The following is a 95,931-nucleotide window of genomic DNA, read 5'->3' on the forward strand; positions in this document are numbered from 1 at the left end:
GCCGGGGGCGCGCGGCCGGTCAGGCCGGGCAGCCCCGGCCTGACAAGCTCGCGTTCGAGTCGCGGCCGCATCGTGCGCCTGACGAAGCCCGAGAGCTTGGAGCGCCCGTCGCGCGCCGGGCGTCGCAACAGCGCCTGCCGTCCCGGGTTGAGCGCCTCCCACGGCAGCGAGATCTTGATATCGGACATCGTAGTTTGGAATTAATCTAAATTCATGCCGCCACGCAAGCGGTGGGATGTGGCGGAGCGCGACATCACCCGCCGGCTGCCGATCTCATGGCGGTCCAGGCGCAAGCCCGTCGCACGGAAGAGGAGGGGGTCGAGGGCTGAGATCGGCGCATTCCGGGGCGCCATCCTCGCGCCCTGAAGCCGCTCGGCGCATCAGGCCGGTCCCCTTGAGATGGATCAAAGCCCAGGCCACGGGCACGGGCGAGGATACCTCTGCCGGGCCGACAGCGCGGTGACGGGAGGCGGCCATGCGGATATCGAACATCTTGGTCTCGGTCGATCTCGGGGCAGCGGCCAAGGATCGCGTCCGGCTCGCCACCGACATCGCGGCGCGCTTCGACGCCACTCTGACCGGCATCGCCGCGCGGCAGCTCGTCACCATGATCCCGGTCGACAGTCCCGATGTGTCGGAGCGCATCGTCGAGATCGAGGAGACGCGGGCGAAGGAGGAACTGGCCGAGGCGCACGCGCTGTTCCTGCGCGAGACCGGCGATCGGGTCAGGACCGCCTGGCGGGGAGCGCTGGCCGAACCTCTGGCCTATTTGGTGGAACAGGCCCGGGCCGCCGACCTCGTCGTGGTCGGCCGCCTGGGACCGGCGGACGGAGATCCCGGGCTCATGGGTGTCGCCCCGGGGAGCGTGTTGATGGAGGTGGGTCGTCCCGTCCTCGTCGCACCACCCGGCGTCGAGAGCCTTGCGGCCAAGCGGGTCGTCGTGGCCTGGAAGGATAATCGCGAGGCGCGCCGGGCCGTTCACGACGCCCTGCCGCTCCTGGTGCGAGCCGACCAGGTCCATGTCGCGGTGGCGGGACCGGAGGCGGGGCGGGAGGGTGCGGCCGACGTCGCCGCGTATCTGTCGGGTCACGGCGTCACCGTTACCACCCACCTGCTGAACAAACCCGAGATCGGCGCCGCCGACGAGATCCTCCGGTTCGCCCGACGGGAGGACGCGGACCTCATCGTCATGGGCGCCTACGGCCATTCCAGGCTGCGCGAGTGGATCTTCGGTGGCGCCACCCGCGACATGCTGCAGGGCACGTCCCTCTGCTGCCTCATGAGCCATTGACGCGCCCGGCAGCGATCCGGCGCTCCGGCGCTCGGGCTCGTCCTCACCGCCGCGCCCGCGGCCGCTCGGGAGGGCCATGGGCGACAAGGCGAAACCGACGCCCGGACCAACTGCCTGCGATGCCACGCGGTCGGGTGCGTCGGGGAACGGCCCGCCACCGGCCGGCATGGCCGCGATCAGGCAGCCCATCGGATCGTATTCCGACCCGCCTCCTTCGCGTCGTACAGCGCGCGATCGGCGCGCTCCATCAACAATTCATAGGCTTCGCCCGGACGTGCCGAAGCCACCCCCATGCTCAGGCTGATGAACGCTACGGATCTGGCATCGATCGTGAGCGGCGAACCATGGGCGCTGGCACGGATTCGCTCGCATACTGCTTTTACAAGTTCGAGATCGCTGTTCAGTAGAAGGATCACGAACTCGTCGCCGCCAAGACGTGCGACCAGATCTCCCGTGCGGACATGGGATGTGAGCAGCGATGCCAGGTGCTGAAGCGCCCGATCACCGGCCAGGTGACCCCAACGGTCGTTGATCTGCTTGAAATGATCGAAGTCTATAGCGATCAGGCTGTGCCACGGCGGAGCCTGTCTCGGCAACAGCCTCCTGATTTCTACCTCGAAACCTCTCCGGTTCAGGATCCCGGTCAACGGATCCGTGAGAGCACGCGCCGTCATCTCGAGGTCATGGGCGGCGAGAGCCGCCGTTAGCCGGGCCCGGGCGGAGACTTCGGCAGCAACAGGCAGACAGGTCAGCAGTATCACGGCGAGGAAGACTTGAAAGGCCCGAGCCTGCGTGGCGGCATCCGCGGCAATCAACACCATCGGTCCCTGGCCATGCATCGTGGCGATGCCCCCGATAACCGCCACGACCATGACGGCAGCTTTCGCACCCAGCCGTCCGAGTCGGAAGCTGACGAGCATCAACGGCGGAAAGATCGCGAATAGCAGCGGACGATCTGTGCCGAAGAAAACGAAATAGGTGACGGCGCCTGCGAGAACCAGCACGGCAACCGCCTCCACCCTCTCCAGCCAAGTCATGCCGGCGAAGCAGGTCACGAAGTCGCCGCGAAATGCGGCCGCGAGAAAGGGCGTAAAAACGACGAGGCCGAGCCCGTCGCTTGCAGCCCAGGCACCGAAAGACTTCAGCAGCGGCTCGCCGAAAACCAGGAAGGCGGTCGAAGCGCCGACGACGCCGCTTATCGCCGGCGCCAGCAACCCCGCGATGAAGAGGAAGCGGACGACGGACCGCGTGGATTGGAGAATGCCGTCCCTCCCACCCGATCTTCGCAAGAGGAATACCGCCAACGACACCTCTGCGAGATTCGCGAATCCGTAAAGAAGCGGACCGACGACGGTACCTCGCAGGATCAGGTTTGCTGAAACATTGGCAACGAAGCCGGCGCTCAGCACGGTGATCCATCGCGGTCGAGCATCCGCCAGCAGCAGGGCCACCAAGATCGCATTGGCTGGCCATATGCAGGCTATGTCTCGCCCATTGCTTGTTAGATAAATCGTCAAGGCAGCGGCACCGAAACAAAGTGACGCTGCTGTGAGCCACAAACGGCTATCTTCTTTCGCTTTGTTGTAACGGCCGAGACTGTCGCTGCTCATGACCATATCATGAACCGACGTCTGTAAATTAGTCGTTAACTGTAGTCAACTAATAGTTTGTAATATATATTGAAATCAGCCGCAGGTGAACGGCGCGTCGGCAACTACCGATTGAATACACACAACCAGCCGCACGCAAATGAGCGATGATGTGATCGAAATCGGCGCATCATTTTTCGCAGCTCATGGACCGCGCGGTGTCGAAGACCGCGCATCGACGTCAAAGCGAATCGACAAGAGCTCAATACCAATCCCAGAGGGCAGGCGGATGAACGCCGAAAATCCGGCCTGACCCAACGGGAAGGCATCGGACCTTCGGGCGGGTTGGAGCATGACTCTGTGCAGCGGCACGAGGCTGGGTAGCCTTGTCCGCGAGGCCAAGGATTTCAGCGTGGCCCTTCGTTGCGCAGGGCATCGTGAGCTCTGCCGCCGTCGAGAACAATCAGGGCGCGGCCACGGGCCGCTGTGCTCGGGCATTCCAGGCTTTCGAGCAGGTCCGCAATGACATCGTCTAGCTCAGATGCAGCCGTACCGTAGAGCTCGAACGCGTATTGGTGGCATGCACGCTGTTTCGGGTCGAGCGTGGCCTCCATCGCGACCACCTCATCCGACCCTCTTCGGCGCAGGTCCGTCGCCAGTTTCCGATACTGTGCCAGGATGTCGGCGCCGACCTGCGCGGCTTTGGCTTCCACAGCCGCATCGGCCGCACCCATCAGGTGCGCAATGCCTGGTCCTTCCATCGTCAGCCTCCCGCAAGTTGATGTCCGCGATGTCGCGGGATGTGAGAGCCAGCGTTCGGTCAATGGCTCATCAGGCAGCAAACGGGACTGCCCGCGAGCAGCGCGCGGGTAACGCCGCCGGAGACCCACTCGCGCAGGCGGCCGTGGCCGTATGCGCCCGTGACGATCAGGTCGGCGCCGTGCTGCACGGCCGCCTCAACAAGCGCCTCGGCGGCCGCGATTCCCTGGGCTTCCGCCCGAACCGACGTTGCGCAGACGTCATGGGCCTGGAGAAAGGCGATGACGTCCCGTGTGTCGTCGGTGCCGTGTCCCGTATCGACGGTCACCACCACAGCCTCGGATGCCCGCTTCAGAAATGGCAGGGCATCCCGGACAGCACGGCGCGCCTCGCACGTATTCGTCCATCCGACGGCCACCCGTTTCGCTGCGAGACGGCCGACCTCGGGCGGGACGATCAGTGCCGGACGGCCGAGGCCCATCAGGATGTTACCGGGATCGACGCACAGACATGGGTTCCCGTCGCCGCCCCGACCAAGGATTACGAGGTCAGCGGCGGCGGCCTGTGACGCCAGAAACGCCGAGGGGAAATCGAGGTTCGAGCGCCATTCGACCCGGCGCTGTCCACCTGCAGCCGCTTGGAATACGGCCTGGGCGCGGTTGAGGTCGTCCAGCACGGCCTCCTGGATCGAAGGGATGCAATACGCACCACCCGGCGTCGGTCCCACGGGGCAGCCGCCGTAATCCGGCATCTCCGCCGCGATGCCGATGAGGCGGGCCTGGAAATCGTCGGCGAGCTGTGCGGCAAGACGGACGCGGTCCCGCGCAGGCTCGCCCAGGTCGACCGCAACCATGATGTTCGCGATGGTCATGGAGGCACTCCGGAAAGCGGTGACGGGGGCCGGGATGGGCGCGGGGCGGTGCCCGCCCCACGGCGGCAACCCGCTGCGCGCAGGCCCCGACAGACCCCCTGAGGGGTGACGATGCCTTAGTCGACCGCGACGCCGAGATGGGCCGCCTCCACGCTCGGCTCGAAGTCGAGTTCGTCGATGACGTTCTCGCGGATCAGCTTGTCACCCACCGTGGCACTCCCCGAAGGACCCAGGTCTCGCCAGGCCGAAGCCGACGCTAAAACCTGCAAGCGGCCCGACATTGATCCAGCGCAAACGGCGTCGGTGATCAGGCCGGGCCCGAGGACCCACAGCAGGCGCGGCTTCGACCTGCTGACGGCGGGGCTGGGAACCTCGGGGCCGCCATCATCCCCGAGGACCGAGAGAACCGGCCAGGGCCGTTCCCGGCGCCGGCCGCAACGAAGGCCCCCCCGGCATCGGGTCGGAGCGTGCGCGTGACCTTCAGGGCGGCGAGCAGATCCTCGCGGTCTGTCCCGTAGCCCTGGCGCAGGGCATCGAGCCGCGGTGAGGGTCCGTTGCCCGCGCTTCTGATCTCGAAGAACGGCACGTGGTAAATGCCATCCCGCGCCTCGATGGCGTGGCCGGTCACGGCCTATTGCTATCCCTGCCGGTGCACCGGCTGGGTCGGATGACGGCTCATCGGGATGTCCTCAGGCGACCAGTTCGGCGAGTTCGACGACCTCGCAGCTGTCGGCGCGCAATCGCCAGTCGATGATGCCGGCAGCCTCACAGAACATCGCCTTGGCGGCGAGCGCGGCCGAGCTTTCGCAGCCGGCGATGACGACGGCCTGCCGCTGCACCGCATCGTGTTCGTGCCCGCTGTCATCGGGAACGAGTTTGCGGAAGGTGACGAGGTACTTGCGCATCGCGTGCCTCCGTCTCTGCACCGTCGGACGATAAGGACCGTCAAAACCGACAGCCTTGATCCAGCGCAACGAGGACTGCGCGTTCACGCGCCCGGCGCTGGCGGGTACAGGCGCGCCCGGCCCGGCTTGGCCGCGCGTCCTGGGCGAAGCTCGGCCGGCATGGGCGCCCGTGTGATCCCATGGAGCGGCCAGTATCGTTCCATGGCGAGATAGGTGAACGAAGCCGACCATCCGATCAGGAGCAGGCCGTTCAGCGCCTCGACGCCGGCGAGCAGCCGGGTGTGCGAGGTCGGAAAGTGATCGCCGAAGCCGAGGGAGGTATAAGCCACCACCGAGAAGTACAGGCAATCCTCGAACGACGTCACCGGCGCGCCCGCGAAGGCGCCGACGCCGAGACGGAGCACGAGCAGCCAGTAGGCGCCGGCGTAGATCCAGACCGCGACGGTGTGGCCGACGAACGTCATGAGCACGACGGCCAGGATGCGGAAGCGCGGCGGGACCGGCAGCTCCGACAGGTGCTCGGAGGTCAGCCGCAGCGTCTCGTAGAGCACCAGGATGGTGGACATGACGAGGACGACGCTGGCCGTCATGGCGAGGATCATGGCGTTGTCCCGGATGGATGTTCCCGGGGGCGAGCCTGCCCGTTGGCGCGCATGTGTCATTGACCTGGCTCAAGACGCCGATCGCCCGACGTGAGCCGGATCAATGCGATCTCCGGCTCAGCTGGACCTTCCGCGGGGCGGTGGAGGACTCTTCCGTGACGGGTGAGCCTCCGGTTGCATGCGGGATGATCGGCCGGCATTCGCGGCCGGTGGACGCCGTTCGCGCCGCGCCGACTCCGCGGCGCCGGCGCGATCGCCTGGATAGGAATCCGACCCCGGGGCTTCTCCGTTCCGGGAATGCGCGACTCACACCGCAGCCCGCTTCTCGACTACGCTCGTCTCGGCGATGTCCGCAGGCTCGTACAACCACCGGGCCAAGGCCCCCGCCGCCATGGCTCCCATGATCGGCGCGACCCAGAACAGCCAGAGCTGCGCCATGGAATCGCCGCCTGCGATCAGAGCCGGCCCGGTACTGCGGGCCGGATTGACCGAGGTGTTGGTCACCGGGATGGAGATCAGGTGGATCAGCACCAGAGCAAAGCCGATCGGGATGCCGGCAAAGCCCACAGCGGCGCCCTTCGACGTGGTACCGATGATGATGAACAGGAAGAAGAACGTCGTCAGGCATTCGGTGATCAGACAGGCGGTCAGGCCGTACTTGCCGGGGCTGAGTTCGCCGTAGCCGTTCGAAGCGAAGCCGTTCGGCACCCAGCCCGGCTTCCCGGATGCGATGCTGTAGAGGACACCCGCCGCGAAGATGGCCCCGATCACCTGAGCGACGATGTAGGGCAGGACGTGCCGGTTCGCACAGCGATGGGCCGACCAGAGCCCGAGCGTGACAGCTGGGTTGAAGTGGCCACCCGAGATATGGCCCACGGCATAGGCCATTGTCAGCACGGTGAGACCGAAGGCGAACGCAACACCCAGGAAACCGATCCCGAGTTCGGGAAACGCGGCGGAGAGGACGGCGGCGCCGCAGCCGCCGAAGGTCAGCCAGAAGGTGCCGAAGAACTCGGCTGTCGCCCGGCGCATCGTATCGTGGTCCATATCGACACCTTACGTTGCTGGCCTCACGCGCCGTCCCGGGATGACGGTGAGGCGCCATCCTTGCGCACATCGCGAGACCGGATTGACTGCATCAAGACAATAATACGGCGCCGAACCGCGCGCTAGCACTGAACATATCGGTTCGATAATCAACATTCGGCGCACAATATATTCTGAATACGCCGGAGCAGGTTGGCCGAGCCTGTCCGAGGCTAGGATCGGTATGCGCCCGGGAATGGAGACAGCTTGGCCCTATCGGCGCCTGGCAGACGACGAGGTTGTGAGGAATGCTGACAGTGTTGAACTGACAAACAGTCGCGAAGCGACGGGCTCAGACTGGCGGACAGCGACCGGTCCGCTTGCGAGCGACGAAGGCAGAACAGCGGGCCGTCGCTGTCGACCAGACGCAACCAGGCGGTGCGCGCGCGTCTCAACTGAATCGGCAACAAGCGAGCTCGGGCGAAAGAGCGCGCGACATCAGTTCATGAGCCCGGTTCCGGGCCTGACCGGCGAAACTCCAGGGGGAAATTGTTGAGGATTCGCCAGAGTTCATAGCCGGCCGATACCGTCTCCATCCGGATCCAGCCGCGCACTTTGGCCCCCAGCGGAATGAACGCGACGTCGGGCCATGCGGGTTTGCCTGGATCCTGCTCGACCAGGACCCGGAACAGGCCGCTCGTTTGCGCCGAGGGGTCGACGGCGCGCACGCGCCCGTCGAACATGCCATGGGCCACCGACGGCCAGCCGCTGAACTGAATGGCGGGCCAAGCTTCGAAGGCGAGGCGCACGGGCTGGCCAGGGTGGATCAAAGCGACGTCGCGCCCATCGACCATCAATTCCACGACGCGGGCCAGTGCCAGGGGTGCGAGGGTGGCCAGGGTATCACCGGCATTCACCAGGGTGCCGCCGGCGGCCGCATTGATGTGCAGGATCCTGCCGTCGCGCGGAGCGCGTACGAGCTGCGCCGATTGGCGGTTCACGGTCACCTCGAGCCGGCTCAGCTTAGCCTTGGCCGCGGCCAAGCGCGCGCGCTTCTCCGCCACGCGGATCTGCGCAGCCTCGAAGTTACGCCGGGTCACGAAGCCTTTCTCGGCGGCCTCGCGGGTCTGGCTGACCTGACTTTCCGCGACCTTCACCGCCTGTTCGGCCGCCGCGATCTCGGCCTCGATCTGCTCGCGCTCGGCGGCGAGCCGCTGCAGCAGGAAAGGGTCGTTGTCGACGAGGCGCGCGATCGGATCTCCCGCACGAACCCGCTGGCCATCCTCGACATACCAATGCTCGACCCGGCCCTGGACAAGCGCCGTGATCGCCTGGACGCGATCGGCCGGGTTCGGTGCGATGACGCGCCCCGCGCCAGCCGCGGTCTGGACCCAGGGTACGTACAGGAGGATCAGCACGGCAAGGCATGTCCCGAGGCCGAGCATCCAACCGAGGGCGACCGCTGCCCGAGGCGGCCTGAGGGAGCGCAGCGTCGCAAAGTGATGCAGATGTTCAGGCTGCGACAGCATGATCCCTCTCCGGCTGCGTGGCTTGATCACGCCGGCCGCCGCGGTCGGCGGCGCGCACTTGCTCGTGCGGGTCGAGCCGGATCCGGCCCTCGTGGAGCGATTGCCCAGGTCGCCGCGTGAGATGCAGCACCGTCGTGCCCGCATCGCGGAGCCGTGCGAGCGCTGCCGCCACACGGTCTGGGGGCAGCAAATCGTAGAGCGGCGACAAGACGAGAAGCTTCGGCGGGTTCAGAAGGGCGGCACCGAGCTTGAGAGCCATGATCTCGCCTGTCGAGAGCGGCCCGCCGGATGACGAGAGCGGCGTGTCGAGCCCGAGGGGCAGGCGCAGGATGCGCTCGGACAGCCCGACACGCTCCAGGCTGTCGTGAATCGCCGCCGCGCTCTCGCCGCGGGCGGTCGACAGGTAAGTGCGGATCGCTATCTCGGGGAGCATCGGACGGTCCAGGATCAGGATCCTGGAACGCAGGCTGTCCGGATCGTACGCGGCAATGTCGGCTCCGCCGATCATCACCGATCCCCGCTGCGGCCGAAGCTCCTGCCGGAGCAGCGCGAGGATCGTCCGCTCGACCTCCACATCCGCGGTCGCGGCCAGGACTTCGCCGCTTCCGACCGCGAAGTCGAAGCGATAGCCCTCTGCCTCGATGTCGCGCAGGCGCAGGGCCCCATCGGCCAGAGGCGCACCGCCTCGTCGGCCCGGGTCCTCCTGCTCGATCCCGTCGAACAGCGACAATTCGTGGAGCGCTGCGACAAGCTTGTAGAAGGTCTCCGCGTGGGAGCCCAGTTGCGAAATGCCGTAGAACGCCCCGGACAGCACGAGCTCCGCCGCCACGAGCTGGCCGAGCGACAGCTGGCCCTGCAGGATCAACCATCCGCCTATCGCCAGCAGCGCGGCGCTCGCTACGGCGTAAACCAAGAGAAATCCGACGGTCTGCGCAAAGGTGTGGCGGAAGTGGCGGCGATGCGCCCGCACATAGGCCGCCGTCATCGTCTCGGAGCGCGCCATCGCGAACCCGAGGTGATGGCCGTCTCTGTAGAAGCCGTTCGCGCAACCGACGCTCTGGAGCCAGCAGGCAGTCTCATGCTTGGCGTGGCTCAGCGCCGCGGCCGACCGGAGCGCCGGTCCAGCCCAGAGGAACCCGGTGCCGAGCAGCAGGAGGGCGACGGCGAGATTGAAGGCGAGAAAGAAGGGGTGGTAGAAGCTCGTCAGGACAAGGCCGATCCCGGATTGCAGGAGGATTGCAAAACCGCCGATCAGGAGCTGCGGCACGGCCTTCTGTACGGTGACGAGATCGAAGAAGCGATTGAACAGAGCCCTGTGCTGAACGTCGTCAACATGCGGATTCTTGGCGTGGACGGTGCGCACCGTGACGTCCGCGACGATCCTGGCGAAGACACGCCGTTCGAACAGCGCCAGCACGTGAATGCGGGCTGCGCTAAGGATCACCGCGCAGAGCAGGAGCCCGAGCAGCAGCCCGGACAGGACAAACAAGGGGGCCGGCAGCGCCGTATTCGCGACTGAATTGATCAGGATCTGGACCGAGACCGGGGTTGCAAGGCCCAGGAGCGCGACGACGCCTCCGTAGATGATCGCCAGCCAAAGGAAGCCGGCCTCCGGCTTCAGGAAGCGCGCGGTGAGCCTCCACGCTTCCGCGACGGTCAGGGGCTTGTGTCGAACCGCATTCATGGGTCGCAGGCTTTCCAAAGCAGGCCGAAGTTGCGCGCGCGGCATCACGGCTTCGGCCGGCTGCGGTGCACCGCCCTCAGGAGACGGGTCGCATGGCGAAGTCCGGCAACCCGGATCGCGCCACGGATCGGCACTCCCGAGACACAGGTCTCGGTCCGGTTGCGATCTGCCGCAGGGCGCAAAGTGGATGAAACGAACGATCCGCAGACGGCCCACGGCGGAGGCTGCAGGGACATGCCCGCCGCGGAGGGATCGGGAGGCCGGTCTGCCACGACGTCTTGGTGGGGCGGACCGGCCAGTTGTCGTCCTGTGCCGCGGAAGCGGCCGGGGAAGCGGGTGGAGGGACTCGCTTCGCTCAGCAGCGGTAGCCGCCTGATGTCTGGCCGTATTGCTGCGTCGGGAAATGCTGCTGATCAGCATTGCCCTCCTGGGCCGAGCTTCTCCGGCAGCCACCCGCGGACAGAAGCGGTGCGTCCGGGAAGGCGACCGCACCGGTCGTCAACCCGTCCCAGGTCGTGTTCGGCAGCGGACGCGACCGGGACCCGACCCATTGATCGGCGAAGGCGGCGATCGGCGCAGTCGCGCAGAGGGCGGTTGCAAGGACTAGACGCGTTGTGTTCTTCGAAAGGCTCATGGTTCGTCTCCGTTCCAATTCTTGGCGATATCGGTACGCGTGCGGATGAGACGAGTATGAACGCCGGATAGATCGACAAATCATTCCGGCTCATCCACGTAGAGGATCTGGCGACGGCCAGATCGGCGAACAACACCACCAACCCAATGGCGGTCATTGCCAAAATAAATAGGCATCCAGCAGATACCTGGCGCAAATACGCTTTAATCCCGAAGACCCATGGTTCGACTGCTCAGAAATGTGCGCTTTCTCACGCGCTGGCATCGACCCGACCCTTAATGCATCAGGCGTACAGCTGGGGTACTTGCGGGACCACCGGCGAGATTTGATGTCTCTGCCATGCCGGGTCCGCTGCTCCCCTTCGACCTCGACTTGCTGCGCACGTTCGTCGCCATCGTCGACAACGGCAGCTTCACGCGTGCGGCCCAACGACTGAGCCTGACCCAATCGACCGTGTCGCTGCAGATCAAGCGCCTGGAGGACGGTCTCGCTCGCCGCCTTTTCGACCGGGACGGCCGGGAGTTGAGAGTGACACCCGATGGCGAGATTCTTCTCACCTATGCGCGGCAGATCCTCGGGCTTGGAGCCGAGGTGCTTGCACGCTTGGTCGGGTCGGAGGTGTCGGGCGTCGTCAGGCTCGGGACGCCCGAGGATTTCGCGACCACGCACCTGTCAGAGGTGCTGGCATGTTTCGCGAGGTCCCATCCCCAGGTCGCACTTCAGGTAAATTGCGACTTCACCCTCAATCTGCTCGATGATTTCGGCAAGGGCCGCTACGATCTGATCTTGTTCAAGCGCGAGCCGCAGGGACCGACCGGCGGGACCAAGGTCTGGCGGGAAATGCTCGATTGGGTCGCCTCACCACGCCTAGTCGTGGAGACCGGGAGCCCGATTCCCCTCGTTCTCGCGCCAGCTCCCGATGTCTATCGTAAGCGCGCCCTGTCGGCGCTCGATGCCGCCGGACGCGAGTGGCGTATCGTCTACACCAGTCCGAGCTTGGCCGGATTGCAAGCTGCCGTCCAGGCCGGCCTCGGCGTGACGGTTCTGCCGACGGAGATGATCCCGGCGAACATGATTTCCGTCTCTGCCGGGCTACAGCTTCCGAAGCTGCCCGACACCGAGATCGTCCTCTATCGAGCACCCGGCCACGTCTCGCCGGCCGCCGAGCTGCTGTCCTCGACCATTGTCGCCGCCCTGGAGCAGGCCCGACCTGGCGGAAAATTTTGATTGCTGCTTTCAGGCCGGGCTGATCACCGGAAACAGCAGGCTGTGTCGAGATCGGAATCGTTTGCGATGCTGAGATCAGCCCGGCTGAGTTCGGCAAGGGTCGAGGCGAACCGAAACCGGACCGGGCCCTGGTCACCGGCATACGACCGCCCGGCCGCATCGACGCGGGTCCGTCGTCGACGAAGGCTGGTCGAGATGCGTGGGCGGGCGGGAATTCGGGAAGCCGGCCATCGATGGCGATCGAAACCGCGAGGTTTCCGGGAGCGAGCAGAAGGCCGTCCGCAAACGGGACGAGCCGGAACCTACCCGCGTTTATCGCGCCGGCATGCGTAGAGCGGCGGCCGTTCGAAACCGCCTGCTGTGTCTCTTAGTCCAGCTCGCTCCGCATGGGTCTCCCGCAGTATTGCTGCTGGGGCAGAACGAGCATGAATGCCGCCAATGTGCATCCCTTTTCCGGGTCTGTGCGTTTCAGAGACGAACAAACCGGTGTTCGGTATGTTTTCTGACACACAGGAGGGACTGATGCTCCGCGGTGGATTGCTGTGGCTTTTAGGGATTCCGCTGCCAATCATTCTGCTGTTGTGGTTCTTCGGCGTATTCCACTAGGCACGGGCGGGCTGGATTCATGCCCTACACGGTCGAAATCACAACGCCTCCGGCGCAGACCGATGGCGGCGAGCAGGCAGGGCGGATGTACCAGCTGCCGGATCCGTTCAGTACGCTGGCCGAAGCCAAGGATGCGGCCGTCACGCACATAGCGGGGCTCGGGCTCGATCCAGCCTGTGTCCTCTACAACGTGTTCGATCGCGAAGGATTCACCGTCGCATCGAATTCGCAAGAGCCAGCTGAGACCGGATGAGTTGCGGCCGCGAGCCAGCGCTCTGCGGTCTCCAGTATCCCCGCCGCGCCGATCCTCACGCGACCGCTCGAATGGGATCTCACCGGCAAGGCCCAGGGAACGAGCCTGCCCCCGCCTGTTGCGGCATGTGGCAGGTGCAGCAGCACTGTGTGCGACGCGAACGCCTCGGGTGCATCCGCGGGGCACGTTCCGCCATGGCAATGACGCGGGCAGAAAATAGGCCGCTTTGGCGGAGCGGCCCGAGGTTGTCGGAGGAATTGCCCGCCGGAAGGGCTGAAGAACCGCGACGCCGTCGCGGTTCTACACAACCGATCGAGGCGCCGACCCTGCAGCGCATAACGGCCAAAGGGGCGTGCGTGGGTGCATGGATGATGCTGCGCTTCTGCTCAGACGCGTCTTCACGCGGCAATTCAGCCACCCGCAACATCGCGCTGCTGCGATCAGGCTCGCTCACTCTGAACAACAGGCTTATGCCATCAACTGAACGAGCCGACCGCCGGCAGATCACGCTCAGCTGTGAGCCGCCGCTTGGTAATCTGGACAGGCGGGAGCCGCGCCATCGCATCTTTATAGCCGGGCGTAACGGGCGCGCGTACCGGGGCGACGTGCGTCAGGACGCGGTCCTTCGTGTTCGACATGAGGTACTCCGAGCGACACGGGGCGGGGCCCGAACGTGCGATGCAACAGATATAGGGTGCGATGCGGCAGACCGTGCGTTCGCGCCGCGTTGGTTCAGCGCCTCGTGAGACAATCGCTCATTGAGGGGAGCACCCGATGCAGATACCCCTGCTGATCGCGTCGTCTCGCCGATCGCTGGGGGTACGCCGCCGGATGCTGCCGGTTTCGTTGGGTCCTAGTACGTTCGGGTTGGGTACCCGCTGCCCTGTATGTGCACCGCTCGGGACGCCTGCAGCCGAGGCACGTCCTCGGCCAGCCCCGGTCTGATCCAGGTCCTGGGCGAGCGCGGAATAGGAGGCTGCGCCCAAAAGAGCAGCCATTGTGGCGCGAAGCCATATGCGCATGTAAAGCTCCGACAGGCCTGCATATGAAAATGGAATCCTGAAAATTAGACCGGTCAAAAACCGTGAAGTTCCTGGCGGATGGTGCGACAAATATTACTGTCTCAGAATCGTTGCCGTGAGATATTGTTGGATTTCGCACCGTCGGGGCGGCGTGCGATCGGGTCGGGAGCTTCGCTCAACCCTAGCCCCGTAAGCTCGGCCAGAACCTACAACCCGAGCGCGAAAAATCGTCTGAACCTTCGACGTCAAGAGCTATTAACCCAGATCAAGGGCGGCTCGAAGGCCGCTCATCCCCGAGATGCTCAGATCCGTATTCGGCATGCGCACCATCGCCCCGCACACCCCATCCTACGGCTCCTCGCATGACCCGGTTCTTCATGGAGTAGCCGACGGCCTGGCGGACCTTTTCCCGCTGGTCGAACAGCCAGCCCACTTTGTAGACGACCCTGATGCGACGGCTGCGCCCTCTCCCGCGCCGGAACGTGCATCAGAGGCAGAGGTCTGACCGCGCCGCTATCTCCAGGCCCGCACGCTCATGTCCGACCCCAACCTGCCTGCGCACGACCTTCGGCGCCAGAGCGGATCAACGTCCCATTAACCATCGGGGCCCAGATCTACGGGTCGGCGGATCGCGAAGGAGGCCGAGGCCTCTGAGTCACCCGTCTGTTGCCCGAGCCATCGCAGTGGAAGAGATGACAGCGACGATCCTGACCGAGAGGATGCGGGCGATGAAAGCGTTGGGCACCGCCAAGGCGTCTGCCGAGATGGTTGCCGACCATCGCGCTCGCGCGACATGGGCCGGGGCTCCAAACGCATCGCCGCGTTCGTCATGACGGCGCATCCAGCCCCGCTCTGCGAAGTGAAGGTGGATGCCGTCTGGCGCACATTCAGCCTCAACGAGGCACAATTGCACTTCCGGGACGCGATCAAGCGCTGCCCGGCGTGTCACGGTCGGGTGACCATTCTCGGCACCTATGGCCTCCAGCCGCGCCTGGCGCTCTCACACCGTCGATCGCATGACGGGTGCCCCTCGAACACACGACACTACCGAGGCGTGCAAAGTCGGCATCCGCAGCCGGTCGACTAAGTTCAGTAAGACCGCCCGACGCAAGATTGGGTCTTCTCACGCGCGCGACCACGGCCCGGCCAGGGTCGATTAGGGCATCGGCGGGATCAGGGTCACGGCCCCCCGGGACTCGATCGCGGGCGGCGACGCGCCCGGCGGTCAACACAACAGCAAGAACCCACAAGACCAGGCTGCCGCGTCGCCACGATCACCGCTGCGGCCTTAAGCACACCGCCCGCGGGCTGTCCTCTATCTAGGCGCGCGCTTGCGCGGTGCTATCAATCAGCGTTGCGGAGACGGCTCCGCGGCTGCCGCACCCGGCTCCGGCTTTGGGCCGCCGGTCGGCGGGCTGCCATGTGCGACGGCCTGAGCCACCAGCCACTCACCGAGCCTGAGCGCGGCACTCCAGTCGAAATCTGCGTAGGCATGCTCCTCGTCGCCGTGCATCGTCAGCGTGATCCCGTCCCGGCCGGCCTCAGCCTGAATGTCGCCCGAGCGAAAGCGAGCTTCCACGTGGATGCTCTCCCTCATCGCCTCACTCCCATCTCAGCCGCGCTGCCACATTGTTGCAGCCTGTCTTGTACGTCCATTCGGCGCAGGTCCAGTTATCAGGACAGGCTGTGGAGACGACATGCTCTGGATCAAGGGGGTTCGAAATCTTGACGATCACGTTCCTGCCTCGGAGGCGCGACGGAGTCCGATCGGCTCCGCGATGCGCAACGTCACGGGCAGCAACCATCCTCGGGGTTACGCGTCCCGCTGATCGAACGCCGTCTGGTCCCGGAGGACCACCCCGGCGACATCGTCACGTGTTTCAATGATTATCTCGGCCGCTGTGTAGATCGGGCTACGCTGCCTGGGTCCGAGCAGATCCTGGATGCACCGCCACCGCAACCTTGCCACCTGCGCTCCAGCATCCTGAAACCCGATGCCCGTACGGATCCTGCACCGTAAAAATAGACGCCGAGACCCGCCGCCCGCGCGCAAAGCGGGCAGCGGGCCGAGCGTGCGCTGCACCTGGCTGCAGACGAATGTCAGCGCGGCATAGAGCGGATCGCCTCGCGGGGCGTACGCTCCACGGCCTTAACGGTTCGGCTCGACTGTGATCTGGCAGAGCGTCCGCTATTCCAGACCAGGTAGCCGAGGCCGGCCGCCACCCCTGCGAGCGTCGTGATAAGAGCGACCTCGCTCGACATGACCCCGGCTGCGACACCCCGCCGACGGGACTGAAGGGCGTTCGTCTTCGCCCGCACGAAAGCCCGTGTAGCAGCCGACACCTCCTCAGGCGCGAGAAGCCTCCGGGCTGCCGGGATCAACTCATGAACGTGGCGGTGCAGATGCTGATCCACGAGGAAGGTGACATCCTCGAAGGTGTCAAGCCAACCGGCCGTCCCGGTCCTGCGGCGGGCGAGCTGCCGGAGCTGCCGCCTGAACTCCGCGTGGCCCCTGTGCAAATCCTCGATCAGCGAGCGTGTCTGACTTTCCCGGCTCAAGGGGCCGTAGAGGCTTGCCTCGAGCCCGATCGCATGCAGCTCAAGCTCGTCCATGAGATCGGCAAGCATCTGCTCCCGGCTGCCGACCGCGCGGGGATCGTTGAGAGCGTAAGGGATCTCGCGGATCAGGCCGCCGATATTTTCGTGGTCGCGCTCGATGAGCTGCCAAATGTCCATGCAGATCCTCCTTGCCGGCGGTACAACTACCAGCTTCGAACCCCCTTCTCCCGCTGAGCGTTCCTGATCGAGGCCGCGCCGGCCCGAACCGCCTCTCGGGAAGGCGCCTGCGGATGCGGCGAGGACGGGCCGAACGACCCTTCGCGATCCGTCTCGTCATCCGGCATCCACCCTCTGTTGACCCGCTTTCGGGCGGCCGTTCCCGGATCGGGATACCAAGCGCACAATCGCCCCGTGCCAGAACGGGCGACGGTTCGGCGCCACCACGGATGCGCCCCGCGCCTCGGCGATGCTGATCCGACGCCGGGCGCTCGCGATCCGCCCGTCACAGATCCGATCTTTCGGGGCCGCCATGCCTGTAAGGTGCCACGCTGGAGCGGCTGGCGCCGACCTTTCGCCGGAGCGAGCGGCAGCGCCAAGCTTGGCGGTTGCATGCTCCCGGAGCGTTCCTGGCATGCCAAGCTGATGGTCGTGAGAGTGGTCCGTCTGCGCTAGGCAGGCCCCTCTCTCCCAAGACGACCCCTCTGAGCCCGCTCGGCAGCCGCTGGAGCGGGTTCCTTTTTTTAAGCGCGCCGCCGTACCCCGCAATCGCGGCGCATGCCGATCCGGATCCAGCCGATTTCCCGGCCGCCGTGCGACCCCACGACGGCAGCAAGCCGAGACTTCACGGATGAAGACGCTTTCCCTCCTCGCCGCGGCGATGATCGTGTGTGCAGCCCCAGCGCTCGCCCAGGACGACCGGTCCGGTGACGGCTGCGAAGACCCACAGACCACTGGCGCTCTGCCCGCCCAGCTGCGCAAGCCGGCCTTCATGGGACCCGTGTCGAACAGAGTGCAGGTGACCCCACCTGAAGAAAGTTGGCAGGAGCAGGCGCAGGAAGGAGCCGAGCGACGCCGGCGGGAAGAAGCTCAGGGCTGTCCGGTGGAGTGAGGATCGGGCCAGGGTTTCACAGCATCGATCTGCGCGAGCCGGCCGGGCTGGACGAACCCAGGGCGAGCGCGTGCGGATCTGGCAGCATGATCATCGAGCCGAGCGCGCCGGTCCGAGTGGTGTTCAAGCGCGGCTCGGGCCGCCGCACCGAGGCCGGCCAGGTCCGGGGTTTGCCCTTCTGGGCGTGCGCCAGGACGGGCGCAGGCCGGTCAGCGACCGACTTCCTTGGCGCGCGTGACCGCGTGCTCCTCGCGGAGCGCCTTGATCAGGCCGGCTGAGCGCGCGAGCTGAACTGCGGCTGCCGCCTGTGCTGCCCCGAAGGACGGAACGGGCCTGCGCGCGCGACCCGGAATCTCTGAGAACGGCACTTCGATCAGCAACGCGTCGCTGTCGTCCGAGAGCTGGAAGGCTTGGCGAGCGGAGTTCACCGTCATGCGGACCCGTTCGGCGTCGATCTCCGGACCAGTGTGGCGGGCCTCAGGATAGGCCGCTTCGGGGCTGGGGAACTCCAATCCCGAGCTGTCCCGTTCCAGTTTCTTCGGCCCGCGCAGATGAAAGTGGAACCACGGCATCGGCTGCTCACTTTGAAACAGCCGCCTGTGGCAGAACTGCGCGGATGAGTTCCGACCGCCGCCGTCGCTTGGTCGATGGATAGTTCATCGGCCGTGCAGGTCGCCGAACCAGCGCGCTTCTTTCGCCCTGCCGAAGATCTGTTGCGCGAGATCCCGAGCACCCGCCGATCCATCGGCTGGGCTACAACACCCGGCTCGTATTAGCGCCCGCTCCAGGAAGACCCATATAGGGAGCATCCCTCCGCGCAATCCTGTGCCTTGGGCCACGAAGCAGAGGCCGAGATGGCACGCGAACTCACGACCGGCAAAGCGCAGGCTGTCACGCCTGAGGATTTCAACGCGCGTGTGAAGCGCCTCCTCGCCGACAAGCCGGATCCGCGGAAGGCGGAGCCGAGGACGAGGGGCTTCAAGAACAGCAAGCCGCCGGCGAACGACTGAGGCATCGCCGTCCGGTCCATCCCATGGGACCGGGCGGCCATATTTTCGCGGCGCGCCCGGTCCGCCCCAACCAGATCGCGTCGCTGGGCAAGAGTCGGACTGGGACCCGCCTTTCCGCTCGACCAGGCTGACGGAACGCCAGACAGTTTGTATTTCGGCTGCGTAGGTCCGAGGGCGGAGCTTCGTCATCTCGCGCGGCGCCACACCGGAGCGATCGCCGCGCGCCGATGATGAGATTGGCAGCGCTGGCGGGTGCAGGTGGCTGGCATCGTCCGGACAAGACTGGCATAGCATGGCGATGACCGACAAAGTTCCCCATCCCTATTCCATCGAGGTCTCGCCGCTGGCTAAACCGGAGGGCCACTTCCAGTGGGCAATCCGCAAGAGCGGCAAGCTGATCGAGCGGTCCGACCGGCCGCATCGCAGCGAGGCGAAGGCCTTCGAGAGCGCGATGGAAGCCGTTGAGCGAGCCTTGAAGCCGGGCGCCGACGGCGGACGCCGCTGAGCGCGGACGCCGTCAATCCAGGTCGACCGGGCAGACCTTCCATATGGACGTGATTCGTTTCGGGGCGGCGGCGAGCAGGCACGCCGCACGCCCCCGCGTCGCTGCCTATGACTTCACCGCAGTCAGTTCGGCCAGGGCGAGATCGATCGCCTGGACGAGCCGCGTGGTGGCCTCAGCGACGGCAGGATCCGGCGTCATCGCGATGACCGCATGCTGCAGGGTGCGGAACTGTTCAAGACGAGCAGCCGGATCGAGCCCTCGAGCAACCGCTGATTGCACGAGCCCCTGGATAAATTCGCGTGCGAGATGCTCGTCGAAATCCCGCAATGTCCTCAACTCCGCGGGCCACTAGCAACTGCCCCTCGCACGCTCGGCCCGCGTGGCGACGCCCGCCGGCCAGCGCGCCAGGATTAACGAGAAACCGGCCCTGTCAGCGCGCGAACAGGGCCTCCGCGATCTTAACAGCAGAGCGCCCGTCCTCGGCTACGGCATCCGCGCCGACCACTGTCGCACAGGCAGGCTCCCGCAGGAACTTCGGACCACCAACCATAACACGAACGCCTGCGTTGCAGGACGCCACGCGCAGCTTACCCACCAGATCGGTCAAAGCCGGCAGGAGCGCATCGCAAGACAGCGAGATACCGATCAGATCGAATCGTTCGGTCCGGACCAGGGCAGCGGGATCCCCATCCTCTCCACTCGACAAAACGACGCTCCAGCCTGCTTCGCGGAAGAAACTAGCCACGAGCGCGAGGCTGAAGAGGTGGGTCTCTCCAGGGGAGGGCATCAGCAAAACGCGGCGTCCGTTCGCCGGCACGTCCACACCTTCCAGGCGGGTGCACAACGCGCGGGTGAGGCTTTGCAGACGGCCAAGCGCGACAGCGACATCGAGGAAGTTGGCTTCATCCTCCTCCCAGAGCCGTCCGAGGTGACGCGCGGCTGGGGCAAACAGGTCGAGCAGGAGAGCCTCCAACGTGAGATCCTCCTCCAGGAGTGCGCGAACCCACTCTCCGTCGGGATCGCTCCCTATCAGAGCCTGAGCGAAGGCGACGACGCGTTCAGGCGAGGGCGCTTTTGATGCCGGTGCGCGCTGCCCCTCTTGGTGTGCGAGTACGAGGCGCGGAAGGATCTCAGCCTCGATGACCCTGGCGAGGCCGGCATGGATGTATGCCATGTTGCGCCAAGCCGTTGCCTGGCCAGGGTGATAGCGCCGGTCGAGGCTCGCACTTGCACCGTCGAACCCAGCCGCATCCAGCATCGGAAGCCTCCAACTGCTGACGCACTATAGATCTTTGCATGACGGCAATGCAACTTGGGTTACGAATTATAACGCCACTTCGCAGCTCTAGCTTTCGGCCCCGGCCGGGCGTCCGTATCGACACGGCTCGCTCGGCCTCGCGCGTTGCGACCGCGCGCCAGTGGGGGATCTTGGTGAGCGCGTGCGAGCTTCACCACCGACTCGGGAATTTGACACTTCTGAAAGCTTTGCGATCCGCAATTGACGTCTGGCGCCAGTATAGTCCGATCACAGATAACCTGCTTCAGCAGTTCTGAGACGCTGTGATTTCCAGCTCAACCGATCGGCTTCCGCCATCGTCGGAATGAGAGTGGCGGTCGAGCCTTCGGCGCGCCGCCTGAGTCAGGGCGAGTCCCGTGCCGCGCTGCGCCGCGAGGATTCGCAATCGTGCGAGGCAGCCTCACGGACAGAATGCAGGTTCGTCGCGCGAGGCCCCTCGGGCGGCCTGTGAAGCGGGGACAGTGGGATCGTCAGGTGCCGGGTGCGCCTGGTACAGGGCAGGCGCGGTCTGCCGCGCCTTGGCGGGCGCCTGCAGACGATCAACGAGCTGGTTCGTTTTGAAGCGACCGACGAATATTCCTTGCGCGCGGCTCGGCTCAGCCAAGACGATCAACGCAGAGAAGCCGCTCCCTGGGGAACGGCTTCGAAGCTCGTCAGAGGCAGATGAGCGAGGCTCAAGCGGCCTGAAGATTGCCCAGTCAACCCGTTCGGCGCAATACGCGTTCTTACGCGCAGGAGCCCTGGGAACGGGGCAGCCGTTCTTATGATGATCGGCATCGCTCAGATGGTCGGCTCATGCCGGAGCGCGATCGAAGCCGCCGCGCAGGGCCTTCAGCAGCGGCGCTGCCGTGAAGGATCCGGCCCATCGCGCCACCCTCGCAGCATGGCGCTCAATCGTACGAGCAGACCGCGGGATCAAACACCTGGAAGTGCGCCAGGATTCTCCGTGCGCCCCTAGCAAACCATTACGCCGGCACGACAATTTTTTAGGCTACGCTGTTCCAGGACTTCAAGCCGAATCCCACAGAGAGCAAGGCAAACAAAAAGCCCCGCACAATGCTTGGCGGGGCTTCTAGAACTTTGGTAGCGAGGGAGGGATTTGAACCCCCGACACAAGGATTATGATTCCTCTGCTCTAACCAGCTGAGCTACCCCGCCCCATGCCGCGCGTCCGCAGGGACGATGCGTGCAACGGCGGCGGTATAGGGAGAGCGGACGCACCGTGTCAACGGTTCTGCGTGCGCAAATCGCGCATCCGTACCAGGCGCGATTGAGGTCCAGCCGATCGCGGGAGGGAAAGGCCCGGCTGTCACCGGAATCGACCGGTGCCGATGCCCGGGCCGTGCCGGGCTCGTCTGAGCCCGCTACGCTGCGGCGCGGGCCGCCCGACGGCCCGTCAGATCGTGGAGCGTTCGATGACAGCGCGTATGAGCCATCGCTGGAGCACCAGCCTCGTCGCCCTTCTCGCCCTCGGAGTGCCGCTCGTCGCAGGCCCGGCAATCGCGGCCAGTGAAGGGGTCACCTATCGTGCAGCCCTCAACGGGAGCAGCGAAGTCCCGGCCACCACGTCCCCCGGCACGGGCGAGATCACCGCGACCTTCGATCCCGGCACGAAGCGCCTCAGCTGGTCGGGCCGATACAGCAATCTCTCCGGCCCGGTCACGGCCGCCCATTTTCACGGCCCGGCCAAAGCCGGCGAGAATGCCGGCGTGCTCGTTCCGGTGACGGCGGCGAGCAGCCCCTTCTCCGGCGAAGCCACACTCGATGAGACCAAGGCTGCCGATCTCGCCGCCGGCAAAATCTACTTCAATCTCCACACCGCCGCGAACCCGAAGGGTGAACTCCGCGGCCAGCTGGAGCGCGCACCCTGATCCGGACAGGCGAGAAGCCTCGACGTTCGCCGTCGCGCCCGGTAGGCGGATCACGACCTCCTGCCGGAGCATTCGATGAAGCAGATCGACGCCATCATCGCCTGGACGCCCGCACGCTGGGCTGAGCTGAAGCCGGACACCGCCGGGCAGGTCGTCGTCCTGCCCGCACCCGACACGGCCGGAGAGGCGAAACGGTACATGATGCGCGCCGGCGCCAGTTCGTCGGCCATGGCGGCCCTGTCGGAGGAGGCGCGGATCTCCCGCCTGTTCATCGATTTCCAGACACTCGTGGTGCGTGACGGAATCGACCCGCAGGCGGCGCATCGCGCGTTCCTGGCGATCGACGAATACCGGTTCCGCATCGCCCCCGACACCGAAGGCGCGGAATTCGAGGATCCCCCGGAGGAAGATTAGCCGGCCGCGCAGGACGCCCCGTTTCACAATGCTCGCGCAAGCGTGAGAATAAAGAATACACAACGGCGGATGGTGCCCTATCTCCCGCGGTGTCCTGTTCCCGTCGGAGGCCGGCCATGCCCTTATCCCGTCGCGCCATCGTCGCCGCAGCGGCACTTGCTCCGCTCGCGGGCCGCTTCGCCGCGGCTGCCGATCCGCTGATCCGTCGGCCGATCCCCTCCACCGGTGAGATGATCCCGGCGATCGGGATCGGCACGTCCCGGCGCTACGAGGTCGAGCCGACCCCCGAGGCGGTTTCCCCGTTGAAGGAAGCCGTGCGGACTTTCGTCGCCCTCGGAGGGTCGGTGATCGACACGGCCCCGAGCTACGGGACCGCCGAGGACGTCCTCGGATTGATCCTGGCGGAGCCCGGCCTGCGTCAGAAGGTCTTTCTGGCCAGCAAGGTCGACACGACCGGCCGTGACGCCACGCTTGGGGAGTTCGAGCGCTCGCTCAAGCGGATGGGGGTCGACAGCCTCGACCTCGTCGCCGTCCACAACCTGATCGACGTGCCCGACAATCTCGCCGTGCTGCGCGACCTGAAGAACCGCAAGCGCATCCGCTATGTCGGCGTCACGGTCTGGCGCGACAATCAGCTCGACGCGCTCGAAAGTGTCATGAAGCGCGAGAGCCTCGACTTCATCCAAGTGAACTACGCCATCGACAACCGCGCCGCGGCCGAGCGGGTGATCCCGCTTGCGGCGGACCGCGGCATGGCGGTGATGACGAACGTGCCCTTCGGCCGTGACCGCCTGTTCAAGGCGGTCCAGGGCAAGGAGTTGCCGGCGGTGGCCAAGGACCTCGGCTGCACGAGCTGGCCGCAGTTCTTCCTGAAATACGTACTCGGCAACCCGGCCGTCACCTGCCCGATCCCCGGCATGGCGAAGGCCGCCTATGTCGAGGACAACCTCGGCGCCGCACGCGGCAAGCTCCCGGATGCGGCGCAGCGCAAGCAGATGGAGACGTTCATCGATGCGGTCTGATCTCACCTCGCGCCGTGCGGCGCTCGCCCTCGCGGCCGCACTCGCCGTGGTCGCTGCCGTGCCCGCCCTGGCCCAGGATGCACCGAAGAAGATCCGGATCGGGATCATCGGCGCCGGGAATATCGGCGGCACCATCGGGACGCTCTGGGTCAAGGACGGCCACGAGGTCATGTTCGCCTCCCGCCATCCGGAGACGCTGGCCGCCATGGTCTCGGAACTCGGGCCGAAGGCGAAGGCGGGCACGCCCGAGGAGGCGATCGCCTTCGGCGACGCCGTGTTCGTCGCGGTCCCCTACAAGGCCTATCCGGACCTCGCGAAGGAGATCGGCCCGTCCCTCAGGGGCAAGGTCGTGCTCGACGCCGGCAACGCCACGCAGAAGCGCGACGGAGCGCTCTACGACGAGGTCCAGGCGAGCGGGATCGGCACGACGTCAGCCAAGTACTTTCCCGGGGCCAGGCTCGTGCGCGCCTTCAACGCGGCCAATTACAAGGTCTTCGCCAAGGAAGGCGCCGACGGTGGCAAGGGTCGTGCCGGCGGCCGGATGGCGATCCCGATCGCCGGGGACGATCCGGAGGCGCTGAAGGTCGCCGAAGGGCTTGTCCGCGATGCCGGCTTCGATCCGGTGGTGGTCGGCTCGCTCAAGGAGGCCGACAAGTTCGCCATGGGCTCTCCGGGCTTCGGCCACGATGTGACCGCGCCGGAGCTGCGCGAGAAGCTCGGACTGGCCAAGTAGGCGCGGCGCGGCCCGCCGCCTCTGGATGGGACGTGCGGGTCGGAGCGAGGCTTCGCGAGGAAGATGTGCCCATGCCGGTGAGATCGGCCGATGCCTGAATCCGCCCGCGCCCGCGGCCGGCTCGCCCGCCTGATCGACGTCCAGCCCGGCGAGGGCCGGGCGCTCGCGTGGTCGTGGGCCTACATCTTTTCGATCCTGGCCGCCTACTACGTGCTGCGCCCGATCCGCGACCAGATGGGTGTCGCCGGCGGCATCGAGAACCTGCCCTGGCTGTTCACCGCGACGCTGGTCGGCATGCTCGCCCTGAACCTACCCTTCGCCTACTTGGTGAAGCGGATGCCGCGGGCCCGGTTCGTGCCGATCACCTACCGGTTCTTCGCGGCCAATATCCTGGCCTTCGCACTGACGCTCTATCTCGCGCCGGCGGAGTGGGGCGTGTGGATCGGCCGGGTGTTCTTCGTCTGGCTGTCGATCTTCAATCTGTTCGTCGTCTCGATCTTCTGGGCGACGATCGTCGACGTGTTCTCAAACGCGCAGGGCAAGCGCCTGTTCGGGTTCATCGCGGCCGGCGCGACGCTGGGCGCGATCGCGGGCTCGGCCACCACGGCGATCCTTGCCAAGAACGTCCCGACCTGGGGGCTGATGCTCTGCGCCGTGGCGCTCCTCGAGGTCGCCGTGTTCTGCATGCGCGGGCTCGCGGCCCTGTCGACCCGCCTGCACGAGGTGCCGGGCAGCGGCACGAGCGCCAATGACGGGCAGGACCGGACGATCGGCGGCAGCGTGCTGGCGGGCGTCACGCGGACCCTGGCATCGCCCTACCTGCTCAACATCTCCCTGTTCCTGCTCCTGTTCTCGGTCACCTCGACCTTCCTGTATTTCGAGCAGGCGGGCATCGCGAAGCGGAGCTTCCCCGACCGTGGTGCCCAGACCGCCTTCTTCGCCAGCGTCGATCTGGCGGTGAATGTCCTGACACTGGGGATCCAGCTGTTCCTGACCGGTCGGATCGTGAACCGGATCGGCGTCGCCCTGACGCTGGCGATCCTGCCGGCCTTCAGCATCCTCGGCTTCGCGGCGCTCGCCGTCTGGCCGACGATCGGCGTGATCGTCGCGTTCCAGGTGCTGCGCCGGGCTGGCAATTTCGCCATTGCCCGGCCGATCCGCGAGGTGCTGTTCACCGTGGTGCCCCGGGAGGATCGCTACAAGGCCAAGAGCTTCATCGATACGGTGGTCTACCGGCTGGGCGATCAGGTCGGCGCGTGGTCGTTCACCGGGATCCAGGGCGCCGGGCTCGGCAGCGCCAGCGTTGCCGGCGCCGCGATTCCGCTGTCGCTGGCGTGGCTGTTCAACAGTCTCTGGCTCGGACGGGCACAGGAGCGGCGGCGGATCGCGCAGGAGGCAGCCGTCGACGGGACCGGCCCCACAAGCGGCTCGGCCGAACGCCCCGGTCCGGTCGGCCAGGCGGCGTCGCTGCGCGGGTGAACACCCCGGACGACGGTAGGCGCGCGGCCTTCGTCCTCCGCGGACGAGACACTGCGGCTTTTCGCACGCCGCGCCGAAGGAGGGCATCCAGGCATTCTGGGGCAGGAAGACCGGCCCGGTCCCTCATCGGGCCTTGCCCTACTTCGGGCTACGGACCCGAGCGCCGCGCAGCCACCACCGCGGCTATCGGTGGCGCATCCAGTCCCAGACCAGGAAGGCCGGGAAGGGGAGCATGATGGCGAAGAAGATCCAGTCGAACATCTGAGGCATCGGCCAGCCTTTCGCTTAGTCCGCCTCAGGGTCTACCGGCATGACGGATCAAAGTTCCGCAGGCGCCTTCGGCGACCCGTTAAGACCCGATTTACCCTGACCGGCGACGTATCGGGCTCGTTCCGGGCGGGAGAGAGACATGGCGGGGATCGCGCCGTCGGTGCAGGGTGGAGCGGGTCGCGCCGCGCGCGCCGTCCTGACCCTGCTCGGGCTCCTCGTCGTGACAGCGGCTCCGGCGTCCGCGCAGGAGCCGCTCTACATCCGCATCCGGCCGCTGTCGGACGCAGAGGCCGCGCGCGCGGCCCGGGAGATGCTGTGGGCGCGCCGCCAGGCCCATGCCCGGACCGTGATCGAATCGGTCTGCACCGGCTGTCTCGGCGCATGGAAGACCGAGCCGGTCCAGGTGCCGGCTCCGCCGGATGACAGGATTGCGAACCTCACCGTCCCGATAGGGGTTGAACTCGACCCCGGCTCCGGGGCATCCGACCAGCAACCCGATTCATCGACCCTCGAGAGGCATCCATGACCCAAGCGCATCCGACCAGCGGCGCCGAGCCGGAAGTCGACTGCCCGGTGAGCCTCGAGGTCCTGGGCTCGGTCTATCGCGCCGACGATTTCGACCTGCCGCTGATCCTGGAGCAGATCCCGCCGCTGAAGCGCGCCCAGCTCGCCGCCTACCTGTACGGCAAGAGCCACATGCACAAGCTCGGGCTGAAGGTCGCCCGCTCGTGCGAACGCGACGACTTGGTCCGCGCGGCCGGCGAGATCGGCTCGGTGATCCACGGACAGGCGCATCTGAAGCCCTCACGGCCGACGCCCGAGCCGGCTCCGCAGCTGCGCGCCAAGACCCCGCCCGGCCAGAAGAAGGTGAGCCTCGCAGGCGCTGCCGCGAAGCCCGCGATCAGCCTCGGCGGCTCGGCCAAGGTCCGCAATTTCGACTGAGCGTGGGTCTGCGTCAGGCGCCCCGTCGCGCCTCGCATGGCTGGCATGCCGGCATTCCGAGACTGCGCAGCAGGACCGGTGGATCTGAATCCCGCGCTCCGCTGCGCGGCCCCGGAGATGCGTGAACCGAGCATAACCGAAGGGCCGGTTCCGAAATTCCATCGGGGACACCATCTCTCAAGGCCTGCCGACCGGGACTTGTGCGTTGCACGCGTCGCAGCCTTCGGATAATCGCCCGCGATGAACACCGACCACGACAAGATCCTGATCGTCGATTTCGGCTCTCAGGTGACGCAGCTCATCGCACGCCGGGTGCGCGAGGAGGGCGTCTATTGCGAGATCGTGCCCTTTACGAAGGCTGAGGCCGCGTTTCGCGAGCAGAAACCGAAGGGTGTGATCCTCTCCGGCGGCCCCGAATCGGTTACCGTCGAGGCCTCGCCCCGCGCGCCGCAAGCGGTGTTCGATTCGGGCGTCCCGGTCTTCGGGATCTGCTACGGCCAGCAGACCATGGCGGCCCAGCTCGGCGGCGCAGTCGAGGGCGGGCACCATGCGGAATTCGGGCGGGCCGAAGTCGAGATCCTGGCCGATTGCCCGCTGTTCAACGGCGTCTGGCACAAGGGCGAAACGTATCCGGTCTGGATGAGCCACGGCGACCGGGTGACCAAGCTGCCCGACGGCTTCACCACCGTGGCGATCTCGAAGAATGCTCCCTTCGCGGCGGTGGCCGACGAGGCGCGCAACTACTACGCGGTGCAATTCCACCCGGAGGTGGCACACACGCCCCACGGCGCCTTGCTGATCCGCAACTTCGTGCGCGACGTCGCCGGCTGCTCGGGCGACTGGACGATGGGCGCCTATCGCGAGGAGGCCATCGCCAAGATCCGCGAGCAGGTCGGCTCCGAGAAGGTGATCTGCGGCCTGTCGGGCGGCGTGGATTCTGCCGTGGCGGCGGTGCTGATCCACGAGGCGATCGGCGATCAGCTGACCTGCGTGTTCGTCGATCACGGGCTGCTGCGCCTCGGCGAGGCCGAGCAGGTCGTGGCTCTGTTCCGCGACCATTACAACATCCCGCTGGTCCACGTTGAGGCGTCGGGGATGTTCCTCGCGGCGCTGGAGGGCGTCAGCGACCCAGAGGTCAAGCGCAAGACCATCGGCCGCCTGTTCATCGACGTATTCGAGGCCGAATCGAAGAAGATCGGCGGGGCGAAGTTCCTGGCGCAGGGGACGCTCTACCCGGACGTGATCGAGAGCGTGTCGTTTACCGGCGGGCCCTCGGTGACGATCAAGAGCCACCACAATGTCGGCGGCCTGCCCGAGCGCATGAACATGACGCTCGTGGAGCCGCTGCGCGAGCTGTTCAAGGATGAGGTCCGGGTGCTCGGCAAGGAACTCGGCCTGCCCGAGGGCTTCGTCGGCCGCCATCCCTTCCCGGGGCCGGGCCTGGCGATCCGCTGTCCCGGCACGATCACCGCCGAGAAGCTCGAGGCCCTGCGCAAGGCCGACGCGATCTATCTCGACGAGATCCGGCAGGCCGGGCTTTACGACACGATCTGGCAGGCCTTCGCGGTGATCCTTCCGGTGAAGACGGTCGGCGTGATGGGCGACGGCCGCACCTACGATCATGTCTGTGCGCTGCGCGCCGTCACCTCGGTGGATGGCATGACCGCCGATTTCTACCCGTTCGACATGGCCTTCCTGGGCCGCGTCGCGACCCGGATCATCAACGAGGTGAAGGGGATCAACCGGGTGACCTACGACATCACCTCGAAGCCCCCGGGCACGATCGAGTGGGAGTGAGCGGCCGCTGAGCCGGCACCGCGAACGTAGCGAAGCAACCCGAGGCAGCGCGGCGGCGACAGGCGTGACGCCGCCGGGATCCGATCGCTCGCCTCGCAACGTCGGTGCGGCGACAGCGGCGGCGCATCAAGCCCTTTCACGGTGCGCAGAGCGCCGGCTCGACCGCCTTCAGGGCCGGCCGGAACGCCGCGAGATGCAGCCCGTCGCGCAGCGCACCGGGCTTGGCGTAGCCGGTGTCGCCGTCGCGCAGTGCCACGAAGGGATCCGCGAAGACGCAACCCAGGCGCCCGCAGAGTTTCTGTAGCCGCTGCGAATAATCCGGCACCGCGCCCGCATCGACGAGCTTGCCGATCTCGCGTCCGACCGGGGGAAGGGCGGTCACGACGACCCGCGGACTCATGCTCTGGAGCCGCTTGATGATCGCCTCGGCGGCGGATTCGAATTGCTCCGTCGGCTTATGCAGCTGCGGATTGTTCTTCACCAGAATGTCGTTGGTCCCGATCGTCAGAACAGCGAGCCGGGGAGGGACCTTGAAGCGCAGGCGGGCGAGATAATCCGCGTAGCTGCCGGCGGTCGCGCCGCTGATCCCGCCGTTGAGGAATTCGAGGCCGCAGGGCCGTTGGCTGCCGGGCTGCAATTCCACCTGGGAATCGCCGGCCCAGAACACGTAATCCGGCGGCGCCTCGTCGAGGCTGACCTGCACGGCGATCAGGCGCATCTCCGCATAGGCCCGCGCGTCTGCGCCCGGCCGATGCAGGCGCCACCCGGCAAAGCCGCCGATCGCCAGCAGGACGAGGCCACCGACAATCAGAAGGGCAGCGCGCCTCACGGCTCGGCCCCGGCCCGGTCGACCTGCGCGTTGGGCCGCGCGTCCGTGGAGGCGTAATACGGCTTGATGTCGAGGAGCGGGGTGCCGTCGAGGCAGTCGAGCCCGCGCACGCGCAGCGTGTCGCCGTCGCGGCCGAGCAACTCCACCACCGACAGGGCGATGGGGTTGGGGCGAGCGGGCGAGCGCAGGGAGAAGGTGCCGCGCGGGCCGTCGGCATGGCGGGGGCGCTGGGTCACGAGGCCGCGGGTCGCCCGGTCCATCCAGTAGAGCAGGATCAGGTGCGTGCAGCCCGTGACGTTGCGCAGCCCGGGGACGTAGGCCGGATGGACCTCCACGGTGCAGATCGCGTCGGTCTGCAGGCCGTTCTTCGGACAGTCGGATCGCGTCTGCCAGGGCGTCCTCAGTCGGCCGATGAAGTGGAGGCCCGCGTCGAAGGTCGCGGGCAGCGATGCCCGTTCTTCACCGGGCCGGGTCCCGAACTCGTCCGCGTCCATGCCGCCTCGCTCCGCGCCGGCGGGCTTGTCGGCCAAGCGTCGGCGGCCCGCAACCCCGCATCTCGCACCCGGATGGCGCGGGGTGTAGAGCCAGCGCCAGGAACGGAGGCGACATGATCGAGCGGGAATTGCGGCCGATGCAGGCGGTGGCCGATGCCGAAACCGCCATCGACCGGCTGGTCGAACTCTACGACGGTGCGGCCGGCGCCCTGCGGACCGCGCTGGAGCGCTACCTTGCCGGAGGGCCGCCGCCGGACGCCACCGAGCGGCTCGCCTTCCGCTATCCCGAGCTGCGGATCAGCTACCGTCCGGACGGGCCCCTGCCGCGGGTCCGGCGCGCCACGGCCAAGCTTCAGGCCGCGGGAACCTACGCCACCACGGTCACGCATCCGGGCTTCTTCCGGACCTATCTGACCCGGCAGCTGGAGCCGCTGATCGCCGATTACGGGATCGCCATCGAGGTCGGGCTCAGCGCACAGGAAATTCCCTATCCCTATATTCTGGAAGCGGGGCTCGACGCGCGCGGCCGGGCCGTCGACGGCGCGGATCTCGCCACCTATTTCCCCGTCCCGCTCCTGTCGCTCGTCGGCGACGAGATTGCCGACGGGACTTTCGATCAGGTGACGGGCGAGCCGCTGCCCCTGGCGCTGTTCGACGCCGTGCGAGTCGATTACTCTCTTCGGCGCCTCGTCCATTACACAGGCTGCGACTGGCGCGACGTCCAGCCCTGGATCCTGCTCACCAACTATCACCGCTACGTTGACCAGTTCGTCCGCCACGGGCTTGAGCGGCTGGCTTCGGGCGCGGAGGGGTTCGAGCGGCTGGTCCTGCCGGGTGGCGTGTCCGTGAGCCGCGCCGAAGCGGCCGATGCCGATCCTGCGGCTGTGATCGCCGCCTCGCCCTGGCACCGGCACCAGATGCCGGCCTACCACTTGGTGGCGCGCGATGCCGGCGGGACCCAGCAGGGCACGACGCTGGTCAATATCGGCGTCGGTCCCTCGAACGCGAAGACGATCACCGACCACCTCGCCGTGCTGCGCCCCGATTGCTGGCTGATGGTCGGCCATTGCGGTGGCCTGCGGCAATCGCAGACCATCGGCGACTACGTGCTGGCGCACGCCTATCTCCGCCGCGACCGGATCCTGGACGAACTCGTGCCGCCGGACGTGCCGGTGCCGGCCCTCGCCGAGGTGCAGGTCGCCCTCCAGAGCGCCGCCGCCTCGGTGACGGGCGAACAGGCCGACGCCCTCAAACGGCGCCTGCGCACCGGCACGGTGGTGACCTACGACGATCGCAACTGGGAGCTGCGCTTCAGCCAGGAACGCCGGCGGATCAACCAGTCCCGCGCGGTCGCGGTCGACATGGAGAGCGGCACCGTCGCCGCGCAGGGTTTTCGCCTGCGCGTGCCTTACGGCGCGCTCCTCTGCGTGTCGGACAAGCCGCTCCACGGCGAGATCAAGCTGCCGGGTGCCGCCAACGCGTTCTACGACCGGGCCGTCTCGGAGCACCTTCAGGTGGGGCTCGCGGCGCTCGACGCGCTTCGCGCCGACCGGCAGGGTCTCCATTCGCGCAAGCTCCGCAGCTTCGACGAGCCGCCTTTCCGGTGAGGCGGTCCCGGCGCCGTATCCGCCAACAACGAGGTGAGTCTCGGCCGCAGCGACCGACTGCGACGCCAGCGACAATACTCAAGCTTGGATACGGCTGCGTAGAGCGGTGTTGGGAGGTTAAGACACCACGCAACAAGCTGAGCTTTCACATGACTCGTCTAGCACTTGTTTCCACGGCGCTTCTGGCGGCCGTCGCGTTCGCTCCGAACAATGCCGATGCGCGCGGCTTCGGCGGCGGTGGCTTCCACGGCGGCGGATTCGGCGGAGGCGGATTCCATGGCGGTGGCTTTGGAGGCGGTGTCCGCGGCGGCGGCGTCGGCGGCGGAGGTTTCCGAAACGGGGGCTTCGGCGGCGGCGCCTTTCAGAATGGGGGAGTCGGCGGCGCGCGTGCCGGCGGCTTGGGCGGCGGCTTCCGGGGCACAGGGTTCGGCGCTGCCGGCGTGACCGGTGCCGGCGTCGGCGGGCTGCAGGGCGGCGGCTTGCGGACGGGGGGGTACAACAACGCCGGCCGGTACGGCGGGATCGGGAACCGGGGCATCGTCGGCCGCGGAGCCGTCAACCGCGGCTATTACGGCCGGGGCTACGGACGCGGCCTGGGTTACGGCCTCGCGGGCGTCGGGCTCGGGCTGGGGGTCGGCTATGGTCTGGGCGGCCTGGATTACGGTTACGACAACTGCGCCTACACCGACGGCTACGGCGCCTATGACCCGGCCGCCTGCAACGGCTATTACGGCTACGGCTACTGAGCCGCGCGGCGCGGGACTGGTGCCCGCGCCCCGTCTCGGAGACGTCTTCGCGCCCGGCCCTCCTGGTCGCGTGCTTCGGTCCGGATGATCTCCGCAGGTTTTGCCGCGAGCGACGGATCGGCGCGGCGCTCCTGGCCGTCGTTCCGGGGCGCCGCTGACGAGCCCGGACTCCATAGCGGGCCTGGGTGCAAGGCCCTGCGGCATCGGCGCGTCTCGATCCCGCGCTCCGCTGTTCGGCCTCGGGAGCCCGGGCGAAGCGGCGGTCTCGGTCCGAAACAGGAAGGCAGATCGCCACGCGCCTGGCGCGACCGATGATGGCGGCGTCCACAGGCTTCGCCTGGGACGAAGGCTCTCTCCACAAATCCCGAATTGCGAACCGTTCCAATCCGATGAGGATGCCGCTTCCGGCGAGCAGCGGTGTGGGGACGATTACGGTGAGCGGTGTGGGCCTGGTTGCGGCAACGGCAGCGCTGCTCGTGCTGTGCATGAGCCTCTGGGCGACCGCGCTGCTGCCCGAGATCGTGACGGCGCTCGCCTTTTTCGGTCTCGCAATGCTGCTGCGGCTCGGCTCCGCCGCCACGGTGTTCTCGGGCTTCTCGTCCTCCGCTTTCTGGCTGGTCCTGTCCGGCATGGTCGTGGGCCAGGGGATGACCCGAACCGGTCTCGGCGCCCGCATGGCGCGGACGCTCGCCCTGCGCCTGTCGGGATCCTACGGGCGGTTCATCGGCGGGCTGGTGACGCTGAGCTTCCTCATCGCCTTCGTCATGCCGTCGAATCTCGGCCGCATCGCCCTGATGATCCCCGTGACCCTGGCGCTCTGCGACGCCTTCGGCCTCACGACCGGCCGTCCGGGACGGACAGGGGCGGTTCTGGCCGTCGGTCTGGCCACGCCGATCCTGTCGGCGGCGATCCTGCCCGCCAACGTGCCGAACCTCGTGATGGCCGGCTCGGCAGAACACCTGCTCGGTCTGCACCTGTCTTACCTGTCCTATTTCGTTCTGCACGCTCCGGTCCTGGCCGTGGCCAAGGGCGCTTTGCTCGTGGCCCTCATCGTGCGGATGTTCCCGGACGATCTCGGCCCGACCGCGCCGATCCTGCCGGTGCCGCCGCCGGTCTCCGCACCCGAAAAGCGCCTCGCGGTGATCCTGGCCTGCACCCTGATCCTCTGGATGACCGACAGCCTCCACGGCCTCGCCCCCGCCTGGGTCGGCCTCGCCGCCGCGGTGATCTGCCTGCTGCCGCGGGTCGGAGTGCTTCCGCCGGAGGCGTTCCAGCAGGTGAACCTGCGGACATGCTTCTACATCGCGGCGCTGCTCGGATTGGTTGCCCTGGTCAATGAGACGGGCCTAGGCGAGCGCCTCGGTCATCTCCTCCTGACGGTCGCGCCCCTGACGCATGACGCCCCGACGCAGAACTTCGCGGTGCTCACCGGCATCGCGACGGTGTTGACCCTCCTCGTCACCGCCAACGGCGCTCCGGCCCTCTACACCGCCCTGGCCGGCGAGATGACGGAGGCGAGCGGCCTGTCAGCCCTCGCGGTCGTCTCCTTGCAGGTGATCGGCTACTCGACCGTGTTCTTCCCCTATCAGGCGCCCCCGATCGTGTTCGCCAGCGAACTCGGGCGCGTCGCTCTCCGGGACGCGACGCGGCTCACCGTAAGCTTCGGCCTCCTGTCGCTCCTGGTGGCCGCGCCCCTCGATTATGCGTGGTGGCGGCTGCTGGGGCAGCTGAGGTGACAGAATCGGCAAAGTGTCGCCCGAGACGGCACATTGCGCCGCACCATGACGGATTGCGGGTTGCCCGCTCAGGTTCTAGCGCTACCAGATTAGAGACGGTCCAGTTCGCAGCTGCGAGGCTTCAACCCGATGGCACCCACCGCCCGCCCGACTGTGGCACAGCCGATGTCGCCCCATCTCCAGATCTACCGCTGGACCTGGACGATGGCGATGTCGGTGTTTCACCGGATCACCGGCACCGCGCTCTACGGCGGGACTGCTTTGGTGGCAGTCTGGCTCGTGGCTCTGGCTTCCGGCCCCGTCGGCTACTCTTACGTGGCCGGATTCTTCGGCTCGCTGGTCGGGCGGCTGGTCCTTTTCGTCTATACCTGGGTCCTGATGCACCACATGCTTGGCGGCATCCGGCACCTGATCTGGGACACCGGCTTCGGGTTCGACCGGGCGAAGCGTCTCTCGATGGCCCGGCTGACGCTGATCGGCTCGGTGGCCCTCACCCTCGTCATCTGGGCGGTCGCCCTTCTGGTCCGCTGAGGAGGCCGACATGGCTAAGGAAGAGGTCCGGCAGGACACGCGCATCTCGATCCGCACCCCGCGCGCCCGCGTGCGCGGCCTCGGCGTGTCCCATCACGGTGCCGGCCATTGGTGGCTGCAGCGGCTCACCGCCGTCGCCAACGTCGTGCTGATGCTGAGCTTCGTGGTGATCATCGCCAAGATGGCGGGCCGCGGCTACGGGGAGGCGCGGCTCCTCGTCGCGACCCCCCTGGTCTCGATCCTCCTGATCCTGGCGCTGCTGTCGGTGACGGTCCACATGCGCCTCGGCATGCAGGTGATCATCGAGGACTACGTGCACGCGCCGGGGACGAAGATCGCGGCGGTGTTCGCCAACAACGCCTACGCGGTGGTCGTGGCCGTCGCCTGCCTCTACGCGGTCCTGCGCATCGGCTTCGGACAGCCGGCCTGACCCCGCCAACACGTATCTCGAGGAGCCGAACATGGCCGCCAACGGCACCAACGGCAGCGGGCCTGCCTACACCATCCACGATCACGCCTTCGACGTGGTGATCGTCGGCGCGGGCGGCGCAGGCCTGCGCGCCACAGTGGGCTGCTCGGAAGCGGGCCTGCGCACCGCCTGCATCACGAAGGTGTTCCCGACGCGCTCGCACACCGTGGCGGCGCAGGGCGGCATCTCGGCTTCGCTCGGCAACATGGGTCCGGACGATTGGCGCTGGCACATGTACGACACCGTGAAGGGGTCGGACTGGCTCGGCGATCAGGACGCGATCGAGTACCTCGTGCGCAACGCCCCCGCGGCGGTCTACGAGCTGGAGCACTGGGGCGTCCCCTTCTCCCGAACGGAAGAGGGCAAGATCTATCAGCGTCCGTTCGGCGGCATGACCACCGATTACGGCAAGGGCACTGCCCAGCGCACCTGCGCTGCCGCCGACCGCACCGGCCACGCCATGCTGCACACCCTCTACGGGCAGGCAGTGAAGAACAAGACCGACTTCTTCATCGAGTATTTCGCCCTCGACCTGATCATGGATGACGAGGGCCGCTGCCGCGGCGTCATCGCCCTCGATCAGGCCACCGGCGAGATCCACCGCTTCCGCGCCCAGATGACCATCCTGGCCACCGGCGGTTACGGCCGCGCCTACTTCTCGGCGACCTCCGCCCATACCTGCACCGGCGACGGCAACGCCATGGTGCTGCGCGCCGGCCTGCCGCTGCAGGACATGGAGTTCGTGCAGTTCCACCCGACCGGCATCTACGGCGCCGGCTGCCTGATCACGGAAGGGTCCCGCGGCGAGGGCGGCTACCTGACGAATTCCGAGGGCGAGCGCTTCATGGAGCGCTACGCGCCGTCGGCGAAGGACCTCGCCTCGCGCGACGTGGTCTCGCGCTCCATGACCATGGAGATCCGCGACGGCCGTGGCGTCGGCAAGAACAAGGACCACATCTACCTGCACCTCGACCACCTCGACCCGAAGATCCTGCACGAGCGCCTGCCGGGCATCTCGGAGAGCGCGAAGATCTTCGCGGGCGTCGACGTGACCAAGGAGCCGATCCCGGTCATTCCAACCGTCCACTACAACATGGGCGGCATCCCCACGAACTATCACGGCGAGGTCCTGACCCTGCGCGACGGCAACCCCGACACGGTGGTTCCGGGCCTTATGGCGATCGGCGAGGCGGCCTGCGTCTCCGTTCACGGCGCCAACCGCCTGGGCTCGAACTCGCTGATCGACCTCGTGGTCTTCGGTCGCGCCGCCGGCAAGCGCTGCGCCGAGATCGTCGAGCCGAACGGCCGGGCCATGGAACTGCCGAAGGGCGCGACCGACAAGGCGCTCGAGCGCCTCGACCGGTTCCGCTACGCCAACGGCTCGACGCCGACCGCGGAGCTGCGCGCCGAGATGCAGAAGACGATGCAGAACAACTGCGCCGTGTTCCGCACCGGCGAGGTCCTCGAAGAGGGCAAGGGCCTTATCCACAAGGTCTGGAATGCCGCAGCCGACGTGAGGATCACCGACCGGTCGCTGGTCTGGAACACCGACCTCCTGGAAACCCTGGAGTTCGACAACCTGATCGGCCAGGCGGTGGTAACGATGGAATCGGCCGCCAACCGCACGGAATCCCGTGGCGCCCACGCCCGCGAGGACTTCCCGGACCGCGACGACAAGGATTGGATGAAGCACACCCTGTCCTGGCTCGACGAGAGCCAGCACCAGGTGAACATCGATTACCGCCCGGTCCACACCTACACGATGTCCAATGAGATCCAGTACATCGAGCCGAAAGCGCGCGTGTACTGATCTGCAACTCTGCACAACGACTGCGGCGGCGGGGCCTTGCTCCTCCGGCCGCCGCGTCCTGCTCTAGCGGAAGCCGTCGAGAACCATGGCTCAGTTCAACCTTCCGAAAAATTCTCAGATCACGCCGGGCAAGGCCTGGCCGGCCCCTCCGGGTGCCAGGAACCTGCAGACCTTCAAGATCTACCGGTGGAACCCGGATGACGGGGCCAATCCGCGCATCGACACCTATCAGGTCGATCGCGAGGATTGCGGTCCGATGGTCCTCGATGCGCTCCTGTGGATCAAGAACAAGGTCGATTCGACGCTGGTCTTCCGGCGCTCCTGCCGCGAGGGCATCTGCGGCTCCTGCGCGATGAACATCGAGGGCCAGAACGCGCTCGCGTGCACGATGGGCATCGACGAGTGCAAGAGCCCCGACAACGCCCTGCCGGTCTTGACCCGAAAGGACAAGGACGGTGCGATCCGGATCTATCCGCTGCCGCACATGCCGGTCCTCAAGGACCTCGTGCCGGATCTCACGAATTTCTACGCCCAGCATGCCGCCATCGAGCCCTGGCTCCAGACCGAGACGCCCGCCCCCGAGAAGGAGTGGCGCCAGACGCCGGAGGACCGCTCCCGCCTCGACGGGCTGTACGAATGCATCCTGTGCGCGTGCTGCACCACGTCGTGCCCGAGCTACTGGTGGAACGGCGACAAGTTCCTCGGGCCGGCAGCCCTGCTCCAGGCCTATCGCTGGCTGATCGATTCCCGCGACGAGAACACCGGCCACCGCCTCGACGGGCTGCACGACCCGTTCCGGCTGTACCGCTGCCACACGATCATGAACTGCGCCAACACCTGCCCGAAGAGCCTCAACCCGGCGAAGGCCATCGCCGAGATCAAGAAGATGATGGTTGAGCGCACGCTCTGATTGCAGAGTTGTGCCGCGTGTTGAGGCCTGAGGGCCACACCGGGCTGAAAAGGCCGGCTCTCCGCTGCGGAGTCGTCTCGGGCTGACTGCGCCGCCTTGCGGTCAGCGCAATTGCCACGGAGTCAGGGCTCAAGCGCGTTCGCGCCTTGAAGCCTGACCCGAAGTGGACCGATGCTGCGCTCGAACCTGTCGACGTTCGCCGTTCTCTGTCTGAGCGCCAGCCTCGGCGCCTGCGCCTCGAGTCGCTTGGACGGGCCGCGGACCCGTGGCCCATCTCCTCAGGCGTCGCTGGACACCGTGCCGGCGATGCCGTCGGGTACCGTGACCGCGGCGCCCCTGGCGCCTCCGCCCGGCGTGGCGGCGAGCCCCGATGCACCGCCCCCGCCCGGCGCCCAGGCGGCCGTGCCGCCCGCCGGCCCGACCGTGATCGCCGAGCCGGTCGCCCCGCCGGCGCCGCCGCCGCCGGTCGCCACGGGCGGCCGATCGGCCGTGGTCGGAAGCTGGGATGCCCGGGATGCGACCGGGGCGAATTGCAAGGTCACGCTCTCGAGCACGCCGGCCCTCGACCTCTATCGGGCGACGGCCTCGGGCTGCGCCAACAAGGATCTGGCCCGGGTCTCGGCCTGGGATTTCCGGGACGGCGAGGTCTACCTCTACCAGCCGGGCGGCTCGGTGGCGGCGCGGCTGCGGCAGGGCGGCGGCGGCCTGGAAGGTGCGCTGACCAAGTCCGGGGCCGCGCTGGCCCTGAACCGCTGAGGCGGCGCGGCGCGACCACGCCGCACGGTTGGCACCCGGCGGGGGGCACTTACATGAGGCGCTCCCGCCGCATCACGCACCCGTAGACATGTTCCTCGATTGGCTTGAGCGCCGCGTCGATCCTTTCGCGTCCTTCGATGAGGCGCGGATGCCGCCGCGGTCGATCCTCGGTTTCGCCTGGTTCTACCTGCGTCCGATCCGCGCCGCCCTGGTGGCGCTCTTCGTCATCGCGGTCGTCGCCGGCACGGTCGAAGCGTCGCTCTACCTCGTGATGCGCTGGTTCATCGACCTGCTCGGCTCGGCCGACCGGGCGACCGTGCTGGCGGACCATTCGGTCGAACTCGGTCTGGTAATCCTGCTGATCGCCGTGGTGCGACCACTGTCGATCTGGGCCCACGAGGTGCTGTCCAACCAGCTCGTCGTGCCGCAATCCACCAGCCAGATCCGCTGGCGGGCTCATCTCTACACCCTCGGGCACGCGCTCTCGTATTTTCAGGGCGACTTCTCGGGACGGCTCGCCAACCGGGTCGTGCAGGTGGGCCCGGCGGTTCGGGAACTCGCCGTCGTCTTCATCGACACGCTGCTCTACGTGGCGATCTACGCGATCACCGCTGTCGGGCTGTTCAGCGCGATCTCGCCGTGGCTCGCCGTTCCGGTGCTGCTCTGGATTGCCGCCTATGCGGGCCTGACCGCGTGGTTCGTGCCCCGGGCTCGCGCCCGCTCCCACAAGACCGCCGATACCCGCTCGACGCTCATCGGCCGCATCGTCGACAGCTACACCAACATCCTGACGGTGAAGCTCTTCGCGCGCGATCGCGAGGAGCGCGCCGCGGTGCAGGACGCCGTTGAGGTCCACACCGCCGCCTATCTTCACCAGTTCCGTCTGGTGACGCTGACCACCAGCCTGCTGGGTCTCCTCAACAGCGCGCTCCTGATCGCCACCGGCGCGGCGTGCCTCGTCCTCTGGCGCGATGGCGGCATGACCACCGGCGAGGCATCGGCGGGTCTCGCCCTGGTGCTCCGGCTGATCGCCATGTCGGGCTGGGTCATGCAGACCGTGCGCGGCGTCTTCGAGAATGTCGGCGTGGTCCAGGAGAGCATGCAGACCATGGCGCGGCCGCACGCCCTGATCGACGCGCCGGATGCCCAGTCTCTGATCGTGACCGGCGGCGAGATCCGGTTCGAGGCGGTCGGCTTCCACTACGGCCGCGGCGACGCCACCGTCATCGAGGATTTCTCCCTGACGATCCGCCCGGGCGAGAAGGTCGGGCTGGTCGGCGTCAGCGGCGCCGGCAAATCGACGCTGGCGGGCCTGCTCCTGCGCCTCTACGACGTGGAGAGCGGCCGCATCCTGGTGGACGGCCAGGATATCGCGACGGTGACCCAGCAATCCCTGCGCGAGGCCATCGCGATGGTCAGCCAGGACACGTCGCTGCTGCACCGCTCCATCCGCGACAACATCGCCTATGGCCGCCCCGGCGCCACCGAGGCCGAGATCGAGCGGGCGGCCCGGCTGGCGCATGCCGACGCGTTCATCGCCGATCTCGTCGACCACAAGGGGCGGCGCGGCTACGACGCCCAGGTCGGCGAGCGCGGCGTCAAGCTGTCCGGCGGGCAGCGTCAGCGCATCGCGATCGCCCGGGTCATGCTGAAGGACGCGCCGATCCTGATTCTCGACGAGGCGACTTCGGCCTTGGACAGCCAGGTCGAGGCGGCGATCCAAGAATCGCTCGACACGCTGATGGCCGGGAAGACCGTTCTGGCGATCGCGCACCGCCTGTCGACCATCGCGGCCCTCGACCGGCTGGTCGTGATCGACCGCGGCCGGATCATCGAGGAGGGGACGCATGCCGAGCTGGTGGCAGCCGGCGGCGTCTACGCCGGCCTCTGGTCGCGCCAGTCGGGCGGATTCCTGGACGACGGGACGGCTCGGTACGACAGCGCGGTCGCCTGAGCGGCGGAGCGGCGCGATTGCCGGCAACATACCGCGACGATCGAGGCTCGACCTTATCGCCGCGCCGCACACAGCCGCTTGACTCAGGGGCGGCAGACGGTCTCATTGCTCAGATTAGAACCATAATGCTTTGTTCCCGGATCGAGCCGGAACGAGGGCACCTGCGGCCCTGACGCCGACGCATGGAGTTCCGAACCTTGGCGAATACATCAGCCGCCGCTCCCGCGGCCCCTGGGCATGAGGGCAGCCGCCGCGACTTCCTGTTCTTGGCGACCGGCGCGGGACTCGCGGTCGGGGCCGCGGCCGCAGCCTGGCCGCTGATCTCCTCCATGGCGCCGGATGCCGACACGATCGCGGCCGGCGCACCGATCGAGGTCGATCTCTCCCCGATCCAGGACGGGCAGATCGTCAACGTCTTCTGGCGCGGCAAGCTGATCTTCGTACGCAAGCTCACCGCCAAAGAGGTCGGTGACATGCAGGCGGTCCCGCTCTCGGCGATGATCGATCCGGCCGCCTTCCCGACCCGGGTCAAGAGCGGCCACGACCAGTGGCTCGTGGTTTACGGCAACTGCACGCATCTCGGCTGCGTGCCGATCGGTCACCAGGGCAATTTCGAGGGCTGGGCCTGCCCGTGCCACGGCTCGCAATTCGACGCGGTGGGCCGCGTGCGCCACGGACCGGCGCCGATCAACCTGCCAATCCCGCCCTACGCCTTCGAGACGGATACCAAGATCCGGATCGGCGAGGGTGGCAAGGAAGCGGCCTGAGGGAGGACGGAAGCATGAGCGGAACGGCCAGCACCTACGTCCCCAAGAGCCGGGTAGCCAAATGGTTCGAGGCGCGCCTGCCCATCGTCGGGCTGATGCATTCCTCGTTCGTGGCCTTCCCGGTCCCCCGCAACCTCAATTATTTCTGGACCTTCGGGGCGATCCTGATCGCATTCCTGGGCATCCAGATCGTCACCGGCGTCTGGCTGGCGATGCACTACGAGCCCTCCGCGACGGGTGCCTTCAACTCCGTCGAGAAGATCATGCGCGACGTGAATTACGGATGGCTGCTGCGCTACGCGCACGCCAACGGCGCGTCGATGTTCTTCGTCGCCGTGTACCTGCACATGTTCCGCAACCTCTATTACGGGTCCTACAAGGCCCCGCGTGAGGTGCTCTACATCCTCGGCGTCGTCATCTACCTGCTGATGATGGCCACGGCCTTCCTCGGCTACACGCTGCCCTGGGGCCAGATGAGCTTCTGGGGCGCCACCGTCATCACCAACATCCTCGCGGCAATCCCGGTGGTGGGCGACACGATCCAGACCCTGCTCTGGGGTGGTTACTCGGTCGGCAACCCGACGGTGAACCGCTTCTTCTCGCTGCACTACCTGCTGCCGTGGATGATCGCCGGCGTGGTCGTGCTGCACGTCTGGGCGCTGCATGTCACCGGCCAGAACAACCCGGTGGGCATCCCCATCAAGTCGGGCAAGGACGCGGTGCCGTTCACGCCCTACGCGACGATCAAGGATGTGTTCGCGGTCTGCGTGTTCATGATCCTGTTCTCCTGGTTCCTGTTCTACCAGCCGAACTATCTCGGCCACGCCGACAACTATATCCAGGCGAACCCGGCGGTGACGCCCGCGCACATCGTCCCGGAATGGTACTTCCTGCCGTTCTACGCGATCCTGCGTGCGGTCCCGAGCAAGCTCGGCGGCGTTATCCTGATGTTTTCGGCCGTGATCATCCTGGCCTTCGCGCCGTGGCTCGACACGTCGCGGATCCGCTCGTGCAACTACCGGCCGCTGTACCGCCAGTTCTTCTGGGTCTTCGTCGGCGCCACGCTGCTGCTCGGCTGGCTCGGCTCGCAGCCCCCGGAGGGCGGCTACGTGCTCGCCGCGCAGGTCTGCACCGCCTACTACTTCGCGCACTTCCTGATCGTCATGCCGCTCTGCGGCCTGTTCGAGACGCCGAAGAAGCTGCCGGGCTCGATCCTCGAGAGCGTGACCGGGCCGGGCAAGCAGGTGAGCGGGTCCGGCATGCCGGCCGGCGCCGCCGCCGCTCCGACCACCAAAGGCTGACGGGCTGACGACAGGACCATGAAGATGACGCGCGTCCTCTCGACGACCGCCGCGGCCGCCCTGGCGGCCCTGCTGATCGGCGCCGTGCCGGTCTCTGCCCAGGAAGGGCATGGCGGGCCGATCCCGGCCCGCGTGAACTGGAGCTTCGCCGGCGTGTTCGGCCGCTTCGACACCGCGCAGCTTCAGCGCGGCTTCCAAGTCTACAAGGAGGTCTGCTCCGCCTGCCACTCGATGAAGCTGGTCTCCTTCCGCAACCTCGCGCAGGAGGGCGGTCCGGACTTCTCGGCCGCGCAGGTCAAGGCGCTGGCCGCGACCTATCAGGTGAAGGATGGGCCGAACGATTCCGGCGACATGTTCGAGCGGCCCGGCCGGCCGGCCGACACCTTCCCGCCGCCCTTCCCGAACGATCAGGCGGCGGCCGCGGCCAACGGCGGCAAGGCGCCGCCGGACTTCTCGGTGATCGCCAAGGCGCGGACCTTCTCCCGCGGCTCGCTCTACTTCCTGACCGACTGGCTGCCCTTCGTCGGCTACTCGGAGCACGGGCCCGACTACATCCACGCGCTGCTCAACGGCTACGAGGAGGCGCCGAAGGATTTCGCGGTGCCGGAGGGCGGCCACTACAACAAGTACTATCCCGGCCACATCATCGCGATGCCGCCGCCGATCACCGACGGGCAGGTCTCCTACCCGAAGAACGATCAGGGCCAGCCGGTCGTCCCCGAGACGGTCGACCAGTACGGCAAGGATGTCTCGGCCTTCCTGATGTGGGCAGCCGAGCCGCACATGATGGACCGCAAGGCCCTGGGCTTCCGGGTGATCCTGTTCCTGATCATCCTGTCGGGGCTGCTCTACTACGTGAAGAAGAAGGTCTGGGCCGATGTCGGCGGCGAGGTCCATGGCCTCCAGCCGGAGCTGCACAAGACCTACTGAGGCGGGGCAGACCGTTTCGCTGTTCGGATGGGCCTCCCTCGGGAGGTCCATCTTTTTTTTGGTCGGCTCTCCATGCTACCGCTCGCCCGCCGCGACGGTCCTCCTTCCGACACCGCCCGTCCCCTGCACCACCTCATCCTGAGGTGACCGTGTCAGCGGGCCTCGAAGGAGGGCTCCAGGGATCAAAGCGGCTTCTGGAGGTCTCCTTCGAGGCCTCCGCATTGCTCCGGCACCTCAGGATGAGGTGCCGGGTGGGATAGGCCGCGCTGCCGAGGCGCCGCGTGTTGAGGGATTCCGGCATGAGCGCAGCGGTACTGGGTGTCATGGGTGGCTCCGGCGTCTACGACCTGCCGGGGCTCGAGGACGTGCGCGAGGAGCGCGTGGCGTCGCCCTGGGGCGAGCCCTCGGACGCCCTGCGGATCGGGCGGATCGGCGACACCAAGGTCGTGTTCCTGGCCCGGCACGGGCGGGGACACCGGCTCTCACCGTCGGGCATCAACTACCGCGCCAATATCGATGCCCTGAAGCGGGCCGGCGTCACCGATCTCGTCGCCCTGTCGGCCTGCGGCTCGTTCCGCGAGGATCTGCCCCCGGGCCTGTTCGTGCTGGTCGATCAGTTCGTCGACCGCACCCAAGGGCGCGCCACCTCGTTCTTCGGCGACGGCTGCGTCGCCCACGTCTCACTCGCCCATCCGGTGGGCCCCGGCCTGCAGGCGCGGATCGCTCAGGCCGCGAAGGCCGAGAACATCGCGGTCCATCGCGGCGGCACCTATGTCTGCATGGAGGGGCCGCAATTCTCGTCGCTCGCCGAGTCCCGGGCCTACAAGGCCCAGGGCTTCGACGTGATCGGCATGACCAACATGCCCGAGGCCAAGCTCGCCCGCGAGGCGGAGATCACCTACGCGACCATCGCGATGGTGACCGACTACGATTGCTGGCACCCTGGCCACGATGCCGTGGACGTCGCCGCGGTGATCGCGGTCGCCCGGGCCAATGCCGACAAGGCGGCGCGGCTCGTCGCCCGTCTCGCCCGCGACTTCCCGGCCGAACGCGAGGCTTGCCCGGCGGGCTCGCACCGGGCGCTCGACGGCGCGATCATGACCGCCCCCGCCGTCCGGGATCCGGCTTTGCTCGCCAAGCTCGACGCCGTGGCGGGGCGGGTCCTCAACGGGTAGCCGCCCGCCCTTTCCAATCCGCGGCGAGTCCCTCTAGAAGGCGCGGGCGGCCGAAGCCGCCCCCGACGCGAAGTCCAGACCGAAATGCGCAGCGCCTCCATCAGCCGGAAGACCGCGGAAACCGATATCGCGGTCACCGTTTCCCTCGACGGAACCGGGCGGTCGAACATCGCCACCGGCATCGGCTTCCTCGACCACATGCTGGACCTGCTGGCGCGGCACGCCCTGTTCGATCTGGACGTGAAGGTCGACGGCGACCTGCACATCGACCAGCACCACTCGGCCGAGGATTGCGGCATCGCCCTCGGCCAGGCCTTCGCGAAGGCGCTCGGCGACAAGCGCGGCGTCACGCGCTACGCGGACATCCACCTTCCGATGGACGAGGCGCTGACCCGGGTCTGCGTCGACATCTCGGGCCGTCCCTTCCTCGTATTCCGCACCGCGTTCCGGGTGGAGAAGATCGGAAATTTCGACACCGAGCTCGTGCGCGAGTGGTTCCAGGCCTTCGCGATGAATGCCGGCCTGACCCTCCACGTGGAGACCCTCTACGGCGACAACGCGCACCACATCGCGGAGAGCTGCTACAAGGGGCTGGCCCGGGCCTTGCGGAAGGCCGTGGCGATCGATCCGCGGGAGGAGGGGCGCGTTCCCTCCACCAAGGGCTCCCTGTAGACCTGTTGTCATCGGGCGCCCCGATCGGCCACGCGGCCGTCGCGGCGCACGCTCTCGGAGTTTCGCGATGCGGATGCGCAGCTACACGCTCCACCTGCCGGCCGACGCACGGCCCGGCGAGTCGATCGGGCTCGACCGGGCTCTGCTCGTTCGGGACGGCTTCTCCTGGCCGGCCTTCGCCTTCACGGTGCTGTGGTTCCTGTTTCACCGTCTCTGGGTCGCCGCCCTGCTCGTGCTCGTCGGCCTTGCGGCGTTGGCCGTGGCCGGTATCGCGCTCGGGCTTTCGGCCCGTTCCGCGCTGATCGCTACCCTGCTGGCCGCCTGGCTGATCGGCCTCGAAGCCTCGAGCCTGCGCCGATGGACCCTGGCGCGGCGCGGCTGGCCGGCGCGCGACGCCGTGATCGCCGCGACGCACGAGGAGGCCGAGGCCCGGGCCCTGAATCGCTGGCTCGAGGCGAGCCCGACCGCGCCGCGGGCCCCGTTCCCGAGCGGCCCCAGCCGGCGGACCGAGCCGGTGATCGGGCTGTTCCCCGCCCAGGAAGGCGCCCGGTGAGTTCCCGGGCGAGACGCGCATGAGCACCGAGACCGTTGCGATCATCGATTACGGGTCGGGCAACCTCCACTCCGCCGCCAAGGCTTTCGAGCGCGCCGCCCGCGAGGGCGGTTCCGATGCCCGGATCCGCCTGACCTCGGACCCGGACGTCGTGGCCTCCGCCGACCGTGTCGTCCTGCCCGGTGTCGGCGCCTTCGCGGATTGCCGCCGCGGGCTCGACGCCGTCCCCGGCATGGTCGAGGCGATGACGCAGGTCGCGCACGGGGCCGGCCGGCCGTTCCTCGGGATCTGCGTGGGGATGCAGCTCCTGGCCAGCCGTGGCCTCGAATACACGACCACGCCCGGGCTCGGCTGGATCCCCGGTGATGTCGGCCCGATCCGGCCGTCGGACCCGGCCCTCAAGGTCCCCCATATGGGCTGGAACACCCTGCGGACCGAGCGCGACCACGCGCTGCTCGCCGGCATTCCCACCGGCGAAGACGGGCTGCACGCATACTTCGTCCATAGCTACGCGCTGGATGCGGAGCGCCCTGACGACGTGGTGGCGCGCGCCGAGTACGGCGGCCCGGTCACCGCTCTCGTCGCCCGCGACAACGTCGCCGGCACGCAGTTCCACCCCGAAAAGAGCCAGCGGCTGGGCCTCGCGCTCATCGCCAACTTCCTGAACTGGCGCCCGTGAGCGCCGTTCGGCCCAGGCAAGAAGGACGGAAGCGCCCGTGATCCTGTACCCGGCGATCGACCTGAAAGAGGGGCGGTGCGTCCGCCTCATCCAGGGGGACATGGCGCAGGCCAAGGTCTTCGGCGACGACCCGGCCGCGCAGGCCGCGATCTTCGAGGCGCAGGGCTTCTCCTGGCTCCACGTGGTCGATCTCGACGGCGCCTTCGCGGGCGCGCCGCGAAACGCGGAGGCCGTCGACGCGATCCTCGCGCGGGTGACGATCCCGGTCCAGCTCGGCGGCGGCATCCGCGAGATGAAGACTCTGGAGGGCTGGCTGAGCAAGGGCGTCGCCCGGGCGATCATCGGCACCGCTGCGGTGCGCGATCCCGGATTCGTGCGGGAGGCCGCCCGCAAGTATCCCGGGAAGATCGCGGTCGGAATCGACGCCAAGGACGGCCGCGTCGCGGTCGAGGGCTGGGCCCAGACCTCCAGCATGACCGCGGAGGAGCTGGGGCGGCGCTTCGAGGACGCCGGTGTCGCGGCGATCATCTACACCGACATCGCCCGGGACGGGATCCTGAAGGGCCTCAACGTCGAGATGACCCTGGCGCTCGCCCAGGCCGTGCGCATCCCGGTGATCGCGTCGGGCGGCCTCGCCTCGATCGACGACGTGCACCGCCTGCTGCAGCCGGATTGCGCCCTGATCGCCGGCGCGATCACGGGGCGGGCGCTCTACGACGGCCGCATCGATCCGGAGGCGGCGCTGACCGCGATCGCTGCGGCGCGCGGCCCGGCGGCGTGATATCCAGAGGCTCGCGACATGAGACGCCGCCCGTGCTGAAGATCCGCATCATCCCCTGCCTCGACGTGAAGGACGGGCGCGTCGTGAAGGGCGTGCGCTTCGAGGGCCTGCGCGACGCCGGCGACCCCGTCGAGGCCGCCAAGGTTTACGACGCGGCCGGCGCCGACGAGCTGTGCTTCCTCGACATCACCGCGAGCCGCGAGGCCCGCGGCACGCTGCTCGACATCGTCAGCCGGACCGCCGAGGCCTGCTTCATGCCGCTCACCGTCGGCGGCGGCGTCCGTACCGTCGAGGACGTGCGCGCCCTGCTGCTCGCGGGCGCCGACAAGGTCGCGATCAACACCGCGGCCGTGAAGGATCCCGACCTCGTCGCCCGCGCTGCCGAGAAGTTCGGCGCCCAGTGCATCGTTGTGGCGATCGATGCCAAGCGCGTCTCGCCCCCCGGCGCGCCTGCCGCCTGGGAGATCTTCACCCATGGCGGCCGCGACCCGACGGGGATCGACGCCGTGGCCTTCGCGCGGCTGGTGGCCGGAAAGGGCGCCGGCGAGCTGCTCGTCACCTCCATGGACAAGGACGGGACCCGCTCCGGCTACGACCTCGCCCTGACGCGGGCGATCAGCGACGCCGTCACCGTGCCGGTGATCGCCTCGGGCGGCGTCGGCGGTCTCGACGACCTCGTGGCCGGCGTGGCCGAGGGCGGCGCCAGCGCCGTGCTGGCGGCCTCCATCTTCCATTTCGGGCAGGCAAGCGTCGCCGAGGCGAAGGCGCACATGGCGGCGGCGGGCCTCGCCATGCGCCTCGACGGCCCGGCCTCTTCCGCGAGGGCGCCCCTGTGAGCAGCTACCTTCTGGCGAACGCCAACCTCCTCGATCCCGCGACCGGCCGCGAGACCGCCGGCGCGGTGCTGGTGCGGGACGGCCGCATCGCCGACATCGCCGCCGGTGCAGCGCCGGGCGCCCCGGCCGACGCGAAGCACATCGACTGCGCCGGCCGCGTCCTGACCCCCGGGCTGATCGATATGCGCGCCTTCGTGGGCGAGCCGGGGGCCGAGCACCGCGAGACCCTGGCCTCGGCGAGCGCCGCGGCGGCCGCGGGCGGCGTCACGACGCTCGTCTGCATGCCCGACACCAACCCGGTGATCGACGAGCCGGCCATCGTCGACTTCGTGCTCCGCCGCGCCCGCGACACGGCGAGCGTCAACGTCCTGCCGGCGGCCGCCATCACCAAGGGGCTCGCCGGCCGGGAGATGACCGAGTTCGGCCTCCTCAAGGAGGCCGGCGCGGTCGCCTTTACGGACGGGCTCCGGGCGGTGGCGAACGCCCAGGTGCTGCGCCGCGCCCTGACTTACGCCCGGGATTTCGATGCCCTGATCATGCAGCATGTCGAGGAATCCGCCCTCGTCGCCGAGGGCGTGATGAACGAGGGCGAACTCGCCTCGCGCCTCGGGCTGATGGGGATCCCCCGCGAGGCCGAGACCGTGATGCTGGAACGGGACATCCGCCTCGTGCGGCTGACCGGCGCCCGCTACCACGCGGCGATGATCTCCTGCGCCGACTCGGTGGACATCGTCCGCCGGGCCAAGCAGGACGGCCTGCCGGTCACCTGCGGCGTCTCGGTGAACAACCTCGTCCTCAACGAGAACGACATCGGCCATTACCGCACCTTCTGCCGGCTCTCGCCGCCCCTGCGTCACGAGACCGACCGGCAGGCGGTGGTGCGCGCCCTCGACGAGGGCGTTATCGACGTGGTCGTGTCCGACCACAACCCGCAGGACGTCGAGACCAAGCGCCTGCCCTTCGCCGAGGCGGCGGACGGGGCACTGGGCATCGAGACGCTGCTCGGGGCCTCGCTCCGCCTCGTCCATACCGGCGACCTGGCGCTGCCCAAGCTCATCGCGGCGCTCACGGTGAATCCGGCACGGATCCTCGGCCGCGAGGCCGGACGGCTGGCGGTCGGCGCTCCCGCCGACCTGGTCCTGATCGATCCCGATCTGCCCTACGTCCTCGACAAGCGCCGGCTGAAGTCGCGCTCGAAGAACTCCCCGTTCGACGAGGCGCGCCTCCAGGGCGCGGCGGTTCTCACGCTGGCCGGCGGCCGGATCGTCCATGCGGTCGACGACCTCGCGGCCGCCGCATGATGCTTCCGGAGCTCGCGACCCCGGCCGCCCTCGGCGGCCTCGCCCTCGGCTACGCCCTGGGCTCGATCCCGTTCGGGCTGATCCTGACGAAGTTCGCAGGCCTCGGCGACGTGCGGGCCATCGGCTCGGGTAATATCGGCGCCACCAACGTGCTGCGGACCGGTCGGAAAGGCCTCGCCGCCGCGACCCTACTGGGCGACGCCCTCAAGGGGACGGCCGCCGTCCTGATCGCCTGCCAGCTGGGCGAAGGCCCGGCGCTGGCCGCCGGGCTCGGCGCCTTCCTGGGCCATCTTTTCCCGATCTGGCTGGGCTTCAAGGGCGGGAAGGGGGTTGCGACGTTCATCGGCGTGCTCCTCGCCTTCAGCCCGCCCGCCCTCGCAGTCTTCGCGGCGATCTGGCTGGGGCTCGCCTTCGCGCTCAAATACTCGTCGCTGGCAGCGCTCGCCGCATCCGCGGCCACGCCCCTGGCGCTGTGGGCACTCGGAGCTCCGGCGCAAGCGTTGCTGTTCTTGCTCCTCGGCCTTCTGCTATGGTGGAAGCACGCGCCCAACATCCGCCGACTCGCGTCCGGCACCGAGGGGCGCATCGGCCAGAAAGGCTGAGCGCGCGCCGACGGCGCGGACCTTTGGGGGTGGTGGATGCAGCTCACCGATGCCCAGCGGCTCGACTGGCTGCGGCTGATCCGAACCGAGGGCGTCGGGCCGCGAAGCTTCCGAAGACTCATCAACCGCTTCGGCGGCGCAGCCGCCGCCCTCGATGCCCTGCCGGACCTCACCGCCCGCCAGGGGAGACGGATCACGCCGCCGACGCGGAGTGAAGCCGAGGACGAGATCGCGGCGCTCGTCCGTCTTGGCGGTCGGCTGATTGCCACGGGCGAGGCGGATTACCCCAGGCTACTCACCCAGGTCGATGCGGCGCCGCCGCTCCTGGCCCTGCGCGGCGCTCCCATCCTCAACCGGCCCGCCGCCGCGCTCGTCGGCTCGCGCAATGCCTCGACGGCCGGGCTCGCCTTTACGGAGCGGCTGGCCCGGGGACTCGGTGAGGCCGGCCTGACGGTGGTCTCCGGCCTCGCCCGCGGGATCGACGCCCGGGCCCACAGGGCCAGCCTGCAAACCGGGACGATCGCCGTCATGGCCGGCGGTCAGGACCGGATCTATCCCGCGAGCCATGCCGCCCTGGTCGAGGCGATCCTGGGGGAGGGGGGCGCCGTCCTCGCCGAGATGCCCATGGGCTGGGAACCCCGTGGGCGCGACTTCCCCCGCCGCAACCGCATCATCTCCGGCCTGTCCTACGGGACCGTCGTGATCGAAGCCGCCCGCCGCTCCGGGTCGCTGATCACGGCGCGCTACGCCCTGGAACAGAATCGGGAGGTCTTCGCTGTCCCGGGTTCGCCCCTCGACCCGCGCGCCGAGGGCACGAACGACCTGATCCGCCAGGGCGCTGCCCTCGTCTCCGAGGTCTCCCACATCCTCGAGGTGCTCGGCCCGATCATCGAGCGCGGCCCGGACGCGGACGCGGCGCCCGCGCGCGAACGGCCGGACCTCGCCGAGCAGCCGGATTTCTGGGACGAGATCGAACTCGACGGGCCCGGCGGGGACCTCGACCCGACACCGCGTCAGCGCGCGTCCGCGCTCTTCGACCGCCCGGCCTGCGCGGACGCGCCACCCGAGCCCGAGGATGACCGGGCCCGGATCGTGGCGCTGCTCGGCCCAAGCCCGGTCGGCACCGACGAGCTGGCGCGGACTGCCGGCGTCGGCGCCCGGATCGTGCAGAGCGTGCTGCTGGAACTCGAACTCGACGGACGGATCGAGCGCCACGGCAGCGGCACGGTCTCCCTGGTCAGTCGTTGAGGAAGTCGTCGTCGGTGTCCGCGTCGGCGTCGGCGAGGTTGCGCATGACGTCGAGGCAGCCTTGGAGGATGTAGGCGGCGGCCAGCTTGTCCACGAGCTCGCCGCGCCGCGCCCGCGAGGCATCGGCCTCGATCAACGCCCGCGTGACCACGGCGGTCGACAGGCGCTCGTCGAAGAAGACGTGGGGCAGGGGGCAGATCGGCGCGAGGTTGCGCATGAAGGCGCGGGTTGACTGCACCCGCGGCCCCTCGCTGCCATCCATGTTGAGCGGCAGCCCGACCACCAGGCCGCCGACCGCATGTTGCCGGCACAGGGCGGCGAGCCGCTGCGCGTCGGGGGTGAACTTCACCCGCCGGATCGTTTCCAGAGGTGTGGCGATCTGCCGTCCGAGATCCGACAGGGCGAGCCCGATCGTCTTGGTGCCGAGATCGATGCCGATCAGCCGGGCGCCGCCGCGGGATTCGGCCGCAAAGGCCCGGATCGCGTCGAAGTTCATGACTTCGCCTGTGCGGCGCGCGCCAGGGTGGCCTCGGTGATGCCCTCGAACCGGGCGGGCAGGGGCTCCGCGCCCGGTCCGAGAACCAGGGCCGCGGACGGCCCGGTGATCCGCTTGAAGAAATCGTCGAGGCTCTCGCCGCCGAACCGCACCGTTTCCAGGTCGGGCGCGAGCAGCCAGATATCGTACTCCCCGTCGGTCCCGGAGACGTCCCAGAACAGGAAGCTGCCATCCTCGCCCGCGCCGAAGAAGCAGGCGCGCTCGACCACGCTGGCCTCGCCGCCCTCGACGTCGAAGCGGTGCGGCTCCGATCCCGCCTCCAGCATCGCGACGGCCGCGCCGACGCTGTGGGCGATGAGGCCCGCCTGGCTCACCAGATCGCAGGCTTCGAACGGCGCCGGCACCGCGACGCGGAACTGTCCCGCCGCCACGCCGACCCCGCAGGTCTCGCAGAAGGCGCGATAGGAGGCCGGCAGGGAAAAGCCCAGCGCCTCGGCCGCCCGGTCGAGGACCGCCGCGTCCGGAACGAAGCCCGGCGCGAGATCCTCGAAAACCTGCTTCCACATCGCTCCCGCTCCACCGTCCACAGGCTTCAGCTCCTCAGCAGATCGCCCCCGGTGCGCGCGGAGCCGTTCGCGTCTAGGTAGGTTAATGATCCGTTAAACCACGCTCTTAGGGGCATGCCTTGTCGACGAACGGCCAGCTCTCCTGTTCCGCCCCGTCCGGATCCCGGCGGGCGATGCCGCGCAAGCATCGCTGGATGCTGCTCCTCGCCTTCGAGATCCTGATCGCGGGCTTCACCCAAGCCATGATCCAGCCGGTCCGGCAACAGGGAATCACCATCGAAATGTCGGTGACGCCCCACCACGTGGTCACCTGACAGGCCCTCGGGAGCCCTGTCGCCCGCCGACCCCATTCGGGTGTCTCCGCGCGGAGCGGCGATCCCCGATGCCGGCGCGGGCCGCGTGCCCGCCTCCGCCCGCGTTGCGGCGCGTCGAGAGCCGATGCTATAGCCCGACCGACTTCGGGAGCGTGATCCCGGGCAGGGGCGAACGGGACGGCATGTCGGTCGACGAGAAGACGGTTCGGCGCATCGCGCATCTGGCGCGGATCGCGGTCACCGACGACGAAGTCGGGCCGCTGCAGGGCGAGTTGAACGCGATCCTCGCCTTCGTCGAGCAGCTCGGCACGGTCGACGTCGCGAGCGTCGAGCCGATGACCTCGGTCACGCCGATGGCGATGAAGAAGCGCGAGGACGTCGTGACCGAAGGCGGCCGCGCCGCCGACGTCGTCGCCAACGCGCCCGAGACGGAGGACAATTACTTCCTGGTCCCGAAGGTGGTCGAGTAGACCGGTCTCGACCTGCACCTTAGGCCCGGACCTTGCGGACCGGATTTCTGGCGGGCGCGCCGCGGCGCGCGGGGACGTGAACAGCGTGAATCCGAACGAACTGACCCTGGCCGAGGCGCGGGACGCCCTGAAGGCGAAGCGGATCTCGGCCCGCGAGCTGACTCAGGCGCATCTCGACGCCATGGCAAAGGCCCGCGTCCTGAACGCGTATATCCGGGAGACCCCGGACCGCGCTCTGAAGATGGCCGAGGCCTCCGACCAGAAGATCGCGTCCGGCGAGGCACGGCCGCTCGAGGGCATTCCCCTCGGCATCAAGGACCTGTTCTGCACGCATGGCGTGACGACCACGGCCGGCTCGAAGATCCTCGAGTCGTTTGAGCCGCACTACGAATCGGCTGTGTCGGCCAATCTGTGGCGCGATGGCGCCGTGATGCTCGGCAAACTGAATCTCGATGAGTTCGCCATGGGCTCGTCCAACGAGACCAGCGCCTACGGCAACGTCGTCTCGCCCTGGCGGCGAACCGGATCGGACGCGCAGATCGTGCCCGGCGGCTCATCGGGCGGCTCCGCCGCGGCGGTCGCGGCGCGGCTCTGCCTCGGCGCCACTGCGACCGATACCGGCGGTTCGATCCGCCAGCCCGCCGCCTTCACCGGCACGGTCGGGATCAAGCCGACCTACGGGCGCTGCTCGCGCTGGGGCACGGTGGCCTTCGCCTCCTCCCTCGATCAGGCCGGCCCGATCGCCCGGACGGTGCGCGACTGTGCGATCCTGCTCGGTTCCATGGCCGGCGCGGATGCCCGTGACACGACCTGCGCGGATCTGGCCGTGCCCGATTTCGAGGCTGCGGTCACCCGCGGCGTGAAGGGGCTGACCATCGGCATCCCCAAGGAGTACCGGGTCGACGGCATGCCCGCCGAGATCCAGAAGCTCTGGGACGAGGGAGCGGCCTGGCTGAAGGCGGCCGGGGCGACGATCAAGGAGATCTCGCTGCCGCACACCGCCTACGCGCTGCCGGCCTATTACATCGTGGCCCCGGCCGAGGCCTCCTCGAACCTCGCCCGCTACGACGGCGTCCGCTACGGACTGCGCGTGCCCGGCAAGGATATCGCCGGGATGTACGAGAACACCCGCGCCGCCGGCTTCGGCCGTGAGGTGAAGCGCCGGATCATGATCGGCACCTACGTGCTCTCGGCAGGCTACTACGACGCCTACTATGTCCGCGCGCAGAAGATCCGCACGCTGATCAAGCGCGACTTCGAGGCGGCCTACGCGGACGGCGTCGACGCCATCCTCACGCCGGCCACGCCGTCGGCCGCCTTCGGCATCGGCGAGAAGGCCTCGGCCGACCCTGTGGAGATGTACCTCAACGACGTGTTCACCGTGACGGTGAACATGGCCGGCCTGCCGGGCATCGCCGTGCCGGCCGGGCTCGATGGCCAGGGCCTGCCGCTCGGCCTGCAGCTCATCGGCCGTCCCTTCGACGAGGAGACGCTGTTCGCGGTCGCGCAGGTGATCGAGGATTCGGCGGGTCGCACAACCCTGCCCGAGCCGTGGTGGTCATGACCGTCCCATACTACCCCTGGACGGTCTGGATCTGGGCCGGGTTCGATCCGGCGCTGATCGTGGTGGCGGTCTATCTCGGCTGGACCGCCAGCCAATTCGGCAAGGTGTTCATCGCGGCGATCGCGGCGCTCGGCTTCTCGGTGCTGTTCTCCTACGCGGTGAGCGCGGCCGGCATTCCGTGGCCGGCGCCGATCACCCATGACGGCCCGACCTTCTTCCCGGTGCGCGCCGTCGCGGCCCTGCTCTGGGCGATCCTCGGCTACGGCGCCCGGCAGGCGGTCCGACGCCGCGCTTGATCTTTTCGCGACGCCGCCCGTAAGTGACCGGAAGACATCCACGCCCACCCGCGCCCTCATCCTGAGGCGCCCGCGTGAGCGGGCCTCGAAGGAGGCCTCCAGCTGGCCGCGCGATCCCTGGAGCGCTCCTTCGAGGCTGCTGCGCAGCACCTCAGGATGAGGCCGTGGGTGGGAGGATCACGCCACGCTCGTTTCCTCGGCCCGGACGACCATGAACGCACCCGTCGACCCCAAGAAGCTGATCAAGGGCGGCCTCCACGATTGGGAGGTGATCGTCGGCATGGAGATCCATGCCCAGGTGTCCAGCCGGGCGAAGCTGTTCTCCGGCGCCTCGACGGAGTTCGGGGCTGAGCCGAACGACCATGTCTCGCTGGTCGATGCCGCGATGCCCGGGATGCTGCCGGTGATCAACGCGGAATGCGTCGCCCAGGCGGTGCGCACCGGCCTCGGCCTGAAGGCCAAGATCAACCTGCGCTCGGTGTTCGACCGGAAGAACTACTTCTACCCGGATCTGCCGCAAGGCTACCAGATCTCGCAGTACAAGGACCCGATCGTCGGCGAAGGCGAGGTTCTGGTCGATCTGGCCGACGGCACGTCGATCACCGTGGGCATCGAGCGCCTGCACCTCGAGCAGGATGCCGGCAAGTCGCTGCACGACCAGGACCCGACCCGGAGCTTCGTCGACCTCAACCGGTCGGGGGTGGCGCTGATGGAGATCGTCTCCCGGCCCGACCTGCGCTCCTCCGAGGAGGCGAAGGCCTACGTGACCAAGCTGCGCACGATCCTGCGCTATCTCGGCACCTGCGACGGCGACATGGAGAAGGGGTCGCTCCGCGCCGACGTGAACGTCTCGGTGCGCCGCCCCGGCGAGCCGCTGGGCACGCGCTGCGAGATCAAGAACGTCAATTCGATCCGCTTCATCGGGCAGGCGATCGAGACCGAGGCGCGGCGCCAGATCGCCATCCTCGAGGATGGCGGGACCATCGACCAGGAAACGCGCCTGTTCGATCCCGGCAAGGGCGAGACCCGCTCGATGCGCTCCAAGGAGGAGGCGCACGACTACCGCTACTTCCCCGATCCGGACCTGCTGCCGCTGGAGTTCGACCAGGCCTACGTCGATGCCCTGGCCAAGGGGCTGCCGGAGCTGCCGGACGCCAAGAAGGCCCGGTTCGTGTCCGAATTCGGCCTCTCGCCCTACGATGCCGGCGTGCTCGTCGCTGAACGCGCCTCCGCCGACTACTACGAGGCGGTGGCGAAGGGCCGTGACGGCAAGGCAGCGGCCAACTGGGTGATCAACGAGCTGTTCGGCCGCCTCAACAAGGAAGGGCTCTCCATCGAGGCGACCCCGGTCTCGGCCGACCAGCTCGGTGCGATCATCGACCTCATCGGCGAGGGCGTCATCTCCGGCAAGATCGCCAAGGACCTCTTCGAGATCGTCTGGACGGAGGGCGGCGACCCGCGCGCCGTGGTCGAGAGCCGCGGCATGAAGCAGGTCACCGATACCGGTGCCATCGAGGCGGCGATCGACCAGATCATCGCGGCCAATCCCGACAAGGTCGCCCAGGCCAAGGAGAAGCCGACCCTGCTCGGCTGGTTCGTCGGCCAGACCATGAAGGCCACCGGCGGCAAGGCGAACCCCGCGGCGGTGAACGCGCTTCTCAAGGCGAAGCTGGGAATCGCGTAAACACGTCGCGACGGACGGCCATCTCCCGCGCGTGACCTCATCTTGAGGCGCCCGCGTCAGCGGGCTCCGAAGGCGGGCTCCAGGGGCCGCGTGGCGGGCTGGAGCCCGCCTTCGAGGCGGCTGCGCCGCACCTCAGGATGCGGGCGCGGGCCGGATTGCTGGCACTTCCCGCTCGCAGGATATCACCGCCTCGACGAGCCCCCCTCGTCGCTTCGGCCACGACGAAATCCCGCCGCGGCACAGCCGGGCAGGTAGGGCATGCGGATCCTCTGAGAAAAACCGCGGCGGAACGGCTCGAAGTGGGGCCTTTCGCGCATTCGAAGGCGTGCCATGTGTGGCCGCTTCTGCGCCCCTGGAGCCGCGTCCGTCCGGCTGTTCGTGTAGCGCCGCTGAGTCTCGGGCCGAACCGGTCCCTGGACCGTCTAGGCGGCTTTCCGCTGCGGTGGAGTCATGCCTGTCTCCTCCAGCTTCCGTAAACCGGCACTGCTGCGAAACCTGATCGCATCAAGGTTTCGTGCCGGCCCGTGCCCGCTTTCGCCAAGCACAGGGGGAGACTGCGCCCGTCATCCGGGACGGTCAATAGCTATTTTCTCGGCAAACTGGTTTTTCGCTCGACTTGGCCGCAGTGCCGCGCCGCACCGCCTGCGGGGTCAACGACTTGGATCGATCCTGCGGCACTGCGAAAGACCCTGTGACGCCCGAGCGGATCGCCGCCCCCTTTTTTCCGACCGGGCAGCGCAAGCCGCATGCGGAGAGCGTGTCGGTCTTGCCGCCCCGGTCGACGCTGTCGGCTTCGTCGTCCACGCGGTGACAAGTTCGAGAGTGGGAAGGCGAGAATGGGCGTCTGCGGGCGTGGGGCCGCGGCGGCGCATCCTCGTCTCCCACCCGGATGTGCCTCAGGCATCCGCACTATGGTCAATCGGCCCGCGTTCGCGCGGTGACTCAGTGCCGGCCGGCCTCCGTGGCCGGACCGGCCGCCGGCGTCGCCGAGGGGGAGACCCGGTCGCGCAAATCCATCAGCCAGTTCGGAGCCGGGCCGCGGCCGCCGTTGACGAAGACCGTCGCGGTCATGCCGGCGATGAGCGGAATACCGGGCGGGACGTGGTCGATGCGGATGCGGACCGGGACCCGCTGCGCGAGGCGGACCCAGGTATAGACCGGATTGACGTCCGGCAGCCCCTGCGTGCTCGACGCGGCATTCGCCGTGGAGATGCCGAGCGTGATGCTCTGGACCGTCCCGGTCAGGTGCGGATCGAAGCCCATTAGCTTCACGTCGGCGGGGTCGCCGACGCGGATGTTGGGCATCTTGGTCTCCTCGAAATAGCCGTCGATCCAGAAGGAATCGGTGTCCACCACGCTGATGTTCGAGCTGCCGGTCCGGGCGTAGTCGCCGACCCGCATCAGAAGGTTGGTCACGCGCCCGTTGACCGTGGAGGTCACCTGGGTGCGTTCGAGATTCACCTTCGCCTGCCGCAGCTGCGCCTGCGCGCTCTCCACCGCCGCCTCGGCGATCTTGGCGGAGCCGGCAAATTGCTGCTTCTCCTCGACCGAGGTCGAGACGGTCGAGAGCGCCTGGCGCCGCGCCGATTGGGCGTTCTTCACCTGCAGATCGGCCTCGCGATTCTTCACCTCGGCATCCGCCGAGGTGACCGCCACCTCGAAGTCGATCGGATCGATGACGTACAGGACGTCGCCCTTGCGGACATTCTGGTTGTCGTGAACGCGGACCTCGACGATCTGCCCGGAAACCTGCGGCGCGATGTTGGCGACCTGCACGCGGACCGTGCCGTCCCGGGTCCAGGGCGCCGCCACGTAGAATTCCCAAACGAAGGCGGCCGCCAGGATCGCGGCGAGCAGGATCACCCCCGTCGCCGCCAGACGGAAGATCTTGGCGGCGCGCCCCCGGCGCGGGACCGAGGGGAGCGGGTCGCTCCGACCGGGCGCGCTGTCGCGGGCGGCAGGCTTCGGATCGTCCTCGTCGGCGGTCGTATCGGGCATCAGATGAACGCGATCAGGAGGGCGAGAACACAGACGTAGAGGCCGGCCTCGGCAAGCGGGGCATTGGCGACGTAGCGGCTGAAGCGGATGCGCGCGAAGACCCGGCGCAGGACGACCAGAATCACGAACGCGGCCAGCGCATAAGCGACGAAGGCGCTCACCAGCACCCCGCCGACATGGATGTCCTCGTGCATCGTGACCCCGGGAGAAAGCCGCCCGTCAGAAGGGCGCGATGTCAAGGCGATGGAGGAATCGCCGGTGGCGGGTGATGGTTCGCGACGCGGTGACGAGATCGCTCGCGGCGCGGGCGGTGGTGAGCCGCACCGGCCGATCCTGGCCGGAGGCGGCGCGGATCAGATCGCGCGCGGCGATCTCGAGGCCGCGATCGTTGCCCGCCGCGAGAGCGTCCCGCGCATGCGGGATCGCGCCGCGCAGGCCCTCGATCGACCAGAGGCGGCGCAGCTCGGCATGGGCGCGGGCGGCGGCGGCCTCCAGGCGGGCGAGGGCGAAGGCGTGGTGCAGGTTCGCCCGCCGGACGGCACCGCTCCCCGAGCTGTAGCCGGCGAACTGGAACAGCCGGTCGGCATTCAGGCTCGTGCGGGTGGTGGCGTCGCCTCCCTGGCCGATCAGGGCGTCGGCCAGGGACCGCCGGGCCGAATCGAGGGCGAAGACCCGCTGCTGGGCGGGCGTGACCGGCAGGATGAGGCGGACGACGATCGACAGGATCACGGCCGCCACGACCACGAGGAACGCGTTCAGCAGGAAGGTCAGGGCATCGTAGGTCTGAGGATTGGAGGGGCCGAGCAGGACGGGGAAGAACACGATCACGATGAAGCCGATGCCGAAGGTCCTCGGGTTCAGCGACAGGAAGCAGCCGAAGGCGATCACCGGTGCCATCGCGATGGCCAGCATCGGAAAACCCTGAACGCCGTTGAGCAGCGCGAACCGGGCGATGCCCGCGAACGTGGCCGCCAGCATCATCCCAATGACGACGCCGGTGGCGAATTTCTTCGGATCCGGCGTGACCGACGACAGCGCCGCGGTGGCGGCGACCTGGACCAGCGCGAAGGAGGCCTGCGGCAGGCCGAGGGCCACGAAGGTGGCGGCCGTCACGGCAAAGCTCAGCGCGACCCGCAGAGCGCCGCGCAGGGCGACGGGGAAGTCGCGATGCGTCGGCAGCGTGGCGTCGCGCAGGGGCTTGTGACCGTCGGCGACGGCGCGGATGCCGTCCTGCGCGAAGGTCGCGGCGCAGACGAAGTCGAGGGCGCGCTGGAGGACCACCACCTCGTCGAGGGGGCGGGTCCCGTCGCGAATCGCGGCGTCGACCAGATCGCGCAGGCGCTCGTCGTCGCGGTCGAGGGCATCCGGATCGGGCGCATCGGTCACCCGCCTGCAGATCGCCATGGCTTCCGAAACAGCCGGGCCCGGGTTGCGCAGGCACGCCGCCGCCGCCGCGACGCTGCGGATCGACGCCGCCATGACGTAGAGCGCGGCGATGCAGCTGCGCGCGCCGGCCGCCCGGAAGCGGCCGTCGTCGAGTTCGCCCGAAATCGCGCTGGCGTCGGCCCGCATCGGCGCGATGGTGCGGATCAGCGCCGCGGTCCGGGACGCGCCGAGATCGCCCTCGGTCAGCGTCTCGCGAGCATAGCCGCGCGTCTCGTCCCAGGCCTCGCGGAGCTGCGGCAGCAATGCCCGCCACGTGCTCGGCGAGGCGAGGGCGTCGTTGATGAAGGTGATCACGACGATGCCGAGGACGATCACGGCGACGCGGGACACAGCGGCGTCGAAAGTGCCCTGCGGCTCGTCGATCTGGCCGAGCGCGATGATCGCAACGGTGTAGCCGGACAGCATCGCCCCGTAGGCCCGGGTATCCTGCAGGAACTGGGCGACGAAGACGCAGAGGCCGAGCCAGACGGTGAAGCCCAGGAGCAGCAGCACCCGGTCCTGAGCGAACAGGGCCATCAGGACGAGTGCCACCACAGCGCCGATCAGCGTGCCGAGGAGGCGGTAGACCGCCTTCGAGATCGCCTGCCCGCGCTTGGGCTGGGCGAGGATCGCCACGCAGGTGGCGGCCGACGAGGCGCTGTCGAGCTGGAGCCAGAAGGCGGCCGCCAGCGCCAGCATCATGGCGATCCAGATCCGCAGCGCGAAAGCCCAGGCGGCCGGCTTGGGAACCCAGGTGTCGAGAAAGCTCACCGCGCGGTCGATGGCCGACACGGCATGGCGCCCAGCGCCGGGTGCGACCGGGGCCTCAGCCATGCCGGACCTTGCGCCGAACCGCTTCGGGCGGGCTGTCCGCCGCCCATCGGAACGGAAAAAGGTCCGTCATGTCGTGGCGCCTCCGGCCAATCACCCGCGGATGTCTGAACAAACAGGACGCCCCGTGGTTCGCCCCGGCTCAAGCCTTGTCGCCGCCCTTGAGGCGCTTGTTGCACTTGCTCCAGTACTGAGGCCATTTCGGCCCCTGCGCGGCTTTCTGCGCCTCGGTGAGGGCGCGCCACTCGGAGCCGCAGGTCTTCTGCCGGTCGCGGGCCGCGGACTGGCCGGGGCTCGGCTGCTTCGCAGTCGGTGCTGGCGGGACCTCCGCGGCAGGTGCCTGCCTGGTCGGCGCTTCCTTGGCCGGCGCTTCCTTGCCGGGTGCATCCTTGGCCGGTGCATCCTTGGCGAGGATGGGTTGGGCCGCGAGCAGCGGCACGGACAGGATCGCGATCCTGACGAGACGATCGATCATCGGATATTCCCCCTCGGGCGACGTTGCGCCGCCCGAGCCGCAGTTTCGCCGCTCGCCAGCCGGGCGAGCAAGCCCGACGCGGCAGCCGCCAACAGCTGCGGCAACGCTTCGGCGGGTCGGTGGGACCGGATTCGCGATGCCTTTGCGCGGCACCTTCGCGCGATGCCCTTGAGCGCGGAAGGGAAATCGTCTTCACTGCCCGGATTGTCCGGAAACGGCGGAGGACCACCGCGCCGCCGACGATTGGGTGCAGGAGCAGGCAGAGCATGGCAGCGGTATCCGGGCGGCCGATCGACGTCCATACCTGGAGTACGCCGAACGGCTGGAAGGTCCCGATCATGCTGGAGGAGTGCGGGCTCCCCTATCGCATCGTTCCCGTGGACATCGCCAAGAACGAGCAGTTCGCCGCCGATTTCCTGGCGATATCCCCCAACAACAAGATCCCGGCCATCGTCGATCCGGACGGGCCCGGCGGACAGCCGATCTCGGTCTTCGAATCAGGCGCGATCCTGCAATATCTCGGCCGGAAGACCGGGCAGATGTATCCGACCGACGAGCGCGCCCGCGTCGTAGTCGACGAGTGGTTGTTCTGGCAGGTGGCGGGCTTCGGGCCGATGCTCGGGCAGACGCACCACTTCAAGATCTACGCGCCCGAGAAGGTGCCCTACGCGATCGACCGGTTCACCGCCGAGGCCAAGCGCCTCTACGGGGTGCTGGAGCGCCGCCTCGAGGGTCGGGCGTTCCTCGCCGACGATTACTCGATCGCCGATATCGCGACGTTCACCTGGGCGAAGCTCAACTTCAAGCAGGGCGTCGACATCAACGCCCTGCCGAACGTGGCCCGGTGGCTCGAGAGCATCCTGGCAAGGCCGGCGGTGCAGCGCGGCCTCGCGTCGATCTGATCTCCGGTCAGTTCTTGTTGGCGGCCTGCTGGTTGACGTCCGGCACGCGCGTCCAAGTCTGCGAGCCGCACAGGATCTTGAGCATGCAGCCCGAGACGTTGAGTTCGGCCTCGCTCTCGCGCTCGAGGCTGACCGTGTAAATCTTGCCTTCCTCGATGTTGTAGAGCTCGCCGGTGAACTTCTCGTCATCCGGCTTGAGGCCCTCGATCAGCTGCAGGCCGATCACCGGCCGGGCGCGCTTCTTCGGGTCAGGATTCTTGAGGTCGGTGCGCGGGCTGCCGTTGTCGAAGGTCGGCGTCTTGAGCCAGACGACCTTGCCGCAGACGAGCTTCTGACCGGGGCCGCAGCGATCGATCCGGATCTTGGCGCGTCCATCGCCGGTGAGCCAGGTACCGGACGGATCCTTGCCCGTGTCGGCCGAAGCGGCCGTGAGGCCGGCGAGAAGCAGGCTGGCGCTGAGAGCGAGGCGCATGGTTCGTCTCCGGGATTGGGGCGTCCGCGGACGCCCGAGGGGTGGACGAAGTCGGTTGGTGCGCGACTGAGCCGTCGCAATCGGGCGATTTTTCGGCGGTGTTGCGGCAGAGCCACGGCCGTGCTTGTCCCACCCGGTCTCGCCGCGCAGCTTGAGGCACGGGGGGGCGCCCGCTATAAGCCCGGCGCCGAAGCGAAATTTTCGCTGCCGCGGCGTGTCCGGATCGCCGGTGCGCCGCAAACCTTTTCCACAGACAGACCGGACGCACCATGGCCACCGAGCGCACCTTCTCGATCCTGAAGCCCGACGCGACGCGCCGGAACCTTACCGGCGCGGTGAACGCGGTCATCGAGGAGGCCGGCCTGCGCATCGTCGGCCAGCGCCGCATCCGCATGACCAAGGAGCAGGCCGAGAAGTTCTACGAGGTGCACAAGGAGCGCCCGTTCTTCGGCGAGCTCGTGACCTTCATGACCTCCGGCCCGGTCGTGGTTCAGGTCCTCGAGGGCGAGAACGCCGTGGCCAAGTACCGTGAGGTCATGGGCGCCACGAACCCGGCCCAGGCCGCCGACGGCACGATCCGCAAGAAGTTCGCCGAGTCCGTCGGCGAGAACACCGTGCACGGCTCCGACAGCGCCGAGAACGCCAAGATCGAAATCGCGCAGTTCTTCAAGGATTCCGACATCGCCGCCTGAGGCGACGGGCGGTGGCGGGTTGGGCACACCGACCCGCCATTTGCGTGCACTGCACCCGGCGGCGCCGGGAATGCCGCCCTGTGTGACCGGGCCGTCCTTGACGGGACGGAGCCCGGAAGCGTCCAACGGCCGAGCTTAGACAACCTCAGCCTTCGGACCACCCGACCATGACGATGCGCCGCCTGCCCCTGCTGATCGCGACCGGCCTGTTCGCCCTCGGCGCGACCGCCGCCCTCGCGGGCGGATCCACGGCCCCGTTCCAGCAATACGAGCCGGATCCGGCGCTCAAGACCGCCAGCAAGTCCAATCTCGAAGGCCGCGTGCGCCACGCCTGCACCGTCGTCCAGGCCCGTTTGACCAGCGCCACCGAGGCGTCCCTGGAGCGTCCCTGCGGCTGCTACGCCCGGCAGACCCTGCGCAGCCTCGACGCCTCCGAGATCGAGGCCTACCGGGCCACCGGCTACTTCAATGACACCGCCCGCGCGAAGGCGCTCGCGGCTCTCGACAGCTGCAAGCTGCAGCGCCCGGTCTGAGGACAAACCCGCGGGGTTGCCTCGGGCAACCCCGCGCGAGCATGCGCAGCAAGGCAACCCGGGACGGTGGGGCGATGCCCGATCGCTGCGCTCGGCCCGGTGGCGTCGGGGCGACCCGTCCTGTCAGCGGCGCGAGCTTCCCGCGGTCGTGCTGCGCGCTGCCGCACGTATCTCCCTGAACGCGCCCCTCCCATCCACCTCCTCATCCCAAGGTTCTGGGGCGCAGGGGAAGCCTCGAAGGAGGGCGCCACAAATCGCGAACTCCGCCGTAAGCCTTCGGGGCGGGTGCGCCGCACCTCAGGATGCGGGGGTGGATGGGATCAGCCGGACCCGGACGCGGGACAGGCCCTCAGAGGCTGAACAGCGCGCCGTCCGGCGCCGTATCGGCGATCACCACGCGGTCGCCCTCCAGGCGGGCGCGGCCGCCCGCCACCAGGGCGAGCACCGCCGGGTAGAGACGGCGCTCTTGAACGATCACCCGGTCGGCGAGGCTGTCGGGATCGTCGTCCTGGCGGACCGGGATCGCGGCCTGGGCGACGATCGGGCCGGCATCGAGCTCCGGTACGACGAAATGGACCGTGCAGCCGTGCAGGCGCACGCCGGCCTCCAACGCCTGCCGGTGGGTGTGCGTGCCCTTGAACAGGGGCAGGAGCGACGGGTGGATATTGAGCATCCGCCCGGCCCAGGACGCCACGAAATCCGTCGTCAGGATCCGCATGAAGCCCGCGAGGCAGACGAGGTCGATCTCGGCCGCCCGCAACGCGGCGTCGAGGGCGGCGTCGAAGCCGGCGCGGTCGGCGAAGGCCCTGTGGTCGATCGCCTGGGTCGGGATCCCGGCCGCGGCCGCCCGGGCGAGGCCGGCGGCCTCCGGGCGGTTCGACAGGACCAGCACGATCTCGGCCGGGAAGGCGGGATCCTCAGCCGCCTCAAGCAGCGCGACCATGTTCGAGCCGCGCCCCGAGATCAGGATCGCGACGCGGGTCTTGCGGACGGTTGTCATCAGAGGGCGAGGCGTCCGCTGAAGGTCACGGGCTCGGCGCCCCGCGCCGTGATCCGCCCGAGGCGCACCGGCGTCTCCCCGGCCCGGGTGAGGGCCTCGTCGACGTCGTCCACCGCGTCGGCGGCGGCGATCACCACCATGCCGATCCCGCAATTGAAGGTGCGCAGCATCTCGGCCTCGGCGACGCCGCCCTCGCGGGAAAGCCAGCCGAAGACCGGCGGCGGGGTCACGGCGTCGAGGTCGACGGCGATGCCGACCGCGTCCGGCAGGACCCGAGGAAGGTTGTCGGGGAAGCCGCCGCCCGTGATGTGGGCGAGCGCCCGGATCCCGTCGGTGGCACCCAGCGCCGCGAGGAGCGGCTTCACGTAGATCCGGGTCGGCTCGAGCAGCGCCTCGCCGAGGCTGCGGCCCGGGGCGAACGGCGCTGGCGCATCCCAGCCGAGTCCGGTCTTCGCGACGATCCGGCGGACCAGCGAGAAGCCGTTGGAATGAACCCCGGAGGAGGGCAGGCCGAGGACCACGTCGCCTGGCCGGATGCCGGGCCGCGGCAGCAGCGTGCCGCGCTCGGCGGCCCCGACCGAGAAGCCGGCCAGGTCGTAGTCGGACCCGTCGTAGAGGCCGGGCATCTCGGCGGTCTCGCCGCCGATCAGCGCGCAGCCCGCCTGTCGGCAGCCCTCGGCAATGCCGCGCACGATGTCGGCGCCGACGCCCGGGACCAGCTTTCCGGTGGCGTAGTAGTCGAGGAAGAACAGCGGCTCGGCGCCCTGGACGATGATGTCGTTCACGCACATCGCCACGAGGTCGATGCCGATCGTGTCGTGACGCCCGGTCTCGATGGCGATCTTGACCTTGGTGCCGACGCCGTCGTTGGCCGCGACCAATATCGGGTCGCGGAAGCCCGCGGCCTTCAGGTCGAACAGGCCGCCGAACCCGCCGATCTCGGCGTCGGCGCCCGGGCGCCGCGTCGAGCGCACCAGCGGCTTGATCGTCTCGACCATGGCGTTGCCGGCATCGATATCGACGCCCGCCGCCGCGTAGGTCAGCCCCGTCTTCGGCTCGTTGCCGTCCTTGGCCGTCATGCCCGCGCCACCTCGTTCCAGATTGGCCCCGCTCTAGCGGCTTCCCGCGTCCCGCGCGAGTCGGCGCGGCGGCGCCTTGATCGGCGCGCCCCGCATACCCACTCTGCCCGCTGGCGTGGTGTGCCGCGAGGGGGAGCATCATCGTGCGCGCACGGGCTATCATCGGGCTGGCCGCTGTCGTCGCCCTGGGACTGATCATCTACCTGCTCCGGGAGGTGATGCTGCCTTTCGTGGCCGGCATCACGCTGGCCTATCTCCTCGACCCGCTGGCCGACCGGCTGGAGCGGCTCGGCCTCGGGCGGCTGGCGGCGAGCCTCCTGATCCTGGCGCTGTTCGTCGTCGTCCTCGTGGTGACGCTGCTGATCCTGATCCCCCTCACGGCCAATCAGGTGGTGGCCCTGGTCAATGCGCTGCCCGGGATGGTGTCGCGCCTTCAGGCGATCATCGCCGAGCGGTCCGGGACCCTGCTCGAGCGTGTCGGCGGCGCGAACGTTCTCAACGAGTTGCAATCCTCCGTCGGAACGCTCGCCACCCAGGCCGGGACGTGGCTGCTCGCATTCCTGAAATCGCTCTGGTCGGGCAGCCAGGCGCTGATCTCGATCGCCTCGCTGCTGGTCGTGACGCCGGTCGTCGCCTTCTACATCCTCGTCGATTGGGACCGGATGGTCGCGTCCATCGACGGCTGGGTGCCGCCGCGGCACCGGGCGACGGTGCGCGAGCTGGCCCGCCAGATCGACGGGGCGGTCACCGGCTACGTCCGCGGCCAGACCCTGGTCTGCCTCATCCTGGGGAGCTTCTACGCGGTCGGCCTCTGGCTGGTCGGGCTCAATTTCGGCGTGCTGATCGGTCTGATCGCCGGATTCCTGACCTTCATCCCCTATGTCGGAACGCTCACCGGCTTCCTGCTCTCGGTGGGCGTCGCGCTGGTCCAGTTCTGGCCCTCCGGCGACTGGCTGCATCTGGGGCTGACCGTGGGCGTCTTCCTCGTCGGCCAGTTCCTGGAGGGCAACGTCATCTCGCCGAAGCTCGTGGGCGATTCCACCGGGCTGCACCCGGTCTGGCTGATGTTCGCGCTGCTGGCGTTCGGGACGCTGTTCGGCTTCGTCGGGCTGCTCCTCGCCGTCCCGATCGCGGCCTCGATCGGCGTCCTCGTGCGCTTCGCCCTGGCCCGCTATCTGGAGAGCCGCCTCTACCATGCCGGCCAGCCGATCCTGATCGAGCAAGACGGCAAGGACGCTTCGGCCTTGACCTCCGCGGGCGGGGGATGATCCTGGGCAACGCATGCGCGAGAACGCACCACCCCGCCAGCTGGCCTTCGACCTGCCCCTCGACCCGCGCTACGGGCGCGAGGACTTCCTCGTGGGTCCGGCCAACGAGGCGGCCTACACGCTGATCGAGGCCTGGCCGGACTGGCCCGACAGCGTCCTGGTCCTCACCGGCCCGTCCGGCAGCGGCAAGAGCCATCTCGCGGCGATCTGGGCGGAGCGCGCCCATGCCTGGACCCTCCCGGCCGCCGAGCTGGGGGCCGACGCGGTCCAGCACCTCGTCTCGAACGGGGCGCTGGTCATCGAGGATATCGATCAGGCGGAGCGGCTCGACGAGGCGGCGCTGTTCCACCTGCTGAACCGCGCGCGGGAGCGCGCCTGCCCGGTGCTGCTGACCAGCGCGACCGGGATCGACGCCCTCGGCCTCGCGACGCCCGACCTCCGTTCGCGGCTTCGCCTGGCCCCGCGCATCGCCATCGAGGCGCCGGACGACGCCCTGCTGCGGGCCGTCCTGGTCAAGCTGTTCGTGGACCGGCAGCTGGTCGTCGATCTCGGCGTCATCGATTCGCTGGCCCTGCGCATCGACCGGTCGCTGGGCCGCGCCCGGGATGTCGTTGCAGAGCTGGATCGCGACGCCCTCGGGCGCGGACGCCGGATCAGCCGGCCGCTCGCTCTGGCGGTGCTGCGCCGCATGGGACTGGACGACGAGGCCGACCCGGCCGGCTGAACGCCGAATGCTGCGGCCGTCACGAAACCGTCGTGAAGGCCGCAGGTCTAGGGTGATACACGCTCCGCCGCCGCGAGGAGCGCCGCGTAGAGACAGGGATCGGGGATGGAATCGACGCAGAAGCCCGTGGACCGCGACGCCGCCGAAGAGACCGCCGAGCCCCGTCGGCGCGCGGCGGCCAATCCGGCGGTGCGGCGCGCGCCCGCGCCCAGGCGTCAGCTGGCCGATCCCGCCGCCGCGGACGCCAATGACGAGTGGCCGGCTGCGGCCGCGGCCTCGCCTCCGGCGGAGCCGGTCGTCGGCGCGGCCCGTGAGCCGGTGCTGGAAGCGGGACGGTCCCTGCGCCACTCACCGGAGCGCTTCGTGAACCGCGAGCTGTCCTGGCTCCAATTCAACCGGCGCGTCCTGGAGGAGGCATCGAACCCGAACCATCCGCTGCTGGAACGCCTCCGCTTCCTGTCGATCTCGGCGAACAATCTCGACGAGTTCTTCATGGTCCGCGTCGCCGGCCTGATCGATCAGGTGCGGGCCGGGATCACGGTCCCGTCGCAGGACGGCCTGTCGCCCTCCGAGCAGCTCGTCCGGATCGGCGCAGAGGTCTCGCGCCTCGCCGCCGACCAGCAGGCCCGCTGGCGGGAGCTGCGCGCGGAGCTGCACGCCGCCGACGTCGACATCGTCGAGCCTGCAGCCCTCACGGCCGAGCAGACGGCGTGGCTGGAGGAGTATTTCCTCAACCACGTCTTTCCGGTGCTGACGCCGCTGGCGATCGATCCGGCCCACCCGTTCCCCTTCATCCCGAATCTCGGCACCACCATCGCGCTGATGCTGGTGCGTCCGAAGGACGGGCGGCTGCTGCGCGCCCTGATCCGCCTGCCCGGCGTCATCGACCGATACGTGCGCCTGCCGGTCAGCGACAGCGACACCGCGGCACGCCTCATCACCATCGAGCAGGTGATCGGGATGTTCACCGGGCGGCTCTTCCCGGGCTATCTCGTGAAGGGCAGCGGCGCGTTCCGCGTCGTCCGCGACTCCGACCTGGAGATCGAGGAGGAGGCGGAAGACCTCGTCCTGCATTTCGAGACGGCGTTGAAGCAGCGGCGCCGCGGCGTCGTGATCCGCCTCGAGGTCGAGGCGGGCATGTCCGAGGATCTGCGCAGCTTCGTCGCCGACGAGTTGGAGATCGCCGCGGACGCGATCTTTCTCGTCGAGGGCATGCTCGCCTTGAACGAGCTGTCCCAGATCGTCGGGATCGACCGGCCGGACCTGAAGTTCAAGCCCTACAATCCCCGCTTCCCGGAGCGCATCCGCGAGAGCGGCGGCGATGTCTTCGCGGCGATCCGGCAGAAGGACTTCATCGTCCACCACCCCTACGAATCCTTCGATTCGGTGGTGCAGTTCCTCGCGCAGGCCGCCCGCGACCCGAACGTGGTGGCGATCAAGCAGACGCTCTACCGGACATCCTCGAACTCGCCGATCGTCGCGGCCCTCGCCGAGGCTGCGGAGCTCGGCAAGTCGGTCACGGCCCTGGTGGAGCTGAAGGCGCGCTTCGACGAGGAAGCGAATATTCGCTGGGCGCGCAACCTCGAGAAGGCCGGCGCGCAGGTGGTGTTCGGCTTCGTCGAGCTGAAGACCCACGCCAAGCTGTCGCTGGTGGTCCGGCGCGAGGGCGACAAGCTCGTGACCTACTGCCATGTCGGCACCGGCAATTACCATCCGATCACCGCACGGGTGTACACGGACCTGTCGTTCTTCACGGCGGATCCCGCGATCGCGCGGGACGTGTCGCGCATCTTCAACTTCATCACCGGCTATGCCGAACCGGCGGAGCTGGAGCGGATGGCGGTCTCGCCGCTGACCCTGAAGAACCGGCTTCTGGAGCATATCGAGGCGGAGGTCGCCCACGCGAAGGCGGGGCGCCCGGCGGCCATCTGGATCAAGTGCAACTCGCTGGTCGACAGCCAGATCATCGACGCGCTCTACGACGCCTCGGCTGCCGGTGTTCAGATCGACTGCGTGGTGCGCGGCATCTGCTGCCTGCGGCCGGGCATTCCCGGCCTCTCGGAGACGATCCGGGTCAAGTCGATCGTCGGCCGCTTCCTGGAACACGGGCGCATCTATGCGTTCGGCAACGGGGTCGGGCTGCCGCATCCCAAGGCCACGGTCTACATCTCGTCCGCCGACCTGATGAGCCGGAACCTCGACCGCCGCGTCGAAGCGCTGCTGCCGATCACCAATCCGACGGTGCATCAACAGGTGCTCGACCAGATCATGCTGGCCAACCTGCTCGACAACCGTCAGAGCTGGCGGTTGCTCGCCTCGGGTGGCTGCGAACGGATCCAGCCCGCCGACGGCGAGGAGCCGTTCAATGCCCACAAGTACTTCATGACCAACCCCAGCCTCTCGGGACGCGGCAAGGCATCGAAGAAGTCGAGCCCGCGGGCACTGAGCCGCCGCGCGCAGCGCAGCTGAGTTTCGCCGCGCAGCGACGCTGGGTTAAACCTCCCGCACGGCGCGTCGACAGGCGCGGCGGGCTGATGAAGGACTCGGACGTTTGGGCAGCCCTCGTGCCAACCTCACCCTCGCGCATGATGCGGAGGCGATCGACAGCGCCGCCCAGCAGCCGGTGGCGATCATCGATATCGGCTCCAACTCGGTGCGGCTGGTCGCCTATGACGGCCTGACCCGGGCGCCGACGCCGCTCTACAACGAGAAGGTGCTCTGCGGCCTGGGCCGCAACGTTCTGACGACGGGCCGCTTGAACGAGGAGGCGGTGGCCCGGGCGCTCACGGCCCTGGGACGGTTCCGGGTCCTGTGCGAGACGATGCGCGTCAGACAGGTCTTCGTGCTCGCCACCGCGGCGGCGCGGGACGCCGAGAACGGTCCCGATTTCCTGCGTGCGGCGGAAGCGGCCTGCGGCCAGGAGATCCAGCTGCTGTCCGGGCGGCGCGAGGCGGAACTGTCGGCCCTCGGCGTGGTCTCCGGGTTTCACGCGCCGAACGGGGTCGTGGGCGACATGGGCGGCGGCTCCCTCGAACTCGTGGACGTTCGGGGGACGGTGGTCGGACAAGGGGTGACCATGCCGTTGGGCGGCCTCGCCCTTCAGGACCTCTCCGGCGGCTCGGTCAAGAAGGCCGCCAAGATCGTCCGCGAGTACATGCGCAAGGCTGCGCCGCAGCTCGAGACCCTGCGCGGCCGGACGTTCTACGCTGTCGGCGGCACGTGGCGGGCGATCGCGCGCCTCCACCAGGCCGCCCGCGGCTACCCCGTCCACGTGATGCACGGCTACGCGGTGGAGCCGACCGACGAGCTGAGCTTCCTCCAAGTGGTCGAGCAGACCGACGTGGCGCTGCTGCAGGATGTCGACGCGATCTCGGAGGCGCGGCGCCCGCTGCTGGCCTACGGAGCCGTCGTGCTGGAGGAGATCATCCGGGTCGGTCGCCCGCGGGAAGTGGCGATCTCGGCCTCCGGGGTGCGCGAGGGCCTGCTGTTCGAGCAGCTCGACCGCGACACCCGGCTGCTCGATCCGCTTCTGGCCTCGGCGTCGGAATTCAACAATCTGCGCGCCCGCTCACCCCGCCACGGGGAAGAGCTGATCGCCTGGACGGACCAATTCGTCGCGACCCTGGAGGGTCACGAGACCGCCGACGAGCGCCGTCTGCGCCACGCAGGCTGCCTGCTCTCGGATGTCGGATGGCGGGCGCATCCCGATTACCGCGACGAACAGAGCATCGCGGTGATCCAGAACGCGGCCTTCGTCGGCGTCGATCATCCGGGCCGCGCCTATCTCGCCCTGGCTGTGTCCCTGCGGCATTCCGGCCTTGCGCCCGAGAAGGCGAACGCGATGCTCCGGGGCGTCGCCGGTCCGCGCCTGTTCGAACGGGCCCGCCTGCTGGGCGCGCTGCTCCGCATCGCCTTCCCGATCTCGGCCGGCATGGACGGCGCCCTTGGGCGGGCACCGCTCGCCGTCGAGGAAGGCCGGGTCGTGCTGCGTCTGCCGCGCGCCTGGGAGCCCCTGAACGGAGACCGCCTCTTGAACCGGGTTCGCGGCCTCGGCCGCGTGATCGGACTCGACGGCCGGATCGAGATCGCGGGCGGGCCCTCCTGATCCGGTCTGCGCGGGGCGCGGGCAACCCGACACGTGCGCGACGGATTTGGCGCCCGAAGCCCATCGGGCGCCGCCCGGCAGCGCGGCGCGGTGAGACAGGGCGCGCGATGTCGGGTCGTGTTCCGCTATCGCGGTCCGGTGGCGCTCGTCTCGTCCGCCCTATGAGCACCGAGGACCTGCTCGGGCGGCCCGGCCCGCGCGTCTAAACCTTTCGGATTCCGCCCGTGAAAAGGCGACGGCTCACAGCCGAATGACGCCAAATGATGCGCCGATAAAAACTTCCGATTTTGTGTGAATATTGTAATTGATTTATATATATTGCCGAATATGCGGTAAGAATGCCCTATGATGCAGGTTGAAAGATTATAGTCGCCCTTAGCGATCGATTTCATGTGACGTAGTCAGGAGAGTTTTTCATTGTATGCTGGGATCGCCCTCCCAGATTGAGCCCAATTAATGGGAATATTGTGAAATGAAGTGGCTTGGTTATTTATCAATTCGTGCCTTTATGTGTGCGACCATATTTTCGATGGCGCTGATGCTTTTGGGATATGCCGGCAACGCTTTGATCGACGCGCGGAGTAAGGCACGGGAGGCCGAGGAGGCCGTGACTTTGACGCGCGCGAGCCGTCAGTTGCTCAAGACGATTCTTTCGGTGCGCCTTGAGCGGGGAGCAGCCGTCGCCCTGGGCGGTGACGCGGTCGATCAAGACAGCCTGACAGCCTACGCGACCAACCGGGAGGCCGCGGCCGCAGGCTTCAAGACCGTTCAGCATCTGCTGCAGTGCCAGGATGTGCCCAGCGTGACCGCGACGGTGGCGCGGCTGAACGCGGCTCAGGACGCCCTGAACGCGCTCCGGCCCCGCATCGACAATGCTCTGCGCGTCGCGAAGGCGGAGCGGGATCCGACGCTGATGCCCAAGGTGCTGACCACCTTTCAGGAAGCACTCGACGCGCTCACGGCCGCCTCGGACGCCGTGGATTCGGCGATCCCCCGTTCCGACGCGATCCTGCAGCGCTACCTCGTCCTCAAACGATCGGCCTGGAAGAGCCGCGTCGCGATCGGCGACGCCTCCATGCGCGTGCAGGCGGCGCTGGCTGCCGGAACGTCGTGGTCACTCTACGAGACCGTGGCGGCGGCCGAGGAGCGGGCCCGGGCCAAGGCGGCTTGGATGAGCACCAGCGAGGCCGCGGCCTCCGTCTCGGACACCACGCGCGCCGCGTTCGAGCGGGCCAAGCGCAGCAATTTCGAGGGCGCGGCTGCCGAAGAGGCGGATGCGATCTTCGATGCCCTGAGCCAGCAGCGGGCGGCCCCCGGCAGGATCCAGGACATCCGCCGACGGAACACCGTCGACCAAATGACGATCGTCGACCTCGCGGATTCGGCCCTCGAGGAGATGGTCACGCGCGCCGAGATCCTCGCGGCGGAAGCGGGCAGCGTCTTCCGGCGCAATGCGGGCGCACTTCTGGCCGCCTCGCTGTTCGTCGCCCTGGGCCTTCTCGCCCTGCTCGGCGGAGTCCTGCGGCCGATCCGGATCATCGCAACGGCGATGCGCGCCCTGACCAAGGGTGAGACAGCCGTCACGCTTCCCATCGATGCGTACCGCAACGAGTTCGCGCCGATCATGGCGGCCGTAGAGGCGTTCCGGGACAACCTGATCCGCACCCGCGATCTCGAGGCCGAGGCCGAGCGGGCACGGCTCGACGCCGACGAGCAGCGGCGCGACAGTTTGCGCCAGATGGCCCAGCGCTTCGAGCAGGCGGTCGGCGACATGATCGGCCAGGTCGCGGCCTCGGCCTCCGCCCTCCAGCGCACGGCGCAGACCATGACCGCCACCGCAACCCGGACAGCCGGGCAATCGACGACGGTCGCGGCCGCCGCCGAGCGGGCCTCCGGCAACGTCAACACCGTGGCGGCGGCCGCCGAGGAGCTCGGCACATCCGTGCAGGAGATCGGGCGACAGGCCGACGGTTCGGCGGATCTGGCGCAGAAGGCCGCGGCGGAGGCCGACCGCACGGCGGCCCGCGTCCAGGAGCTGAGCGGCGCCGTGAACAAGATCGGCGCTGTCGTCGGGCTGATCGCATCGATCGCCGAGCAGACCAATCTGCTGGCGCTGAACGCCACCATCGAGGCGGCCCGCGCCGGCGCCGCCGGCCGCGGCTTCGCGGTGGTGGCCAGCGAGGTGAAGGCGCTGGCCGAGCAGACCGCCAGGGCCACCGACGAGATCTCGGCGCAGATCGCCGCAGTGCAGGGCTCCACCGGACAGGCCGTCGCGGCCATCGCGACGATCACGGCGCGCATCGGCGAGATCAACGGCGTGGCGGCCTCGATTGCGGCGGCCGTCGAAGAGCAGGGCGCCGCGACTCAGGAGATCGTCCGCAATGTCGGGCAGGCGGCGATCGGCACCGGCGAGGTCACCAGCAACATCACCGGCGTCGCGCAGGCGGCCGAGAGCACCGGTCTGGCCGCCAGCCAGGTCCTCGATGCGGCCTCCGCGCTGTCGCACCAGTCCGAGCACCTGTCCGCGGAGGTCGGGCGGTTCCTGGGGAGCATTCGCGTCTCCTACGCCGTCTCGGCCGCGCAGGTCGCCCTGGTGCAGGGCAGCTTCGCGACGGTGCAGGCGATCGGCGACGCCGCGGCAGACCTGTTCTACGGACGCCTGTTCGCGATCGCGCCCCAGGTCCGCTCGCTCTTCCCCGACGATATGACCGCGCAGAAGCGGAAGCTGATGGCCATGCTGGCCCTGTCGGTGGCCAATCTGGACAAGCCCGAAGCCCTGGTTTCGACGGTCCGCGACCTCGGGCAACGGCATGTCGGCTACGGCGCGCTGGAGGCGCATTACGAGTCGGTCGGCGCAGCGCTGCTCTGGACCCTGGAACGGGGCCTCGGCGCGGATTTCACGCCGGAGGTTCGGGCCGCCTGGTCCGAGACCTATCGGGTCATCGCCGGTCTGATGACCACGGCGGGGACCGCGCGGGCCGCGTGAGAGGGCTTCCCCGCAACGGCTCGGGGCGAGGCCGGCCTCTCCGTCCTCGCGTCCGGCGCGGCGGTTTTGGGCAGCGCGACGCCGAACGGCGTGGCGCTGCCGGATCTCAGGCGACCCGATCGGAGAAGATCGACTTCTTGACCACGGCGTGGACGCCCCAATTGCCGTCCACGACCTGCGTGATCCCGAAATCGACCGCCACCGACATCAGCGAGATCGCCTCGTCCTCGGTCAGCCCCTTCGCGTGCATCAGGAACTGGCGCATCTTGCGGAAGGCGTCGCGCATGGCGAGGTCGATGGAGGATTTCTGGAAGATCGCGCTCTGCGCGTCCGGGCCGAGGTCGCGCAGGTAGTTCGGGTAGCTGAAGCCGGACAGCACCCAGTCGTCCCGGGTCTCGATCATCGGGAAATCGAGGGCTTCCAGCGGCGTGCCGGGCAGGTCGGCCTTCTTGTGCAGGATGAACTGGAAGGTGCCGGTGAGCGAGCACTCGATCGCGGTCCCGCACAATTCGGAATCACCCTGGCTGGCATGGGGATCGCCGACCGAGAACAGGGCGCCCGGCACAGCCACCGGGTAGTACAAGGTCGCGCCCTTGCCGATCCGCCAATTGTCGATGTTGCCGCCGGTGTAGCTCGGCGGGATCGTGTTGACCCGGTCGGCCTCGGCGGGCGCGACGCCCATCGTGCCGAAATGCGGTCGGATCGGCACCCGGATGCCCTTCAGCACCTCGAAGGTCTTCTGCGTCTTCGTGTGATCCACCGGCAGTCCGGGATAGTCGATGGTCGGATGGGAGACGCCGAACGGATCGGTCACGCCCGGCCAGCGGAAGCTGTAGACCGCCCGCGCCCAGTCGCGCTCCCCGGTGGCGTCGACCTCGTAGATCGTGACGACCTCGCGCTTCTGATCGCCAGTGATCAGGTCGTTGTAATGGTAGCCCCACCAGGCCGCCGCGTTGCTGCCGAAGGCCAGACCCTTGTATTTGGGATTGGCGCAGGGGCGCGGGGCGACGTCGAGGATCCGCACCTCCAGGACGTCGCCGGGCTCGGCGCCACGGATCGCAACGGGTCCGGTGCAGATGTGCACGCCGAGGCCGCCGCCGGGGCCGATCTTGGCGTCCATAGGGCCGGCGCCGCGGGGCGAGACAGCCATCCTGTCCTTGGTCCAGAGATAGACGCTCTCGGCGCCCGGATCGCCCTGGATCATCCGCTCGGCATCGTCGCTCGCCTGGTGGGTCAGCGTCTCGATCGTGACGAAGTCGCCCGAGCCGATCTCGACCTGCGGCTTGAGGCTGCGGCTGAAGAAGCCCCAATGGACGGTCTCGGCATTGGCTGGGAGATGGTAATGCGCCGTGGCGGCGATCTTGGCGCCGCTCGCCTGGGCGAGGGCCGGGCTCACCAGCGACGGGCCGCCGGTCGCGAAGGCCGCGGCGGCGGCACCGGTCGCCGCGAAGCTGCTCTTCAGGAACGCGCGCCGCTCCGGCTCCAGATCCCGCCGAAACCGGCGGCGGTGCTCCTCGAAGGCGTGGCAGGTTGGATCATCGCCCGCGCACATCGCGTCGTCTCCCGGTGATTTCGTGGCCCCGGGACTGGGAAGCAAATCGACGGCCACGCTCGCGGCCGCCGACAGCCGTGCCTCATTCGGAGATCATGCCGGCGCCGCGCTCCTCGACGGTCGCCGCGGCCTCGTCCGCCTGCGCCTCGACGACGGCGGCGGCCGTGACGTTGACGATGCCGCGGGCCGTGACCGACGGCGTCAGGATGTGGGCGGGCTTGGCCGGGCCGATCAGGAGCGGGCCGACCGGCAGGGCATCCGCCAGCACCTTGGCGAACTGGAAGGCGATGTTGGCTGCGTCGAGATTCGGGAAGATCAGGACGTTGGCCGCCCCCTTGAGCCGCGAGCCCGGCAGCACGCGGTCGCGGACCATCTCGCTGAGAGCCGAATCCGCCTGCATCTCGCCGTCGACCTGAAGCTCGGGGTCGCGCCGCTGCAGAAGCGCGAGCGCCTCGCGCATCTTCATCGCGGAGGGGGAGTCGGACTGGCCGAAATCCGAGTGGCTGAGGAGCGCGATCTTCGGCGTCATCCCGAAACGGCTGACATGGCTGGCGCAGGCCTGCGCCACGTCGGCGATCTCCTCGGCGGTGGGGTTCTGGCGGACATGGGTGTCGGCCAGGAAGTACGCGCCGTTATGCGTCACCACGAGGCTCATCGCGGCGCATTGCTCCACGCCGGGCGCAAGCCCGATCACGTCACGGATGATGCGCAGCCGCGTCTCGAACCGGCCCTCCAGGCCGCAGATCAGCGCGTCGGCCTCGCCGCGGCGGACCGCGATGGCGCCGATCACCGTGTTGTTGGTCCGCACCAGCGTGCGCGCCGCGTCGGGCGTGATGCCCCGGCGGCCTGCGACTTCCAGATAGGTCTGCACGTAGGCGCGATAGCGGGGATCGTCCTCGGGATCGATCAGCTCGAAATCGCGGCCGTGCACGAGGGACAGGCCGAAGCGCTTCAGCCGGGTCTCCACGACCCGGGGCCGGCCGACCAGGATCGGGAAGGCGACCTTGTCCTCGACGATCGCCTGAACGGCGCGCAGAACGCGCTCGTCCTCGCCCTCGGCGTAGATCACGCGCTTGGGCTCGGCCTTCGCCTTCGAGAAGAGCGGCTTCATGATCAGGCCGGACCGGTGCACGAACCGGTCGAGGCTCTCGACATAGGCGTCGAGATCGGCGAGCGGCCGGCCGGCGACGCCCGAATCCATCGCGGCCTTGGCGACCGCGGGGGCGATGCGCAGGATCAGCCGCGGGTCGAAGGGGCTCGGGATCAGCGATTTCGGCCCGAACGGTCGGGCCTCGCCGCCATAGGCCCGGGCGACCACGTCCGAGGTGGTCTCGTGGGCCAGTCCCGCGATCGCCTTCACGGCGGCCTTCTTCATCTCCTCGTTGATCTTATGGGCGCCGACATCGAGCGCGCCGCGGAAGATGTAGGGGAAGCACAGGACGTTGTTGACCTGGTTCGGGAAGTCCGACCGTCCGGTGCAGATCATCGCGTCCGGCCGCTCCTGCTCGGCCAGATCCGGCATGATCTCCGGATAGGGATTGGCGAGGGCCATGATCAGCGGCTTCTCGGCCATCTCCTTCAGGTATTCGGGCTTCAGGACGCCGCCGGCCGACAGGCCGATGAACACGTCGGCGCCCGGAATGACCTCGGCGAGCGTCCGCTTGTCGGTCTCCTGGGCGTAGACGTCCTTCCAGCGGTCCATCAGCTCCGGGCGGCCCTTGTAGACCACGCCCTTGATGTCGGTGACCGTGATGTTCTCGCGGGTGGCGCCGAGCGACACGAGCAGGTTGAGGCAGGCGAGCGCCGCCGCGCCCGCGCCCGACGTCACGATCCGGACGTCGGCGAGGTTCTTGCCGGCGAGTTCCAGGCCGTTGAGGACGGCGGCCGCCACGATGATCGCGGTGCCGTGCTGGTCGTCGTGGAAGACCGGGATGTTCATCCGGGCCCGGCACTGCTCCTCGACCTCGAAGCACTCGGGGGCCTTGATGTCCTCCAGGTTGATGCCGCCGAAGGTCGGCTCCAGGGCGCAGACCACGTCCACGAGCTTGGACACGTCCTTCTGGTCGACCTCGATGTCGAAGACGTCGATGCCGGCGAATTTCTTGAACAGGACGGCCTTGCCCTCCATGACGGGCTTCGAGGCCAGCGGCCCGATATCGCCGAGGCCCAGCACGGCCGTGCCGTTGGAGAGCACCGCCACGAGGTTCTGGCGGATCGTGAGTTCGGCGGCCTGCTGCGGGTCGTCGTGGATCGCCATGCAGGCAGCGGCGACGCCGGGTGAGTAGGCCAACGCGAGGTCGCGCTGGTTGCCCAGCGGCTTGGTCGCCTGGATCTCCAGCTTCCCGGGCTTGGGCAGGCGGTGGTAGACGAGCGCCCCGGCCTTGAGGTCCTCGGACATGTTATCGGCCATCGCCCACGCTCCCGCTCACCTTTTTCACCGAGGACGACGCGGTCGCGCAGCGCGCGGGCTCGCGTCATGACCGGTCTGTTGCACCGGCTGCGCAGGGGGCGCAACCCGCACAACGAGACCCGGATCCACCTCGCCAAACTGGCGAGGACCTACGGCTTCTCCATAGGCGCTTATTCGTACGGGCGTCCAAAAGTCCGTTTTCCGGAGAGCGGACGGCGGCTGACGATCGGCCGCTATTGTTCCATCGCCGACAAGGTCGAGATCCTGCTCGGCGGCGACCACCGGCTGGACTGGGCATCGACCTACCCGTTCGCGGCGATGCGCGGGCTGTTCCCGGACGCGCAGGCGCCCGAGGATTACCATGCCTCCCGGGGCGACGTGGTGATCGGGCACGATGTCTGGCTCGGCTCCGGATGCATGATCCTGTCGGGGGTCACGGTCGGGCACGGTGCCGTGGTGGCGGCGCGCGCCGTGGTGACGCGCGACGTGCCGCCTTACGCGATCGTGGCGGGTAATCCGGCGCGGGTGGTGCGGCGCCGGTTCGACGAGGCCACGGTGACGGCCCTCGTGGCGGCGGCATGGTGGGACCTGCCCCACGCGACGGTGACGCGCCTGGCGCCGCTGCTTCAGAGCGGCCGGATCGCGGATCTGCTGGCGGCGTTGCACGCCAGCGCGGATTCCCGTACCGGCGGGGCCCAAATCGAAGACGACCCGAGATCTGGACGATGACCGATACGCCTCCCGACCGCCTCGCCTCCAACCCGAACAGCCCGTACTACGACGAGAAGGTGCTGGAGCGCGGGGTCGGTGTCCGCTTCAAGGGTGTCGAGAAGACGAACGTCGAAGAGTATTGCGTCAGCGAGGGCTGGGTCCGGCTGTCGGCCGGCAAGACCCTCGACCGGGCCGGCAACCCGATGACCGTGAAGCTGAAGGGCACCGTGGAGCCCTATTTCCGCGAGCCCGAAGCGGAGGCCTGATCGACCCGCGCCAGCGCGGCGTCGAAGTTCCGGACGGAATCCCGGACGAGCGTCGCGACCCGTTCCGGAGCACGCGGCCCGCCGATGACGAGGCTCGCCAGGATATCGGAGCGGCGCGCGCGCTGCTTGGCGGTGCGCGCGTGGTTCGACAGACGCAGGTGCCAGGGGCAGTCTTGTCGCCGCAGATACAGGCTGTCGCCGCGCTCGTTCCGGGCGACGATCGCGAAGCCGTGCGGCTCCAGCATCCGGGCCGCCAGAGCCAGCGCCCGGAGCGGCGGAAGCGGACCGTCGGCGGTCACGGCCCGGCCGGTTCGATCGTGCCGAGGCGGCGCCGCCCGAGCGCCCGCGCCTTCAGCGACAGAGCCGGCCGCTCGACCCCGTACCAGGACAGGGCCGCGACCGGCAGCGTGAGGGCGAGGGCCGGCACCAGGAGCGCCGGCCCGGAGGCGGCCGGCCACAGGTCGTGCAGGCTCTGCTGGATCGGCCATCCGTAGAGGTAGATCCCGTAGGAGAGGTCGGCCGACGGGTCGAACAGGCCGCGCGCCAGGGGGCCCAGGGCGAGCCAGACCGCGCCATACGACTCAGCCAGGAACAGAAGGGCCGGATAGGCTGGCGTCCGCGCGAGGACGAAGGCGCCGAAGGCCAGGCAGGCGAGGGCGGCGGCCGAGATCCGCAGGCGGTCGCGCCACAAATAGAGGCACGCGCCGGCCGCGAAGAGCAGCGGCAGGCGCAGCGCCGTCTCGGTGCCCTTGGGCAAATCCGGACCGCGAAGGCCGCAGGCGATGGTCAGGGCGAGCGCCAGAACGGCCACGATCAGGGGCGCCGACCATCGCCGCCGGAGCAGGCCGCACAGGGCGGCGACGAGAACGCCGAGGTAGCACAGAATCTCGTATTTCAGCGTCCAGATTGTGCCGAGGGGGGCCCGGTAGGGATTGGATTCGAAGACGCCGGGGAGGGCGGCGTTGCTCTTGAAGGTCGTCAGCGTCCCGCGGATGAACGACCACAGGCCGGGATCGCTCAGATAGGCGGAGACGGGCAGGCGGGTCAGGACCGCGCCGAGCCCCAACGAGACGACGAGTGTCGCCGCCACGAGTCCCGGGAGGATCCGCAGGGTTCGCGCAACGGCGTAATCGCGAAGCCCCCGGCGGTCGCAGCTCATCGTGACCAGGAAACCCGACACCGCGAAGAAGCCGTTCACCGCGTGCTCGCCGAGGGTGTAGCCGGTGAGCCGGGCGAGGGGTTCGTCGCCGGCCGCACCGGTCGCGACGCTGAACGCATGGGACACGACCACCGCCAAGGCCAGAATCAGTCGGAGACCGGTGAAGCCGTTGCGGCCCCGATCCAGCGCGGCCGCGATCGTCGGCGCGCTCATCGGGTCAGACCTTCGCGGGACAGCGCGGTCCCGCCGCGCCGGAAGGCGAGGGCGCCTGCGGCCGAGCCGCCATAGCGCTCCAGACCCGCCCGGCGCAGGATCAGGGCCGACAGGAGTGCCTTCGGCACGTTGGCCATCAGGGCGGCGAGGCTCGGGTCGGGCAGACCGTATTTGCGGCTGACATAGGCGCGCGACCATGCCTGATGCCATCGCGACCGGAATACCCGGCCGGGCTCGGGCGCCGACGAGCGGCCGCGACCGTGCAGAGCTTCGGCGCCATGGACATGGATCAGGGCGCGGCCGTGCTCGGCCACGCGGCGGCACAGATCGTCATCCTCGTAGAACAGGAAGATGTTCTCGTCGAAGCCGCCGAGGTCCAGGAACAGGGCGCGCGGCATCATCAGGCAGGCCCCGGAGAGGAACGGCGCGCAGGCATCGCCCTGCGGCAGTGCGAGCCTGCCGCCGGGATTGGTCAAATAGGGCGCCAGCAGCGAGCGCGCCTGGAAGAAAAAGCGTCCGTCGGGCTCGACGAGGCGGGGCGCCAGCAGGCCCGCATCCGGCCAGGATCGGGCCGCCGCCAGCAGGGCGTCCGCGGCGCCCGGGCGCAGAACGACGTCCGGGTTGACGATGAGGACATGCTCCGCGGTTTCGGCCGCCCGAACGCCGCAATTGTTGGCGCGGCCGTAACCCTCGTTGCGGGCGTTGCGGATCACCTGCGCGCCGGCCGCCTCCGCGACCGACGCGGAGGCGTCCCGGCTGGCATTGTCGACCACGATCGCCGGCACGTGCTGGCCGGCGAGCGCCGCGAGGCAGCCGGGCAGCACGTCGGCGCTGTCATGCGCGACGACGATCGCAACGAGGCTCGGCACCGGGCAGCGAAGCGCGGCGCCTCAGGCCTTCTTCTCGGGGAGGTTGAGACGGATATGCAGCTCGCGCAGCTGCTTGGGCGTCGCCTCCGAGGGCGCGCCCATCATCAGATCCTCGGCGCGCTGGTTCATCGGGAACAGCACCACCTCGCGGATGTTCGGCTCGTTGCACAGGAGCATGACGATGCGGTCCACCCCCGGCGCGATGCCGCCGTGCGGCGGGGCGCCCATGCGCAGCGCGTTCAGCATGCCGCCGAACTTCTGCTCCAGCACTTCGTGGCCGTAGCCCGCGATGGCGAAGGCCTTCTCCATGACGTCGGGACGGTGGTTGCGGATCGCCCCGGAGGACAGCTCCACGCCGTTGCAGACGATGTCGTACTGGAACGCCTTGATCCCCAGGATGCGCTTGGTGTTCGGACCGTTCTCGTCCTCGGAGGACAGCGCATCGAGGTCGAGCGCCAGGAACTCCTCGCGGTCGATGTTCGGCATCGAGAACGGGTTGTGGGAGAAGTCGACCCGCTTCTCCTCCTCGCTCCACTCGTACATCGGGAAGTCGGTGATCCAGCAGAACGCGTACTGGTCCTTGTCGCACAGGCCCAGCTCGTCGCCGATGCGGATACGGGCCTTGCCGGCGAGGCCGGCCGCCTTGCCCTCGACACCGGCGGAGAAGAACACCGCGTCGCCGGCCTTCGCGCCGGCCCGCTCGGCGATCAGCGCCTGAACCTCGGCGGGGATGAACTTGGCGATCGGCCCCTTGCCGGTGAGCTCGCCGTTCTCCGCCTCGAACACGACGTAGCCGAGGCCCGGCGCGCCCTCGGAGCGGGCCCAGTCATTGAGCTTGTCGAAGAAGGAGCGCGGCTGCGCGCCCGCGCCGGTCGCCGGAATCGCGCGGACCACGCCCCCGGAGGCGATCACGCCCTTGAACGCCTTGAACGCCACGTCGTCGCGGGCGAACAGGTCGGTGACGTCGGCGATGATCAGCGGGTTGCGCAGATCCGGCTTGTCGACGCCGTATTTCAGCATGGAATCCGCGTAGGTGATGCGCGGGAATTCCTTGGTGACGCGCCTTCCCTCGGCGAACTCCTCGAACACGCCGCGCAGCACCGGCTCCACCGCCTGGAACACGTCCTCCTGGGTGACGAAGCTCATCTCGATGTCGAGCTGGTAGAACTCGCCAGGGCTCCGGTCGGCGCGGGCATCCTCGTCGCGGAAGCAGGGCGCGATCTGGAAGTAGCGGTCGAAGCCCGCGATCATCGTCAGCTGCTTGAACTGCTGCGGCGCCTGCGGAAGTGCATAGAACTTGCCGGGATGCACCCGCGACGGCACGAGGTAGTCGCGTGCACCTTCGGGCGACGAGGCGGTCAGAATCGGGGTCTGGAACTCGAAGAAGCCGCCCTCGCGCATCCGGCGGCGAAGCGAATCGATGATCGCGCCGCGCTTCATGATGTTGGCGTGGAGCTTCTCCCGGCGCAGGTCGAGGAAGCGGTAGCGCAGCCGCGTCTCCTCTGGATATTCGAGATCACCGAAGACCGGCAGCGGCAGCTCGCCGGCCGGGCCCAACACCTCGAGATCATCGATATAAACCTCGACCGCCCCGGTCGGCAGCTCGGCATTCTCGGTGCCGGCCGGGCGGGTGCGAACGCGGCCGTCGATCCGCACAACCCATTCCGAACGCACAGCTTCGGCAGCCTTGAAGGCGGGCGAATCGGAGTCGATCACGCACTGGGTCAGCCCGTAATGGTCCCGCAGGTCCACGAACAGCACGCCCCCGTGGTCACGGATGCGGTGGCACCAGCCGGAGAGGCGGACACTCTGCCCGACGTCGGACGGGCGAAGCGCCCCGCAGGTGTGGGAACGGTAACGGTGCATGATGGGCTTCTTCTGAGGGAAGGCCGGCACCATTCACGCGAGGCCCCCCAAGTCAAGCGCGGGGTGTGCAGCACGGCCCCAAAAGCCGCTCCGCAAGCGTCCCGCGGCCTACCGCGCGGGGCATGCCATCCCCATATGATGTCCATGAACGACAACGTTTTTTTCGTCCAGGAGCAGACCGTGAAGCCGGCACCCGGACGGGCTTCGGCCGGGTGGCGGACGCTGCCCCTCGAAGGCCACTTCGACCTCGTCTACGAGGACGCGACCGGCGCCTGGAGCAACCGGTCGCTCGACGCGCGCGAACTCAAGCTCGGTCCGGGCCGGACGCTGCTCGGCGGCATCGACGCGCGGCGCGGCGGCTATCGTGGGTTTCGGGTGGACCGGATCCGCCGTCTCGTCGACGGGACCACCGGCGAGCGCATCGAGACCGGGATCCTCGACCGGCTGCTCGGGCGCGCCGAGGCGCAACGCCGGGCCGACGCGCTGCGGATCCGCCGACAGGCACGCGTGCGCCGGAAGGCGGCCGTTTCTGCCCTGGCTTAGCGATGTTGCCTGGCGATGACGGGCTGTGCGCGAAAGATGGGGACCTGCGCGGGCGCGTCTCCCCATGTTGGCTGCGGTTGCGTATAGCCGATGCATGGACCTGATCACCAACACTGACGCACTGCGCCAGATCTGCACACGCCTCGCCGAGCAGCCCTTCGTGACCGTCGACACGGAGTTCATGCGCGAGACGACGTACTATCCCAAGCTCTGCCTGATCCAGTTGGCGGCTCCGGATGGCACGGGCGTGCTGGTCGATCCTCTGGCCCCGGGAATCGACCTCGAGCCGTTCATCGCGCTGATGGCCGACGAGCGCACGGTCAAGGTGTTTCACTCCGCCCGTCAGGACCTGGAGATCATCTGGCTGATCGGCGGGATCCTGCCGCATCCGTTCTTCGATACGCAGGTCGCCGCCATGGTCTGCGGCTACGGCGATTCCGTCTCGTACGAGCAACTCGTCAACGATGTCGCGAAGGCCAAGATCGATAAGTCGTCCCGGTTCACGGACTGGTCGCGACGGCCGCTCTCCGAGGCGCAGCTGACCTACGCGCTGTCGGACGTGACGCACTTGGTGAAGATCTACGAGGTGCTCGTCGCCGAATTGCTGCGGACCGATCGCGGCGCTTGGCTCGACGAGGAGATGGCGGTGCTGACCTCTCCCGAGACCTACCGCGCCGACCCCGCCCAGGCCTGGCGGCGCCTCTCCGGGCGGATGCGTAAGCCGCGGGAGATCGCTGTGTTGATGGAAGTGGCAGCGTGGCGCGAGAGCGAGGCCCAGGCGCGCAACGTTCCGCGCGGGCGGGTCCTGAAGGACGAAGCGGTGATCGACATCGCGTCGGCGGCGCCCCGCAACGCCGAGGCGCTCGGCCGATTGCGCACGATTCCGGCGGGGTTCGAGCGCTCCCGGACGGGGGCCGACATCGTCGCCGCCGTGGAGCGCGGTCTCGCCCGTGACACCAGCGCCGTCCGGATGCCCGAGCGCGCGCGGCGGAGCGGCGGCAACGGCGCGATCGTCGAACTCCTGAAGGTCCTGCTCAAGGCCGTCTGCGAGGCCGAAGGTGTCGCACCCAAGATCATCGCCACGGTCGACGATCTGGAGGCGATCGCCGACGACGATGCCGCCGAGGTGGCGGCTCTCCAGGGATGGCGCCGCGCGCTGTTCGGCCAAAAGGCCCTGGCACTGAAGCAGGGCAGGCTGGCGCTTTCGGTCGAGGGCGGCCGGATCGTGGTCCGCGCTCTGCAGACCGAGCCTGTGGAGACCAGCGACGACCCGGCCGAATGACAGCGCCGCGACGGTCGTGGGACAATCCGGGCCCATAGGCGTGACTTGCCACCGGAGCGGGATTAAATGGCAATCGGATTGCCATTTAATCCCGGCCGTGCATCCCGCGTATGTTCGAACCGAACGAGATTTTGAAGACGCTGACCGGGCGCGGTCTCGTATCGGCAGAGGGATGCGAATCCGCTCGGGTCCGCTATCGGCTCGTTGTCGAACGGCGTGAAGGCGGGCTCGTCGCGTACGGTAACCTCTACGGCAGTTATTCGGGCTTGCGGCCGATCTGGCTGGAGCCGGACGCCCAACTCCGGCTCTCCAATGGCCGACGCCTCAACATCTCCGTGACGGACTTGGTTGGCGAGGTCGCCGAATTCGAGAGCACAGGACCAGTCGGCGCTCTCTGACAGTGGTCCTGAGCCACCAGACATTACCGGCCGCGGCTGTCTTCAGCATTCGCGCTGGGTGCGGCCGAAGGCCGAATGATTCTGAGAAGCGGGACGATCTGGCAATTTGTCGCGCGCGAACACGAATTCGGTCGACCGGATCCGTCAAAATATCGGATGCGGCGACTGGGCGCACGCGGGTCGACCGGGAAAATTTGGCAGGACAAAACGGCCAAGCCGTCTTGCACCGCGATGGAGCGGAGCCGGGCTCCGCTTTGCCCGGACTGGCGGCCCGCGCAACAAGTGCATGCTAATGCCGAGCAAAGCGCTCGCGACTGCAAGTTCTGCATGGAAGCCGCATCCGTAGCCGTGTGATGCAGCTAAAGGAACCGACCGCCTCTTGTGCGCCGCACCATTTCTTTTCGCAAATGCATGACATCGACCGTGCATTTGTCACAAGAAAAGAAGCTTTCACTGTGTGCTCACAGGTGCCGAACTGCGAGTTGACGGCGCTCAAAAATCTCTTAAGGTCCGGGCAAGCCTCGGTTTCGAGGGAGCCGCCTCAGGGATGGCGGCTCCTGGCTAGGGGATCAGTAGATCTCCTCGAAGTCCACTATGCCCGCTACCGAGGCGTCCATCCCTGTCGCAAACAGTCAGGTCGGAGTCCGAGCGACGCCAGTCTTTTCGTGCGCCGCGAGAACTCTCAAGACTTGTCGGAGGAACCCATGAGAGCGGTACATCTCCTTGCGCTCGGCGCAGGTGTCGCGGCCGTCGCCGCGCCGGCGCTGGCCAATGAAAGCGTCATGAAGGGCATCGCCAACCCGGCGGAACAGGTTCTTCAGACGGTCGATTACGCGAATACGCGTTACTCGAAACTCGATCAGATCAATGCCAAGAACGTCAAGGACCTACAGGTCGCCTGGACGTTCTCGACCGGCGTGCTCCGCGGCCACGAGGGCTCGCCGCTCGTCGTCGGCAACATCATGTACGTGCACACGCCGTTCCCGAACATCGTGTACGCCCTCGACCTCGACCACGAGGCGAAGATCCTCTGGAAGTACGAGCCGAAGCAGGATCCGTCCGTGATCCCGGTCATGTGCTGTGACACGGTCAACCGCGGCCTCGCCTACGCCGACGGCGCCATCCTCCTGCACCAGGCCGACACCACCCTCGTGTCGCTCGACGCCAAGACCGGCAAGGTCAACTGGTCGGTCGTGAACGGCGACCCGAAGAAGGGCGAGACCAACACCGCCACGGTTCTGCCCGTGAAGGACAAGGTCATCGTCGGCATCTCGGGCGGCGAGTTCGGCGTGCAGTGCCACGTCACCGCCTACGACCTGAAGACCGGCAAGAAGGTGTGGCGCGGCTACTCCGAGGGCCCGGACGATCAGCTGATCGTCGACCCGGAGAAGACCACGTCGCTCGGCAAGCCGATCGGCAAGGACTCCTCGCTGAAGACCTGGGAAGGCGATCAGTGGAAGACCGGCGGCGGCTGCACCTGGGGCTGGTTCTCCTACGATCCCAAGCTCGACCTGATGTACTACGGCTCGGGCAACCCCTCGACCTGGAACCCCAAGCAGCGTCCGGGCGACAACAAGTGGTCCATGACCATCTGGGCGCGTAACCCGGATACCGGCATGGCCAAGTGGGTCTACCAGATGACCCCCCACGACGAGTGGGACTACGACGGCATCAACGAGATGATCCTCACGGATCAGAAGGTTGACGGCAAGGAGCAGCCGCTCCTGACCCACTTCGACCGCAACGGCTTCGGCTACACGCTGAACCGCGCGGACGGCACCCTGCTCGTCGCCGAGAAGTACGACCCGGCCGTGAACTGGGCGTCCAAGGTCGACATGGACAAGGGCTCGAAGAACTACGGCCGTCCGCTGGTCGTGTCGAAGTACTCGACCGAGCAGAACGGTGAGGACACCAACTCCAAGGGCATCTGCCCGGCGGCGCTGGGAACCAAGGATCAGCAGCCTGCGGCCTTCTCGCCGAAGACCAACCTGTTCTACGTGCCCACCAACCACGTCTGCATGGACTACGAGCCGTTCCGGGTGACCTACACCCCGGGCCAGCCCTACGTCGGTGCGACCCTCTCGATGTACCCGGCCCCGAACTCGCACGGCGGCATGGGCAACTTCATCGCGTGGGATGGCGTCAACGGCAAGATCAAGTGGTCCAACGCCGAGCAGTTCTCGGTGTGGTCCGGTGCTCTGGCCACCGCCGGCGACGTGGTGTTCTACGGAACGCTTGAGGGCTACCTGAAGGCGGTCGACGACAAGACCGGCAAGGAGCTGTTCAAGTTCAAGACCCCGTCGGGCATCATCGGCAACGTGATGACCTACCAGCACAAGGGCAAGCAGTACGTGGGCGTCCTGTCGGGCGTCGGCGGCTGGGCGGGTATCGGCCTCGCGGCCGGCCTGACCGACCCGAACGCCGGTCTCGGCGCGGTGGGTGGCTACGCGGCTCTGTCGCAGTACACCAACCTCGGCGGCCAGCTGACGGTCTTCGCCCTGCCGAACTAATCGGCCGCAGGGTTCGACGTGAAAAACGATGCCGGCGCGGGTTCCCGCGCCGGCATCCTTGTGATTAGACATTCTCGCAAGAGGCTGCGGCTCGGGGGGAGACGAAGAGCCTCGATCCAGGGAGACACATGCGTTGCTCAACCTCAGCAAGATCGTAACGCGGCCGGTTATCGCCGCCCTCGCCCTAGCGACCGTCTCGACGGTTGCCGTACATGCTGAGGATGCCAAGCCTGCCGACCCCAAGCTCGCCAACTCGTACAACGCGAACGACAAGACCGCCGAGCAGGATCCCAAGCTTCTGAAGCAGGATGCTGCGGTGAAGGTCGAGGACGGCAAGTACTTCGATGCCGACGGTCACCCGACGTTTCACGTGACCCAGGACGGCAAGATGCTCGACTGGTACACCTACTCGGGCTATCGCCGTTATCACGCCGAGTGCCACGTGTGTCACGGTCCGGATGGCATGGGCTCGACCTACGCGCCAGCGCTCAAGGATTCGCTGAAGCACCTCTCCTACGAGGAGTTCATCGGCATCCTGGCGGGCGGCAAGCAGGATGTGAATGCCGCCGAGCAGAAGGTCATGCCCGCCTTCGGCGACAACAAGAACGTCATGTGCTACTCGGACGACCTGTACGTCTACCTCAAGGCACGGGCCGCCGGAGCGATCGGGCGTATTCGTCCCTCCGATCACGAAGATAAGCCCGATACCGCCAAGAAGGCGGAGAAGGAATGCATGGGCGGCTGATGTCGTCTTTTGCCCGGATCGCAATCCTCTGCGCCTTGTCTCTGACCGGGACGCGGGGGGCTCTCGCCCAGCATCTGCCGGATACGGTCACAACCGACGTGCTGCGCGTCTGCGGTGATCCGGGCAACATGCCGTTCTCCGAACGCAAGGAGGACGGCTTTGAAAACAAGATCGCAGCGATCATCGCTGACGAGTTGAAGATCAAGGTCCGGTATTACTGGCTGACTCAAGGGCCCGGTTTCGTGCGCAACACGCTCGGCACCGGGCTGTGCGACGTCATCATGGGCCAGGCCTTCGGGAGCGACCTCGTACAGACCACGAATCCCTATTATCGATCCGCTTACACGCTGGTCACCCGGAAGGGTGAGTATAACGGCGTGACCGGTCTCGATGACCCGCGTCTGAAGGGCAAGAGCATCGGCGTGATCGCCGGTACGCCGCCGGTGAACCGAATGGGCGAACTCGGCCTCGTCTCGAGCATGAAGGCCTACGCGCCCTACCAGCTCGACCCGGCGCGCAAGCACCAGACGGTCGCCGCCGAGATCATCGCGGCGCTGGCAGCCAAGGAAATCGACGCAGCCGTGCTCTGGGGACCGGCGGCGGGGTGGCTCGCCAAGCAATCGGGCACCGCCATGAGCGTCGTGCCACTGCTCAAGGAGCCGGAGCGGCCCCCGATGGCCTACCGGATCGCCATGGGCGTCCGGATCGGCGAGAATGATTGGAAGCGCTCGCTCAACACCGTTCTGCGCAAGCGCAAGGCCGATATCGACAAGGTGCTGCGCGATTACGACGTGCCCCTCCTCGATGATGAGGAGAACAAGCTGGCCGATCCGGGTGAGCGCTGACAAGCGGCGCTAATGTGCCCCTCAAGTTCGCCCCTTTAGTCGCGGGAGGTCAGGCGCGCTCGATCCCGGTCCGGTCAAGTTTGGCCAGAGCATCGGCCACACGTTCGCCGCCGATCACAAGATCGGGCGCAATCTCGGCCAGGGGCACCAGCACGAAGGCTCGTTCGCGCACATAACGGTGCGGCAGAACCAGACGTGCATCGTCGATGCTGGCGCCTTCGTAGGCCAGAACGTCGATATCGATCACGCGCGGCCCCCACCGCTCCTCGCGGATGCGCCCGAGTTTGTGCTCCACGTGCAGGCAAGCGTCGAGCAGGCCGTGGGGATCGAGACTCGTTTCCACCGCCACAGCCCCGTTCAGAAACCACGGCTGGTCAGTCTTGCCCCACGGTGGCGTGCGATAATCGGAAGACCGCGCGGTGACCGTGAGGCCGGGGATCGCCGCGAGACCCGCCACCGCGGCATCGAGCATCGCGGCCATGTCACCGACATTGCTGCCGATGCCGAGATAGGCCCTCATCGACCGGCTCCGCGGCGGCGCGTGATCTCGACGCCGACACTTTCCAGGATTGCGGGGACGGGCGCACTCGGCTTGTCGACACGGACCGTGATGACATCGATCGGAGCGAAACGGCGGAGGATTTCTGTAGCGATCACTTCGGCCAGGGCCTCAATCAGGTTGAAGCGTCGCTCGGTGGCGATCCCAACCGCGACCGCCGTGAGATCCGCGTAGCTGACAGTGCCGGCCACGTCGTCCGAGCGGCCCGCGGCCTCAAGGTCCACCTGGGCTTCCAGGGAGATGTAGAAGCGCTGGCCGAGCACCGCCTCCTCGGCCAGCACGCCGTGCCTGCCGAAGACGGCAATCCGGGTGACGCGGATCAGGTCGCCCGCCATGCTCACCGGGCCTCAGGGCGCATCACGGCGTCGACGACGCGCATCGCGTCGATATGCGCCGCCACATCGTGCACACGAACAATATCAGCGCCAAGAGTCGCCGCGACGGCATGGGCGGCGAGGGAACCGTACAGGCGGTCCGCCGGACGGGTCTCGCGGTCGTGCAGGCGTCCGAGGAGAGACTTGCGGGAAACACCGACGAGAACGGGAAACCCGAGGGCCCGGATCTCAGGCAGACGCCGTAACGCCTCGAGATGCTGGTTCCACGTCTTGCCGAAGCCGACGCCCGGGTCGAGCACGATCTCGGAATCCGCTATGCCTGCCCGATGAGCGATGGTGAGAGACCGCTCGAAAAAGGCCAGCATGTCGGCGACGATGTCGAGATTCGGATCGATCGTCTCGCGATTGTGCATGATGATGACCGGCGCGCCGTGCGAGGCCGCCACGGAGGCGATGTCGGGCTCGCGCTGAAGTCCCCAGACGTCGTTCACGATCCGAGCGCCCGCCTTGAGTGCAACGCGCGCCGTGGACGCCTTGTAGGTATCGATGGAGATCGGCACCGATAGCCGCGGCCCCACGGCCCGGATAACCGGCAGGACGCGCGCCTGCTCCTCGTCGGCGGAGACCGGAACGTGACCGGGCCGAGTCGATTCCCCGCCGATGTCGAGAATTGCGGCTCCCTCCGCGACCAGACGTTCGGCCTGCGCCACCGCCTCGGCCTCAGCGGCGAACAGGCCGCCATCCGAGAAGGAATCGGGCGTGACGTTGAGGATGCCCATGACCAGGGTGCGGCCGCCGAGGGCGGGCAACAGGTGGGACAGGCTAGACGAGGAGGTCACGGAGCGGGTCCCGTTCACAGGCGCGATCGGGAGCCGGTTTGCGCGAATCGGGAGACCGGCGCAACGCCGGCCTCGTCGCGAATCTCAGCCGCGATAGCAGCGGATCTCGGCCTCGGCCTGGGCGCGGCGCAGTTCGGCGACCTTGTCGTCGAAGATTTTGGTCGACTTGAACTCGTTCGCACGGTTGCCGATGCCCTGTCGCATCGACAGGACCGTGCTTGCCTGGACGTACTTGTCGTACGGCAGGATCGCGGCAAGCTGGTCCAGCGAGCAGGAGCATTTCTGCAGGCTTTCGCGGGTTTGCCCGTTGGCCGCCATGCAGCCAAACACGTAATCGACCCGCGCGTCGGTCGGGTAGTCGTTCTCCTCGGCCGCCCAGCCGGCCAGGCCTGACAACGTCAGAGCGAGGACGGCCAGGGTGCCCCGTTCAGCCAGCCTTCTGATCATAGTTCAGCTTCTCCTCGAGCAGCTCGCCGCCATCCGGGCTCTTCGACGATGCCTCGATCGAGACGATCTCGCCCGGGACGGCGGGGGCGATGACGAAGGTATAGGTCATGTCGTCCATGCCGCGCATGCGCTGCGCCATCGCGTCGCCCGCGAACGGCTTGGTGACGACGCGCCAGCCATCAACCTCGCGCCCGTCGATATTCACCTTCGCGGGCGTCACGACGGCCTTCTCGCGGAGGCCCTTGCGGATTGCGAGCTTGAGGTAGCGCGGGTTCGCTTCCAGTACCTTGGCCAGACCACGCAGGTGGTTCTCGAGAAACAGCGACACGACCGGATTGCCCGGCATGTCCTCGAACGGGCCAGCCGGTACCCGGTTCAACCCGGAGAACATCACCACGCTGATATCGCGCGCCTCGGCACTCTTGCCAGGCTCAACCTTCAGCTGGACCGTGTCCGCCAGCGGCGGCCCAAACGGACCCTTCGCGATGCCCGAGCGGCGCAGGTAATCGTAGGTCAGCGTCGAACCCGGCGCGGTATTTTTCATGTGCGGCTGATCGAACAGCAGATCCGCCGCCGAAGGCGGAGCGGCCGCGTTGGCCTGGGTGACGGTGGCAGGCTTTGAGGCATCCTCTGCAAGGGCCGGCGACGCGGCCAGAGCCAGCCCAACGGTCGTCGCGGCAAGGCTCCTCACGACAAGACTTCTCACGAGTGCACGTCCTCCTTGAGCGGCGACCGGACGTTGCTGCCGATCGTCCGATAAACGTAGTCGGGCGGGTTTTCGGCCGCTTCCTCGGTAGCGAGGGCCCTGACCTTGGCGTGGAGTGGGGAGAGCGAGCAGGCCGGATCCGTGGCGGCCGCGTCGCCGGCGAGCGCGAGCGCCTGGCAGCGGCAGCCGCCCCAATCCTTCTCGCGCCGGTCGCAGGAGCGGCAGGGCTCCTTCATCCACTCGGTGCCGCGATAGGCCCTGAAGGCGGGCGAGTCGCGCCAGATCTCGCCGAGCGCGTGGTCGTTGACGTTCCAGAACTCCAGCCCTGGGATCGTCTCGGCCGCGTGGCAGGGCAGGACCTTGCCCTGGGGCGTGACGTTCATCAGCTTGCGGCCCCAGCCACCCGCGCAGGCCTTCGGATATTTCGCGTAATAGTCGGGCACGACGAGGTCGATGACGAGCTGACCCTTCAGGCGCTCCCGGGCCGCCTCAACGATCCGAATCGATTCATCGACCTGCGCCTTGTCGGGCATCAGGGCGGCGCGGTTGACGTAGGCCCAGCCGTAATACTGCGTGTGCGCTACCTCGAGTCGCTTGGCGCCCATCTTCACGGCGAGATCGATGAAGCCGGCCACCTCGTGGATGTTGCCGCGGTGGATCACCGAGTTCAGCGTCAGGGGCAGGCCGAGCTCGACCACCTTGGCGGCGAACGCGAATTTCTGCGGCTGGGCGTTCTTCAGGCCCCCGATCTTCTCGGCGTTCTGCGCGTCGACGCCCTGCACCGAGAGCTGCACGTGGTCGAGCCCGACATCGTAGAGCGCCTGCAGCTTGCCCAGCGCCCCGCCGACGCCGGAGGTGATCAGGTTCGAGTACAGGCCGAGATCGGCACAGGTCTTGGTGATCTCGACGATGTCGTTGCGCGCCGTCGGCTCCCCGCCGGACAGGTGCACGTGCAGGACGCCGAGCGCCGCGGCCTCCCCGAGCACACGCTGCCACGTCTGCGTGTCGAGCTCGCCCGACCGGCGGTCGAGCTCCAGCGGGTTCGAGCAGTACGGGCAGCGCAGCGGGCAGCGATGGGTCAGCTCGGCGAGCAGACCGACCGGGGCTGGCGCATCGGGGCGGTTCGGCGTCAGCGCGTTCATCGCTCGAGAACCCGTTTCTCCGCGAGGCCGTCGAGCATCACCAGGATGTCGGCCTCGATGGCGCGCGGATCGGCCGCGTAGGTCTTGCCCAGCTCGTCCGCGATGTCGGCGACGCTGCGCGCCCCGTCCACGAGCTTGAGGACCGCGACGGCGTTGTCGTCGAGATCGAAGGTGCGCTCGGGGGCGAGGAGCACCCACTTGCCGCGGGTCTCGTCGTTGCGCAGCCGAACCCCGCGCGGCAGCCGCGGGCGGTCGCCGGCCGCCATCGTCCCGCCGGCCGCGCCCGATCCGGCCCGCGATGCCTCGGCCACGAGCCCTTCTCCGGGCTGCCACGCGTCCGGGGGGACCATGCCGGGGGCGACGTAGGCGAAGTACAGCGCGTCGAGCTGCGTCCAGAGCACGGTGCACTTGAACGTCAGCGCCGCCAGCGCCTGCCGCTGCAGCTCGGGCGTCGTCGCGTGCTGCTTGACGTAGTCCAGGGCGAAGTCGGCGTCCCGCGGCGCCTGGGTCAGGCGCTTGTCGAAATAGGCCAGCGTGTCCTTGGTGATGAAGTCGTAGTTCTTCAGCATCCCGGCGACGCGCTCGGAGATGATCGTCGGCGAGAACATCTCGGTCAGCGACGAGGCGATCGCCTCCAGCAGCGTCTTCTCGGAGACGAAATGGACATAGGCCTCGACCGAGAACTTCGTGGCCGAGAGGATGCCGCGGGTCGACAGCACGTAGGCGCGGTCGAAGCCGACGCCCTCGGCCAGCTTGAGCCAGCGCTCGATGCCGCCGTCGCCCTCGTGGTCGCCGTCATGGTCGACGATGCGCTGGCGCCAGATCCGCCGCAGCGACGCGTCGGTCATGCGCGCCAGCACGGCGGCGTCCTTCACCGGGATCATCGCCTGGTAGTAGTAGCGGTTCAGCGCCCAGGCCCGGACCTGATCCTTCGACAACTTGCCGTCGTGTAGCAGCCGGTG

The 95,931-nt window shown here is 68.2% G+C and carries 97 protein-coding genes and 1 tRNA gene (1 of these 98 cut by a window edge); 56 read left to right on the forward strand and 42 right to left on the reverse strand.

What is annotated here, in order from left to right; translation table 11 throughout:
- A protein-coding gene (locus BLT59_RS05920) for a hypothetical protein (protein ID WP_091777449.1) crosses the window boundary here: on the reverse strand, positions 1–188 show its 5' portion. It extends 130 nt beyond the left edge of the window; the window shows 188 of its 318 coding nt (coding positions 1–188); the start codon lies at positions 186–188; the stop codon falls past the left edge of the window.
- 287 nt (positions 189–475) lie between these two features.
- On the opposite strand from BLT59_RS05920, the gene BLT59_RS05925 reads away from it, so the two are divergent.
- Positions 476–1,291 carry a universal stress protein gene (locus BLT59_RS05925; protein WP_091777451.1) on the forward strand — a complete coding sequence of 272 codons (816 nt, stop codon included), beginning with the start codon at positions 476–478 and terminating at the stop codon, positions 1,289–1,291.
- 176 nt (positions 1,292–1,467) lie between these two features.
- On the opposite strand, the gene BLT59_RS05930 is transcribed toward BLT59_RS05925, so the two are convergent.
- The 9 genes from BLT59_RS05930 to BLT59_RS31715 all read right to left on the reverse strand — a co-directional run bounded on the left by BLT59_RS05930 (position 1,468) and on the right by BLT59_RS31715 (position 10,890).
- The gene (locus BLT59_RS05930) at positions 1,468–2,901 is read right to left on the reverse strand and encodes a GGDEF domain-containing protein (protein ID WP_091777651.1); all 1,434 of its coding nucleotides are present in this window, start codon (positions 2,899–2,901) and stop codon (positions 1,468–1,470) included.
- Positions 2,902–3,287: 386 nt separating this feature from the next.
- Positions 3,288–3,641 (reverse strand): hypothetical protein, encoded by a 354-nt coding sequence (locus BLT59_RS05935; protein WP_139173967.1) that lies wholly within the window; start codon positions 3,639–3,641, stop codon positions 3,288–3,290.
- A gap of 59 nt (positions 3,642–3,700) precedes the next feature.
- Positions 3,701–4,510: a universal stress protein gene (locus tag BLT59_RS05940; protein ID WP_091777455.1), complete on the reverse strand. Its 810-nt coding sequence runs from the start codon at positions 4,508–4,510 to the stop codon at positions 3,701–3,703.
- A 689-nt stretch (positions 4,511–5,199) separates the two neighbouring features.
- Positions 5,200–5,415, reverse strand: a complete 216-nt coding sequence (locus BLT59_RS05950) for a hypothetical protein (RefSeq protein WP_091777457.1) — start codon at positions 5,413–5,415, stop codon at positions 5,200–5,202.
- Positions 5,416–5,498: 83 nt separating this feature from the next.
- Positions 5,499–6,017, reverse strand: a complete 519-nt coding sequence (locus BLT59_RS05955; RefSeq protein ID WP_091777459.1) for a potassium channel family protein — start codon at positions 6,015–6,017, stop codon at positions 5,499–5,501.
- Positions 6,018–6,323: 306 nt separating this feature from the next.
- Positions 6,324–7,064, reverse strand: coding sequence for an aquaporin Z (aqpZ, locus tag BLT59_RS05960; RefSeq protein ID WP_091777461.1), 741 nt, complete (start codon positions 7,062–7,064; stop codon positions 6,324–6,326).
- A 482-nt stretch (positions 7,065–7,546) separates the two neighbouring features.
- A complete protein-coding gene (locus BLT59_RS05965) occupies positions 7,547–8,461 on the reverse strand; it encodes an efflux RND transporter periplasmic adaptor subunit (protein WP_244513870.1) in 915 nt (304 codons plus the stop codon).
- 94 nt (positions 8,462–8,555) lie between these two features.
- Positions 8,556–10,256 carry an ATP-binding cassette domain-containing protein gene (locus BLT59_RS05970; protein WP_091777466.1) on the reverse strand — a complete coding sequence of 567 codons (1,701 nt, stop codon included), beginning with the start codon at positions 10,254–10,256 and terminating at the stop codon, positions 8,556–8,558.
- 355 nt (positions 10,257–10,611) lie between these two features.
- Positions 10,612–10,890, reverse strand: coding sequence for a hypothetical protein (locus tag BLT59_RS31715; RefSeq protein ID WP_091777468.1), 279 nt, complete (start codon positions 10,888–10,890; stop codon positions 10,612–10,614).
- A 339-nt stretch (positions 10,891–11,229) separates the two neighbouring features.
- Between BLT59_RS31715 and BLT59_RS05980 the strand changes: the two genes are divergently transcribed.
- A complete protein-coding gene (locus tag BLT59_RS05980; protein ID WP_091777470.1) occupies positions 11,230–12,117 on the forward strand; it encodes a LysR substrate-binding domain-containing protein in 888 nt (295 codons plus the stop codon).
- Positions 12,118–12,742: 625 nt separating this feature from the next.
- Positions 12,743–12,976 (forward strand): hypothetical protein, encoded by a 234-nt coding sequence (locus BLT59_RS05985; RefSeq protein ID WP_091777472.1) that lies wholly within the window; start codon positions 12,743–12,745, stop codon positions 12,974–12,976.
- 476 nt (positions 12,977–13,452) lie between these two features.
- On the opposite strand, the gene BLT59_RS31170 is transcribed toward BLT59_RS05985, so the two are convergent.
- The 3 genes from BLT59_RS31170 to BLT59_RS06005 all read right to left on the reverse strand — a co-directional run bounded on the left by BLT59_RS31170 (position 13,453) and on the right by BLT59_RS06005 (position 16,734).
- Entirely contained in the window at positions 13,453–13,614 is a 162-nt protein-coding gene (locus BLT59_RS31170; protein ID WP_175543938.1) for a hypothetical protein, read from the reverse strand.
- Between the two features lie 1,732 nt (positions 13,615–15,346).
- The gene (locus BLT59_RS06000) at positions 15,347–15,595 is read right to left on the reverse strand and encodes a hypothetical protein (protein WP_091777476.1); all 249 of its coding nucleotides are present in this window, start codon (positions 15,593–15,595) and stop codon (positions 15,347–15,349) included.
- Positions 15,596–16,098: 503 nt separating this feature from the next.
- Complete coding sequence (locus tag BLT59_RS06005) at positions 16,099–16,734, reverse strand: hemerythrin domain-containing protein (RefSeq protein WP_091777478.1); 636 nt, start codon at positions 16,732–16,734, stop codon at positions 16,099–16,101.
- Positions 16,735–17,404: 670 nt separating this feature from the next.
- Here BLT59_RS06005 and BLT59_RS06010 point away from each other — a divergent pair.
- Positions 17,405–17,665, forward strand: coding sequence for a hypothetical protein (locus BLT59_RS06010; RefSeq protein WP_091777480.1), 261 nt, complete (start codon positions 17,405–17,407; stop codon positions 17,663–17,665).
- Positions 17,666–17,874: 209 nt separating this feature from the next.
- Here the strand turns inward: BLT59_RS06010 and BLT59_RS06015 are convergent, their stop codons facing one another.
- Positions 17,875–18,237 carry a DUF6894 family protein gene (locus BLT59_RS06015; RefSeq protein WP_091777482.1) on the reverse strand — a complete coding sequence of 121 codons (363 nt, stop codon included), beginning with the start codon at positions 18,235–18,237 and terminating at the stop codon, positions 17,875–17,877.
- Between the two features lie 282 nt (positions 18,238–18,519).
- Here BLT59_RS06015 and BLT59_RS31175 point away from each other — a divergent pair, with 282 nt between their 5' ends.
- The gene (locus BLT59_RS31175) at positions 18,520–18,675 is read left to right on the forward strand and encodes a hypothetical protein (RefSeq protein ID WP_175543939.1); all 156 of its coding nucleotides are present in this window, start codon (positions 18,520–18,522) and stop codon (positions 18,673–18,675) included.
- Between the two features lie 298 nt (positions 18,676–18,973).
- Complete coding sequence (locus BLT59_RS06020) at positions 18,974–19,180, forward strand: hypothetical protein (RefSeq protein ID WP_091777655.1); 207 nt, start codon at positions 18,974–18,976, stop codon at positions 19,178–19,180.
- Positions 19,181–19,285: 105 nt separating this feature from the next.
- On the opposite strand, the gene BLT59_RS06025 is transcribed toward BLT59_RS06020, so the two are convergent.
- The 3 genes from BLT59_RS06025 to BLT59_RS06035 form a co-directional block, all read right to left on the reverse strand.
- On the reverse strand, positions 19,286–19,507 hold the full coding sequence (locus tag BLT59_RS06025; RefSeq protein WP_091777484.1) for a hypothetical protein: 222 nt from the start codon (positions 19,505–19,507) through the stop codon (positions 19,286–19,288).
- 103 nt (positions 19,508–19,610) lie between these two features.
- Positions 19,611–20,438 carry a cobalamin B12-binding domain-containing protein gene (locus BLT59_RS06030; RefSeq protein WP_091777486.1) on the reverse strand — a complete coding sequence of 276 codons (828 nt, stop codon included), beginning with the start codon at positions 20,436–20,438 and terminating at the stop codon, positions 19,611–19,613.
- Between the two features lie 1,120 nt (positions 20,439–21,558).
- Positions 21,559–21,635 (reverse strand) — tRNA-Met (locus BLT59_RS06035).
- 257 nt (positions 21,636–21,892) lie between these two features.
- Here BLT59_RS06035 and BLT59_RS06040 point away from each other — a divergent pair.
- The 8 genes from BLT59_RS06040 to guaA all read left to right on the forward strand — a co-directional run bounded on the left by BLT59_RS06040 (position 21,893) and on the right by guaA (position 29,005).
- Positions 21,893–22,348: a CHRD domain-containing protein gene (locus BLT59_RS06040; protein ID WP_091777488.1), complete on the forward strand. Its 456-nt coding sequence runs from the start codon at positions 21,893–21,895 to the stop codon at positions 22,346–22,348.
- A 75-nt stretch (positions 22,349–22,423) separates the two neighbouring features.
- Positions 22,424–22,762: a hypothetical protein gene (locus tag BLT59_RS06045; RefSeq protein ID WP_091777490.1), complete on the forward strand. Its 339-nt coding sequence runs from the start codon at positions 22,424–22,426 to the stop codon at positions 22,760–22,762.
- A 116-nt stretch (positions 22,763–22,878) separates the two neighbouring features.
- A complete protein-coding gene (locus tag BLT59_RS06050) occupies positions 22,879–23,784 on the forward strand; it encodes an aldo/keto reductase (protein ID WP_091777492.1) in 906 nt (301 codons plus the stop codon).
- Positions 23,774–24,517, forward strand: a complete 744-nt coding sequence (locus BLT59_RS06055) for an NADPH-dependent F420 reductase (protein ID WP_091777494.1) — start codon at positions 23,774–23,776, stop codon at positions 24,515–24,517. Before BLT59_RS06050 ends, BLT59_RS06055 begins: the two co-directional genes overlap by 11 nt.
- A gap of 90 nt (positions 24,518–24,607) precedes the next feature.
- Positions 24,608–25,996: an NTP/NDP exchange transporter gene (locus BLT59_RS06060; RefSeq protein WP_091777496.1), complete on the forward strand. Its 1,389-nt coding sequence runs from the start codon at positions 24,608–24,610 to the stop codon at positions 25,994–25,996.
- 409 nt (positions 25,997–26,405) lie between these two features.
- Positions 26,406–26,792 (forward strand): hypothetical protein, encoded by a 387-nt coding sequence (locus BLT59_RS06065; protein WP_244513871.1) that lies wholly within the window; start codon positions 26,406–26,408, stop codon positions 26,790–26,792.
- Positions 26,789–27,208 carry a hypothetical protein gene (locus tag BLT59_RS06070; protein ID WP_091777497.1) on the forward strand — a complete coding sequence of 140 codons (420 nt, stop codon included), beginning with the start codon at positions 26,789–26,791 and terminating at the stop codon, positions 27,206–27,208. The genes BLT59_RS06065 and BLT59_RS06070 overlap by 4 nt, the downstream gene beginning before the upstream one ends.
- A gap of 240 nt (positions 27,209–27,448) precedes the next feature.
- Complete coding sequence (guaA, locus tag BLT59_RS06075; RefSeq protein ID WP_091777499.1) at positions 27,449–29,005, forward strand: glutamine-hydrolyzing GMP synthase; 1,557 nt, start codon at positions 27,449–27,451, stop codon at positions 29,003–29,005.
- A 136-nt stretch (positions 29,006–29,141) separates the two neighbouring features.
- On the opposite strand, the gene BLT59_RS06080 is transcribed toward guaA, so the two are convergent.
- Positions 29,142–29,834, reverse strand: a complete 693-nt coding sequence (locus BLT59_RS06080; RefSeq protein WP_091777501.1) for an SGNH/GDSL hydrolase family protein — start codon at positions 29,832–29,834, stop codon at positions 29,142–29,144.
- Positions 29,831–30,328, reverse strand: a complete 498-nt coding sequence (gene tsaA, locus BLT59_RS06085) for a tRNA (N6-threonylcarbamoyladenosine(37)-N6)-methyltransferase TrmO (RefSeq protein WP_091777503.1) — start codon at positions 30,326–30,328, stop codon at positions 29,831–29,833. The genes BLT59_RS06080 and tsaA overlap by 4 nt, the downstream gene beginning before the upstream one ends.
- A gap of 113 nt (positions 30,329–30,441) precedes the next feature.
- Between tsaA and BLT59_RS06090 the strand changes: the two genes are divergently transcribed.
- The 21 genes from BLT59_RS06090 (at position 30,442) to dprA (ending at position 51,692) form a co-directional block, all read left to right on the forward strand.
- Complete coding sequence (locus BLT59_RS06090; protein WP_091777505.1) at positions 30,442–31,935, forward strand: AMP nucleosidase; 1,494 nt, start codon at positions 30,442–30,444, stop codon at positions 31,933–31,935.
- A 440-nt stretch (positions 31,936–32,375) separates the two neighbouring features.
- Complete coding sequence (locus BLT59_RS31600) at positions 32,376–32,681, forward strand: hypothetical protein (protein ID WP_139173970.1); 306 nt, start codon at positions 32,376–32,378, stop codon at positions 32,679–32,681.
- A 434-nt stretch (positions 32,682–33,115) separates the two neighbouring features.
- On the forward strand, positions 33,116–34,417 hold the full coding sequence (locus BLT59_RS06100) for an SLC13 family permease (RefSeq protein WP_091777659.1): 1,302 nt from the start codon (positions 33,116–33,118) through the stop codon (positions 34,415–34,417).
- 129 nt (positions 34,418–34,546) lie between these two features.
- A complete protein-coding gene (gene sdhC, locus BLT59_RS06105; RefSeq protein WP_091777507.1) occupies positions 34,547–34,948 on the forward strand; it encodes a succinate dehydrogenase, cytochrome b556 subunit in 402 nt (133 codons plus the stop codon).
- A gap of 10 nt (positions 34,949–34,958) precedes the next feature.
- Complete coding sequence (gene sdhD, locus BLT59_RS06110) at positions 34,959–35,378, forward strand: succinate dehydrogenase, hydrophobic membrane anchor protein (RefSeq protein WP_091777509.1); 420 nt, start codon at positions 34,959–34,961, stop codon at positions 35,376–35,378.
- Between the two features lie 31 nt (positions 35,379–35,409).
- Positions 35,410–37,227, forward strand: coding sequence for a succinate dehydrogenase flavoprotein subunit (gene sdhA, locus BLT59_RS06115; protein WP_091777511.1), 1,818 nt, complete (start codon positions 35,410–35,412; stop codon positions 37,225–37,227).
- Positions 37,228–37,312: 85 nt separating this feature from the next.
- Positions 37,313–38,137 (forward strand): succinate dehydrogenase iron-sulfur subunit, encoded by an 825-nt coding sequence (locus tag BLT59_RS06120; protein WP_091777513.1) that lies wholly within the window; start codon positions 37,313–37,315, stop codon positions 38,135–38,137.
- A gap of 171 nt (positions 38,138–38,308) precedes the next feature.
- The gene (locus tag BLT59_RS06125; RefSeq protein WP_091777515.1) at positions 38,309–38,893 is read left to right on the forward strand and encodes a protease inhibitor Inh/omp19 family protein; all 585 of its coding nucleotides are present in this window, start codon (positions 38,309–38,311) and stop codon (positions 38,891–38,893) included.
- 88 nt (positions 38,894–38,981) lie between these two features.
- A complete protein-coding gene (locus BLT59_RS06130) occupies positions 38,982–40,847 on the forward strand; it encodes an ABC transporter ATP-binding protein (RefSeq protein WP_091777517.1) in 1,866 nt (621 codons plus the stop codon).
- 182 nt (positions 40,848–41,029) lie between these two features.
- Positions 41,030–41,614, forward strand: a complete 585-nt coding sequence (gene petA / locus BLT59_RS06135; RefSeq protein WP_173009191.1) for a ubiquinol-cytochrome c reductase iron-sulfur subunit — start codon at positions 41,030–41,032, stop codon at positions 41,612–41,614.
- Between the two features lie 14 nt (positions 41,615–41,628).
- Entirely contained in the window at positions 41,629–42,915 is a 1,287-nt protein-coding gene (locus BLT59_RS06140; protein WP_091777520.1) for a cytochrome b, read from the forward strand.
- Between the two features lie 18 nt (positions 42,916–42,933).
- A complete protein-coding gene (locus BLT59_RS06145) occupies positions 42,934–43,845 on the forward strand; it encodes a cytochrome c1 (protein WP_091777521.1) in 912 nt (303 codons plus the stop codon).
- A gap of 299 nt (positions 43,846–44,144) precedes the next feature.
- Positions 44,145–45,020 carry an S-methyl-5'-thioadenosine phosphorylase gene (locus BLT59_RS06150; protein ID WP_091777523.1) on the forward strand — a complete coding sequence of 292 codons (876 nt, stop codon included), beginning with the start codon at positions 44,145–44,147 and terminating at the stop codon, positions 45,018–45,020.
- Between the two features lie 84 nt (positions 45,021–45,104).
- Positions 45,105–45,692: an imidazoleglycerol-phosphate dehydratase HisB gene (hisB, locus tag BLT59_RS06155; protein ID WP_091777525.1), complete on the forward strand. Its 588-nt coding sequence runs from the start codon at positions 45,105–45,107 to the stop codon at positions 45,690–45,692.
- Between the two features lie 67 nt (positions 45,693–45,759).
- Complete coding sequence (locus BLT59_RS06160) at positions 45,760–46,245, forward strand: DUF2628 domain-containing protein (protein ID WP_091777527.1); 486 nt, start codon at positions 45,760–45,762, stop codon at positions 46,243–46,245.
- Between the two features lie 19 nt (positions 46,246–46,264).
- Positions 46,265–46,924: an imidazole glycerol phosphate synthase subunit HisH gene (hisH, locus tag BLT59_RS06165; RefSeq protein ID WP_091777529.1), complete on the forward strand. Its 660-nt coding sequence runs from the start codon at positions 46,265–46,267 to the stop codon at positions 46,922–46,924.
- Between the two features lie 37 nt (positions 46,925–46,961).
- Complete coding sequence (gene hisA, locus BLT59_RS06170) at positions 46,962–47,705, forward strand: 1-(5-phosphoribosyl)-5-[(5-phosphoribosylamino)methylideneamino]imidazole-4-carboxamide isomerase (RefSeq protein ID WP_091777531.1); 744 nt, start codon at positions 46,962–46,964, stop codon at positions 47,703–47,705.
- Between the two features lie 32 nt (positions 47,706–47,737).
- Positions 47,738–48,541, forward strand: coding sequence for an imidazole glycerol phosphate synthase subunit HisF (gene hisF, locus BLT59_RS06175; RefSeq protein WP_091777533.1), 804 nt, complete (start codon positions 47,738–47,740; stop codon positions 48,539–48,541).
- Positions 48,538–49,842 (forward strand): dihydroorotase, encoded by a 1,305-nt coding sequence (locus BLT59_RS06180; RefSeq protein ID WP_091777535.1) that lies wholly within the window; start codon positions 48,538–48,540, stop codon positions 49,840–49,842. Before hisF ends, BLT59_RS06180 begins: the two co-directional genes overlap by 4 nt.
- Positions 49,842–50,444: a glycerol-3-phosphate 1-O-acyltransferase PlsY gene (gene plsY / locus BLT59_RS06185; RefSeq protein WP_244513878.1), complete on the forward strand. Its 603-nt coding sequence runs from the start codon at positions 49,842–49,844 to the stop codon at positions 50,442–50,444. The genes BLT59_RS06180 and plsY overlap by 1 nt, the downstream gene beginning before the upstream one ends.
- 36 nt (positions 50,445–50,480) lie before the next feature.
- Positions 50,481–51,692 carry a DNA-processing protein DprA gene (gene dprA / locus BLT59_RS06190; protein ID WP_091777539.1) on the forward strand — a complete coding sequence of 404 codons (1,212 nt, stop codon included), beginning with the start codon at positions 50,481–50,483 and terminating at the stop codon, positions 51,690–51,692.
- Here the strand turns inward: dprA and ruvX are convergent.
- Positions 51,682–52,188, reverse strand: coding sequence for a Holliday junction resolvase RuvX (gene ruvX, locus BLT59_RS06195; protein ID WP_091777541.1), 507 nt, complete (start codon positions 52,186–52,188; stop codon positions 51,682–51,684). The genes dprA and ruvX overlap by 11 nt on opposite strands.
- Positions 52,185–52,754 carry an SMI1/KNR4 family protein gene (locus BLT59_RS06200; protein WP_091777543.1) on the reverse strand — a complete coding sequence of 190 codons (570 nt, stop codon included), beginning with the start codon at positions 52,752–52,754 and terminating at the stop codon, positions 52,185–52,187. The genes ruvX and BLT59_RS06200 overlap by 4 nt, the downstream gene beginning before the upstream one ends.
- A 173-nt stretch (positions 52,755–52,927) precedes the next feature.
- Between BLT59_RS06200 and BLT59_RS31185 the strand changes: the two genes are divergently transcribed.
- From BLT59_RS31185 to gatB, 5 genes are all read left to right on the forward strand, one after another.
- Entirely contained in the window at positions 52,928–53,068 is a 141-nt protein-coding gene (locus BLT59_RS31185; protein ID WP_173009192.1) for a hypothetical protein, read from the forward strand.
- 182 nt (positions 53,069–53,250) lie between these two features.
- Entirely contained in the window at positions 53,251–53,538 is a 288-nt protein-coding gene (gene gatC, locus BLT59_RS06205) for an Asp-tRNA(Asn)/Glu-tRNA(Gln) amidotransferase subunit GatC (RefSeq protein ID WP_091777545.1), read from the forward strand.
- Between the two features lie 85 nt (positions 53,539–53,623).
- Complete coding sequence (gene gatA / locus BLT59_RS06210; RefSeq protein WP_091777663.1) at positions 53,624–55,102, forward strand: Asp-tRNA(Asn)/Glu-tRNA(Gln) amidotransferase subunit GatA; 1,479 nt, start codon at positions 53,624–53,626, stop codon at positions 55,100–55,102.
- A complete protein-coding gene (locus BLT59_RS06215; protein ID WP_091777665.1) occupies positions 55,099–55,398 on the forward strand; it encodes a hypothetical protein in 300 nt (99 codons plus the stop codon). The genes gatA and BLT59_RS06215 overlap by 4 nt, the downstream gene beginning before the upstream one ends.
- Positions 55,399–55,609: 211 nt before the next feature.
- The gene (gene gatB, locus BLT59_RS06220; RefSeq protein WP_091777547.1) at positions 55,610–57,082 is read left to right on the forward strand and encodes an Asp-tRNA(Asn)/Glu-tRNA(Gln) amidotransferase subunit GatB; all 1,473 of its coding nucleotides are present in this window, start codon (positions 55,610–55,612) and stop codon (positions 57,080–57,082) included.
- Positions 57,083–57,658: 576 nt separating this feature from the next.
- Here gatB and BLT59_RS30560 read toward each other — a convergent pair.
- The 5 genes from BLT59_RS30560 to BLT59_RS06240 form a co-directional block, all read right to left on the reverse strand.
- Complete coding sequence (locus tag BLT59_RS30560) at positions 57,659–57,886, reverse strand: hypothetical protein (protein ID WP_139173973.1); 228 nt, start codon at positions 57,884–57,886, stop codon at positions 57,659–57,661.
- A 138-nt stretch (positions 57,887–58,024) separates the two neighbouring features.
- Positions 58,025–59,080, reverse strand: coding sequence for an efflux RND transporter periplasmic adaptor subunit (locus BLT59_RS06225; RefSeq protein WP_091777549.1), 1,056 nt, complete (start codon positions 59,078–59,080; stop codon positions 58,025–58,027).
- Positions 59,080–59,274 carry a DUF1656 domain-containing protein gene (locus tag BLT59_RS06230; RefSeq protein WP_091777551.1) on the reverse strand — a complete coding sequence of 65 codons (195 nt, stop codon included), beginning with the start codon at positions 59,272–59,274 and terminating at the stop codon, positions 59,080–59,082. The genes BLT59_RS06225 and BLT59_RS06230 overlap by 1 nt, the downstream gene beginning before the upstream one ends.
- Before the next feature lie 25 nt (positions 59,275–59,299).
- On the reverse strand, positions 59,300–61,339 hold the full coding sequence (locus tag BLT59_RS06235; protein WP_175543941.1) for an FUSC family protein: 2,040 nt from the start codon (positions 61,337–61,339) through the stop codon (positions 59,300–59,302).
- A 139-nt stretch (positions 61,340–61,478) separates the two neighbouring features.
- Positions 61,479–61,811: a hypothetical protein gene (locus BLT59_RS06240; RefSeq protein WP_091777553.1), complete on the reverse strand. Its 333-nt coding sequence runs from the start codon at positions 61,809–61,811 to the stop codon at positions 61,479–61,481.
- A 266-nt stretch (positions 61,812–62,077) separates the two neighbouring features.
- Here BLT59_RS06240 and BLT59_RS06245 point away from each other — a divergent pair, with 266 nt between their 5' ends.
- Entirely contained in the window at positions 62,078–62,713 is a 636-nt protein-coding gene (locus BLT59_RS06245; RefSeq protein ID WP_091777554.1) for a glutathione S-transferase N-terminal domain-containing protein, read from the forward strand.
- 7 nt (positions 62,714–62,720) lie between these two features.
- Here the strand turns inward: BLT59_RS06245 and BLT59_RS06250 are convergent, their stop codons facing one another.
- The gene (locus BLT59_RS06250; protein ID WP_091777556.1) at positions 62,721–63,185 is read right to left on the reverse strand and encodes a DUF2147 domain-containing protein; all 465 of its coding nucleotides are present in this window, start codon (positions 63,183–63,185) and stop codon (positions 62,721–62,723) included.
- Between the two features lie 269 nt (positions 63,186–63,454).
- On the opposite strand from BLT59_RS06250, the gene ndk reads away from it, so the two are divergent.
- Both ndk and BLT59_RS06260 read left to right on the forward strand, forming a co-directional pair.
- Complete coding sequence (gene ndk / locus BLT59_RS06255) at positions 63,455–63,877, forward strand: nucleoside-diphosphate kinase (protein ID WP_091777558.1); 423 nt, start codon at positions 63,455–63,457, stop codon at positions 63,875–63,877.
- Between the two features lie 167 nt (positions 63,878–64,044).
- Positions 64,045–64,410: a hypothetical protein gene (locus BLT59_RS06260; RefSeq protein ID WP_091777560.1), complete on the forward strand. Its 366-nt coding sequence runs from the start codon at positions 64,045–64,047 to the stop codon at positions 64,408–64,410.
- Positions 64,411–64,759: 349 nt separating this feature from the next.
- Here the strand turns inward: BLT59_RS06260 and purN are convergent, their stop codons facing one another.
- Positions 64,760–65,410: a phosphoribosylglycinamide formyltransferase gene (gene purN, locus BLT59_RS06265; RefSeq protein WP_091777562.1), complete on the reverse strand. Its 651-nt coding sequence runs from the start codon at positions 65,408–65,410 to the stop codon at positions 64,760–64,762.
- On the reverse strand, positions 65,410–66,489 hold the full coding sequence (purM, locus tag BLT59_RS06270) for a phosphoribosylformylglycinamidine cyclo-ligase (protein WP_091777564.1): 1,080 nt from the start codon (positions 66,487–66,489) through the stop codon (positions 65,410–65,412). Before purM ends, purN begins: the two co-directional genes overlap by 1 nt.
- Before the next feature lie 143 nt (positions 66,490–66,632).
- Between purM and BLT59_RS06275 the strand changes: the two genes are divergently transcribed.
- The 5 genes from BLT59_RS06275 to BLT59_RS06295 all read left to right on the forward strand — a co-directional run bounded on the left by BLT59_RS06275 (position 66,633) and on the right by BLT59_RS06295 (position 75,572).
- Positions 66,633–67,757: an AI-2E family transporter gene (locus tag BLT59_RS06275; RefSeq protein WP_091777566.1), complete on the forward strand. Its 1,125-nt coding sequence runs from the start codon at positions 66,633–66,635 to the stop codon at positions 67,755–67,757.
- A 13-nt stretch (positions 67,758–67,770) separates the two neighbouring features.
- The gene (locus BLT59_RS06280) at positions 67,771–68,481 is read left to right on the forward strand and encodes a P-loop NTPase family protein (protein ID WP_091777568.1); all 711 of its coding nucleotides are present in this window, start codon (positions 67,771–67,773) and stop codon (positions 68,479–68,481) included.
- 105 nt (positions 68,482–68,586) lie between these two features.
- Entirely contained in the window at positions 68,587–70,950 is a 2,364-nt protein-coding gene (locus tag BLT59_RS06285) for an RNA degradosome polyphosphate kinase (protein WP_091777570.1), read from the forward strand.
- A gap of 82 nt (positions 70,951–71,032) precedes the next feature.
- Positions 71,033–72,586: an exopolyphosphatase gene (gene ppx / locus BLT59_RS06290; protein ID WP_091777572.1), complete on the forward strand. Its 1,554-nt coding sequence runs from the start codon at positions 71,033–71,035 to the stop codon at positions 72,584–72,586.
- A gap of 472 nt (positions 72,587–73,058) precedes the next feature.
- Positions 73,059–75,572 carry a methyl-accepting chemotaxis protein gene (locus BLT59_RS06295; RefSeq protein ID WP_091777574.1) on the forward strand — a complete coding sequence of 838 codons (2,514 nt, stop codon included), beginning with the start codon at positions 73,059–73,061 and terminating at the stop codon, positions 75,570–75,572.
- 106 nt (positions 75,573–75,678) lie between these two features.
- Here BLT59_RS06295 and BLT59_RS06300 read toward each other — a convergent pair whose 3' ends face one another.
- Both BLT59_RS06300 and BLT59_RS06305 read right to left on the reverse strand, forming a co-directional pair.
- Positions 75,679–77,124, reverse strand: coding sequence for an acetamidase/formamidase family protein (locus BLT59_RS06300; protein ID WP_091777576.1), 1,446 nt, complete (start codon positions 77,122–77,124; stop codon positions 75,679–75,681).
- Between the two features lie 82 nt (positions 77,125–77,206).
- Positions 77,207–79,534, reverse strand: coding sequence for an NADP-dependent malic enzyme (locus BLT59_RS06305; protein ID WP_091777578.1), 2,328 nt, complete (start codon positions 79,532–79,534; stop codon positions 77,207–77,209).
- Between the two features lie 66 nt (positions 79,535–79,600).
- Between BLT59_RS06305 and BLT59_RS06310 the strand changes: the two genes are divergently transcribed.
- Together BLT59_RS06310 and BLT59_RS06315 are read left to right on the forward strand one after the other, a co-directional pair.
- A complete protein-coding gene (locus BLT59_RS06310; RefSeq protein ID WP_175543942.1) occupies positions 79,601–80,263 on the forward strand; it encodes a CatB-related O-acetyltransferase in 663 nt (220 codons plus the stop codon).
- Complete coding sequence (locus BLT59_RS06315; RefSeq protein WP_091777580.1) at positions 80,260–80,511, forward strand: DUF3297 family protein; 252 nt, start codon at positions 80,260–80,262, stop codon at positions 80,509–80,511. The genes BLT59_RS06310 and BLT59_RS06315 overlap by 4 nt, the downstream gene beginning before the upstream one ends.
- Here BLT59_RS06315 and BLT59_RS06320 read toward each other — a convergent pair.
- From BLT59_RS06320 to aspS, 4 genes are read right to left on the reverse strand one after another with little or no spacing between them, the layout of a single operon-like run.
- Positions 80,481–80,810, reverse strand: coding sequence for a hypothetical protein (locus BLT59_RS06320; RefSeq protein WP_091777582.1), 330 nt, complete (start codon positions 80,808–80,810; stop codon positions 80,481–80,483). The two genes, BLT59_RS06315 and BLT59_RS06320, sit on opposite strands and share 31 nt — an antisense overlap.
- Entirely contained in the window at positions 80,807–81,883 is a 1,077-nt protein-coding gene (locus BLT59_RS06325; RefSeq protein ID WP_091777584.1) for an acyltransferase family protein, read from the reverse strand. Before BLT59_RS06325 ends, BLT59_RS06320 begins: the two co-directional genes overlap by 4 nt.
- Positions 81,880–82,752 carry a glycosyltransferase family 2 protein gene (locus tag BLT59_RS06330; protein WP_091777586.1) on the reverse strand — a complete coding sequence of 291 codons (873 nt, stop codon included), beginning with the start codon at positions 82,750–82,752 and terminating at the stop codon, positions 81,880–81,882. The genes BLT59_RS06325 and BLT59_RS06330 overlap by 4 nt, the downstream gene beginning before the upstream one ends.
- A 21-nt stretch (positions 82,753–82,773) precedes the next feature.
- Positions 82,774–84,618, reverse strand: coding sequence for an aspartate--tRNA ligase (aspS, locus tag BLT59_RS06335; RefSeq protein WP_091777671.1), 1,845 nt, complete (start codon positions 84,616–84,618; stop codon positions 82,774–82,776).
- A 144-nt stretch (positions 84,619–84,762) separates the two neighbouring features.
- Between aspS and BLT59_RS06340 the strand changes: the two genes are divergently transcribed.
- The 6 genes from BLT59_RS06340 (at position 84,763) to xoxJ (ending at position 90,941) form a co-directional block, all read left to right on the forward strand.
- Entirely contained in the window at positions 84,763–85,161 is a 399-nt protein-coding gene (locus BLT59_RS06340) for a hypothetical protein (protein ID WP_244513874.1), read from the forward strand.
- A 94-nt stretch (positions 85,162–85,255) separates the two neighbouring features.
- On the forward strand, positions 85,256–86,443 hold the full coding sequence (gene rnd / locus BLT59_RS06345; RefSeq protein ID WP_091777588.1) for a ribonuclease D: 1,188 nt from the start codon (positions 85,256–85,258) through the stop codon (positions 86,441–86,443).
- 110 nt (positions 86,444–86,553) lie between these two features.
- Positions 86,554–86,841, forward strand: a complete 288-nt coding sequence (locus tag BLT59_RS06350; RefSeq protein ID WP_091777590.1) for a hypothetical protein — start codon at positions 86,554–86,556, stop codon at positions 86,839–86,841.
- A 704-nt stretch (positions 86,842–87,545) separates the two neighbouring features.
- Complete coding sequence (xoxF1, locus tag BLT59_RS06355; RefSeq protein WP_091777592.1) at positions 87,546–89,351, forward strand: lanthanide-dependent methanol dehydrogenase XoxF1; 1,806 nt, start codon at positions 87,546–87,548, stop codon at positions 89,349–89,351.
- 133 nt (positions 89,352–89,484) lie between these two features.
- Positions 89,485–90,096 (forward strand): c-type cytochrome, methanol metabolism-related, encoded by a 612-nt coding sequence (locus BLT59_RS06360; protein WP_091777594.1) that lies wholly within the window; start codon positions 89,485–89,487, stop codon positions 90,094–90,096.
- Positions 90,096–90,941: a rare earth element methanol dehydrogenase accessory protein XoxJ gene (gene xoxJ, locus BLT59_RS06365; RefSeq protein WP_244513875.1), complete on the forward strand. Its 846-nt coding sequence runs from the start codon at positions 90,096–90,098 to the stop codon at positions 90,939–90,941. The genes BLT59_RS06360 and xoxJ overlap by 1 nt, the downstream gene beginning before the upstream one ends.
- Positions 90,942–90,990: 49 nt before the next feature.
- Here xoxJ and folK read toward each other — a convergent pair whose 3' ends face one another.
- From folK to pqqC, 7 genes are all read right to left on the reverse strand, one after another.
- Positions 90,991–91,461, reverse strand: coding sequence for a 2-amino-4-hydroxy-6-hydroxymethyldihydropteridine diphosphokinase (gene folK, locus BLT59_RS06370; RefSeq protein WP_091777598.1), 471 nt, complete (start codon positions 91,459–91,461; stop codon positions 90,991–90,993).
- Positions 91,458–91,835 (reverse strand): dihydroneopterin aldolase, encoded by a 378-nt coding sequence (gene folB / locus BLT59_RS06375; protein WP_091777600.1) that lies wholly within the window; start codon positions 91,833–91,835, stop codon positions 91,458–91,460. The genes folK and folB overlap by 4 nt, the downstream gene beginning before the upstream one ends.
- 2 nt (positions 91,836–91,837) lie before the next feature.
- Positions 91,838–92,674 carry a dihydropteroate synthase gene (folP, locus tag BLT59_RS06380; protein ID WP_091777675.1) on the reverse strand — a complete coding sequence of 279 codons (837 nt, stop codon included), beginning with the start codon at positions 92,672–92,674 and terminating at the stop codon, positions 91,838–91,840.
- Positions 92,675–92,758: 84 nt separating this feature from the next.
- Complete coding sequence (locus BLT59_RS06385) at positions 92,759–93,121, reverse strand: hypothetical protein (protein WP_091777602.1); 363 nt, start codon at positions 93,119–93,121, stop codon at positions 92,759–92,761.
- On the reverse strand, positions 93,102–93,812 hold the full coding sequence (locus BLT59_RS06390) for a hypothetical protein (protein WP_244513876.1): 711 nt from the start codon (positions 93,810–93,812) through the stop codon (positions 93,102–93,104). Before BLT59_RS06390 ends, BLT59_RS06385 begins: the two co-directional genes overlap by 20 nt.
- An 11-nt stretch (positions 93,813–93,823) precedes the next feature.
- On the reverse strand, positions 93,824–94,969 hold the full coding sequence (gene pqqE, locus BLT59_RS06395) for a pyrroloquinoline quinone biosynthesis protein PqqE (protein ID WP_091777606.1): 1,146 nt from the start codon (positions 94,967–94,969) through the stop codon (positions 93,824–93,826).
- Positions 94,966–95,931, reverse strand: a 966-nt coding sequence (pqqC, locus tag BLT59_RS06400) for a pyrroloquinoline-quinone synthase PqqC (protein ID WP_091777678.1), incomplete at its 5' end; no start/stop codon positions are given. The genes pqqC and pqqE, both read right to left, overlap by 4 nt.

The organism is Methylobacterium sp. UNC378MF (assembly GCF_900103195.1).
Taxonomy (GTDB): domain Bacteria; phylum Pseudomonadota; class Alphaproteobacteria; order Rhizobiales; family Beijerinckiaceae; genus Methylobacterium.

What these genes read in the sequence shown, in the direction of transcription:
- BLT59_RS05925 (WP_091777451.1), top strand. Translation starts at nt 476, where the DNA reads ATGCGGATATCGAACATCTTGGTCTCGGTCGATCTCGGGGCAGCGGCC.
- BLT59_RS05930 (WP_091777651.1), bottom strand. Translation starts at nt 2,901, where the DNA reads ATGAGCAGCGACAGTCTCGGCCGTTACAACAAAGCGAAAGAAGATAGC.
- BLT59_RS05935 (WP_139173967.1), bottom strand. Translation starts at nt 3,641, where the DNA reads ATGGAAGGACCAGGCATTGCGCACCTGATGGGTGCGGCCGATGCGGCT.
- BLT59_RS05940 (WP_091777455.1), bottom strand. Translation starts at nt 4,510, where the DNA reads ATGACCATCGCGAACATCATGGTTGCGGTCGACCTGGGCGAGCCTGCG.
- BLT59_RS05950 (WP_091777457.1), bottom strand. Translation starts at nt 5,415, where the DNA reads ATGCGCAAGTACCTCGTCACCTTCCGCAAACTCGTTCCCGATGACAGC.
- BLT59_RS05955 (WP_091777459.1), bottom strand. Translation starts at nt 6,017, where the DNA reads ATGATCCTCGCCATGACGGCCAGCGTCGTCCTCGTCATGTCCACCATC.
- aqpZ (WP_091777461.1), bottom strand. Translation starts at nt 7,064, where the DNA reads ATGGACCACGATACGATGCGCCGGGCGACAGCCGAGTTCTTCGGCACC.
- BLT59_RS05970 (WP_091777466.1), bottom strand. Translation starts at nt 10,256, where the DNA reads ATGAATGCGGTTCGACACAAGCCCCTGACCGTCGCGGAAGCGTGGAGG.
- BLT59_RS31715 (WP_091777468.1), bottom strand. Translation starts at nt 10,890, where the DNA reads ATGAGCCTTTCGAAGAACACAACGCGTCTAGTCCTTGCAACCGCCCTC.
- BLT59_RS05980 (WP_091777470.1), top strand. Translation starts at nt 11,230, where the DNA reads ATGCCGGGTCCGCTGCTCCCCTTCGACCTCGACTTGCTGCGCACGTTC.
- BLT59_RS05985 (WP_091777472.1), top strand. Translation starts at nt 12,743, where the DNA reads ATGCCCTACACGGTCGAAATCACAACGCCTCCGGCGCAGACCGATGGC.
- BLT59_RS31170 (WP_175543938.1), bottom strand. Translation starts at nt 13,614, where the DNA reads ATGTCGAACACGAAGGACCGCGTCCTGACGCACGTCGCCCCGGTACGC.
- BLT59_RS06000 (WP_091777476.1), bottom strand. Translation starts at nt 15,595, where the DNA reads ATGAGGGAGAGCATCCACGTGGAAGCTCGCTTTCGCTCGGGCGACATT.
- BLT59_RS06005 (WP_091777478.1), bottom strand. Translation starts at nt 16,734, where the DNA reads ATGGACATTTGGCAGCTCATCGAGCGCGACCACGAAAATATCGGCGGC.
- BLT59_RS06010 (WP_091777480.1), top strand. Translation starts at nt 17,405, where the DNA reads ATGAAGACGCTTTCCCTCCTCGCCGCGGCGATGATCGTGTGTGCAGCC.
- BLT59_RS06015 (WP_091777482.1), bottom strand. Translation starts at nt 18,237, where the DNA reads ATGCCGTGGTTCCACTTTCATCTGCGCGGGCCGAAGAAACTGGAACGG.
- BLT59_RS31175 (WP_175543939.1), top strand. Translation starts at nt 18,520, where the DNA reads ATGGCACGCGAACTCACGACCGGCAAAGCGCAGGCTGTCACGCCTGAG.
- BLT59_RS06020 (WP_091777655.1), top strand. Translation starts at nt 18,974, where the DNA reads ATGACCGACAAAGTTCCCCATCCCTATTCCATCGAGGTCTCGCCGCTG.
- BLT59_RS06030 (WP_091777486.1), bottom strand. Translation starts at nt 20,438, where the DNA reads ATGCTGGATGCGGCTGGGTTCGACGGTGCAAGTGCGAGCCTCGACCGG.
- BLT59_RS06040 (WP_091777488.1), top strand. Translation starts at nt 21,893, where the DNA reads ATGACAGCGCGTATGAGCCATCGCTGGAGCACCAGCCTCGTCGCCCTT.
- BLT59_RS06045 (WP_091777490.1), top strand. Translation starts at nt 22,424, where the DNA reads ATGAAGCAGATCGACGCCATCATCGCCTGGACGCCCGCACGCTGGGCT.
- BLT59_RS06050 (WP_091777492.1), top strand. Translation starts at nt 22,879, where the DNA reads ATGCCCTTATCCCGTCGCGCCATCGTCGCCGCAGCGGCACTTGCTCCG.
- BLT59_RS06055 (WP_091777494.1), top strand. Translation starts at nt 23,774, where the DNA reads ATGCGGTCTGATCTCACCTCGCGCCGTGCGGCGCTCGCCCTCGCGGCC.
- BLT59_RS06060 (WP_091777496.1), top strand. Translation starts at nt 24,608, where the DNA reads ATGCCTGAATCCGCCCGCGCCCGCGGCCGGCTCGCCCGCCTGATCGAC.
- BLT59_RS06065 (WP_244513871.1), top strand. Translation starts at nt 26,406, where the DNA reads ATGGCGGGGATCGCGCCGTCGGTGCAGGGTGGAGCGGGTCGCGCCGCG.
- BLT59_RS06070 (WP_091777497.1), top strand. Translation starts at nt 26,789, where the DNA reads ATGACCCAAGCGCATCCGACCAGCGGCGCCGAGCCGGAAGTCGACTGC.
- guaA (WP_091777499.1), top strand. Translation starts at nt 27,449, where the DNA reads ATGAACACCGACCACGACAAGATCCTGATCGTCGATTTCGGCTCTCAG.
- tsaA (WP_091777503.1), bottom strand. Translation starts at nt 30,328, where the DNA reads ATGGACGCGGACGAGTTCGGGACCCGGCCCGGTGAAGAACGGGCATCG.
- BLT59_RS06090 (WP_091777505.1), top strand. Translation starts at nt 30,442, where the DNA reads ATGATCGAGCGGGAATTGCGGCCGATGCAGGCGGTGGCCGATGCCGAA.
- sdhC (WP_091777507.1), top strand. Translation starts at nt 34,547, where the DNA reads ATGGCACCCACCGCCCGCCCGACTGTGGCACAGCCGATGTCGCCCCAT.
- sdhD (WP_091777509.1), top strand. Translation starts at nt 34,959, where the DNA reads ATGGCTAAGGAAGAGGTCCGGCAGGACACGCGCATCTCGATCCGCACC.
- sdhA (WP_091777511.1), top strand. Translation starts at nt 35,410, where the DNA reads ATGGCCGCCAACGGCACCAACGGCAGCGGGCCTGCCTACACCATCCAC.
- BLT59_RS06120 (WP_091777513.1), top strand. Translation starts at nt 37,313, where the DNA reads ATGGCTCAGTTCAACCTTCCGAAAAATTCTCAGATCACGCCGGGCAAG.
- BLT59_RS06125 (WP_091777515.1), top strand. Translation starts at nt 38,309, where the DNA reads ATGCTGCGCTCGAACCTGTCGACGTTCGCCGTTCTCTGTCTGAGCGCC.
- BLT59_RS06130 (WP_091777517.1), top strand. Translation starts at nt 38,982, where the DNA reads ATGTTCCTCGATTGGCTTGAGCGCCGCGTCGATCCTTTCGCGTCCTTC.
- petA (WP_173009191.1), top strand. Translation starts at nt 41,030, where the DNA reads ATGGAGTTCCGAACCTTGGCGAATACATCAGCCGCCGCTCCCGCGGCC.
- BLT59_RS06140 (WP_091777520.1), top strand. Translation starts at nt 41,629, where the DNA reads ATGAGCGGAACGGCCAGCACCTACGTCCCCAAGAGCCGGGTAGCCAAA.
- BLT59_RS06145 (WP_091777521.1), top strand. Translation starts at nt 42,934, where the DNA reads ATGAAGATGACGCGCGTCCTCTCGACGACCGCCGCGGCCGCCCTGGCG.
- BLT59_RS06150 (WP_091777523.1), top strand. Translation starts at nt 44,145, where the DNA reads ATGAGCGCAGCGGTACTGGGTGTCATGGGTGGCTCCGGCGTCTACGAC.
- hisB (WP_091777525.1), top strand. Translation starts at nt 45,105, where the DNA reads ATGCGCAGCGCCTCCATCAGCCGGAAGACCGCGGAAACCGATATCGCG.
- BLT59_RS06160 (WP_091777527.1), top strand. Translation starts at nt 45,760, where the DNA reads ATGCGGATGCGCAGCTACACGCTCCACCTGCCGGCCGACGCACGGCCC.
- hisH (WP_091777529.1), top strand. Translation starts at nt 46,265, where the DNA reads ATGAGCACCGAGACCGTTGCGATCATCGATTACGGGTCGGGCAACCTC.
- plsY (WP_244513878.1), top strand. Translation starts at nt 49,842, where the DNA reads ATGCTTCCGGAGCTCGCGACCCCGGCCGCCCTCGGCGGCCTCGCCCTC.
- dprA (WP_091777539.1), top strand. Translation starts at nt 50,481, where the DNA reads ATGCAGCTCACCGATGCCCAGCGGCTCGACTGGCTGCGGCTGATCCGA.
- ruvX (WP_091777541.1), bottom strand. Translation starts at nt 52,188, where the DNA reads ATGAACTTCGACGCGATCCGGGCCTTTGCGGCCGAATCCCGCGGCGGC.
- BLT59_RS06200 (WP_091777543.1), bottom strand. Translation starts at nt 52,754, where the DNA reads ATGTGGAAGCAGGTTTTCGAGGATCTCGCGCCGGGCTTCGTTCCGGAC.
- BLT59_RS31185 (WP_173009192.1), top strand. Translation starts at nt 52,928, where the DNA reads ATGCCGCGCAAGCATCGCTGGATGCTGCTCCTCGCCTTCGAGATCCTG.
- gatC (WP_091777545.1), top strand. Translation starts at nt 53,251, where the DNA reads ATGTCGGTCGACGAGAAGACGGTTCGGCGCATCGCGCATCTGGCGCGG.
- BLT59_RS06215 (WP_091777665.1), top strand. Translation starts at nt 55,099, where the DNA reads ATGACCGTCCCATACTACCCCTGGACGGTCTGGATCTGGGCCGGGTTC.
- gatB (WP_091777547.1), top strand. Translation starts at nt 55,610, where the DNA reads ATGAACGCACCCGTCGACCCCAAGAAGCTGATCAAGGGCGGCCTCCAC.
- BLT59_RS06225 (WP_091777549.1), bottom strand. Translation starts at nt 59,080, where the DNA reads ATGCCCGATACGACCGCCGACGAGGACGATCCGAAGCCTGCCGCCCGC.
- BLT59_RS06230 (WP_091777551.1), bottom strand. Translation starts at nt 59,274, where the DNA reads ATGCACGAGGACATCCATGTCGGCGGGGTGCTGGTGAGCGCCTTCGTC.
- BLT59_RS06235 (WP_175543941.1), bottom strand. Translation starts at nt 61,339, where the DNA reads ATGGCTGAGGCCCCGGTCGCACCCGGCGCTGGGCGCCATGCCGTGTCG.
- BLT59_RS06240 (WP_091777553.1), bottom strand. Translation starts at nt 61,811, where the DNA reads ATGATCGATCGTCTCGTCAGGATCGCGATCCTGTCCGTGCCGCTGCTC.
- BLT59_RS06245 (WP_091777554.1), top strand. Translation starts at nt 62,078, where the DNA reads ATGGCAGCGGTATCCGGGCGGCCGATCGACGTCCATACCTGGAGTACG.
- BLT59_RS06250 (WP_091777556.1), bottom strand. Translation starts at nt 63,185, where the DNA reads ATGCGCCTCGCTCTCAGCGCCAGCCTGCTTCTCGCCGGCCTCACGGCC.
- ndk (WP_091777558.1), top strand. Translation starts at nt 63,455, where the DNA reads ATGGCCACCGAGCGCACCTTCTCGATCCTGAAGCCCGACGCGACGCGC.
- BLT59_RS06260 (WP_091777560.1), top strand. Translation starts at nt 64,045, where the DNA reads ATGACGATGCGCCGCCTGCCCCTGCTGATCGCGACCGGCCTGTTCGCC.
- purN (WP_091777562.1), bottom strand. Translation starts at nt 65,410, where the DNA reads ATGACAACCGTCCGCAAGACCCGCGTCGCGATCCTGATCTCGGGGCGC.
- purM (WP_091777564.1), bottom strand. Translation starts at nt 66,489, where the DNA reads ATGACGGCCAAGGACGGCAACGAGCCGAAGACGGGGCTGACCTACGCG.
- BLT59_RS06280 (WP_091777568.1), top strand. Translation starts at nt 67,771, where the DNA reads ATGCGCGAGAACGCACCACCCCGCCAGCTGGCCTTCGACCTGCCCCTC.
- BLT59_RS06285 (WP_091777570.1), top strand. Translation starts at nt 68,587, where the DNA reads ATGGAATCGACGCAGAAGCCCGTGGACCGCGACGCCGCCGAAGAGACC.
- BLT59_RS06295 (WP_091777574.1), top strand. Translation starts at nt 73,059, where the DNA reads ATGAAGTGGCTTGGTTATTTATCAATTCGTGCCTTTATGTGTGCGACC.
- BLT59_RS06300 (WP_091777576.1), bottom strand. Translation starts at nt 77,124, where the DNA reads ATGTGCGCGGGCGATGATCCAACCTGCCACGCCTTCGAGGAGCACCGC.
- BLT59_RS06305 (WP_091777578.1), bottom strand. Translation starts at nt 79,534, where the DNA reads ATGGCCGATAACATGTCCGAGGACCTCAAGGCCGGGGCGCTCGTCTAC.
- BLT59_RS06310 (WP_175543942.1), top strand. Translation starts at nt 79,601, where the DNA reads ATGACCGGTCTGTTGCACCGGCTGCGCAGGGGGCGCAACCCGCACAAC.
- BLT59_RS06315 (WP_091777580.1), top strand. Translation starts at nt 80,260, where the DNA reads ATGACCGATACGCCTCCCGACCGCCTCGCCTCCAACCCGAACAGCCCG.
- BLT59_RS06325 (WP_091777584.1), bottom strand. Translation starts at nt 81,883, where the DNA reads ATGAGCGCGCCGACGATCGCGGCCGCGCTGGATCGGGGCCGCAACGGC.
- aspS (WP_091777671.1), bottom strand. Translation starts at nt 84,618, where the DNA reads ATGCACCGTTACCGTTCCCACACCTGCGGGGCGCTTCGCCCGTCCGAC.
- BLT59_RS06340 (WP_244513874.1), top strand. Translation starts at nt 84,763, where the DNA reads ATGAACGACAACGTTTTTTTCGTCCAGGAGCAGACCGTGAAGCCGGCA.
- rnd (WP_091777588.1), top strand. Translation starts at nt 85,256, where the DNA reads ATGGACCTGATCACCAACACTGACGCACTGCGCCAGATCTGCACACGC.
- BLT59_RS06350 (WP_091777590.1), top strand. Translation starts at nt 86,554, where the DNA reads ATGTTCGAACCGAACGAGATTTTGAAGACGCTGACCGGGCGCGGTCTC.
- xoxF1 (WP_091777592.1), top strand. Translation starts at nt 87,546, where the DNA reads ATGAGAGCGGTACATCTCCTTGCGCTCGGCGCAGGTGTCGCGGCCGTC.
- xoxJ (WP_244513875.1), top strand. Translation starts at nt 90,096, where the DNA reads ATGTCGTCTTTTGCCCGGATCGCAATCCTCTGCGCCTTGTCTCTGACC.
- folK (WP_091777598.1), bottom strand. Translation starts at nt 91,461, where the DNA reads ATGAGGGCCTATCTCGGCATCGGCAGCAATGTCGGTGACATGGCCGCG.
- folB (WP_091777600.1), bottom strand. Translation starts at nt 91,835, where the DNA reads ATGGCGGGCGACCTGATCCGCGTCACCCGGATTGCCGTCTTCGGCAGG.
- BLT59_RS06385 (WP_091777602.1), bottom strand. Translation starts at nt 93,121, where the DNA reads ATGATCAGAAGGCTGGCTGAACGGGGCACCCTGGCCGTCCTCGCTCTG.
- pqqE (WP_091777606.1), bottom strand. Translation starts at nt 94,969, where the DNA reads ATGAACGCGCTGACGCCGAACCGCCCCGATGCGCCAGCCCCGGTCGGT.